This is a genomic window from Botryobacter ruber, assembly GCF_003347595.2.
Lineage (GTDB): Bacteria > Bacteroidota > Bacteroidia > Cytophagales > Hymenobacteraceae > Pontibacter > Pontibacter ruber_A.
Map to the genome: position 1 here is coordinate 1 of NZ_QCZK02000061.1, position 115343 is coordinate 115343.

Consider the following 115343-nt stretch of genomic DNA (forward strand, 5'->3'; position numbering starts at 1 on the left):
ATCGCTTCTTAAAAGTTTGGTCGCTTCTAAGATACGCTACAACTCTACTTTTTAATCAAGCTATATCCCCTTCTTATATCCGTTGCAACAAAGTCGTTACACAGGCCTGGGGCCGTGGCCCTGGTACAGGTAGCGGAGCATGCGCCACTGCGGCTCCAGTGCCCAGCTCCAACAGCAAAGAGGGTCGGTGTAGTATGTTATCTCCACCGACCCTGCCTGTTGTTTGTTGCTTGTTCGTTTGCTTTCTTTATCACTTATAGGTACGCTGTTCGCCCTTTGCTACGGGCGCTTGTGCGGGTATTCGCACCATTGGTTTTCTCCGCTTGGCACGGCAGCTTTTACTTTTTTGCTGCGCTCCTTGCTCAGTTCCTTGTTCTTTTTCTCCACGTCTTTCAGAGTGCGGTCGGTACCTGTTGGCTTGCTGTCGAGCATGCCGTTGGTGTCTACCACATGCTTGAACGGATCATCAATGTACTGCCAGGTTTCGCCCAAGCCCGGGCTCTTGCCTTCGTTCCAGGGACCTTTGACATCGGCACCGTTCGACAGGTTAAAGTAGGTATTGCTGTAACGCGGGTCGCCCTGCAGCACCCCCGGCGGGAAGTTTGGCTGAATCGATTCCAGCGCCGCCTCAAACATCTGGAAGTGCGCCACCTCGCGGGTCATCAGGAAACGGAGCGTTTCTTTTACATAGGGGTCGTCGGTAAACTGCATCAGGTATTCGTACACAATTTTGGCACGCGACTCGGCCGCAATATTGGAGCGCAAATCAACTGTCGGGTCGCCGTTGGCCGTCACGTACGAACCCGACCACGGCACGCCCTGGCTGTTGGTTACAGTTGGACCGCCGCCGCTCAGCACAAAAAACTGCGGGTTCATCATCGCGTTGTGAATGAAGTTTTCCTTCTTGGCCTTGCCATCGAGCAGCTGCATAATCTCTGCCTCTTCCGCCGCATTTTTCAGCTCGCCATTTATCGGCCCCAGCAGCATCTGGATGGTAGCACCCACAATTTCGAGGTGGCTGAATTCCTCGGTAGCAATATCCATGAGCAGATCATACTTATCCGGATGCGGCTGGCGCATGCCAAAAGCCTGCACAAAATACTGCATGGCTGCTTTTAATTCGCCGTTGGCTCCCCCGAACTGCTCCAGCAGCAGGCTGGCAAAAGCCGGGTCCGGCTTGGAGACACGGGCATTGAATTGTAACTCTTTTACGTGATAAAACATGTTACCTCCTTTTTAAGTATTGTTTAAACTGTAGTTATTGAACGAACAGGCTGGCTATCGGTTTAGGTAACTTACCATTTAGCAGAAACAGCAACCACGTATTTGGCAGTCTACTGTCGTAACGGCCCATCAGCTTTAAGAACCGGCAACCGTACCCGGTTTATCATCAAAAGCATTTTTCATAGTACAAAAACAATTTCATTTAAAAAGCAGTAGCATAAAAGAGGGCTTTTGTCATGAACCACGAACACCATCACCACCACAATGCAAAAGAGCAGGCGGAGCGAAAAGCAGGTAAGGTAGAGGAACGCCTGGAAGAGAAAACCCTGCACGGCCACACCGCCACCATGCACCAGGACACACGCCACCACCCGCCCCACGACGAACATGCCGGGCACGAAGCAGGCGGCCACCACGACCATCACCGCATGATGATCGAAGACTTCAAAAAACGCTTCTGGATTTCACTTGCGCTTTCTGTTCCCGTCATCGTCATCAGTCCCATGATCCAGGAGATACTGGGCTACACGCTCGACATCCCCTACCACATGTTCATCGCCTTCGCCCTCTCCAGTGTAATCTTTTTCTATGGCGGCTGGCCATTCCTGACGGGGCTGGTGGAGGAAGTGAAGAAAGGAACGCCGGGCATGATGACGCTGATCGGCGTAGCCATCACCGTGGCCTACCTCTACAGTTCCGCCGTTGCCTTTGGCCTGAAGGGAATGGACTTTTTCTGGGAACTGGCAACCCTCATCGTGATCATGCTGCTGGGCCACTGGATTGAAATGCGCTCCGTGCTGGGCGCATCGCGGGCGCTGGAACTGCTGGTAAGCATGATGCCCGACGAGGCGCAACTGCTGAAAGACGGGCAAACGGTGACGGTAAAAGTAGAGGAACTGCAACCCAACGACCTCATCCTGATCAGGCCCGGCGAAAAAGTACCCGCCGACGGGGTGGTGGCACAGGGCAGCAGTTACCTGAACGAAAGCATGCTCACCGGCGAGAGCAAACCCGTACAGAAACAGCAGGACGACAAGGTTATCGGCGGCTCCATCAATGGTAACGGGTCGCTGCAGGTGCGCGTGACCAGCACGGGCAAAGACAGCTACCTGAACAAGGTGATTACGCTGGTGCAGGAGGCGCAGAAAACAAAATCGGAAACGCAACGCCTCGCCGACCGTGCCGCCAAATGGCTCACCTACATCGCCCTGACCGCAGGCTTTGCCACACTCGCCGTCTGGCTGCTGCTCGGGCAGGAATTTGCCTTTGCCCTCGAACGCATGGTTACCGTAATGGTTATTTCCTGTCCGCATGCGCTGGGGCTGGCCATTCCGCTGGTGGTGGCTATCTCTACAGCTGTGTCAGCTAACAACGGGCTGCTCATCCGCAACCGCACCGCCTTCGAAAACTCCCGCAAAATCACCACCATCATTTTCGACAAAACCGGTACCCTTACCCAGGGCTCGCACGAAATCGCCTCCGTGGTCACGTTTCGCAACACCATCGATGAGCGGGAGATGTTGCGGCTGGCGGCGGGCGTGGAGCAGAACTCCGAGCACTTTATTTCGCAGGGCATCCTACGCCGGGTAAAAGCAGACGGCATACCCGTACCTGCCTCCGAAAACTTCAACTACCTGCCCGGCAAAGGTCTGGAAGGCACCGTGGAAGGCAAAGACGTAAAAGTGGTCGGCCCCAATTACATCAGGGAATTCAACATACAGGTACCTGCCAGCGAGGCGGAAGAAGGAGTGGAAACGGTGGTGTACGTGCTCGTGGAAGGGCAGCCTGCCGGCTACATCACCATGCGCGACCAGATTCGGCCGGAGTCGGCCGGGGCCATTCGGGTGCTGAAGGATAACGGCATCAAAAACCTGCTGCTCACCGGCGACAACGAGCGTGTGGCCAGAAGCGTGAGCGACAAACTCGGCATGGACGGCTACCTGGCCAACGTGCTGCCGCACCAGAAACAGGAAAAGGTAAAGGAACTGCAGGCGCAGCACGAGTTTGTGGCCATGACCGGCGACGGCGTAAACGATGCTCCCGCCCTGGCCCAGGCCAATGTGGGCATCGCCGTTGGCTCGGGTACCGACGTAGCCGCCGAAACCGCTGACATTATCCTGGTGAACAGCAACCCGCAGGACATCGCTTCGCTCATCCTCTTTGGAAAAGCAACGTACAAAAAGATGATACAGAACCTGATCTGGGCCACCGCCTACAACGTCGTCGCCCTGCCCCTGGCCGCCGGCGTGCTGTATAAGCAGGGCATTGTGGTTTCGCCTGCCATTGGCGCTGCCCTGATGAGCCTGAGCACCGTAATTGTAGCCATCAATGCACAACTCCTACGAAGACAAATAAAATAACCTAAACCTGATAAGCTATGAAAAACTCCTTTTTAACCGCTGCCATCCTGCTTCTGCTGGCAGCAACAGCCTGCCAGCGCGAGGCAACCGTACAGGAAGTAATGGACTCCGAGGCCAAACGCCAGGAGGTGTACAGCATGATTATGGAAAACCCGGAAATGCGCCAGGAAATGATGCAGACCATGAAAGATCACCCGCAGGGCGGTATGATGATGGGCGGCGGCATGATGGGCCGTGGGCACATGATGGGCGACAGCGCCGGCATGATGATGGGCGATACAGCCATGATGGGCGGCATGAACCAGCAGCAGATGCACAACATGATGCAGAAAATGATGACTGCCTGCGCCCAGGATTCCGCCAACTGCAACATGATGTCGCAGATGATGATGGGCCACCGCCAGATGATGCAGAACATGATGCAGCACATGCGCCAGCAAGGCATGATGGACGATGCCTGTTATCAGAAAATGATGAGCAACATGAACAAAATGCAGAAGTAAACCTCCTAATATTCTACTTGTTTATGACCAATGTAAGCACAGACCATCCCGCCGGCATACCCTATATAGAATTAACGGATGAAGGACGAAAAATTTCGTTTCGGAAGGACTGCCTCGGGGAGCTCAAAATATTACGAAAGGTAAACGAAAGCGATTGGGAAACGCTCATCCAGCGGACAAATCCGCCTTATGTTGACCAGGAAGCTTTTCCGCGTGGAACAAAACTGACCTATGCCATCGAACTGGAACTGCACAACGAAAAAAAGGAGTACGAACTGGAGGTAAGGCTTTGATGAAAAAACTTTAATTTCTGGTTTCTGAGCTGCTGCCAGGGGTTCTGAAAAGTCTGCTGCACCTGCCACCACAGCCACTGCTGCTGCACTGAGGCTATGGTGGCAGGTGCCACAGGAATGGACAGCGCTTTAGAATAACTGACAGGAGCTCAAATGGAATTTTAAAAAATGAAGCGAAAGAGCAGGAACATATAGGTATGGCAGAGAAAAAAGATGCTTTTGCCCATGAACAGGTAAAAGAAACAGGCAACTCCCCTTCTGCCCAGGATATTCACGATGCCATTTACAAAGAGGCCGAATCAGAACTGGAACGCCCCACGTTTAACCTCTTCTGGTCCGGCCTGGCAGCAGGCTTGTCTATGAGTTTATCCATGATTGTGGAAGGTGTGCTGGAGGCTTACCTGCCTGAGGCGGAGTGGACGGTGCTGGTTTCCAGCTTCGGATACAGCATGGGCTTTGTGATTGTTATACTTGGAAAGCAGCAACTGTTCACGGAGAACACACTTACCCCCATCCTGCCGCTCCTGCACCACAAAACCCTGAAGAAGTTCTGGAATGTGATGCGGCTGTGGGGAATAGTGCTGCTTGCCAACCTGCTGGGAACCTGGTTTGTCGCCTTAGCCGTAGCGCATACGTCGGCTTTTAGCCCGCATGTGCTGGAAACATTTGCAAAGCTGGGGCATGAGGCCATGGAGCCTGGCTTTGGCACTGTCATGCTGCGGGGCGTGTTTGCCGGCTGGCTCATTGCCCTGATGGTCTGGCTGCTGCCTTTCGCCGGAACAGCCCGCGTCTGGATTATTATTTTAGTCACCTACGTAGTTGCCATTGGTCACTTCAGCCACGTAATCGCTGGCTCTATGGAAACCTTCACCCTTGCGGCTATGGATGAAACCTCCTGGGTTAACGTGTTCCTGCATTACACCTTTCCATCCCTGATCGGGAACATACTGGGCGGCGTGGTTCTGGTGGCGGCTATTAACCATGCGCAGATTATGGCAGGTAAGAAAGAAAAGTCGCATACACAGGCTTAGTTTCCTTTTTCCAGTTCCCTTTTCCTTAAATGATACTCTTCCGTGTCTATTTCTCCTGCGGCATATCTTCGTTTAAGTATGTCAAGAGGCGTTTCCTTGGTTGTATGTTTATTCCGGATGTACCAGACCCCGACAAAAAAGATGATGATAAAAAAAATGAACCAGAATATCCACCAGAATGCATGCATTGCCCAAAAATCATCGTCCATGTGCCACATAACGCTCTCGTTTGTTTTCACACTTTTTTACGATTTTAAAAGGCAGTCAGGTAAACGAGCTGAGTAATTTATTCTAACAGGTGTCCTACTCCGCAGGATGGTAAACCTGTGCCCACGTCCAGCCGTCTTTCTCCAGCAGCGCTGTAAGAAGTTTCCGGCGTTCCTTCAGTTCTTGCGCAAATACCTGCTTTACATTTTCCGTACTTTCCCGGAACAATCCCTGCCTGTCTAGTTCCCCAAGGTCTGGAGCCGGGGCATCTGCATGGGCTGTTGCATCTTGCAGAAAACTCTCCTGCATCGTTTCCAGGAACGTATCCAGGGTTGTTTGCAGCATCTCCATTTTTAGCTTATCCTGCTCAGCAGCAAACCTGAGCAGGTGGTACGCTTCATCAAGCAGCACAATAGCCGGAGCAACCGTCAGCTTCACCTGGTTGTTGTGGAAGTAGTGAATAACCGGGTAAGCGTGGTGGTTCAGGGTGTGCTGTATAAGCATCTGGCACAGGTCCGGTACGTTGTCGAAAAAGCTTGAAAAATCTTTCCCGTTCCAGCTGTTGAGCAGGAGCTGCTGCGGTGTGCGGCCCATGCCGCTGATGTACAAACTCAGCTTACTCTGCAAGCCCACAGCAGAGAGTACGGGCACAAAATAGGTAATAGAAGCGGTTATAAAGGCCAGTCCGGAGAAAGCCGCCAGGCTGGTAACGATGCGCCAGGCATCTGTGGTGGCTATGTAATCGCCAACGCCCAGCGTAGAGAGCGTGAAACCGGCGTAGTACAACTTTTCCAGCGGGGTAGTAACGGCAAGGGTACTGCTGTTTACAACGGAGTCTGTGTCGGAAAGCAACAGCAGAAACAAACCCGACCATAGGCCGATTACCCAGACCAGAAGTATGGAAATCAGCACAGCAGGGCCAGCATAGCTAAGCAGCGCCGACTTACCGTTTTTTCCTGAAACAACAAAGAACAGCTTCCACACTCCTTTAGAAACAACTTTCGTAATTCTTCCGCCACCATTCGACGAGAAGGTAGTTTTAATAAGGTCGGATACGGTTACCAGAAAAAGTACTATCCCGGAAATGAAGTACAGGTAGTTCATAGCAGGCAGCTTTGTTTCTGACAGGTAAACGGAGAATAAGGCTGTGGAGTTGGAAACACTGCCTGCAGGCTGTAGTTCTTACCTGCTGCAATCCCCTCTAATTTTCCAGTTCCAATAAAGAAGTCACAGATACAACACTGGCTTCTGTTTACAAGTATAACACTGTGAACATACCCGCAGGCAGCTGAAGCGTTGCAGAACTACCTGCTGTAAAAATGACTAAAAGTGACACCAGAAGCTACTACTTTGAAAAGAACGTATTCATACATCCTGTTCCTGCTCACATTTTTTTTATGTTTTCCTGAAGCTGTCTGCGCCCAGGCCGACACCGTAGTGTACCACCTGACCATCGACCAGCAGCAAGTAACCATAGCCGGGAAATCGAGCAGCGGCATGACCATCAACAACACCATCCCCGGACCAACTCTGCGCTTTACAGTGGGCGATTACGCTCAAATATATGTTACCAACAAGATGCCCGTAGAAACCTCGATACACTGGCATGGCATCTTGCTGCCCAACTTTTTTGACGGCGTGCCTTACCTGACCACCCCGCCCGTAGAGCCCGGCACCACATTTAAATACGAGTTCCCGATAAAGCAGACCGGCACCTACTGGTACCACTCCCACACCGGCCTGCAGGAGCAGTCGGGGGTGTACGGTTCTATTGTGATTGAGCCAAAGGAAAAGCGCCTGGCATACGATACCGACCTGGTGCTGGTACTCTCCGACTGGACGTTTGAAAAGCCGAAAAATGTGCTTAAAACACTGAAACGTGGCCTGGAAATTTACGATATACAAAAAGGCACTTCCGTTCCGCTGAACCGCGTTATTGCCCGGGGAGCCCTGGGCGCACAGCTCAACTTCTGGAAACAGCGCATGGAGGGAGCAGACATCGCAGATGTTTACTATCCTGCTTTTCTTACCAACGGGCAGCCGGTGCGGGAGTACCCGGAGTTCAGGCCCGGGCAGCGGGTACGGCTGCGCGTGATTAACGCCGCCGCCTCCAGCCAGTTCTGGCTGACCTTTGGCGGCGCTCCCCCGCTGCTGGTTGCCGCCGACGGCCCCGACGTGGTGCCGGTAGCGCACAGCAAAACCTTTATCGCAGTAGCCGAAACCTACGATTTCCTGGTAACCATTCCGCACCATGGGAAAATAGAAATGCGGGCCACCGCCCAGGATGGCTCCGGCCATACCTCCGCCTTCCTGGGGCAGGGACCTGTGCTTGCGGCGCCTGAAATTCCCCGTCCCGATAAAATTGCCATGATGCAGCAGATGGCAGCCATGAAGATGAAAATGGGCGCCCCCGCCACAAAATTCAACCCCAGCGAAGAGGAACCTTACGAAATGATGAAAAAGTGGGGCATGCAGATGGAGGAAGGCATGCAAATGGACCACGGCCAGGAGATGGAACACCAGGAAATGCCGCAGCAAAAAGAGTCGCAGCCCATGCACCAGCACGAAATGGACATGAAGCAGGATACGGCCAAGGGCAAAATGGACCATTCCATGCACGGCACGGAAATGCATAAAGACACCGCCGCTGGCATGGAAATGGACCACGCTAAGATGGACCACAGCAAACATGGTAAAGCGGCTGATGCCATGCAGATGAACCAACCGGAGGCCAGAAAGGGAATCGGGATGCAGCACGAAGGCATGCCGGGCATGGCGATGTTTTCGGAATTCAACTACGACTACCTGAAAGCCCCGGAACCCACCGACTTCCAAGCCGATAAGCCTGTACGCGAAATCCTGCTGAACCTGACCGGCAACATGGTGCGCTACATCTGGAGCATGAACGGAATCCCGCTGAAAGAAGCCGACAAAATAAAAATCAACCAGGGCAAAGTTACCCGCATTACCCTCAACAACCTGACCATGATGCACCACCCGATGCACCTGCACGGCCACTTCTTCCGGGTCATCAACGAACACGGGGAATACTCGCCGCTCAAACATACCGTGAATGTGGCGCCCATGCAGAAAGTCGTTATCGAGTTTGATGCCAACGAGTACGGCGACTGGTTTTTCCATTGCCACATCCTCTACCACCTCGATGCCGGCATGGCCCGCATCTTCAGCTACGATACGCCCCGCGACCCCAGGCTGAAAGGATACCCGCTCAACATCCTGACAAACAAGAGCAATCATTTCTTCTTTTGGGGTGCCGTGGACGCTGCCTCTCATATGGGTGAGACAAGGATGGTGTTGTCGAATTTGCGCAACCAGTTTGTCCTGACCACCGAGTATGGCTGGAACAAGAACCTGGAGGCGGAGCTTACCTACGGCAGGTTCCTGTATGACTACCTGAATGTGTTTGCCGGCGTAAACGTGGAAAACGAAGGGGAAGACAGCCTCGATGAGATTGAAACCACCGCCATTGCCGGTATCCGCTACCTGACGCCCTACATGTTCAACCTCGATGTGCGGCTCGACAACAAGCTTCGTCCGCAGGTCAGCCTGAGCCGGGAAGTGCTGATTTTCCCCCGCACCTTTTTGTTTGGCGAGTACGAGTACCAGGCCGACTTCGGCTGGGTAACCGATTTTGCCCCGGAAGAAGGTACCGGCAAAACAGACAACTACCGCAGCGAAAAAACCTGGAACCTCGGGCTGGAATACCTGGTGTCCAAAACCTTCTCGCTGATGGGCAGCTACGACAACCGCTTCGGGGCAGGCGGAGGCTTAACCGTGCGGTTTTAGCCGCACTTCTATCCTTCGGAATAAAAATAACTGATGTTACGAACAAATTTACTTTAGAAGAAAAGTCCCCCTTTGAAGGGGGTAAGGGGGATGAAGTACGGACTGCGAGCAATTACAGGACCAGAAGCCAGTTCAGCACTATTTTGTTCGCAGATATTAATCATCCCCCTACCCCCTTCAAAGCTAATCTTGTAGGGAAAATATTGAACATTATATTATGCCTATTGACATATTCATAGATACATACCGCCAGTTTGAGCGTAGCGGTAACTGGTGGTTGTCCATGAGGCCAGTTTGTAACTGGCGTGGTTACAAAAACACGAATTTTCAGCTACGCCAGTTGAAAACTGGCACCATATATAGCCACAAGTTACCGCTGCGCTCAAACTTGCGGCAGGAATCATTTTATTATTCCATTTTTTCACTACAAGATTAGCTCAAAGGGGGACAATAAACTTTCTGCGTAACATCAGTAATAAGACTATTGCAAACTTACTTCTGTGCTAATCCGGGATACCAACGTGCTGAAAAGCTTTGCTGCTCCAGCCACCACAGCCTCTGCTCCTGCATTTTTATGTTGGCTCAGGATGAAGCACCTTTATCGCCTGCTAAAACTCCAGCCGATAGCTCAGGAACGGAATCAGGGTGAGCTGGTACTTCTTTACCAGTTTCTTCTGGCGCACGTCGTAATAAGTATAGGCCAGGTTTTGATGGTTGGTGGTATTCTGCAAATCAAGGGAAATGGTACGCGTGATGCCCGGCTTGTTTTTCCGGAAACTGATGCGGGTGTCGAGGCGGAAGTAGTTCGGCATCTTCTCTGTAAAAGCCAGCTGTTCCTGGTAAACCGTTCTGCCAGCAGCTTCTGACGCGGCTACGTCTATTGGTGTCTGCCGCAGCCCTCCCAGCCAGAGCACACGGGCATTGATGTTAAAGCTTCTGGAGGCATTCGCCTTCTGCCGCTGCGCAAATTCTTTCCCGGTAGTAAGAGTAAAGGTGTAGTTGCCGTTAAACTGCGTGTCGCGCCACACCTGGTCGCGGCTCCGGTACCTGGAATTGTAGAGGCTGCCGGTGGCAAGCGCATAAAACCCCTGTGCCAGCAAACGCTCCGCCGAAAGCTCCACGCCGTAGTTCCTCCCTTTGCCCTGGCTTACCAGCTGGTCCGGCACAAAAAACTCCAGCTGGTTTAAGCTGCTGTAGGTAGAAGCACTGTTGCTGCTGACAGGCACCTCATGCAGTTCCTGCCAGTACACCGCTGTTTTTAGCAGGTAATGTTCCTTAAAAGCGGTGTTCTGCTCTATCGTAAAGTGGTCTGCTTTAAGAAAGCCCAGGTCGCGGTTTCCGCCATAGGTGAGCGCCTGAAACGGTGGCAACTGGCTATGGCGGCCATAAGCAAAGCTGATGTTCTGCGTTGGCTGATACGCCCACTTCAGGGAAGCGCGCGGCTCCAGCGAGGAAGCGTTGTTATAGGCAAAGCGGCTGTAGTGCAACCCATAATTCAGCGTCAGGTCCTGCGACAGAAAGTAATAGGCATTGAGGTAGGGTTGCCATAACATTCCCCCCGCACTACCTGCTTTCTGGTTAAACAACTGCCCTGTTTCAATGTTCCGCTCATAATTCCGGTTGCTGAAATAGATATGGTTTGCCACCAGTCCCGGTTGAAAGAGCGATTTGCCAACCCGGACAGTGCCGTAGCTATGAAACGAGTGTTGCTGCTTGCTGATATCGTCAAACTCTATTTCGCTTTTAGAAAAATCACGACTTAGGTAATCAGCTGTTCGCCCGCTTTCTACCCCGGATAACGCATAAGCCGACCGGATAGAAAAATTAGGCGTTACCCGCAGCTGGTGCGTCACACCCAGGGCGCCCATATCGTTGTAGAAATCGATATCGTTGCGGTCTTTCTGGTAAACCCACTGCGTTGTATCGCGCTGCGCCTCGAAACGGGTAATGCTTTTGCCGCCCATCCCGAACACGGTAAAATCGCCGGCTTTTTTGGTAGGTAAATGTACGTTAAAGGAAAGGTCCTGGAAATTGATTTCTTCATCGCCCAGCGGGACGCCCATGGCACTAAGCAACCCAATGGTGGAGTAGCGGTAATTCACCAGGTAAGAGCCTTCGTAATTCTTTGAAAAAGGGCCTTCGGTTGCCAGGTCGATGCCAATCAAACTCAGCTGGAACGTGTGCTCCCGCTGCTGGTTATTGCCTTTGCGCAGGCGCATGTCAAACACGCCACCCAGCGCGTTGCCATAGCCCGCCGGAAACGCGCTGTTCAGAAACCGCGAGTTGGCCAGCAGCTGAGTACTCAGGATGTTCACCCCGCCCCCGTTCTGCGTCGGCCTGTCGGATACGGTGCCGGCATTGGTCAGGTGATTCGGGTTCACAATATCCACGCCTTCGAGGCGCCAGAGCAAATGATTCGGGCTGTTGCCCCGCACGGAAATATGGTTCGCCTGGTCGTTTGCCGTCACCACCCCCGGAAACGAAGCGGCCAGCCTGGCGGGGTCGTAGAATGTGGCGGCATAGCGCTGGGTCTGTTCGATGGTAAAGGAGCGGGAATTCAGTTCATCCAGACCGGCACGCTCCCCTGTACTCACGGCCACTTCGGGCAACTGCCGTGCCGCCTCCTCCAGCCGTACATCCAGCACCGTTTCTTTGCCGGAAATGTGGAGCACCTGCAGCACCAGGTCCTGGTAGCCCAGGTGCGAAATTCTGATCGTATGTCTGCCTGCAGGTATGTCTCTTGCAACAAAATGCCCCGACTCGTTAGTAGTGGTGATATAGGGCTGCGGCTGCACGGCAATGCTCACCGTAGCGTCAGGCAGCGGCGCCCCTGTTAGTTGCTCCCGCACGGTTCCGCGGATGGTCTGGCCGGGCTGCGCCTGCAGGGCAACCGAAAACAGCAGCAGGAAAAACAGGAAAGGTACTCTTAGCATAGATTCACGTTGTGGTAAATCGGAACAAAACTTCCGGGAGGTAGATTTGTCAAAATTATTAATTTTAATCCAGGAAAAAGTTTTCCGGTTGGCAGATGTCGCCTGCTGCTGCTAAAAATTCTTCCTGCAAGCACCGCGAAACCTGTTCACCAGCATAAAAAGCCTGGCATTTTGCTTTTTCACTGCCATAAATTTAGTATACTGCTTCAAAAAACATCCCTTGTTTGCTTACCTCAAAAGAAAACCTGTATGAAAGCACTGAACATATTTTTTGTTATCCTGTTTGTGGCCGCTGCAGCGCTGCAGTACAACGACCCCGACCCGCTCACCTGGATCGTGCTTTACCTGTACGGTGCTGTTCTATGCTTCATGGCTTTGCGGGGGAAATACCTGCCGGTGTTGTATTGGGCAGGCCTGGGGGTTTACCTTATCTATGGCCTCTACCTCTTTTTTGACGAACACGGGGTCATCAGCTGGGTACGGGACCACCAGGCCGAAAACATTGTGCAAAGCATGAAAGCCACCAAACCCTGGATAGAAGAAACGCGGGAATTCTTCGGATTGCTGCTCCTGGTAATCGCTTTAGTCGTAAACATGGCCTGGCTGCGCAGGCGGCAAAAGCCTGTTGCAGGCTAACATCAGCAGCACAGGTGTGCCTGTTTCTTTTCTGCAGCTGCCACCACAGCCACTGCAGCTGATTTTATCCTACTGAAATTAATGCGCAGAACCAGGGGCCGTTATTGTCCTGCGAGGCAGGTTGCAGCTCCTGCCAGTGTGCCTGTTCGGGCAGTTTGATGGCGGCTTTACCGGCATGTTCATTCCGCACCAGGAGCAGGAAAGTATCTTTAAAACCATGCGCTTTCAGCGACTGCAGGAACTGCAACTGCGCTTCCAGGTCACCGGCTTCTTCCGATACCGTTTTATTGTACACACTCACCTGCACCGCGTACTGCTCTTTTCCTGCCACCTGGTACACGTACAGGTCGATCGCTTCCCGGTTAAGGTCATCTTTCATGGCCTCTACCACCACCTCTCCCGCATTCCGGGAAATTTGCAGGCCGTAGTCCTTCTCCTTCAGGTGCTGCTGTAAAAAATTGGCCAGGTTGTGCAGTAGCCCGGTCTTGTTATAAATGGTGATGTTCTCCGCTTCTCTGGCGAAAGCGAAAAATTCCTGAAGTAAATGCTGTAGTTTCATCGGTTGCCTGTTAAATAAAAAATTGCCTGCCGCCGTTTGCTAATGGTGCTGCTCCAGGTACCTGCCTTGCGCCCCCACTCCTTCGATGTAGGCCAGTTGTGAGCCGTAGTGGCCTGCCAGGCTTACAAAGGTAGCGGCAGCCACCACAAACAAGGCAATAACGACCTCTGCAACCCGTTTCCGGTTAAAAAAGAAGTGGCTTACGGCTTTCCCCACCACTGCTATCCCACTGATCCAAAGGGTATAACTGGCGAATTTCTCATGTATCTCCAGCACCTGCTGCGTTCTGTACGGAAGCTGCTGCGTGTGGGGGTGCACAAAGTAAATAGCCACAACAGCTCCGACAAAGCCTCCGGCCAGCAGGACCATTGTTACCCAGCTCAGCTCTCTCCCGAACACAAAAAAAGAGGCAAGCTGTGCTACGGCAGCTAAAAGCAGCAACACCAGCGGGAAGTGCACCACCAGCGGGTGCAGCGTCGGGAAAGAACCAAAAGAAGCTGTCAGGTCGCCGTCTGCGTAAGCATGGGCTACCAGTTCGCTCTCCGCCGTATCCTGCCCGTTGTGACCCTGCGAAGCAATTACCTGCACAAAGGCAACAAGTACCAGGAGGAGTGTAGCTACAAACAGGATGGCAGGTGATTTCTTCATAGTGGGTGCGTTTAGGTGCGTTTAGGTGCGTTATCGGTTACACGTAACCGGGGCAGCGGGATTTATTTCCCGGAAAGAGCAGCAGCGGCTGTGATGGCAGCTGCAGTACTGAAAATGGCAGTAACAGCAATGGCAGGGCATATCAAAATCCAAAGACCTTGTATGCCCTGCCATCCGGTTAAATTAAAGTTAAAAGTAAATCTTACTCATAATCTTCACGCATTTAAACCATTATGCCGGTTAGTGTTCCATTTCTGTTCCCGGCTCAATTGTTTCGGTTTGCGTTTCCATCGTGGTATCTATATCCATGGTTGTTTCTTCCACTTCCAGTTCAGATACGGTTGTGTCCCTGTCTATAACAGTTCCCTCATCACTACCGGCACCGTCATTGCCCCCACAGGAGTAAAGGCTGAAAGAACCTAGAACGATGGCGCATGCAAAAAATAGCTTTCTCATTTCTTTTTGTTTTAGTCTTACATTGATTTAGTACTTCGTGTTCAAAAACCGAAGCTGCATGTTATACAATCTATAGAAGGTACGTGTTACGAAACATTAAAGATATGTAGCGATGCTTTTCAGGGGTGGTCCGGTGATAAGAGCGGGAGGATTCCGCTTTCTGCCTGTTTCCCGTACTCCTTCTTTTCCCGGGGCAGATCGCCTGCAGGAGGCTGTAGTGCAGCCACTTACCCCGAGGAGCAGTGGCTATGGTGCCTGCAGCAGAAAACAAAAAAGCCCCTCCTTTAAAGGAACAGGCTTTAAAATATTGATTTGAAACGGAGCAGAAAATGTTTTACCAGCCAGCAGCCAGCACATCTACAATGTGCATCGTTTTAATGGGCCTGTTCTGCTTTTGTATATACGCCTCCAGGTGCATCAGGCAACTCGTATCCGTCGACACGATGTAGTCTGCCCCGGTGGCCAGCGCGTTTTCTACTTTCTGCTCGGCCATGGCTACCGAAATGGCTTCGAACTTAACGGCAAAGGTACCGCCAAAGCCGCAGCAGGTTTCGCTGTCGGCCATCTCCAGCAACTCCAGCCCCTGCACATTTTGTAACAAAGCACGCGGACCTGCTTTTATGCCGCATTCACGCAAAGCGCTGCACGAATCGTGGTAGGTTACTTTACCGGGCAAAGCAGCTCCGGGTATGCTGGTGATGCCCAGCACATCGGTCAGGAATTCGGTGAGCTCGTACACTTTTTTCTGCATGGTGCGGTACTTTACCAGGTTCGACGACTTCACGAAAATATCCTGGTATGCATTCCGGACCATGCCTACACAGGAGGCCGTAGGGCCTACAATGTAGTGGGACGTTTCGTTGGAGAAATCGTCGAGGAACTTGGTTGCCACTTCGCGGGCCTCGTCGAAAAAACCGGCATTAAAAGCCGGCTGCCCGCAGCAGGTCTGGTTGGGATTGTAATGCACTTCGCAGCCCACTTTCTCCAGCACCTTTACCATGTTAAGGCCTGTTTCCGGGTAAAGCTGGTCCACGAAACACGGAATAAAAATATCTACTACTATTCTTTTTGCCATAATTATAAAAAAACCGCGCCAGACGCAGCCAGCGCTTTTTGGAATGCCTCCTTATTCAGGTTCAAATTTAAACCAATATTCTCGAAGTAGGCGATCAAATTTTCAGTTGGCATGTTTCCGACCAGTTCATCTTTGGCCATGGGGCAGCCGCCAAAGCCCCGGATGGCGCCATCGAACCTGCGGCAACCGGCAGCATAGGCTGCTTTTACCTTTTCCTCCCAGGTGTCGGGGGTGGTATGCAGGTGTGCGCCAAATTCAATTCCGGGGAAAGCCGGGATCAATTGGCTGAACAGGTAGGTGATATTTTCAGGATTCGAAACGCCGATGGTATCGGAAAGCGATACAATTTTTACATCCAGCTGCTGCAGTTCCTCCACAAACCGGATCACCTGTTCCGCGCTCCAGGGGTCGCCGTAGGGGTTGCCGAAGCCCATTGAAATATAGATCACCTGCGTTTTGCCCTGCCTGCTGCAGATCTCCTGTATCTGGGCCACCTGCTGCAGGGCACTGGCGATGCTCTTGTTGGTGTTGCGCTGCTGAAATGTTTCGGACACCGACAGCGGGAAACCCAGGTAGGTAATCTCGGGGTGTTTTGCTCCTTCCTGTGCCCCGCGCACGTTGGCGATAATGGCGAGTAGTTTGGAGGTAGTGTTGTCGAGGTTGAGTCTGGCGAGTACGGCTGCCGTGTCGCGCATCTGTGGAATTGCTTTCGCCGAAACAAAACTGCCGAAATCCAGCGTATCGAAGCCCACCTGCAACAGCATGTTCAGGTAATCGGCTTTGGTTTGCGTGGGCACAAACTGCTTCAGCCCCTGCATGGCATCCCGCGGACATTCAATTAGTTTCATCTTAAAGCTTTTAACGTAAAAAAACAGGCAGATTGCGCCCCTGTGGTGCAGCCAAATCCCTTTTTGCAAGCTTCTGCTCCTGCCACCACAGCCTCTGCTCCTCCCGGAAATACAAAATTGCGGGAAAACGGCAGCTTTCCAGGTGCCAACACAGTTCCGCTGTTTTGCTGCTGCAGCCACCAGAGCCACTGCACCTGCTGGTAATTTCAGGCGATACAACGGCTGTTACCCCAATGCCACCTAATCTTGTAGGAAAAAATGGAATAATAAAAAGATTCCTGCCGCCAGTTTGAGCGCAGCGGTAACTGGTGGCTATGTATGGTGCCAGTTTTCAACTGGCGTAGCTGAATATTCTTGCTTTTGTAACCACGCCAGTTACAAACTGGCCTTATGGGCAACCACCAGTTACCGCTGCGCTAAAACTGGCGGTAGAAAATACTTATAAAAAACAATTTATTTTTTTATAATACAAAGTTATCTCTACAAGATTAGCCATGCCACAGGCACGCCAGGCGTTTGTACACTATTTTACCTACACGCGTATACTTAGTTGCCAGTAAATATCGGGAAAAAACTCCATGGGTTTATTAATCTTTTACCTGCTTATCGCACTTTTCTTCTCCTTTTTATGCTCCGTGCTGGAGGCCGTTCTGCTCAGCATCACCCCCTCCTTCGCCAGTATTACAGCGCAGCAAAACCCGGACCTGGGCAGACGCCTGCAGGCATTCAAGGAAAACATCGACCGTCCGTTAGCTGCTATTCTCACGCTGAATACCTTTGCCCACACTATTGGCGCTGCGGGTGTGGGTTCGCAGGCGCAGTACCTTTGGGGCGACGAGTACCTGGCTGTTATTTCCGGTCTGCTCACGGTTATCATTCTTATCTTCTCGGAAATTATTCCCAAAACCATTGGCGCAAACTACTGGATGACCTTAACGCCTTTTACCGTGCGGGCCATCACCGTTATGATTTACTCGCCGCTCTACCCCATCATCATCCTATCGCAGTTCATTACCAGGCGACTGAAGAAAGACAAAACCAAAAGTGTGCTGAGCCGGGCCGATTTTACAGCTATGGCCGAAATCGGTATAAAAGAAGGCATTTTCCGGAAAAGCGAATCGCAGATCATCCGCAACATCCTGCGCTTCAACAACATTTTGGTGCGCCACATCATGACGCCCCGCACCGTTATCTGGGCAGCCGACGAGAAAATGCTGCTCAAAGATTTTTTTAAATCTGAATCCAGCCTCCGCTTCTCCCGCATCCCCATCTACCACGAAAACATCGACAACGTAACCGGTTATGTCCTGAAAGACGAAATCATGCACAAGCTTATCGAGCACAAGAGCCTGCTGCCGCTCAAAGAGATCAAACGGGCTATTTATGTTGTGCCGGACCACACGCCCATCCCGACCCTGTTCCAGAGCATGGTCGACAACCAGGACCACGTGGCGCTGGTGGTAGATGAATACGGCGGAACGGCAGGACTGGTAACCATGGAAGACATTATTGAAACCTTGCTTGGCATGGAAATAATGGACGAGATGGACAATGTAGCCGACCTGCAGACGTGGGCACGGGAAAACTGGCGGAAACGGGCCAAGTGGCTCGGAAACCGGTATGAAGAATAACATGCAGCTGGTTCGGGTGCAGGATGCTGCCTTTCCAGCTTTGCCAGCCTTACAGCAGCTGTACGAATCTTGCTTCCCGGAAGTGGAACGGCGCGATTTTAATCAGCTGCTGCAGCTGCTCAGCCAGCCGGATATGTACCTGCACGCGCTGTTGGTTGACGACAAACCGGCCGGGCTGGCCGTGCACTGGCAACTGGATCAATTTACTTACCTGGAACACCTGGCTATCGAGCCCGAATACAGGGGCTGCGGCTATGGCAAAGCCATCGTGCGCTGGCTCCTGGAGCAGCCGCCACCGAAGCTGGTGCTGGAAGTGGAGCTACCAACCTGCGAAACAACCCGGAAACGCATTGCCTTCTACGAGCAACTGGGTCTTACCCTCCAGAACGCTTTCGATTACCAGCAGCCACCCTACCAGCGGCACGGACAGCCGGTACCGCTCTGCCTGATGGCTGCCCCTGCCCTGGCTTCTGCAGAAGAATTTAACCGTGTTTCGAGCTGTATCCGGGAGCGGGTGTACGAGCGGTTTTACGGGTAGCGGTCGTTCTGGCCTTATATCAATAAAATACTATATAAATTTTATTTCGAACAGCTGCAATTGTTTTTTGACCTCCCGGTTCAAAAGTATAAATTTGGTAATCAAAGCAGCCGTTCCCGCAGTAGCAGGCCTTCCGGTTGCTGTTTCATCACCCTTAGCGCCCCAGGCATGACCCAGTTATTTTTCAGGCAATCAACCGCTTCCGATGCTTCCACGGCTCCGCTGACGCTCTTTGAGCTGCACCAGCAGATCAGGGAGGAGCTGGAACTGGCATTCCCGGATAGTTACTGGGTGGTGGCCGAGATAGCACAGGTAAACCCCGACCGGCGCAAAGGCCACTGCTACCTCTCGCTGGTAGATAAGGAAGACGCCCCGCGCGGTCAGCTGACCGCACAGGCACGGGCTACCATCTGGAGTAACCGCTTCCAGATGCTGGGCCGGTATTTCGAAGAGAAAACCGGGCAGCCGCTAAAGGCAGGGCTCAAAATCCTGTTTCAGGCGAAAGTGCGTTTTCATGAAATGTATGGCCTGAGCCTCGACATCCAGAACATCGACCCCAACTACACTATCGGCGACCTGGCACGGCAGCGGCAGGAAACCCTGAAACAACTGGAAGCGGAGGGGCTGCTGGAGGCCAATAAACTGCTGGAGCTCTCACCAGTGCCACAGCGCCTGGCCATTGTTTCGTCTGCCACCGCTGCCGGTTACCAGGATTTTATACACCAGCTCCACCACAATGCCTTTGGCTACACCTTCAGCACGACCCTGTTTCCGGCAGTGGTGCAGGGCAACGATGCTCCCGCGTCGGTGGCACGGGCGCTGCAGCTGGTAGCAAAACACCAGGAGCAGTTCGATGCCTGCATCCTGATCAGGGGCGGAGGCTCCCAAACCGACCTGAGCTGTTTCGATGCTTATGCCATAGCTGCCGCTATTGGGCGCTCTCCCCTGCCGGTGCTCACCGGCATCGGCCACGAGCGCGACGAAAGCATTGCCGACCTGGTTGCCCATACCCGCCTGAAAACGCCAACCGCCGTCGCCAATTTTCTCGTAGACAGGTGCCATTCCGCCGAGGCATACGCCGAAGGATTAATGGACAGCATCCGGATGTTCAGTGCCCAGAAACTGAAGCTCACAACCGACACACTGGAGCGCCACAGCCTTCGGCTTACGAACCTCACCAACCAGCGCCTGCAAACGGAGAATAACCGGCTCGAGCAGTTTGCACGGGGCTTACTGGTAAAACCAAAATCGTACCTCGAGGCGCAGAAACACGTTACCAGCAACCTGGAGCGTGACATAACGGCTGCCACCCGCGAGCTGCTGCACGCCAAAGAGCTGCAGCTAGGGGAGCTAAAGGTATGTGTGGAGGGAAAAAGCCAGCGCTACCTGCACCTGAAGGAGCACGAACTCAACTCGCTCGTGCACTGCCTCGAAACCGAGGCAAATGGCAGGCTGAAGCGGGCACAGCTGAACTTTGCAAAATATAACGAAAAGCTAAAGTACACTACCCTGCAAAAGCTACAGAACCAGCACCACAACCTGCACCTGCTCGACATGAGCATACAGGCAAACAATCCTGAAAAATTGTTGCTACGGGGCTATACCTTAACATTAGTAAACGGAAAAATAATTAAACGAACAGCCGACGTAAAATCCGGAGATGTAATCGAAACGAAGTTACAGGACGGCTCTATTCACAGTATGATTGTAAACATTGACAAAGAAGATGAATAAGGATATCAGCAGCATGACGTACCGCGAAGCGACACAGGAACTGGAAGACATACTGCGCGCCATCGAAAATGACACCGTAGATGTAGACGAGCTAACCCTGAAGGTGCAACGCTCCTCCAGGCTGATTCAGCTGTGCCGCGAGAAACTGCGCAATGCCGAGAAGGCCATTGACCAGGTGTTTAACGAAGAAAACTGTGAGGAGCCGCAGAAAGCAAAACCTGCGGCTGCCAAAGACGCTCCGGCAAACGGAAAGCTATTTTCTTAAACCGGAGCAAACACAAAAAAGCCGCCACTGTACAAGTACCGTGGCGGCTTTTTTGTGTTCGAAGCGCGTTACAGCGATCCTTGTATTTTCTGTCTCTTTTCTGTTTTTTTCTGCGCTACCAGTCTTTTCAGCAGGCGGCGGGTCTGCTCGCAGGTGTCGAGGTGGTATTTGGCCACGGAACTTGAATTGCCTATTTTAATGGTATAGGCATGCGACGGCATCGCCTTGAAAACATCTTCGTCGCCCCAGTCGTCGCCAACGGCCAGTACAAACTCAGGTGAGTAAATGTTAAGCCAGTGCGTGGCAGCCCGGCCTTTGTTTACTTCCTGCGCCTTAATTTCCACAGCCATCTGGCCATCCAGCACCTGCAGGTTACTGTTTGTAGACAGGAAATTCAGGTGGTTCACCAGTTCGCGCGCACGCAGCTCGCCCAGGCCTGTTTCTACCTTACGGTAATGCCACACCAGCGAGTAGTCTTTTTCTTCGATAAAAGAGCCCGGCGTACGGTCTACATACAGGTCCAGGATCAGGCGGATATCTGTTTTCCAGTTGTTGATAAGGCTCAGCATGGTTTTCCAGCCTTTATCGCGCTGCTTGATCCAGACCCCGTGCTCGGCTATCAGGTCCACATTCAGCTCGCCCAGCCATTCTTCCAGGTTATCTTTCTCGCGTGAGCTGACAACTACTACCCTGTTTTTAGGGTTACTGCTCAAATTCTCGAGCAGTTCGTAAAGCTCCTGGTCCGGTTTGGCCAACGCAGGATCGCCTTTGTATTCCTTTAAACCGCCATCGTACTCCAGGAAGAACAGGCGTGTGCTGGCTTCCTGGTAGGCATTGCTCATCTCCTGGAAAGTAGCTTCGTCCAGGTAGCTGGTAGCCATAGACATCTGCTTCAGCTTCACGTAAGACAGGCGGTCCATGTAAATGCTCACCCAGTGGTGGATGTTGTAGCGCTTGAGCGTATCCTGCATATGGCTCATGTACACCATCTGCTCCTCTTCGGGCATGGTAAGCGCTGCATGGAGCGCTTCTACATACTGGCTGATGTCGTTGGGGTTAATCAGCAGCGCCTCCGACAGCTCTTTGGACGCTCCTGCCATTTCGCTCAGTATCAGCACCCCTTTCTGGTCGTGCTTACTGGCGATGTATTCTTTACATACCAGGTTCATGCCGTCGCGCATCGGCGTTACCAGGGCCACATCGGCCATGCGGTAGAAAGCGGAAAGTGTTTCCAGCGGATACGAGCGGTAGAAGTACTGGATAGGATTCCAGGTAATGCGGCTGTACTTCCCGTTAATGCGGCCAACCAGTTCGTCTACTTCCTCTTTCAGCTGCTTGTATTTACCTACACTGTCGCGGGAGGGCACCACCAGCATCACCAGCGTTACCTTCTCGTGGAATTCAGGATATTTTTCCAGAAACTTCTCGAAAGCATGCAGACGATTGGGTATGCCTTTGGAGTAATCCAGGCGGTCGATGGAGAGCATGATTTTCTGCTCCTGCAGGTTGTACCGGTAGATTTTCTCCCGTTTCTGTACCTCCTCCGAAACTGCAATACTGGAATACTTTTCATAGTCAATCCCCATCGGGAAAGAATCTACCAGCAGCGAGCGGGAACCCACATTAATCCAGCCGTGCATGCTGCCGTACCCTACAATGCGGTTAACGGCACTCAGGAAGTGGCGCATATCGTCGTAGGTATGGAAACCGACCAGGTCGGAACCCAGCATGCCTTCCAGGATTTCCTTACGCCAGGGCAGTAACCGGAACACCTCGTACGACGGGAACGGAATGTGCAGAAAGAAACCAATGGTGGCATTGGGCAACTGCTCCCGCAGCATGGATGGCAGCAACAGCAACTGGTAGTCGTGCACCCAGATGGTATCGTTGGGTTCGGCCATTTCCATGATCACATCACAATACTTCTGGTTTACAGAAACATAGGTTTCCCATAGTTTCTGATCGTAGATAGCGTACTGGCTGAAATAGTGAAAGGTAGGCCACAGTGTTTCGTTACTGAAACCCTCGTAGAACTCTTTGATTTCAGTATTTGTGAGAAACACAGGATGCATGTTTTCCCGATGCAGGTCTTCGACTATCTGCTGCTTTTTCTCCTTTTCTTCCACTACCATCCCAGGCCAGCCAATCCAAAGATTGTCGTTCTGCTTGTAGATAGAACCTAGACCCGTCGCCAAACCGCCTTCACTTGGTTTGTAGGCCAGCTTTCCCTCCTTCTCTTCAATTTTGATCGGAAGTCTGTTTGATATAATAATCAGTTTTGCCATGCGCTCACGTATTTCTACTCAGGCAATCTCGAGTAGCACCTTTGGGTAAGGCAGGTACTACCGTTAAGAGTCTGGATAATGGTTAATTATTAAGCTTATTTTCTGTTAGTAAAAATTAATTACGCAAAAGCCTCTTTTTGCGTTTTGCTAATATATGTTATTTACTATTAATAATCAAAATCAATTTTTTTTATTTATTATCTTATTCGCTATTATTATTTTAATAAACCAAAAACTGAGATCGTTATTTCATGAGGAATTATTAAGCCTTCAAACTAATTACTATTATACGGTTTTCCTGAAAAGTATCCATCCTTTCAATCAATATAAACTGCACATTACCACTATTTTTAATCATTCCAAACCGCTTTGCTCCACCCGGAATAAATCCCGCTTCTCCAGGTGTTTCCGCTCCTGCCTTTCCGGGTTTAATAATTTCATCGTTTCACCTGTCGCAATTGTTGTTGACTGTGCCTGCCCTCATACGGACTTCCTGTTTTAGAACAGGCACCCGTACCGGCTGCTTCATATCAAAACAAAAACCATAAAAAATACAATAAGCAACACACACCAAACGAAATCCTTCCCTTCACTTTATTTTTACAGAAATAACCCGGAGCTTATACGGATAAACTGCCTAAATTCGTTTACCGGACGCAGGCACCTGCCTGCCCCTGCTTTAGACACCTGTAGCAGCCATCCCGGCAGAAAAAGGAATATGCAGTATTTTGAAGGAATAGATCCGACCCTGGTCGAATGGGTTATTATACCGGCTCTGATTTTTATGGCCCGGATTGTAGATGTATCGCTGGGTACGCTGCGCATTGTGTTTATTTCGAAGGGGAATAAACTTATTGCGCCCATCCTTGGCTTTATGGAAGTACTCATCTGGCTTATTGCCATTACGCAGGTGATGCAGAACCTGAACAATGCGGTTTCGTACCTGGCCTGGGCAGGAGGTTTTGCTACCGGTAATTTTCTGGGGCTGCGCATCGAGCAGAAGCTGGCACTCGGGCAGGTGGTGGTGCGCATCATAACCGTGGAGCAGGCCAGCAAATTAATTGACCGCCTGACCGGACGGGGCTACCGCCTGACCTGTGTAGATGCCCGTGGCACCAGGGGCAACGTAAACCTGCTGTTCATGATCTTGAAACGCAAAAAACTCGAGGAGGTCATCGGCCTTATCCGGGACTATAACCCCAATGCTTTTTACTCGGTAGAGGATGTGCGGTCGGTGTCGGAGCTGGAGGTGCCGCAGGAAAGCAACGCTTTTATTAGCCTGAATAATATGCGAAAATTCTTCCCGCTCCGGAAGGGGAAATAGAGAGCCCTAATGTTCTGTTCTGCAGCTGCCACCACAGCCACTGCTCCTGCAAGCGTACATTACTGATGTAACGTAAAGCACTCCAAGGTGCAGAGGCTGTGGTGGCAGCTGCAGCAGAATATTTTTATCAGAAACCTGGAAGAGTATGGAACATGCTACCGAAAAATCATTCGATTAATGTGGGTCCAAAACAGAAAGAGCCTTCACACACAGCGAAGGCTCTTTTGCTTTGGTATCGTTTATTCTTTATTTATTCGGTGGATAAAACTTGAGGTAGGTAACGCCCAACGGTGGCAATACCAGGTCTACGGAAAAGTCTTTGCCATGGTACGGCTCCGGATTCGAGTACAGTCCCTCTTTATTATGCTGGCCGCTGCCACCGAAGTTGGTTGCATCGGAGTTGAATATCTCGGCCCACCAGCCTTCTACCGGCACGCCCAGCCTGTAATTCGGATGGAAAGCCGGCGTGAGGTTACATACTACCAGAATCATTTCGTCAGCGTCGCCTTTGCGCAGGAAGCTGATCACACTGTTGTGCGCATCCTGGAAATCGACCCACTCAAAGCCAAACCATTCGTGGTCGTAGCGGTAAAGGGCCGGTTCTGATTTATACAGTTCGTTCAGTTTGGCAACCAATTGCTGCACGCCGGCATGGTAGCCGTATTGCAACAGGTGCCAGTCTACGCTGCTGTTGTGGTTCCACTCACTCGACTGGGCCACTTCTGCACCCATAAAGAGCAGCTTGGAACCAGGGTGTGCATACATGTAGCTGTACAACGCACGCAGGTTAGCGAATTGCTGCCATTCGTCGCCCGGCATTTTACGCAGCAGCGATTGCTTGCCATGCACCACCTCGTCGTGCGAAAGCGGCAGCATGAAACGCTCGGTAAAAGCGTAGATAGCGCTGAAGGTAATGTCGCCCTGGTGGTACTTGCGGTAGATCGGATCTTTCGAGAAGTAAGTCAGGGTATCGTGCATCCAGCCCATCATCCACTTCTTGTCGAAACCAAGGCCGCCATTCTCGATCGAGTTGGTTACGCCAGGCCAGGCAGTCGATTCTTCTGCTATGGTAATGGCATCCGGGAAGCGCATTTTCACGGCCTGGTTAAAGTCTTTCAGGAACGAGATGGCTTCCAGGTTCTCGCGGCCACCGTATTCGTTCGGAATCCACTCGCCTTCTTTGCGGCTGTAATCCAGGTACAGCATCGAGGCTACCGCATCTACACGTAAGCCGTCGGCGTGGTATTTTTCGAGCCAGAACAGGGCATTGCTGATCAGGAAAGCACGTACTTCGTTACGGCCATAGTTAAAGATGTAGCTGTTCCAGTCCGGGTGATAGCCTTTGCGCGGATCGGCGTGCTCGTAGAGGTGTGTACCATCGAAGTACACCAGCCCGTGCTCGTCGGAAGGGAAGTGCGACGGTACCCAGTCCAGGATAACGCCAATGCCTTCGCGGTGCAGCATATCGATCAGGTGCATCAGGTCCTGCGGATGGCCAAACTGGCTGGCCGGTGCAAAGTACCCTGTAATCTGGTAGCCCCACGACCCACTGAAGGGGTGGAAAGCTACCGGCATGAACTCCACATGCGTAAAGCCCATTTCTTTCACATACTTGGGCAGTACCTCCGCCAGTTCACGGTAGGTAAGCGGACGACAGTTATCTTCCGGCTTCAGGCGCCAGGAGCCAACATGCAGTTCGTACACAGAGTACGGTTGCGGCGCTCCTGCCTGGTTTTTACGATGCTCCATCCAGCCGTTGTCTTCCCAGTTATAGTGCAGGTCCGACACAACAGAAGCCGTTAAGGGCGGCACTTCACGGGTTAAGGCATAGGGGTCGCTTTTCTCTACGTGGTACAGGTGGTAGTTGGACTTGATGTAGTACTTGTACAGCATCCCTACCCCCACATCCGGGATAAAACCTTCCCAGATGCCGGAATGGTCGTGGCGTGGCTTTAATTGGTGGCTGCCACGATCCCACTCGTTAAAATCACCTATAACGGTAACTTCTTCCGCATTTGGCGCCCACACAGCAAAATACACCCCCGACCTGCCCTCGCGGGACATCACATGCGAACCAAACTTCTCGTAGAGCGAAAAATGTTTTCCTTCCTTGAACAGATATACATCGAAGTCGGTGAAGCGGCTTACATCGTGGTATACCTCCCCTATGCGCTGCTGAGCCGGAGCTGTGGCAGGTGCAGGGGTTGGTTCGGTTATTTCCGGAACAGCCACAGGGTGTGCCTCGGGTTCCGTCACTTTTGTTTCATCTATCATCACGTCTCTTTCCTGCCGGCTCCTGCCCGGCTTTTTAGGAGCAGGAGGTGGCGCTTGTTCCGCCACCGGTGCTGCTGCCTTTGTCGTTTTCTTAGCTCCGCCCCGCTTTTTGGGGGCAGCAGGTGCAACATCTGCCAGCCCGGAGCCATCTGCTACACTTCCTGCCGGTACATCTTCGGCAGGCAAAGGGGCAGCCTGTGTATTAGCCTGGGCTTGAGTTGCTTTTTTCGATCCTCCCCGCTTTTTAGGAGTTGCTGCCGGTGGGTTTATCACACCCTCAGTGGCAACAATCTCTGCGGTTCCCGGAACGTCAGGTACTGGGCTGTCAGACGCGTTGGTCTTACGTGTTGCCCGTGTTTTTTTAGGCTCAGCGCTGGCCTCATTCTGAGGTGCAGCCTTTTTTTCAGTTTTTGAACTGCCTCTCGTGGTGCCGGTTTTAGCAACAGGAGTAGACTGGTCTTTTTCTGGGTTCTGATTGCCTTCCTTTTTCTTAGCCATTCTGATACTTCCTCATGATATACTTTATGCCTCTGATCGGGATAAGTACCCAGTCAGGACGGTTGTTCAATTCATATCCTAGTTCGTAAATCGCTTTTTCGAGCAGGAATGTTTCCATTAACACATTGTAGTCCTCTTCAAGCGCCGGCACAATACCTGTTCCCATGGTTTTTTCGAGGTAACGGTTCATATAGAAACCGCTGGCGTAGTGGTACCACTGCTCCGCCCACTGCTCCAGGTACTGGCTGTCTTCTTTTCTCAGCGAGCCCTGCTGGAACAGCGCATTGTACACCGCGTAGTGGAAAGAGCGGATCATACCGGCCACATCGCGCAGCGGAGAGCGCTTCAGGCGACGTTCGCTGAACGAACGGGCTGGCTCTCCTTCAAAATCGATGATAATGAAATCCCTGCCAGTAAAGAGCACCTGCCCCAGGTGATAATCGCCGTGCGTTCGTATTTTCTGGGTATCTATTTTCCGGGCAAAAATCATCTTCAGGTGCTCCAGCACCTGCCCGCGCATTTGCAGCACTTCCTCTGCTTCTGCCTTCACCCCTTCCGGAAGTTCCGGCAGTTTTTTCTGCAATAAATCAAAGCTGCTGCGCACGAGCGAGGTCAGCGAAGAGTAGAGCGAGCGCTGGTAGTGCAGTGAGAATTCTTCCGGTGTGAAGTCCGGGTGATTGATGCCGGCCAGCGCCAGGTGCATTTCTGCGGTACGCTGCCCCAGCAGTTCCACACGCTCCACGTGGGCGCCGCCTAACTGCATCTGTACCTCGTCTGGCACTTCTGTAAACGCAACCGGCCTGGAAAGGGTACCCAGCGGTGCTTTTGGTTGCAGGCGCTCGTCCTGGGTCTGCAGGCGCTCGAAGAAGCGTTTCAGCGCATCTTCCATATACACCCACACGTCGCCCTGGTTAGGCACCAGCTCCTGCAGCATCATGAGTACCATCGGCGGTTTGCCCGGCTCATGCTGCTCTATGGTACCCATAAACTTCGGCACATGTTCAAAGTTTGCCACATCCGAAAGGGCCTGCACCACTTCCACATCCGGGTTAATGGTTCTGTCGAGTTTGCGGTAGATTTTCAGGAAATACTGGTTGCCATAAAGCACTGAGGTGTTGCTTTGCTCGGCACTCAGTATCCTGGATGACAAGGCATTTCCGGCTCCTTTGGCCACTGCACTTACATCTTTGTGGCTGTCGCTTACCAGTTCGCCGGTTTCTGTTTTCAGGCGTTTGCGCTTGGCCATCAGCTGGAACAGCATCTGCCTGAAATCTTCCCAGAACATGGCATCGAATAGAATGCCTTCTTTTCCATCCATCGCTACGCGGACAATCACACTGTTCGGGTATACATTGATGAGTTCCTGCTCCAGCTCACCGGAAGCAAATGCAACCGGCAGTTGGTAAAGCTCCGGCAATCCTTCGTTATAGCTCACCTCGATCAGGAGCAACGATGCGCCCTGCTTGCCCACCTGTAACGGTGTGTTCGACACAACCTGCAGGCGCTGGATCGTGCGGGCTTTTCCGCCAAACCAACGGCAACGCATCAGGTACCGCTGCAGCACTTTCGACTCCAGCTCCTTGAGCACCGGCGCCCCCAGCGGATTACGCAACGACGTAATTTGCAGGGCTGCCCGCTGAAGATCAGCATCGAACGAAGCGCTTGACTCCTGCTGCTGTAACTCAAACCAGTAATAACCATGCGCACCTATCGTAAAAAGATAGCTGTCGTCTTTAATGGTCGGGAATTTATTCTTGCTGAACACCTCCATCGGGATACGGCCGCGGTAATCCTGCAGGTCCAGTTCCACGGCTTCGGCAAACCGCGACAGGTTCGCAATTACCAGGATGGTTTCGTCCTGGTATTCACGCACAAAAGCCAGCACTTTCGAGTTATTCGGATTCAGGAATTTGATCGTACCGCGCCCAAACGCTTTGTAGCGTTTGCGCATGTTGATGATGCGGCGGGTCCACCATAAAAGTGAATTCGGGTTATGCTCCTGTGTATCTACGTTTACAGATTCATACTTGTATTCCGGGTCCAGGATGATGGGCAGGTATAGCTTCTGCGGATTGGCAGCCGAGAAACCGGCGTTGCGGTCATCGTTCCATTGCATCGGGGTACGCACGCCGTCACGGTCGCCGAGGTAGTAGTTATCCCCCATGCCTATCTCGTCGCCGTAATACACCACCGGCGTTCCCCGCATCGAGAAGAGCAGCACGTTCATGAGCTCGATCTTGGAGCGGTCGTTGCCCAGGAGCGGCGCCAGGCGGTGCCGGATGCCCACGTTGATCTTGGCCATCGGGTCTTTGGTGTACACCTTGTACATGTAGTCCCGCTCCTCGTCGGTCACCATCTCCAGCGTCAGCTCGTCGTGGTTGCGCAGGAACATGGCCCACTGGCAGGTTTCCGGTATATCGGGCGTCTGGTTAAAGATGTCGATGATCGGGTAGCGGTCTTCCATCTTCAGCGACATGAACAGGCGCGGCATGATCGGGAAGTGGTAGTTCATGTGGCACATGTCACCGTTACCAAAATAAGCTGCCGAATCTTCGGGCCACATATTGGCCTCTGCCAGCAGCAGTTTGCCGGTATATTTGCTGTCTACGTGTGCGCGCAGCTTCCGGAGAAAGGCATAGGTTTCGGGCAGGTTTTCGCAGTTAGTACCGTCGCGTTCGAACAGGTAAGGAACCGCATCCAGCCGGAAGCCATCCACACCCAAATCCAGCCAGTACTCCAGCATCTTGAATACCTCCTGCTGCACTTTCGGATTGTCGTAGTTCAGGTCTGGCTGGTGCGAGAAAAAGCGGTGCCAGTAGTATTGCCCGGCCACCGGGTCCCAGGTCCAGTTAGAGGGTTCGGTATCGGTAAAGATAATCCGGACATCCTTGTACTTGGTCGGGTCATCGGTCCAGACATAAAAATCGCGGTGAGCGGAGCCTGGTTTTGCTCTGCGGGCCCGCTGGAACCACGGATGCTGATCGGAGGTGTGGTTGATAACCAGCTCGGTGATCACCTTTAGCCCGCGGCGGTGCGCTTCCTTAACAAAAAGCTTGAAATCCTGCATGTTGCCATACGAGGGATTGATGCTGTAGTAGTCGGCGATATCATACCCGTCATCGCGCAGGGGCGACGGGTAAAACGGCAGCAGCCAGATAGCAGTAACCCCCAGGCCCTCCAGGTAATCCAGTTTCTGCATCAGCCCTTTAAAGTCTCCGTACCCGTCACCATTGCCGTCCTTAAAGGCCTTGATGTGCAGCTCGTAAATGATAGCGTCTTTGTACCAGTGTATGTTGTCGTCTAGCTGGGTTTCTTTATCTGCCATAGTATCTAACTATAAATAGAGAATTTTATTTGTTCTTTTTCTTATTTTGGTAACCAGGTATCGTCCAGGTTCTGATGCCCCATACCTTTATTTGCTTCCTCTACCCGGAACACGTGAACAGGCATTTCGTAAGGCCTTAACTCCACGTAATTCCACTCTCCCGTCCAGGTGTACCTGTACTCGGTGAGCAGGTCGTGCATGATGTACTGCTGGTCCTGGGCTATGCCAAACAGGTGCAGCGGCACCTGTATCCAGCCCGACTGCACATGGTGCGGGTCAAGGTTCACGACCATGAACAGGTGATTGCCTGCCTCGTCGTCGGTTTTGGCATAGGCTAACAGCTGGCTGTTATCCGTGTTGGTGAAATGCACGTTCCAGGTTGTCTGCAGGGCCGGGTTCACACGCCGTATTTTATTTATCTGCGTAATGACCGCCCGTATTTTGGTCATCTTGCCCCAGTCCCAGTGCTTGATTTCGTATTTCTCCGACTCGGTATATTCTTCCTTGCCCGGATGCGGCACATTAATGGCGAACTCATACAGCGGACCATACAAGCCGTAGTTGGACGATAGGGTTGCCGCCATCACTACCCGGGTAATGTGGGCCGCCTCTCCCCCTTCCACCAATGTAATGGGCAGGATGTCGGGCGTGTTGGGCCAGAAGTTCGGACGGTAGTACTCGCGCATCTCGGTGCGGGTAAGTTCTGTCAGGTATTCCTGGATTTCGTGGCTGGTATAGCGCCAGGTAAAGTAGGTGTAGGACTGGGTGAAGCCGATTTTACCTAACTGCTCCATCACACGCGGACGCGTAAATGCTTCGGCCAGGAAGATCAGCTGCGGATGCTCCTGTCGTAGTTCCTTTATCACCCACTCCCAGAATTTAAACGCCTTTGTATGCGGATTGTCTACCCGGAAAATGTGTACGCCCTGTTCGATCCAGTGCTCCAGGATGCTCTTCAATTCAATCCACAGGTTTTGCCAGTCTTCTGTTTCGAAGTTTACGGGCAGTACATCCTGGTATTTCTTGGGTGGGTTTTCGGCATATTGCACGGTGCCGTCGGGGCGCCAGATAAACCACTGCGGATGCTCCTTTACATAAGGGTGATCGGGCGCGCACTGAATCGCAAAATCAAGCGCAATCTCGATCCCGTGGTCGCGTGCCGCATTGACTAAACTTCGGAAATCATCGAGCGAGCCGAGCTCCGGATGGATGGCTTTATGACCACCTTCTTCTGCGCCTATGGCCCAGGGAGAACCTGGTTCGCCGGGTTCTGCGGTAACTGAATTATTTTTCCCTTTCCGGAAAGCCCTGCCAATCGGGTGGATGGGCGGCAGGTAAACCGTATCGAAACCCATTTCGGCAATGCGGGGCAGCAGGCGTTCGCAGTCTTTAAACGTACCGTGCTTACCGGCTTCCTGTGCTGCCGAGCGCGGGAAGAACTCGTACCAGGCGCTGAAGAGGGCTTTGTGCCGCTCCACGTCTACCCGCAGGATCTTATCGTATTCTGTTTTGTTTTTACGCTCACTGGCGGCATACATCAGGTCCAGTACCTCCTGGCTCGTCACCATGGCCACGGCATCGGCATCCGAACCGCCGTGGCGCAGTTCGTGCGCCCAGCTGTGCAGCCTGTCGCGGTCGTGCTGCTCTGCAGCGGCAGCGGTCTGCTCCAGGTACTGCGCCCCGATCTGGCGCTCCACCCCGATATCCTGGTTGGCCTCGTACTTTTTCCGGAGCCCTTTCTGCCAGGTGTAAAAATGATCTACCCAGGCATGAATGGAATACTCATACATGGCCACTGCACCCGGCTTAAAGCTCCCTTGCCAGTGGTCGTTCGACAAAAACTGCATCGGCACCTCTTCCCACTTGTCAGCACCGGTCTGCCTGTACACCAGCACCGCCTTCACTTCATCATGGCCGTCTGTAAATATATCTGCCGTCACTTTCAATTCTTCCCCCACTACCCGCTTCACGGGGTACCGACCGCAGTTAATCTGGGGGTTAACATTTTCAATTACTACACGTTTTGTTCCTTCCAGTGCTTCCATTAATAATTATTTTTAGATTACTGTAGTTACTTGACAAGAAAAAATATGTTTCGGATTATATACATTTCGCCTATATTCTTCGAAATTAAGGAACTACGTAACTACAGGTAGAGATGATGCGCTAAATATAAGACTCTTTCTATATATTAATTAAAAATCACAACCTATTTATTTAGAAGCCAGTTTAAAAATGCTGGGAGTGAAAAGACGGTATCAACAACCTATGGGAATTATTAGAGACATCGGATCGTACTATACGCAGGAAAAAGGCACATCTTTCACGGTATGGGCTCCAACGGCAGCACAAGTGGAAGCTGTCATCACCTCACCCAAAAAGCAGATTATTCCGCTGCAGCGGGAGGCCTTTGGTTACTGGACAGGACTGGCAGAAGATGCAAAACCCAGTACAAAATATTTTTTCAGGTTAAACGGAAAAACCAAACGGCCAGACCCTGCTTCCCGGTCACAACCCGATGGGGTGCACGAAGCATCGGAGGTAATTGACCAGGCTGCTTACGACTGGCAGGACAGCGCCTGGAAAGGAATCCCGCTGGAAGAGTACATTATCTACGAACTGCATGCAGGCACTTTTTCGGAAGAAGAAAATTTCGAGGGCGTCATCCGGAAGCTGCCGGAGCTGAAGGACCTGGGCATTACGGCCATTGAGATTATGCCGGTAGCGCAGTTTCCCGGGAGCCGCAACTGGGGCTATGACGGCGTTTACCCGTTCGCGGTGCAGAACTCCTATGGCGGCCCGGAAGGTTTGAAAAAACTGGTGGATGCCTGCCACCGGGAGGGGCTGGCAGTGATTCTGGATGTGGTGTACAACCACATGGGGCCGGAAGGAAATTACCTGAAAGACTTTGGCCCTTACTTCACGCACAAGTACAACACGCCCTGGGGCGATGCCCTGAATTTTGACGATGCCGACTCGGACCATGTGCGTAATTTCTTCCTGCAGAACGCGCTCATGTGGCTGCGCGACTACCACATCGATGCCCTGCGCCTGGATGCCGTGCACGCCATCCTGGACATGGGCGCCAAACATTTCCTGCAGGAGCTGCAGGAGCACGTAACGCAGCTGGGCGAGCAGCAGAACCGGGAGTACATCCTGATTGCCGAAACCGACATGAACAACGTGCGCCTGCTCAACCCCATCGAACAGGGAGGCTACGGACTGGCGGCCCAGTGGGCCGATGGCTACCACCATGCCATCCACACCCTGGTAACCGGCGAACGCGACGGCTATTACGAAGACTATGGCGAACCGGAACACCTGGTAAAGGCACTCAAGCATACCTACGTGTACAACGGCATTTATTCAGTGCACCGCAGAAGAACCGTAGGCAACGATGCCACCGCTATTCCGGCCAAGCACTTTGTGGTATGTTCCCAAAACCACGACCAGGTAGGTAACCGCATGATGGGCGAACGCCTCACGCAGCTGATCTCGTTTGAGCAGCTCAAGGTGGTGGCGGGACTTATTTTGCTGTCGCCTTACACGCCCATGCTGTTTATGGGCGAGGAGTACGGGGAGCAACATCCCTTTCTGTATTTCGTAAGCCACACGGATAAGCACCTGTCAAAGCTGGTGACGGAGGGCAGGCGGAAAGAATTTGCTGCTTTTGCCTGGAAAGGCGAAGCACCCGACCCTGCTGCCGAAGCAACCTTTGAGCAGTCGAAGCTGCAGCACAGTTACCACCAGCACGAACAGCAAAACAAACTGCGCGAGTTTTACAAAAAGCTCATCCAATTCAGGAAAACGGCTCCAGCCTTTGCCAAACGCAGCAAAGAGCAGCTTACCGTTCACTTTGATACCGAGGCTTCGGTGCTGCACCTTATCCATTCCGGGGCAAAACCGTATATATACTGCCTCTTTAATTTAAGCAAGCAACCGCAAACAATCGCTTCGGCGTATCCCGAAAGGCAGGAATGGGAGCCGGTGCTGAACTCTGCCGACACCGCCTGGGGCGGTCCGGGAGCAAAAAAAGTCAGCAGCTCCAGCCACCACAGCCTCTGCTCCCTGGAGCCGGAGTCGCTGATTATTTTACAATCTAAATAACCTTTTATGAACAATAAGTATATCTGTATACACGGGCACTTTTACCAGCCCCCGCGCGAAAACCCCTGGCTCAACGAAGTAGAATTACAGGAATCTGCCGCCCCTTTTCACGACTGGAATGCCCGCATCTCCAACGAGTGCTATGCCCGCAACTATGCCTCCCGCATCCTGGACGACCAGGGCGCGATCGTCGACATTATGAACAACTACGCCCGCATCAGCTTCAACTTCGGTCCTACCCTGCTGGAGTGGATGCAGAAAAACGACCCGAACACCTACCAGGCCATCCTGGATGCCGACAAAGAAAGCCAGGAACGCTTTTCCGGACACGGCTCTGCCGTGGCGCAGGTCTACAACCACATGATTATGCCGCTGGCCAACACCCGCGACAAGCACACGCAGGTAATCTGGGGCATGTATGATTTCATGAAGCGCTTTGGCCGTGCGCCCGAAGGCATGTGGCTGGGCGAAACGGCCGCCAACACCGAAACCCTTGAAGTACTGGCCGAGCATGGCATTAAGTTCACCATCCTGTCGCCGTACCAGGCCAACAAGTTCCGGAAAATCGGCGAAAAAGAATGGCACAATGCCGTTGGCGCCCGCATCGATCCGCGCAGGGCTTACCAGTGCAACCTGCCGTCGGGCAGAAGCATCGTGCTGTTTTTCTACGACGGGCCGGTGTCGCAGGGCATTGCCTTCGAAGGATTGCTGGAGAGCGGCGAGCGCTTTGCCAGCCGCCTGGAAAGCACGCTCGACATTTACAGCGAGGAGCCCCAGCTGATGCACATCTCCACCGACGGCGAAACCTACGGACACCATCACCAGTTTGGCGAAATGGCGCTTTCGTACGCCCTGCAGCGCATCGAACAGGACCATACGGCCAACCTGACGGTGTACGGCGAATTCCTGGAGCTGCACCCGCCCAAATACGAAGCTATGATCACGGAAAACACTTCGTGGAGCTGTGCCCACGGGGTGGAACGCTGGCGCAGCAACTGCGGCTGTAACACCGGCGGCAACTATGGCTGGAACCAGGAGTGGCGCGGCCCCCTGCGCGACGCCTTCGACTGGCTGCGCGACGAACTGGCGCCGCTCTTCGAAAAGCGGATGAAGAAGCTGGGCGCCGATCCGTGGAAAACCCGCAACGACTACATCCGGGTGGTGATGGACAGGAGCGAAGAAAACGTCCGGAAGTTTATGCAGGATCATACCAGGCGTAAGCTGACCAAAGAGGAACAGGTAATATTCCTGAAGCTGCTCGAGATGCAGTACCACACCATGCTCATGTACACCAGCTGCGGCTGGTTCTTTGATGAAGTAACCGGCATCGAAACCGTTCAGGATATTTTCTATGCTGCCAGGGCCATTCAGCTTGCAGGCGACATAAGCGGAAACGACTACGAGAAACGGTTTGTGGAACTGCTGGAAAAAGCGACGAGTAACGTGAAAGAGCACCAGAATGCTGCCGTCGTTTACCGCAAGTATGTGAAGCCGATGGTGATCGACCTGCTGCGGGTGGGTGCGCACTATGCCGTTGCCTCGTTGTTCGAAAAAGACCACGACAAGCTGAACCTCTACAGCTACACCGCCACCTCCGAAAACTATAAACTGCTGGAGGGCGGCCGCCAGAAACTGGCCATGGGCAAAGCCGTTATCCGCTCCTCCATTACCTGGGAAGAAAGCACCATCACGTTTGGTATCCTCCACCTGGGCGACCACCAGCTGTTTGGCGGGGTGCGCGAATTTGTGGACGATGCCGCCTACAAAACCCTGCGCGAAGACCTGATCAATGCCTTTAAGCGCGGCAACGTGAGCGAAATCATCATGCTGCTCGACAAGCACTTTGAGTCGCACAACTACTCGTTCTGGCACTTGTTCAAGGACGAACAGAAACGGATTCTCGACCAGGTACTCGACCAGGCCATGCAGAACATCGAGCGCGACTTCCAGCAAACCTACGATAACAATTACGCGCTGATGGTGGCCATGAACCAGATGTCTATTCCGCTGCCCCGCCCGCTGCAGGTAACCGTGGAGTACGTGATCAACAGCAAGCTGCAGGAAGAGCTCACGTCAGAAGAAATTGACGCCCGCCTGATCAAGCGGCTCTTTAAAGGCGCCGAACGCATGAAGGTAAAACTCAACACCGAATTCCTCGACTTTGAGGTGACGCAGTGCGTCAACCAGCTGATGAAGATACTGGAGCAGAACCCCGATCAGACTGAACGGATGGAACAGCTGATCAAGCTGATTGATGTGCTTAAAAATTCTCCGCTCAACCCCGACTACTGGCAGGCACAGAACATTGCTTTCCGGATGAAGCAGGACGTGTATGCCTATTACCAGAAAGGCAGTGAGGCCGGAGATGAAAAATCCGTAAAATGGTGCCGCGTATTTGAAGAACTGTACGACAGCCTGAACCTGAAAGTATAATCTATGCTATACATACCCTCCGCTACCTACAGGCTGCAGTTGTCGCCTGTATTCACGCTGAAGGATGCCCAAAAACTTATCCCCTACTTACAGGAAATGGGCATCAGTACGATTTATGCAGCCCCCTTTTTCAGGGCACGGACCGGCAGCGAGCACGGCTACGATGTGGCCGACCCGCACCAGATTGGCCCCGCCATTGGCACCCTCGAAGAATTCAGGGAGATTACCGCCGAACTGCAGCAGCACGGCATGGGCTGGCTGCAGGACATCGTGCCCAACCACATGGTGTACCACCCCGAAAACGGGCTGCTCATGGATGTACTCGAAAAAGGACCGAAGTCAGAACTCTACACCTTCTTCGACATCAACTTCGAACATCCCGATTTCGGGCCAAAGATCATGGTGCCTTTCCTGGGCGATCCGCTGGAAGAGGTGCTGGACAAAAAGCAGCTGCAGGTAACTTTTTCGCAGGAAGGTTTCGGCATGGCCTACTACGAGTCGGTGTACCCGCTCAGTGTGGAAAGCTACGACTGGCTGTTGCAGCAGATCATCGCTGAAGCCGGTGCTGCTACTATACTCACCGAGGCCCGGGAGCGGCTCCAAAAGCTCACTGCTGCTGCCACCATAGCCGCTGCTGCCTGGTCGGCGGAAAAGCAGCAGCTTTATGCGCTGGTACAGCAGGATGCCGCCCTGAAAGCCGCAACCGAAAACGTGCTGCAGCGCGTGCCCCAGGACAGGCAACAGCTACAGGAGCTGCTCGATAAACAGCACTACCTGCTCTGCCACTGGCAGCTGACCGAGCGCAAGATAAACTACCGCCGCTTCTTCACCATCAACGACCTTATCTGCCTGAGCATGGAGCGGCCCGATGTGTTTGACAAGTACCACCTCTTCATCAAACAGCTTTGCGACGAAGGGCTGGTGCAGGGGCTTCGGGTAGACCACGTGGACGGCCTCTTCGACCCCGACACCTACCTGGAGCGGCTGCGGGAAATGGCCGGCGAAGACCGCTACCTGATCGTGGAAAAAATTCTGGAAGGCGAAGAAAACCTGCCCGAAAACTGGCCCATCCAGGGCAACAGCGGCTACGACTTCCTGGCCTGGATCAGCAACCTCTTCACCGACCCCTCGGGCGAGCGGAAACTAACGGCGCTCTACAAGCAGCTGGTACCGAATGCCGAGTCGGATTACGAGAAGCTGGTGTTCGAGAAGAAGATGTACATCCTGAAAGACCAGATGGCGGGCGAACTCGAAAACCTGCTGCGCTACCTGCAACAGCACAACCTGCTCACCCCGGACTTTACCGAAGAGCAATGGCGGCGGGCGCTGGCCGTGCTGCTGTCGTCGTTCCCGGTGTACCGCATCTATGCGCGCGAGTTCCCGTTGTCCGACGAAGCGATTGCCACCATCGAAAAAGCTTTTGCCGAGGCCGACAGGCGCGCGCCCGAGGCCCTGGAGCAGTTCACGCACCTGCGCACGCTCTTCGAAACAAACGAAGAAGAGCCAGACGAGGTGCGGGAGCGCAAACTGTACTTTGTGATGCGCAGCCAGCAGTTTACCGGTCCGCTGGCCGCCAAGGGCGTGGAAGACACTACCTTCTACAACTACAACCGCATCATTTCGCTGAACGAGGTGGGCAACAGTCCCGATGTGTTCAACATCCGGCCGCGCCAGTTCCACGACCTGATGTTCTACAAGCTCCGCACCTACCCCCACTCCCTCAACGCCACCGCCACCCACGACACCAAACGCGGCGAAGGCACCCGCATGCGCCTGAACGTGCTGTCGGAGCTGCCCGAAGCGTGGGAGGAAAAGGTGCACGAGTGGTTCGATCTTATCCAGAAATACGTGGTAGACGGTTACCCCAAACGGAACGACATCTACTTTATGCTGCAAACGCTGCTAGGCGTAATACCAGTAGATGGCGCCGTGGACGAAAGCATTGTGGAACGGGTGCAGGAGTACCTGACCAAAGCCTTCCGCGAAGCCAAGGTAAATACCAACTGGTCGGAGCCGAACGAGGCCTACGAGCAGGCGGTAAACAACCTGGTGGAAAACCTCCTGCTGAAGGATGAGGCGTTTATGGCTTCCTTCCGCCCGTTTATCCAGAAGCTGGCCCACTACGGCTGGATTTATTCGCTGTGCCAGGCCCTGCTGAAGGTTACCTGCCCGGGTGTGCCCGACATTTACCAGGGCTGCGAGCTCTGGGACTTCAGCCTGGTAGACCCCGACAACCGCCGCCCCGTAGACTACGACGAGCGCCGCCAGTACCTGCAGGAAGTAAAGCAACTGGAGCAGGAAAACGTGCAGGAGCTACACAAACAGCTGCTGCAAAACCCTGCCAACGGGCGCGTGAAACTGTTCCTGCTCTACAAGGCTCTGAACGTCCGGAAAGAGCTGCACGAGCTGTTCAGCAAAGGGGATTACCAGCCGCTGACGGTAACCGGCAGGCACAAAACACACGTGCTGGCCTTTGCCCGAAAACACGGGGCACAGTGGTGCCTGGTTGTGGTTCCGCGGCTGCTGGCGCACATTATTTCCGAAAACGAGCTACCGCTGGGCCGGCAGGTGTGGGAAGATACAGCCATCACCTTACCCGATGATGCCCCCGCCAACTGGCAGCCGGTATTCGGGCCGCAGCAGGTTACGGCAAGCGAAAACACCCTGTTCATTTCTGATGTGCTGGCCACCTTCCCGGTAGCACTTTTAACTGCAACAACCGCATGATCATACCAAAACGAAGCAGTGGTATTCTGCTGCACATCACCTCGCTCCCCTCGCCCTACGGCATTGGCGATCTGGGCCCGGAGGCCTATAAATTTGCGGACCTGCTGGAAGAGGCGGGGCAGCGCTACTGGCAGATTCTGCCGCTCAACCCCACCGAGGTTGGCTCCGGCAGCTCGCCCTACAGCAGCCACTCTGCCTTTGCCGGCAACCCCCTACTCCTCAGCCCCGACCTGCTCCTGAAAGAGGAACTGGTGAAAGAAGAGGACCTGGCGCAACGCCCGCATTTTCCCGATGATAAAGTGGATTTTCCGGCAGTAACTGACTTTAAGCGAAACATCTGGTTTAAAGCCTATGCCACTTTCAAGTCCCGGCCAAACGAGGAGCTGCGACAGGCCTTTCGTGCGTTCCGGGAAAAGCACTGGTCCTGGCTCGAAGACTATAGCCAGTTTGTCGTCTTTAAAAATCACTTCGAACAAAAAAGCTGGGTGGAGTGGCCCGGGGAGCTAAAGCAGCGGCATAAAGGCGCCATGCACGCGCTGGCACAGGAGCTGGAAAACGACATTGAGCGGGAGCAGTTCCTGCAGTTCCTGTTTTACCGGCAGTGGGAAAAGCTAAAAGCGTACTGTCACCTGAAAGATATTACCTTTATCGGCGACATGCCTTTTTACGTCAGCCACGACAGCGCCGACGTGTGGGCGCACCCGCAGCTCTTTAAGCTCGACAAAGAAGGTATGCCTGAAGCGGTTTCCGGTGTGCCGCCCGATTATTTCAGCGAAACAGGCCAGTTATGGGGCTCCCCCGTGTACGACTGGAAAGCGCTGGAAAGACGGGAATACGACTGGTGGATAGACCGCGTGCTGCACAACCTGCAGCTCTTCGGCCTGCTGCGCCTCGACCATTTCAGGGCATTTTCCGCTTACTGGGAAATACCGGCAGGCGAAAAAACAGCCATGAACGGCAAATGGGTGCAATCGCCCGGGAAGGAACTTCTCACCATCATCAAAAACAAGTGCCCGGATATGCCCATTATCGCCGAAGACCTGGGCGAAATAGACCAGCCGGTGCGCGACCTGATGCAGGAGTTCGGTTTGCCGGGCATGCGCGTGCTGCTCTTTGCGTTTGGCGACGATCTGCCGCACAGCATTTACGCGCCACACCACCACATCCAGAACTCGATTGTGTACACCGGCACCCACGACAACAGCACCGTCAGGGCCTGGTACGAAAACGAGTCAGGGGCGGAGTCGCAGGCACGGCTGCGGGAATACAGCCACACCAGCCTGACAAAGGAAAATGCGCACGAGGTAATGGGGCGACTGGCCTACATGTCGGTGGCGCAGCTGGCGGTGCTCCCGATACAGGATGTTTTAGGCCTGGGCGCCGAATCCATCATGAACAAACCGTCCACCACCGAAAACAACTGGACCTGGCGCCTGAAACCTCACTATTTTGAGAAGAAGGATGCGCAAAAGCTGTATAAAATAGTAAAGCTTTACGGCAGGTAGAGGAGCAAAAGCAATGGAGGCAGTAGCAGCAGAAAAATTTAGCTCATTTTTTTTCTGCTGCCACTGCCTCCATTCCCTCAGCTCCTGAAGTTAACAGCTGGTTTAACAGGATCGTATTAAGTTCCTGCTTTAGCTAAAGTTGTAATAATAGTTAATTGAAATTGTAAATATTTTTTTCTACTACGAAGCACTCCCGCTAGCCAGGTGCATCAATTGAACCTCCACCTGTTTGAGCGTTCAAGCGAGTTTGGAGGTTCTTGATTTTTTTGGTTCTTTTTGTATCAAGACAAAAAGAACAGGAAAGCCAGCTATGAAACAGCTCCGCCTGCTATCAAGGCTTCAAAGCTGGCGATGCGAACCAGTACAATTAGCTGGCTTTTCTTCCGTTCGCCCACAAGATGCTTTCAGCATGACAAAGCGGGTTAACTTTATGGTTTGGAGGAAATATTAATTTCTGCTGTCTCTCCGTCGTATCTTAATCTGGAAAGCGTTTTCGATCGGCTCTTCGGCTACCATAATGATGTAGCCCCCGCCACCGGCACCACTCAGTTTCCATCCCAGCGCCTTATCTTCGAACAGCCTGATCTGGTTCATAATACTTTCGTCCACCATGTTCGGGAACATGTGAATCTGGGCTTCAAACGACTTGCGGAAGTACTCGCCAAACGCACGGGCATCTTTTCGCTGCACCGCCTCCCAAACTCCTTCTGCGGCGTCTGCTAAGGCTTTAGCTCCTTCCCTGCTCAGGTTGGTATTGTCCACCACCGAATACTCGGAGGTGCGTGGCCCCAGCGTTACCAGGTACAGGTGCTGCTCCAGCCAGTCGAGGATGTCATCGTCGTGAACAGATTCAACTTTCTCGGGCCAGTAATTGTTCTCGTAGTAGAGGCGGTTCATGCCGGGCAGTACGATACCCAGCGCATCCTGGGAGCCAGCTACCTCTTTTGTTCCCGGTGGGTTTTCGTAGGTAAACAGGATTTTAGCCAGCTTTTCCGGGTCACCGCTTGGGATAGCCGTACGCCAGAGTTCGATCGCTTTGTTGCGGGTGCTGGAGGCCATGCCACTGCGGTTGTTAAACTCCAGCGTGGGCTCAAGAGAGATGGTAACTACCGGCCCCGGGTGGTACTCCGACACGAACGGCTGATCGAGCCATCCGCCTGCCAGGTCTATGCGGAACGGAATCACACATTCGGTACGCAGGCTGGTCGTGCTGCGGGCAGGCAGGTTTTCGTGCGGTATCCGTTTCAGGACTTTGTATTCGATGCCACGCTGCTTACAGATTTCTTCTTTGGTAGGCGTCGCGCCATCTTCATTCACCACAAATACCGAAGGCTGAATCTCGTCCAGCTCCTTCATAAAATCGATGATGCCAAAGCCTTTGTTCACCCGGCACTCCGTAATGCAGGCAAGCGATTCGATCATGTACCGGCGCTCCTCCTGCGAGTTTACCGGGTAACGCCCCTTGAGCTGGTGAATATTATCGTCGTTCCCGATGCATACATGCAGGTCGCCGTAGGTGGCGGCTTCTTTTAAAAAAGCAACGTGCCCGCTGTGCAGTAAATCGAAACAACCGGTCACCATTACTTTGTTCTTACTCTCCATGGGTACTTTACTTATGCTTTTGTTGTTGAGCCTGTTCCGGATAGGAATGTATAAGCTATTTACAAATAAACACAAAAGTACTTAAATCTTCTTTAGCTGATCATTTTTTCTTTCTCAGAAGCATTTCCCAAACGTAGCCTCGCTGCCGTTTCCGGTAGAGGTTGCAGCAAAAGCAATGGTGGCAGGAGCAGCAAAATGAAAATGTTCTGCAGCGCCTGCCACCATTGCCTTACCTCATTATATCGCTAATCCCTCACCCGCATCGTTTGCTACATCACCAGGCAAAGGCAGGTCTACAGCCGGGGTTGTTTCCTGCACCATTTCGGCCATCGCATTGGCGTGGTCCAGGTAATGAGAGGTGTACTTATCGTTGGCTGCATGCACATAGAGCGCCGTTTTACCAACAACATCGTTTATGATTTCCTCATGCTCTTCCATGGGTAATGCCGGGCAACCCAGGCTGCGGCCCAGGCGGCCGGTCTGGGCAATAAATGCTTCGCTGGCGTATTCGGCCCCGTGCATCACTATACAGCGGTCCATGGCATTGGTATTAAACTCTTCGTCCATACCATTCAGTTTCAGCGAGAGCCCGTGTTTCCCGAAGTAAGTATCTTCTGTTACATAGAAGCCGATGCTGCTCATGTACGATTCGTTTTCATTTGAAAAATTGCTGGCAAACTCTTCACCGGAGTTTCGTCCGTGGGCTACATACGTGTTATGCAGCACCTCTTTCTTTTGCAGGTCAATTACCCAGAGCCGCTTCTCCCGCGACGATTTTGTAAAATCGACTACCGTGATTACCGGCTTGTCAGAAAGCATGCCTTCATGCTTCAGGTTATAATAACCTACCAGCGCTTTATCAAAAACCTCGAATCGTAACCCGGCATCCTGCAGGTCCATTTCATCATACAGGTTCAGGGCCAGCTGGTCGAAGTTCATCAGCTTGTAGTTCCGTATCTTTTCCTTCAGGTTTTTGGGATTTACCTTCGCTACAGATTGCCCTGTAGGCGTAATAAAAGGCGACAATACCAGCGGTGCAAAAAGAGGCATCAGCTTTTTGGCAACTCTCCTGCTTTTATATTTCCATCTAATCTTTTTCATAACTGCTGCAGATTGGCACTTCACATACTTAATTTGTACGAAACCCAGTTGGTTCAGTTTACTAATATTTGTAAATCAACCAGATACAATCAGTTAACAGTAACAAAAACCAGAAAAAAGGCATCATTTTTGGTTAAACATTGTATTGTAACTCAAAGTAGCTATCAGGAAATTTTAAAATGACGCGAACAAACTATAAACTCCGGCACTACCTGTGCTTTTTCCTGTTAATGATAATTGCCGCCAGTTGTGGCGGAAAACAAACCCTCAGAGGCGTTTTTCAGCGCCAGTCGCCCTACGACCGTTATGTTGCTTCCTTAAAAGAGGCCAAACTGGATGAAACAGCGCTGGGCCAGGATTGGCTGAATGCAGGACAAAAGGCATTGCACGATTCCATTTCGGTAACTCTCCCATTCAAAGAAACCGGCTATTTTGCAGCTGACCGGCCCCGGGCCCTCGGCTACAAATTAGATGCAAAAGAGGGTGAGCGTCTTGTGGTAAACCTGGAACTGCATGCAAAAGAACCTGTTCGTGTTTTCATGGACCTGTTTGAAGCACCCGCCGATGCCACAGCTTCGCCAAAGCGGGTAGCCTATGCCGATACAGCAGCCCAGCAGTTGCAGTACGAAGTGGATGAAACGACACAACACATTCTCCGGCTGCAGCCCGAGCTGCTGCGCAGCGGCCAGTACACGGTAACCATTCAGGTGCAGCCAACCCTGGCTTTCCCGATACCAAACAAAACAAGCCGCCACATCGCCAGCATCTGGGGCGACCCGCGCGACGGTGGCGCCCGCAGGCACGAAGGCGTCGATATTTTTGCGCCACGGGGTACGCCGGTAGTAGCTGCCACGGCGGGCGTGGTTACACGGGTAAGCACCACGCCGCGCGGCGGTAACGTAATCTGGCTCTCAGACCTGAGCCGCCGGCAAAGCCTGTATTACGCCCACCTCGACAGCCAACTGGTAGCCCCGGGGCAGCGGGTAGCAGCAGGCGATACACTGGGGCTGGTTGGCAACACCGGAAACGCCATTACCACGGCCCCGCACCTGCACTTTGGCATTTACCGCTTCGGGCAGGGCGCCACTAATCCGTTTCCATACCTGCATCAGCCCAAGGAGTCACCCGCTCCTGTTACCATAGATGCCGCGCAGGTCGGGAACTGGGTGCGCGTGTCGGCACGGCAGGCGAATATACGGCTGCAGCCTTCCGGTAATTCCAAAGTAGCCGCAACGCTGCCCCGGCACACCCCGCTGCAGGTAACCGGCGGCTCCGGCAGCTGGTACAGGGTTCAACTGCCCGACAGTTCCGAAGCTTACATTGCATCCAGTGTGGTAGAGGCAGCTACAGAACCAGTTAAAAGCAGGAAACTGGAAAAGACCTCCGAGCTATTGGCCGAAGCACATGCCACGGCTGCTGCAAAAGAGAAGCTGACGGCTGGCACCGATGTAACGGTGCTGGGCACCTTTAACCAATTCGATTTTGTAAAGACAGCCACAGGTGAAACAGGCTGGATACACGCCTTCAGATAAGCTTGGATCAGGATGAAAGCAGGCAATAGCGCCAATTTGAATTTCAGGGTACGCGGTTTTATGTTATATTTGAATTTAAAATACCGTTTTACCCGCTGTAAACCTGAATAGAATTGAAGTTAGCTGCTATTGATATTGGGTCCAACGCTGCCCGGTGCCAGATCTCCAATGTATACAACCATAACGGAAAAGTAATCTTTAAACGGCTTGAATACGTCCGGTATGCCATTCGTTTTGGCGAGGATTTCTTCAGCTCAGGCCACATCAGTGAGGTAAAGATCCAGAAGTTTATCAAGCTGCTCCACGCCTTCCAGTTGCTCATTGATGTACATGATGTAGACCACTACATGGTATGCGCCACCTCGGCCATGCGCACCTCTAAAAATGCGCCCGAAGTGCTGGAGCGGGTGCGTAATGCCATCGGCATGGAAATACAGGTGATCGATGGTGTAACGGAAGCCGAACTGATCAACAAGGTTATCGTCAATTTCCTGGACGAGCGCAACTACCTGCACATTGATGTTGGGGGCGGCAGCACCGAGTTTAACATTTATGTGAACCGCGAAAAGATGGCCTCGCAGTCGTTTGAGCAGGGCTCCATCCGGCACATGCACGGCGACGATTCGGTGGAACTGTGGAATGCCATGCGCCAATGGATTGAAGAAAATACTCAAAAGTACCACCTGACGCGTGCTGTAGGTACAGGGGGAAACATCAACAAATTGTTTGACCTGGCAGGCAAAACCACCGGGCAACCCATCTATAAAAAACAGATAGAAGAAGTAGCTGAAAAAATAGCTTCCCATACCATGGAAGAGCGCCTGACGGAACTGCTCCTGAACCCGGACCGGGCCGATGTCATTCTTCCTGCTGCCGAAATCTACCTCTCGGCCATGGAGTGGGCAAACGTGGAAAGCATGATCGTACCGGCAGTAGGTTTAAAAGACGGTATGCTCCACGCCCTCTACGAACAACACCACCCCGACCGCTTTATCATTGGCCATATTGAGTAACCCTAAACTGAGACTCTTTTGATTTGAATGATTGGTGAGAATCTTTTTTAAAAATCACACCAATCATTCAAATCAAAAGAGTCTCAGTTCAGACAAGTTCCACCTCTTGCGGTTCGCGGCAGTTCTTGGAGAAGAACAACCGGTGCACATCCACAATATCCTCGTTTGCAGTTGGTTTCTTCTTATAATAAGTCCCGTCTTCGCGCATAATGTAGGAGTTCTGGTTGTCTAGCAGGTTGTAGTACAGGATATTGATCGCCTCCTGTTTGATATCCTCGTTCACCATCAGGAAAAGTGCCTCAATACGGCGGTCGAAGCTGCGCACCATGATGTCGGCACTGCCGCCGTACACTTTCGGGTCGCCGTTGTTGTGGAAATAGTAGATCCGGGCATGCTCCAGGTGCTCCCCTACAATAGACTTAACCGAGATGTTATCGCTTAAGTCTTCGCGACCAGGGCGCAGGCAGCAGATGCCACGCACAATCAGTTTAATAGTCACACCAGCTTTAGAGGCCTTATACAGCTCCTCAATCGTTTCCCGGTCTTCCAGCGAATTGATCTTGATTACGATACCGCTCTTAAGGCCTTTCTTGGCATTACGCGCTTCCCACCGGATCAGCTCGATCAGCTGTGTGCGCATGCTGTTGGGCGAGGTGAGCAGTATCTTGTATTCATCCGGCCGGGAGTGCCCGGTAATAACATTAAAGAATTCCGATACATCGTGTGCATAGAGCTCATTCGTTGTCAGCAGGCTGATGTCGGTGTACATGCGGGCCGTCTGCTCGTTGTAGTTGCCGCTGCCAATGTGCACATAGCGCGTCACCTTCTCCCCTTCTTTCCGGATGATCATCAGCATTTTAGTATGCGTTTTGTACTTGCTGATGCCGTAGATAACAAAGCAACCGGCCTTCTCCAGGCGGTCCCCCTCGCGCAGGTTACGCTCCTCGTCGAAACGCGCCTTCACCTCAAACAGCACCGACACGTGCTTCCCGTTCTCCGCCGCCTTCAGCAGCGCCGCCGTTACCCGCGACTGGTCGGCCAGGCGGTAAATGGTTTGCTTAATGCCCAGCACAGAGGGGTCTTCGGCGGCACGTTCGAGCAGGTTTACCACGGGTTCCATGCTGTTGTACGGGTGGTGCAGGAGCACGTCGTGGTCTTTCAGGTACTCAAACAGGTCCACGCCATCCATCGGCATGCTGATGGGCAGCACCGAAGGATGCGGCTTGGGTCGCTTGTCGCGGAACTGGCGGTGGTTCAGTATCTGCCACAGCGCCCGCAGGTCCATCAGCGTACTGATCGTAAACACGTTGGCGTTATCGATCACCCAGCGCTCCTTGAGTATCTTCATGAGGTAATGCGAGGGGTTTCGCTCTACCTCCAGCCGCACCACGCGGCCTTTCTTGCGGGTGCGCAGCTTGGCTTTTATTTCCTGCACAAAATCGGCGTCAATGTCGTCGCTCTCTTCCAGGGTAAAGTCGCCGTTGCGGGTAATGCGGAACAGGTTGGCCGATACGATCTCCACATTCCGGAAAAGCTTCTTTATTTTCCAGCGTACGATCTCCTCAATCGGGACAAACACGATTTTATCTTTCCGGTTGATCTCGAAAAAGCGGGCCAGGTTCTGCGGAATCTGCACAAACGTTACCCGGTCCTGCGCCTTGGCATCTTCTGTGGTCCTGGTCACCACGCCAAAAGTGAGCAGCTGGTTCATGAGCAGCGGGAACCCGTGATAGGTATCGTACACCATGGGGGTGAGCAGCGGGAAAACCGTGTTTTTAAAGTAGGTATCGGCTTTCTTCTGCTCTGCCTCCGATAATTCCTCAATTTTCAGGACATCAAAACCATGCTGTTCAAAGAGCGGCTTCAGTTCGCTGTTAAAGGTCAGGTACTGGTCGTTTACAAAACGGTGGGCATAGTCGAGCAGCTTCTTGCGGAAAGGCAGCTCCCGCAGGCCTGAATAATCGAGGCGCTCTTTGCCGTAGTCGATGTAGTTGTACAAGCTCCCTACCCGGATCATAAAAAATTCGTCGAGGTTAGAGGAGGTGATCGCCAGGAACTTAATTCGGTCGAAGAAGTTTTTGGCGGTATCGCGGGCCTGGTCCAGCACCCGGTAATTAAACCGTAGCCAGCTTAGGTCGCGGCTAATGAGTTTACTTTTCTTTATCTGGTCAGAAACCTTGTTTACAAGCATGTTTTCTGGGTTTATTCTCTGTAGCTATACGAATATAAGTTAGCAGCGGAGCGGGTTACTACACGTGCAAAATATAATTATTAACAAATTTGCAGGTCTTTTGTGTATTTTATTTTTAAGTTCTAACTTAACTTATCTCCTGCAAACCATTTAAACTCTAATATACAGGAATTTTAATATGGTTTTAAAGGAAGATCTGATTCTGCTGATTTATATTTCTTTTTTATGAAGCTAGCTTCTAAGTCGCGGCTGCAACTTACACGGCTGTTAGTGCTGCTAAGTTTTTTCGGTTCATTTATTTCCTACTTTACGTTTACAGCAGGCCTGGGCGAAATTTATCCGTTCTTTTTCTGGAAACTGTATACACAACCCCTCGGCAGCGCCCACTCCTACAGCGAGTACAGGATCTACTACAGAAACTATGGTGACAGTAGCTGGAAAAGACAGAGCATAGCCCCCACACCTACGTTTACACATGACGAGTATTATTATACATTTATGCACCTGATCCACAGCAAACTGAACGCTGCCCCCTCCGATACCCTGGCTTCACAAAAGCTGCTTACCTTTATCAGATATGTTGGCCCTGCTGCCGATCAGTATAAAATTGTGCAGGAGCAGTATTCCCCCAAAAAAATCCTTGAGAACCCCGCAGCCTATGACACCACTACAGTTATCCGCTTCTAAACCGGCCATGCACAAGGACAGCCGGCTGAGTGCAAGCGGAGGCTATAACGAGTACCTGCGCAGCAGCATCAACTTCTACTACGGCGAGTGTGCCTTGCGTTTACTCACGTTTGTGTGGCTGTACTGGACTTACAAGAAATACCTGATCCTGCTCGAAAGACCTGAAATCCTTTTCTCGCCGGTCAACTTTATTACCCGGGCCCTTATGCCTGCACTGCCCGCACAGGCGCTGGTCATGCTGGTGACAGGAGTAGCCATTGCCTGCAATGCCTATTTGCTCTTTTACCGCCAAAGCAGTTTACTTAAGATTTTGCTGATGTGCTGCCTGTACTGGCTAAACCTGCCGCAGTGGAGCTTTGGCTTCCTGAGCCATGTAAACCATTTTTTCCTGCTCTCGCACCTGTTCCTGGTATTTGTGAAAGTAGAAAAACCTGCGCGTAACGTACCCGACCACTACCAGCACCGTACCATCAACTGGTTTTATACAGGCATCCTGGCGACCTATACCATGGCCGGGATCTGGAAAATAGTCGCGCTGGCTTACAAGGTGCTGACATCCTCACCCGATGCACACTGGCTGCACCCCGATGCCGCCCTCTACAATGCCATTGTCAGCCACAGGATGTACGACCTGCCGTTTGCTCAGGAGCAGCTTTACCTCTCTGCACCGGTTTTCTGGCAGCTAGGCTTTTTGCTGACTCTTTACTTACAGACTTTTGCCGTGGCAGCAGCTTTCAGGCCACCTCTCCGTTTCTGGATGGCGCTTGCGCTCCTGCTGCTGCATATTATCAATTTCGTGTTATTCCAGATTTATTTTGTGGTAACCTCCCTCCTGCTCGTTGGCCTTTTTCTGCCTTACACATCTCTTTACCCCAAACCCTACCAGGAGCGCAAACATTCTTTCCGGGCAAGATTTAGCGGCAAAGGGAAGCATGCAACTTACAGGCGCACCTATGCCAACGGCGATACCGATGCTTTTGCTGGCTTTGCGGCTTACCGTGAGCGCCTGAAAGACAAGCAGTACGAACTGGCAGGTTTGCTTTACTTTCCGGGAGCAGGAACACTTGGGAAAGCACTGCTGCGGCTGAAGAAATAATACCAACCCGTAGCAAGACACATGCAGGAAGAACAGCAGCGGCTATGGTGGCAGGTGCAGTAGTATTTTTGAGTTACTGCACCTGCCACCATAGCCGCTGCTCCTAAAACAGGAACAGCCGGCTTATGGGGGCCGGCTGTTCCTGTTTTAAGTACTGTCTTGTTACACGTCTACGCGTGCATATTTGGCGTTGCGCTCAATAAAGTCGCGGCGTGGCCCCACTTCGTCGCCCATCAGCATCGAGAACAGGTGATCTGCTTCGGCAGCAGATTCGATCGACACCTGTTTCAGGCTTCGAACGGAAGGATCCATGGTGGTTGTCCAGAGTTGCTCCGGGTTCATCTCACCCAGACCTTTGTAGCGCTGCACACCCACACTTTCGTCTTTGCCTTTGCCCAGTTCCTGTACTGCATCAATGCGGTCCTGCTCACTCCAACAGTAGCGCTCTTCCTTGCCTTTCTTCACCAGGTAAAGCGGCGGCAGGGCGATGTAGATATAGCCGTTCTCCACAAGCTCCTTCATATAGCGGAAGAAGAAGGTCAGGATCAGCGTCCGGATGTGGGAACCATCCACGTCGGCATCCGTCATGATGATGATCTTGTGGTAACGCAGTTTCGAGAGGTTCAGGGCTTTATCGTCTTCAGGTGTACCGAAACTTACACCCAGCGCCGTAATCATATTTTTGATCTCTTCGTTCTCGTAGATGCGATGCTCCTGCGCTTTCTCCACGTTCAGGATCTTACCGCGCAGCGGCAGAATTGCCTGGAACTTACGGTCGCGGCCCTGCTTGGCAGAACCACCGGCAGAGTCACCTTCCACCAGGTAAATTTCGCAGTTTTCAGGATCGCTGTCGGAGCAGTCGGCCAGTTTACCCGGAAGGCTGGTACCGGAAAGCACGTTTTTGCGCTGCACCATCTCACGGGCCTTGCGGGCAGCAAAACGGGCTTGCGCCGCCAGGATCACCTTCTGCACAATAATGCGGGCCTCCTTGGGATTTTCTTCCAGGTACTGGTTCAGCATTTCGCCTACGGCCGTATCTACAGCACCCGAAACTTCGGAGTTACCCAGTTTGGTTTTGGTCTGCCCCTCAAACTGCGGCTCAGCTACTTTTACCGAAATTACCGCAGTAAGGCCTTCACGGAAATCGTCGCCCGAGATTTCTACCTTTACCTTATCCAGCATACCCGATTTCTCGGCATAAGCTTTCAGGGTACGGGTAAGGGCACGACGGAAACCGGCCACGTGCGTACCGCCTTCAATGGTATTGATATTGTTTACATACGAGAAGATGTTCTCGGTGTAAGACGTGTTATACTGGAGCGCAATCTCAACCGGCACGCCGTTTTTCTCGCTCTCAACGTGGATAGGCTCCGGAATCAGGTTCTCGCGGGTCTCGTCGAGGTAAGCCACAAACTCTTTCAGACCACCTTCCGAGAAGAAGGTATCGGAAAGCGGCTCGCCCTGCTCGTTTTTCTCGCGCAGGTCCTCCAGGTTAATCCGGATGCCTTTGTTCAGGAAAGCCAGTTCGCGCAAACGGCTGGCAATGGTGTCGTATTTATACTCGGTGGAAGTAAAAATGGAAGCATCGGGTTTAAACTGAACGGTTGTACCGGTTCTGTCGGTCTCACCAATTTCACGCACCGGGTACTGCGGCACGCCGATCTGGTAATGCTGTTCGAAAATTTTCCCGTTGCGGTGTACGGTTACGTGCAGGTCGGTAGAGAGTGCATTTACGCAGGATACGCCCACCCCATGCAGACCACCGGATACTTTATAGGTGTCTTTGTCGAATTTACCACCGGCGTGCAGTACCGTCATTACTACTTCCAGTGCCGAACGGCCTTCTTTCTGGTGGAAATCGGTAGGAATACCGCGCCCGTTATCCGATACTGTTACAGAATTATCTTCGTTTATCGTTACCCATATTTCATCGCAATGACCGGCCAGGGCTTCGTCGATGGAGTTATCCACGACTTCCCACACCAGGTGGTGCAGGCCTTTTATGCCAATATCGCCAATATACATGGCCGGGCGCTTCCGCACAGCCTCCAGCCCTTCCAGTACCTGGATGCTATTTGCCGAATAATTATTAGCTGTTTGTTTATTTATTTGCTTGGTTTCTTCTACTTCACTCATGTGTGTTAAAAGATATATTAGTAGGTAAAATTACCACTTTTATTTTGTTTAAACTATTCTTTCAGGCGCTAAGAAATGGCAGCTTTTGCGTGAACAGAACAACAACCTGCTGCAAGCCATCACGCTCTTTAAATATAACAATAATACACCAGCCTTAGTGCCTGTTCCGCAATAGTATTTGTCTTTTTATGAAAAAACAAACCAGTGTTAAGTTGCTTCCATGGCAGCCTGAATTTTTGGCATCCGGAATGCGAACTGCACTTAGGTCAGCGCAGGGGAGTTTTGTTGTGGAACTGAATAAATGCTATCCGGTATTACTTCATCAGCAAAACGGTTTGCTGGTAGAGGCAGTATCCTCCGGTTAACGAATGCTCATTTTTTAATTTCGAAATCCAACAGCCGGATCAGCGCCTTCTAATGATTTTTTTTCATAAAAACAGCTTAAAATTTTAAAATGATTCAAACTTTAAAAAAAATGTTTGCCAAATTTTGAAATAACATTTTTAGTGTTTTATATTTGCATCATCAAAAACACAATGTAGGGTGTTGAAACTGGCAGACAAGCCCTCCTATCTCGGGGGTGGAGAACATAGAATAAAGCAAGCTACTTGTCTAACTACTCCGTGAAGGTTCGACTCCTTCCCCTACAGCAAAAAAGGCCCTTATCTGCGCGACAAGGGCCTTTTTATTTTTTGCCGGATACTATTCGGCCAGCTCTTATTTTTAATCGGCACCCGTAGCGCGCAACCAAGTTGGTTTTAAGAAGAATTTTTCCGCCTGAGAACAGGGTTGTTTAACCCGGATTAAAAATTTTTTAAAAATTTTGAACTAATATTTGTTAGCACCAAAAATGTTTCCTACCTTAGTGTCAGGAAGCAGTATAAGTATCTAATTGTGATTTGTTTTGGGTGATTTATAAGCCGAGACAGTATATCTGCCTCGGCTTATTTCCTTTTAGGGCGCACCGTTTCTAAAGCCGCTGATCACAGAACAGCCTTCCTCTCTTTCCTGTTAAAATTCTGCCACTGCTCATCTCCTGCTCAATACGGGACCGGTTTCCTGCCCGGGGAAGCAGCAAAAAAAAGAGGCAGCCGCTACCGGCTACCTCCCTCGTTAAATCAAATTCACAATCCGGAGCAGCATCAGAAGGCAAAGCCTACATTAAGTCCCAGGCCTCGTACTCCCAGGAACGGGCCATCCAGGGTTGCCCGTACCCCATTATCATGTACTTCAGCTTCCACGTACTTTGTACTGCCAATGGTTCCAAGTTCTTCGAGCTGGGTTTTAAGGTCGCGTTTTTCTTCTGCTGTCAGATCGCTCAGGTCTGCGGTACCTTCAAAATCCCCTTTGGTCAGTTTGCCATAGTGGCCCCCGATTATGTACAGGTCGACAACTACTCTTTCTTTAATCAGCCATTGCCAGCCGAGCATCAGTCCTCCCCCATAACCGGCCACTTTGCTCCTGATCGGAATGTTATAATCTTTTCCTTCGTAGGTTTTTTCAACATCAATGTCGTAGCGCATATCGGTGTAGCGACCGTACAGCGACAGGTACAAACCACGCGCGCCCGGTTTCCTGCCGCTATAAAAACGGACCTCACCGGTGAAGGCTTTGTTTGATGTCCTGAAATTATCCAGGTTATTCCGGATATCCGTATCCACATCCAGGTTCTCTACCAGTTGCTTTGTTAAGGCCATCGAACCGACTACCGTTTTGGGCATAAACCGGTATCCTGCCACAACAGAAAATTTTCGGGCAAACGAGCGCTCATAACTCAGGCTGTAATTGTTGAGCAGCAGCGACGAAAGGTTTATCTTGAAATTATTTTTCGGATAAGTATAAAGGGGTCTGGGAATAAAGCCCGGATCCTGTCGCAATGCCGTATAAACAGCCGGATGAGCTGCTACGGAAGCGGAGTCTGGCGCTGCTGTACCGGTTCCGGCAGTAGCTGTTCCGGCTGAAACAAGAGCCCAGACAAGTAATAAACTGAGTGTAGAAAGTTTTTTCATAGTTTTTTCTGCAAATATCGTCCTTTTACGCAGGTATTGAAAAAGCCGTTCCGGGTAATTTATAAGTAAACGCTATAAAATAACACGTAAAGTTGTTTTTATAGCAGGTAAAAGCCTGAAATCTGCCGCTGCACCCTGACTTACTGCAACAGCTGCTTTGCCACCGGAAGTGCCAGCTTTGCCCACTCCAGGTGCATTTTTCCGGAGTAATGCAGGCCATCGTCCGCCAGGTAAACCGGTTCTGCAGCAGCTTTCCGGGTTAAGGGCGTGATGTAAATAAAAGCTGCTCCTGCCTTTTCCGTTTCTGCCTTTGCTACGGCATTAAATGCATCTATTTCTGCTGCAATGCGCGGGCGATCGCGGTCCTGTGCAAACGGCGTAACACCCCAATCCGGGACAGACAGCACCAGGACATGCGCCGGTTGGTTGCCGGCAAACTGTATGGCCGTCTGCAGTAAGTTGCTGAACTCTTCCCGGTAATTTTCCAGGCTGAGCCCGCGGTACTGGTTGTTTACGCCTATCAGCAACGACACCAGGTCGAACTGCCCCGACAGGTTGGCCGCAGCCACAGCATTTGCCAGTTCGCCTGTGGTCCAGCCGGTGCGGGCAATGGTTACCGGGTCGGCAACAGCCAGCCCCTGCCCCCGCAGCAGCCTAGCCAGCTGCATCCCCCATTGGTCGTTTTCGGGTACACCTTCGCCAATGGTATAGGAATCGCCGAGGGCCAGGTAGGTGTATTGGTGCGCCGGTTGGTTGGCAGCAGTGGGTGTGGTCATAGGTGCAGAACAAAAAAACGGATGTCAAAAGTATAAATATTCCCGCTAAACAACGTTGATAAGTAACCTTCTGCTGCTGCTTTTTTCGTACTGCAGAATATTTAATACCTTACAGGCTGTTGTTGCTTGTCGTAAAACAAGACGCTATTCCCTGGCTACTGCTACATCATGATCAGAAAAATTAAAAATTTGCTTTGTTTGCTGGCCGTTTTGCTGGCTGCTCCTGCCACCATAGCCACTGCACAGGAGAAAGCCTTTACGCGGCAGGATACCTTGCGCGGCTCCATTACGCCGGAGCGGGCCTGGTGGGACCTGACCTATTACCACCTCGACATCCGGGTGAATCCTGCCGACAGCACGATCCGGGGCATGAACACGGTGCAGTATAAAGTGCTGGAGCCCCAACAGCGCATGCAGATAGACCTGCAGCCGCCCATGAAAATCGAAAAGGTAGAGCAGCACGGGAAGCCCCTGGAGTTCAAACGCGATGGGAGCGTGTACTACATTCAGCTGGCAGAAAAGCAGCAGCCCGGAGCTGTAAACCAGCTGCACATCTACTATGGCGGCAAACCGCGTGTAAGCCCGCGGCCACCCTGGAGCGGCGGCCTGACCTGGGCCCGCGATGCCAACGGAAATCCCTTTGTGGCCACCACCGACCAGAAAGATGGCGCCAGCCTGTGGTGGCCCTGCAAAGACCACATGTACGACGAGCCCGACAGCATGCAGATCAGCGTAACGGCGCCCGCCGGTTTAACCGCTGTTTCCAACGGCCGGCTGCTTGGCACCGAAACGAATACCGACAGCACCAGAACCTTCCGCTGGTTTGTTTCCAACCCGATAAACAATTACGGCGTGAACGTAAACCTGGGCGACTATGTGCATTTTTCGGAAATTTACCAGGGCGAAAAAGGGCCGCTGGACTGCAGCTATTACGTGCTCCGCTACAACCTGGGCAAAGCCAAACGGCAGTTCCGCGACGTGCCCCGCATGCTGAAAGCATTTGAGCACTGGTTTGGCCCGTATCCTTTTTATGAGGACAGCTACAAACTGGTGGAAGTGCCTTACCTGGGTATGGAGCACCAGAGTTCGGTGACCTACGGCAACAACTACATGAACGGCTACCTGGGCCACGACCTGAGCGGCACGGGCTACGGGATGGAGTTTGATTACATCATCATTCATGAATCCGGGCACGAGTGGTTTGCCAACAACATCACCTACCAGGATATTGCCGACATGTGGATACACGAAAGCTTTACCACCTACTCCGAAAGCCTTTTCCTGGATTACCACTACGGCAAAGATGCCGCCAGTGCCTATGTAATCGGGTTGCGCGGCAACATCCGGAACGATGCGCCCATTATCGGCCAGTACAATGTAAACCACAGCGGCTCGGACGATATGTATCCTAAAGGCGCTAACATGCTGCACACCCTGCGCCAGGTCGTGAACGACGACAAGAAGTGGCGCAGCATCCTGCGGGGGCTCAACAAAGATTTCTACCACCAGACCGTTACCTCAAAACAAATAGAAGATTACCTGAGCCGGCACACCAACCGCGACCTGGGCCCGTTTTTTAACCAGTACCTTCGCGACACCCGCATTCCGAAGCTCGAATACCAACTGAACGGCACTACCTTAAAATACCGCTGGGCGAAAACAGTATCCGGTTTTAACATGCCGGTGCGCGTGTTCCTGGATGGAAAAGAAAAATGGCTCGAGCCCACCGGGAACTGGCAGGAACTGAAAGGCCTGAAGAAAAATACATCGATCAAGGTAGATCCCAATTTCTACATCGAATCGGCAGCCGTGTCGGCTTCGTAGGTTGCCTGCATATCCTGCCACAAAGCAGCAGAGGCTATGGTGGCTGGTGCAGCAACCCAAAAACAGGCAGCAATATGTTACTGCACCTGCCACCACAGCCACCGCTGCTCCTGCTTCAGCTAAATCGTGCTAAATTTTACCCTTTCAGGCTACACTTATCTTTCTGATTCACGTTTATACAGGAATCACACAACTGCTGCAGAAGCAACACATGAGTTGATCAGAAAGATAACAATAATTAGCTGTATTGCAGGCCTGCTTTGCCTTGTCCAGATTTCGGTTCAGGGGCAGGACAGTACCGCTACTACCCAAGCCACTTCTTCCAGCACAGGTTTTCTGGATTTTAACGGCTACTACGATACGCGGGAATTCAGCGTTTATACGCTGAACATTTTTTCGCAGCTGCCCAAAAGATTCGAATACTTCTCGCTCACCAACTTTCAAGGAGATAAAAAAACAGCAGACCTCGACAACTTCTACACCGAGCAGAATGTCCGCTGGAAACCTGTACCGAAAATCCCCATCGATTTAACGGCGCAATGGATCATACGCAGCGGCACCGGCAACGACAATGCCTTTCTCGGAATACTCTGGAAACCCGGCGATATGGCTGCACTGGCCCCTGTCTTTAAAAGCATTAACCTGTATTATTTTGCCAACCTGCACATCGTGCGGCTGAGCGAGCACACCGGCGTTAAGTTTTTCAGGCAGCTGGAGCATGTTTACAAGCTTAACATTCTGCCCAAGCTACTGGACAACCGCGTGTACATCGGCGGGTTTGCCGACCAGAACGTCGAGTATCACGACAACGGGAAAGTTTCCTTTAACTGGGTAACAGAACACCAGCTTGGGGTAATGGTACTGAAACAGTTTTATGTAGTGGTGGAATACAGGATAAACGAGTTTTCGCCAACCGAGAAATCAGGTGTGGGCTACGGGCTGCAGTATGTGATTAACTACTGAGCTATTTTAAGAAGAAGCGACAAACATGGTGAACACCATCAGGATAATCGGGAAAACATACAACTGGTAAAACCGCGCTATTTCGTTTTCGGTATCATGCTTCTCCCTTCTTACATATCGTAAAATGGAAGTTCCGATCAACGAGGTAATCATCAGGTAAGTAAAAACAAAAATTTTGTCGGAGACGGTGGCATGTTCCAGTTCCGGCTTGTAGGTAGAGAGGTTTAAGGCGATGGATGCGAGCAGCGCTGTAACCTGTATGGCCCCGATGGTTTCGAACCTGTAAAACGGGATGTAGACCGAGAAATAGGTAACCATCAGGATAACGAGCAACGGAATCAGTATCTTGAGAAAAAAATCGATACGGGCTCTTTTCAAAATAAAAATATAGCTGAACTTGTAAACCGGCAGTGTCTGCTTTAATTCTTCCAGCGGGTTTATAAAACTGATAATATCGTGATTAAAGCCCACAAAATGGTCTGTTAACTCCCATCCGCCAGACTCAAAAACAGTATCGCGCAGCTCACCTATAGGCGGCTGAATCATAAAGGGTTGCAAGGCACTGCGCGGCTGAAACGAGATCACGAACTTCTGCTTGTCAAAAGGATATTCGTGCAGGTCGGGTTTAAAAATAAACATGCCCGATACTTTGTACAGGCTGTTGTACATGGGCACTTCACCGTATACTTTCCTTTCTCTTATCAGGCTGATATCGATTAACGAAGTATGGTCTGTTTCGCTGCGGGCGGCATTTGTAAAATCGACATCGTCGATGGAGAAAGGTGTGCTTGTAAAAATCTCAAAAAAGAAATCGGCATGAAATGTTCCGTCATTATCGCTGATCCGGTCTATTCTTACCAAATCCATGTGCGTGTAAAGCACCGGTGCCGCTTTAAGCGAATCGTCCAGAAACACCAGCTGTTCGGGGGTTAAAATATGGTGCGGCAGGTTTTTAGGTTTCCAGGCAATAAACATATCCTGGGCGCCCGATTTGTTTTTGGTAAAATACCAGTCGGCATACCAGCCTCTGAAAATCTGTTCGCCGCCAATGTACCGGTGCAAGCCCTTTACGATTTTCGCCCGGATGTCAGGCGTTGGGCCAACCGGTGCAGCGTTGGCAGCCTCGGCAATCATACCGATAGCATCGGCAAAACGAGCGCCAAACGACAACTGGAATTCCAGCTCCTGCGTGTACTTCATATTATTACCCAACGACAACAGGACTTCCTGGAGCCGTAAATTCAGCGTTCCGGAAACGCCTGCAATATTCACATCATACAGCTCTCCTACATCCTGCCCTTCGGCCCTTGCCTGGGCCACCACAAACCCGGCATCGCCAAGTCCCACAAAAACAGGCACATCCAGCCCCGCTTTCCGCAACCCCAAAATAATGGTCTTCGCAATACCCGATTCTATCGACACGAGCATAAAATCAGTACCTGCTGCTTTTAGTTCTTTTACAATAGCGCTAAACTCTGCATCCGTATACTGGTGGTCTATCGGGAAATGATACTGCCCCACCACCGAAAAAGCAGAATCCTCTTCCGCCAGATCCGTCATCTGCTCCAGGTTGGCAAGCGAGAACAAATCACCTTCCTTGCCAATATAGCCCGCTCTTTTAAAATGGCCTTTCAGTATAAATTTCAGCGCTCCTCCCTGCTCGATAATGCCGTTTTCAGCTGTAAACATACTCGGGTAATCATCAAAAAGAGAGGTTAAGGCATACTCGCCAATAAACGGAACTTTGGCAGGACCAATCAATGCTGAAATGGCATACGCCCTCGAGGAGCTCCAGCAGCCAACGTACCCAATCAGGTGCTCGTCATCAATCGTTTCTTTTACCTTCTGGTAAGCCACCTCGCTGTTGCTTTTATCGTCGAGGTACTGCACCCGGAGTTCTCTTCCCATCACGCCGCCGGCCAGGTTTATCTGCTCCAGCCTTTTCCCGATGATCAGCTGCGCCATCCCAAAATCCTCTTCACTTAACTCAACCGTGTTCAGAATTACGCCAATGGTATAGTAGTCTTTGAATGTGGTAATGGAAAAAATTTTATGCCTGAACAGGTAGGTCGCCATTAAAATAATCACGATTAACAGCATCAGGCTCCCTTTGTAAAGCGCAGATTTTGATCGCCATAATTTTAGAAGTTGCTTGAGTTGCATAGGCGGTTAGCGAGTAGTTGTAGTAAATGTCAGGCTGCCGGTTATTCAAACTTCAGATATGTTTCAAAAAATGGAAGCATGTCGTTGTAGGCCCTGCCGTCCGGGGTCCATAGTTTGTTTACGTGGTCGCCGATATATTCTTCTGCATAATGGCTGATGCCATAGGCTTCCAGTTCCTGGCTAAATTGCAAGCTGGTAACCGGAATGTGTGGAAAAGGATCATTTCGGCCCCAGTCCAGTTTTAGGGCGTTCAGTCCTTTTAGCTCCTTCACATGGCTGCTCACCATCCGGGTAGGCGACTGCTTTTCCCACTTTGCCAGCACATCGTAATTTACCACTTTCCTGTCGCCTTCGTAGCTCACCGGCAGGTCGCAGTAGAAGGGCGGTTTTTGAGGGTTTGGTGAATAAACACGTCCCATAGCTATGTAAGCAGTAGCCGCCATGTTTTCCAGTATCTCCTCCCGTGTTTTTGCCGTGCTAATCATTTTGAATGCTGAATTATCAATGGTGTATTCTTTCCCCCAATCCAGTTTCGCAGGACTCATGGCATAAACAGCCCCAAATACATCAGGGTACTGCATCACCAGTTTCAGGGCGCCATAGCCTCCCATGGAGTGGCCGGCCAGCCCGCGGCTGTTTTTATCCGGAATGGTCCGGTAATTCTTATCGATAAAGGTCACCACTTCGCGTGCCGTAAAATCGGCCCAGTTACCGGTGAGGCTGGAGTTGGTAAAATAGCTGCCTCTGTAAAGTGTATGATGATCTGGCATGACCACAACAGTTTCCCGGATTTTTCCCGCGGCAATAGCCTTATCCAGTAACTGGTCCAGGTGGTCCTGTGCAATAAGCAGGCTGTCGTTCCAGGCAAACCCGTGCAGGTAGTAAATAACAGGATAGCGTTTGTTGCCTTCGTTATAACCCGGTGGCAGGTAAACGGTTATGCTGCGCACAGGATTTTCACCGCCACGGTTACCCTGGAGAGCTTTTGCCAGCAGTTTTTCAACCCGCACCTGTCCTTTACTGTAATCCTGGGCATGGCAGAAGAGTACCTGAAAAAAAAGGAAAATGCACAGCAGAACTTCTCGTTTCATACTATAGTTAATAATGACTGTTCAGCCTCATTTGCAAATAGACAAAGCCTGCTCTTCTCTCCAGAAACCTTACCATCATCGGCCTATAACCGATGTTATAACGTCACTTTGCAGCTGCTCTATAATCCTGGGCGCCTGGTGTTAGCACACCGCATGCCATTAAAAGCCTTTAGCCCCTCTTATCCTAACACGTTCAGCCAGAGGCAGCATATCGTTACTTTTACAGGCTAACGTCAACTTTGCCAGCAGCGTTTTATTCCTATTGCATCTCCTGTTGCAGCGCATCCGGGAGGTACGGTTTCATGCAGAAAATATCACCTACACGAAGCTGGTGCATCAAGGTCGGGCTGCTTCATAAAAATAAAATGTTCTGCACCTGCCACCATTGCCGCTGCTGCTCAATTCCGGACCATAACTCAAACAGAAAAAGGACTGTATACTCTTTTAACAGCAGCTTCGCTACAAAAAACAGCACGATATGACCTCCCGCAGAAACGTATTAAAAACCCTGGCGCTGGGCAGCGCCGCAACCCTTTTCTCACCGCATGTTTTACTGGCAGCCACGCGCCCGCAGAAAGAGCGTTTGGGTGTGGCCCTGGTCGGCCTCGGCTACTACAGCACCGACCTGCTGGCCCCGGCCCTGCAGCAGACGAAGCATTGCTACCTGGCAGGCATTGTTACCGGCACACCTGCCAAAGCCGAAGCCTGGAAAAAGAAGTACAACATCCCCGAAAAAAACATCTACAACTACCAGACCTTCGATAAGCTAGCCAACAACCCGGACATTGACGTGGTGTACGTGGTGCTGCCGCCATCCATGCACCACGAATATGCTGTGCGGGCCGCCAACGCAGGCAAGCATGTGTGGTGCGAAAAACCCATGGCCATGACGGCAAAAGAATGCCTGGAAATGATTGATGCCTGCCGCAAAAACAACAGAACGCTGGCCATTGGCTACCGGCTGCAGCACGAGCCTAACACGCAGGAGTATATGCGCATTGTAAACGAGCAGCTGCTGGGCAAGGTGCAGCACCTCAGCTGCGGCGCCGGCTACCGCGAAAACCGCACCAACCACTGGAAACAGAAGAAAGAAATGGGCGGCGGCGCGCTCTACGACATGGGCGTGTATTCCATCCAGGGCGCACGGCTGGGCACCGGCATGGAACCCATTGCTGTAGTCTCTGCCAAAACCTCCACCACCCGCCCGGAAATCTATAAAAACGGCCTCGACGAAACCACGCAGGCAAAGCTCGAATTTCCGGGTGGCGTAATGGCCGACATCGAAACCAGCTTTGGCAAAAACATTAACTACCTGAACATTACCTGCGAAAAAGGCGAGATCAACATGCAGCCCTACCAGAGCTACGCCGGCGTAAGAGGCAGCAGTCCGCTCGGCGAAATTCACCACCCCTACCAGGTGCCCTGGCAGCAGGCAAAGCAGATGGACGACGATGCGCTGGCCATTATGCAGAAGAAACCAATGCTGGTGCCGGGCGAGGAAGGGCTGCGCGATATCCGCATCGTAGAAGCCATTTACAAAGCAGCAGGCACGGGTAAACGGGTGCAGTTATAAAAACCAAGACAGCAGAAAAGCGGTATGCATTGAGGCTGATGAAAAGAAAAAAACAAAGCAAAATACATGGAGCAAACTTATAGAACAGAGCATGATTTCCTGGGGGAAAAAGAAATTCCTGCCGACGCTTATTATGGCATTCAAACCCTGCGGGCACTCGAAAACTTTAACATTACCGGCATCACCACGGCACAAGAGCCGTGGTTTATAAAATCCTTGGGTTGTGTAAAAAAAGCAGCCGCCCTGGCAAACCGCGACTGCGGCGTACTGGACCCCAAACTTACCGAAGCCATTGTGTTTGCCTGCGACAAATTAATTGCCGGCGAATACCTCGACCAGTTTCTAACCGACCTGATCCAGGGTGGCGCCGGCACCTCGGTCAACATGAATGCCAACGAAGTGATCGCCAACATCGGGCTCGAATACCTGGGCCACCAGAAAGGCGACTACCAGTACCTGCACCCCAACAACCACGTCAACGCCTCGCAGTCTACCAACGATGTGTACCCCACCGCCCTCATGATTGCCCTGCATCATAAACTCAACGGTTACCTCGACGCCCTGACTGCCTTAGACGACGCCTTCGCCCGGAAAGGAATCGAATTCAGCAAAGTGATTAAGATGGGCCGGACCCAGTTGCAGGACGCCGTACCCATGACACTGGGGCAGGAATTTCAGGGCTATGCCACCACCACCGCCGAAGACATCCGCCGCCTGCGCGAAGCCCAGGGCATGCTGGTGGAATGCAACATGGGCGGCACCGCCATCGGCACCCGCGTAAACGCACCGGAACGTTACCCCGAACTGTGTACTAAATATTTAGCCGAAATCACGGGCCTGCCCATCACCCTGGCAGCCGACCTGATCGAGGCCACTTCCGACACCGGTGCCTTTGTACAGGTCTCGGGAGCCTTAAAACGAAGTGCAATTAAAATTTCCAAAATCTGTAACGACCTGCGCCTGCTCTCTTCTGGTCCGCGTGCCGGTTTTTATGAAATTGCCTTGCCGCCTATGCAGCCGGGTTCCTCCATTATGCCGGGTAAGGTAAATCCGGTTATCCCGGAAGTAGTGAACCAGGCAGCCTATTATGTGATGGGTGCTGATGTAACGATTACCATGGCTGCTGAAGCCGGGCAGCTGCAGCTGAATGTGATGGAGCCGGTGATTGCCTTCAGCCTCTTCACCTCCATCAACTACATGACCAACGCCATCAACACCCTGCGCACCCGATGCATAGATGGCATCAAAGCCAACGTTGAAGCGTGCCGCGACATGGTGATGCGCAGTATCGGCATCGTCACATTCCTGAACCCGATTGTCGGGTACGAAACTGCCTCGGCTGTTGCCAAAGAAGCCCTGGCCACCGGCAAATCTGTACACGACATTGTGGTGCTGGAGCGCAAACTGATCATGCAGGAGAAGTGGGACGAGATCTATACCTTCGAAAACATGATCAACCCCGAATTTATCAGCGGGTAAACCTCTGCTGCACCTGCCACCACAGCCTCTGCTGCTCGATGGAAGAAGATTTTAGCGAGAAGATATAACACAGGCAAAAGGAAAGGTAAATCGTGTTTTTCTTTTCGGATATCTAAGCGGAATGTATTTACTTCGTGCCCGTAATCATCCATAAAATTTTCAGAAAAAAATGATCAAAGTTAACGAATATTTCGACGGTCAGGTAAAGTCTTTAGCATACCGTTCAGAGGCTGGTAAGTCTACAGTCGGCGTCATAGAAGCTGGCGACTTCGAATTCGGCACCTCTGAGCACGAAATCATGACTATCGTGGAAGGCGAACTGGAAGTACTGCTGCCAGGCGCACAGGAGTGGCAGTCGTTCGGACAGGGCCAGAAGTTTGAAGTTCCTGCCAACGCGTCTTTTAAAGTAAAATCCAAAGGGCAAACTGCTTACCTTTGCCAGTACCGCTAAGGTGCAGCAGTAGTTTTCCAAGCACCCGCTTTCTTTAGGCCTGAAGTTCTCCTCCCGGAGCGACAGGCAAAAGAAAGCGGGTGTTCTTTTTTCCGGCACATGCACCGGCTCCTGATATTATAATTTATCCAGTTGGCGTGCAAGCTTTCTGGTGAAGTGTGTCAAATTTTCTGTAATTGATTTTTTTGGTTCAGGATCCTAGAAATGCGGGAATATCATAATATCTTGCTTCTGTCTAATCTGAACAAAACAAGAACGAAATCTTTCATGAACCTGAAGAAGCTCTACCGGTTAGTTGCTATCGCACTTCTTTTAATAGGACTAGCTGCTTGTGAAAAGAAGGAGGAAATGGCGCCTTTCGAAGACATTAAAGTCAAGAATATAAAAGTTCCGGGTGCGAGCTATCAAAATGGAAGTATGGTTCGGGGGTACCATGTTACATTCATAAAATATAACCAGGATAAAATCGAATATATTACTAACAGAAGCGAGTTTGCTGGTAAATCTACCTTAAACGACAGCACCCGCTTCTTTTATGCAGACGGCACCTTGAATTATGCCACCAGAGTTATTATTTCCCAATCCCTCAATTCTTACACTTTTGTACAGCAAAAGAACTATGAGTTTACACGAGATGCAGAAGGAAAAATCATCCAAACTACTATCAAAGGAACAGGCGTTAATCCTGATGTTGTCAGCCGGTATACTTACCAGAATGGCAGATTAATCTCCTTACAGAAAGGTTCTCAAATTGATTCTATCAGGTACAATGACCTTGGAAAAATAGAAACTGTGAAGACGTATAACACCAGTTTTTCTGTCTTTCGTCCCGGAAGCGAAGTAGCAGAACCAAAAAGAGAAGTAAAAATAAATAGGTACGCTTCTTCCTACAGCCCCTACTACATCATAAATAATAAATTAGGTTTCCCTTTTATGGCAAGCCGGGAAGTAAACATTGTACCTTCACTTTACGAAGAAATTGCCGAACGCTGCGTACAAGCAATCTATCTTACCGAATTCAGTAATCAACTTACAGTGAACGGACCAGTGCCTGATAAGGAAGGGACAGTTGAACTTTTATATGATACAGACAAGAAAGGACGGGTGGTAGGGCAGTATACGGAAGGCCGTTATGACTTACGAACAATTTATGAATATTATTAATATTTAAAATCATTCTGTTCCAGGTCCTGTCCCCCGACAGGACCATACCTGTTCCCTTCCCATTTTATCCTTACTAAACTTCTGTCGTAGCTCTTAAGGCAATCAGAAACAATAGGCCCCATGCCTGCTCTACAACTTTCGAAATCTTTCCCGAACTTTGAGGTACCATGGCTACTTCAAACCTATTTGCTTCACTCCCCGACTTACCCGTTAAAGAAGCGCTCCCGCGGCTGCTGGAAATTTTGCACACCCACAACCGCGCCGTACTCGAAGCACCACCCGGCGCCGGTAAAACGACCTTGGTACCACTGGCCCTGCTGCAGGCTGACTGGCGGCAGGATAACAAAATCCTGATGCTGGAACCCCGGCGGCTTGCTACCCGTGCAGCCGCACAACGCATGGCCGAACTGCTGGGCGAGCCGGTGGGGCAGACGGTGGGCTATTGGGTGCGGATGGAGCACCAGGTATCCAAAAATACCCGGATCGAAGTAGTAACAGAAGGCATCCTGACGCGCATGCTACAGGAAGACCCGGCCCTGGAAGGTGTAGCCGCCATCATTTTCGACGAGTTTCACGAACGCAGCCTGCAGGCAGACATGGGGTTGGCGCTGGCGCTGGATGCACAGGCCGTACTGCGTACCGACCTGCGCCTGCTCGTCATGAGCGCCACCCTCGACGCCACCACCGTCGGCAGTTGGCTTGAGGCCCCGGTAGTAACAAGCGAAGGTCGTCAGTACCCGGTCGAGACGCACTACCTGCCGCTGGCTGAAGTGGCTGCTGCCGGTAACCGTCCGGGAGAACGGTTGACAAACCTCGTACCCAAAGCCATTCGGCAGGCACTGGCCAACCACCCGGAAGGCGATGTGCTGGTGTTTTTGCCGGGCATGGGCGAAATGCTGAAAGTGGCGCGCCAACTCGAAGACAAACTACCATCAGCTACCGATCTGCACATCCTGCACGGCGAACTGGCCCTCGCTCAGCAACTGGCTGCCATTCACCCTGCTCCCAAAGGACGGCGCAAAGTGGTGCTCGCCACCAGCATCGCCGAAACCAGCTTAACCATTGAGGGTGTGAAGATCGTGGTAGATGGCGGATTTGCCCGCGTGCCAAAATTCGTTCCCCGCACCGGCCTCACTACCCTCGCCACCATCCCCGTCTCGCGCGATGCCGCCGACCAGCGCTGCGGACGTGCCGGTCGTCTCGGCCCCGGTTTCTGCTACCGCCTCTGGTCCTCCGCCGATCAGCTGCAGCTCCCCGACCGCCAGGCGCCCGAAATCTGCGAAGCCGACCTTTCCGGGCTGGCCCTGGAGCTGGCCATCTGGGGTATCAAAGACGCCACAGACCTGAAGTGGCTCGACACCCCTCCCGCCGCTGCCCTGGCCCTTGCCCGCGACCTGCTCCGTCGCCTCGAAGCCATCGATGCAACAGGCAATGCCACTACACACGGCAAAGCACTGGCTGCACTCGGACTACCACCGCGGCTGGGCCACATGGTTATGCGCGGTCATGCGCAGGGTCTTGGCGCAACAGCCTGTGCCCTGGCTGCTTTCCTGGCTGAGCGCGATTTCCTCCGGACCGTGGAAACCAACCGGGGCGACATTCAACCGGATCTTCACCTCCGCCTGGAGCTGCTGGACCGCAAGTCCTCCTATACCCCCGGCTTCACTACCGACGAAAACACTATTCGCAAAGTACGCGAGCAGGCGAAAAACCTGCGCAATCGCCTGCGCGAACGCGATGCCGCCATCAATCCCGACGCCGCCGGCCTGCTCACCGCCCTGGCTTACCCCGACCGGCTGGCGCAGCGCGAATCGTCGGGACGGGTGCGGCTGATAACGGGACAGAAAGCAGCCTTGCCTACCGAACTTTTCAGCGAAGCCGAGTTTTACGGCGTAGCCCAACTCGACACCGGCGGCAAGCAGCCCCGCGTACTCCTGGCAGCACCGGTATCAAAAGAAGAAATCCTGGAACAGTTTGCGGAACAGCTGGAGCAACTGCAGGAAGTGCGCTGGGATGCCGCCTCGGGCCGTGTAGTGGCAAGACAGATCGCACGACTGGGCGCGCTGGTGCTGGAGGAAGTTAATCAAACAAAACCCGACCCTGACCTAGTGGCACAGGCCCTGCTGGCGGCGCTGCAGGAAATGGGCATCGAGCGGCTGCCCTGGTCAGACCAAGCGCTGCGCACCCGCCAGCGGCTGGCTTTCCTGCACCAACTCGACCCGGAACGCTGGCCCGATATGTCAGATGCTGCCCTGGCTGCTACCATGGACGAGTGGCTGGCGCCGCACCTGGCAGGACTTCGATCGCTGGAGCAGGTGGCCAAGCTCGACTTCAACGAGCTGCTGCTGGCGGACCTGTCGTGGGAGCAGCGCCAGGAAATGGACCGGCTGGCGCCCACGCACCTCGAAGTGCCCAGCGGCTCCCGCATCCCTCTCGACTACTCCGACCCTGCTACTCCCGTGCTGGCGGTGCGCCTGCAGGAAGTGTTTGGCCTGCTCGACACGCCCCGCATCGGCGGCGGCAAAGTGCCCCTGCTCCTGCACCTGCTTTCCCCGGCTTCGCGCCCCGTACAGGTTACCCGCGACCTCCGCAGCTTCTGGAGCACCGGCTACTTCGACGTCCGCAAAGACCTGCGCGGCCGCTACCCCAAGCATCACTGGCCCGACGATCCGCTCTCAGCACCACCCACACGTGGAACGAAGCGAAGGCCGGGTTAACCTAAAATTTAAGAAACAAATTCTGCAAAAGAACTAAAGCAGCTAAGCAAATCGTTCAGCATATCAAGCACAGGTAATACTGAAGAAGAATTTTGATTATATTAGCTTAAAATTTAGCAGCGCATGTTGAAAGGAATATTAATAGCAATTTTTGTGGGTTCTGGATATTTGTTCACAACACCATCACAACCCCAGGCAAAACAAAAGCCGGATGCCCTAAAAGAAAGCCTGAAGCGGGGCGAACAGGTATATATTACCAACTGCCAGAGCTGCCACATGGCCCAAGGCGAAGGAATTCCCGGAGCATTTCCACCGCTGGCAAAATCGGATTACCTGCTGAAAGACCAGAAGCGCGCCATCAGCTCCGTTGTATATGGCGTCAGCGGCGAGATTACGGTAAACGGTGCAACGTATATGATGGATATGCCGGCCCAGAGCCACTTATCAGACCAGGAAGTAGCCGACGTGCTTAATTATATTCAGAATAACTGGGGCAACAAAGCCAAACCCGTAACGCCAGCCCAGGTAAAAGCCGAGCGGAAGAAGTAGCCTGAACCGTTGATGGTAGTGATGAAATGATTTTTGTGATTTTGACCGTTGATAATATTGATGAAATGATTTGATGTTTGCCTGAACAGGGTTTAAGCCATTGTATGGATTAACATGCTCATTCGGATGTTTTCATCCGAATGCTAGCTGCTGGGGATCTCCAGATCCCCGTAAACCAGTAGCCTATGAGCAAATTGTCATCAGTATCACCGGGAGCGATCCTTACCCATGACCTGTCCCCCGACAGGTCATTTTCTTTTGCAGGAGCATAGAAAAACCCTTCTGCACCTGCCACCACAGCCTCTGAACCGTTGTCTGAACCTTTGATTTACGGTGATTAAAATGATTTTTGTGATTTTATGTCAGAATCAGGATTTACAGAATTTTTGGATTTTCAGGATTGGATTTGTCTGAACACGATTAAGAAGATTGAAGGAATAACAGGATTAGGTTTGTTCGTGGTTCGTGCAGGAGACGCGGTGCCCGCGTCTCTACAGATCATAATACCCAACGCTCTAACTTTCTGTGCTGCCGTTAAAGGGTTGAAAATCTTCAACCCATACAAAATCTCTAACTCCCAAACTTTCTAACTCCTAAACTCTCTAACTTCTCTAACTTTCTAACTTTTTAAAATCGCGCTTGCCTCCGGTCTTCGCCATCAGCCTGGTTTCCCGGATGATGATATCGTGGCTGAGGGCTTTGCACATGTCGTAGATGGTAAGAGCAGCAACAGAAGCTCCAACCAAGGCCTCCATTTCGATGCCGGTTTTAGCAGTGATGCTGGCGGTGCAGTCTATCACGACCTCCTGCTGCTCGTTCAGGTGAATGTCGATGTGGCAGTTGTCCATGCCCAGCGGGTGGCAGAGCGGAATCAGGTCGCCGGTTTTCTTGGCAGCCATAATGCCGGCTATGATGGCCGTCTGGAAAACGGAGCCTTTTTTGGTTTGTATGTCGCCCTCCAGGAACTTCTCCAGTACCGCTGGTGGCAGGTAAACAATGCTGCGTGCTCTGGCCGTGCGGTGCGTGGCCTGTTTGCCACCCACATCTACCATGTTGGCTTTGCCTTTATCGTTTAAATGCGTGAAGTCGCTCATGTTAATTTAAATTGCAAGGTTAAAATTGCTGCTTATCCAGCTTCAACAATCAATAAAACAGCCGCTTAAAAGGCCACACCCGGTACACTTCGCCTGCACGGAAGCTGTTCTGCTCCGCAGGCAGCTCCAGGAAGGCATCTGCCTCTACCAGGTTCGAAAAATCGCCGGAACCGTTGCCTGCAAATGGTGTTGCCAGTAACTGCCCTTTTTCATTTACGCTGATCTTCACCTGGAGGAAGTACTGCAGCGGCGGATTAAACGTCACCTCCTGGCTAAGGGCAGCAAATAAGCCGGACTTGCCACTTATGCCCAGGCTAGCTTCTAGCCAGGGCAGGAAGTAGCGGTGCAGGCACATGAACGTGGAAACGGGGTTACCGGGCAGCGCAAAAACCAGGGTTCCTCCTGCATGTCTGCCAAACCAGAAAGGCTTCCCGGGCCGTTGTTTTACTTTGTGGAAAAGCTTTTCTACCTGCAGCTCCTCCAGCGCCTGTGGCACGTAGTCGAACTTCCCCATCGAGATGCCGCCGCTCATGATGATCACATCATACTGCTGCAGGCACTCCGCCAGGTGCATCCTGGTAACAGACAAATCATCGGGCAGGTGCAGCAGGTCAGGCTGCAGCGCATACTGCTGCAAAGCAGCCTGCACCAGGTAACTGTTTGACTGCCTGATCTGGTGTGGCAATGGAGGCTGGTGCACCGGAACCAATTCATCCCCGGTAGAGATCAGTACCACCTTCGGCAGCTTTTTTACCGGTAGCTCAGTAGCGCCAACGGCAGCGGCTATTCCAAGCAGGGCCGGAGAAATTACTTGATTTGCCTGCGCCACCACGTCATACTTTTTCTTGTCTTTCCCCTGCTCATGCACGTTCTGCCCCTGCTTTACATGCTCCGTCAGCAAAGTGGCTTCACCATCCTGTATTTCCAGGTCTTCGTAGCGGATAACGGTATCGGCAGAAGGTGGCAAGGCTGCACCAGTCATAATCTCGATGCATTCTGTTGCAGTCTCTAGTACGGCAGGCGCGTCACCTGCTGCCTGGGTTGATTTGATGGTAAAAGTGCGGTGCCCTTGGGCAAAGCCTTCGTAACGGATGGCAATGCCATCCATGGCAACGCGGTTGAAAGGAGGTAAATCGCGGTCGGTCCGCAGGTCTTCTGCCAGCACCCGCCCCAGCGCCTGCTCAAACGGCACCAGTTCCTGCCCGTAGTCCTTTGCCAGTGCCAGAATTATTTTTTCTGCTTCGTCAACCTGAATCATAGTATCTGATTTACTGCCACAAGTTTAGCGTTAGCGTAAATGTGGCTTATTATTTCAGCAAGCTTTAAGCTTGCAAACACTGGAACACGCAAGCTGAAAGCTTGCCAGTAAGCAGTACCACAAGTGACGCTGTCGCTAAACTTGCGGTAGTAACGCCAGTAAAGCTACTGAAAAAAATAAAGCATATCACCGGCAAGAAACCAGTGATATGCTTTTAATGTGAATGTGAGGCTGCTTAGGCGAAACTTACCTCGTCCTGCGCTGTAAAAGGCTGGTTACGTAGTCGCTTACCGGTCGCTTTGAAAATAGCATTTGCCACCGCACCACCTGTCGGCGGAAGCGCAGGCTCTCCCAGCCCAGTCGGGTCGATGCCGTTGTTAACGAAATGCACATCAATTTCAGGCACTTCTTTCATCCGGATAAGCCTGTAATTGTTGAAGTTGCTCTGCTCCGGGCTGCCGTTCCGGAAGGTCAGGTTGCTGTACATGGCATGGCCTAAACCATCCACTACACCCCCTCTTACCTGCTGATAGGCGCCACTCAGGTTTACCACCACGCCACAGTCGGCGGCAGCATAAATTTTATCGATAGCCGGTTTTCCGTCCTTCATTTTTACCTCCGCAACCTGCGCCACATACGACCGGTGCGAAAAGTAAACGCTAAAACCCTGGTGCACGCCTTTCTTCTTGCCCCAGCCCGATTTTTCTGCCGCCAGTTCGATAACGCCGCGCATGCGGTCGATATCATATTTCACGGCACCGACTGGCGCTTTTTTGGCTTTATCGAGCAGCTCCAGGCGGAACTGGATGGGGTCTTTTCCGGCAGCATGCGCTACTTCGTCCAGGAACGCCTGCTCGGCAAAACCCAGGAAGTTCGTAATTGGGGCACGCCACGGCCCTGTGGTGATGGGTGATCTGTGCTCCACCGAATCGATCAGCAGGTTATCTACCGCACCTGACGGGAAATTGTCTTCGCGTGTCGGGTTACCTGCGTTCATGCCTGCTCCCCGCAGTTTGTAGCCAATCATATTGCCTTTGGCATCGAGGGCCGCCTCGAAACGGTAACGCACAGCCGGACGGTAGGTGCCGCCGGTCATGTCGTCTTCGCGGGTCCAGATAACTTTTACGGGGGCTTTCACGAGGTTGGAAACTTCTACTGCTTCCAGTACATAGTCGTTGCTGAGCCTGCGGCCAAAGCCACCGCCAAGGCGGGTAAGCTCCAGGGTAATTTTCTCCGGTGGAATATTCAGCAGGCGGGCCGTCTGGCTTCGTGCCCCATCCGGTGTCTGCGTCGGACCAATCAGCTCCACCCCATCCGGACGCACATGTGCAAAAAAGTTCATAGGTTCCATCGGGCTGTGCGGCAGGAACGGGCACTGGTATTCGCTCCGGACCACTTTTGCTGCACTAGCAAAAGCGGCCTCCACATCGCCCTCTTTGCGGCGCACCTTCGCATCCGGGCTATCCAGCAGCTCTTTGAACAGGCGGTCGTGGTCGGCGGAGCTTTCGAGGGCGGCGTCTTTTTCGTATGCTATTTTCAACTGCTTGCGGGCTTTGTTTACCTGCCAGGTCGATTTTCCTACCACGGCAACCTTGTCTCCGAATGTCACCACATCCACGATTCCGGGCATGGCTTTGGCCGCAGCCGCATCCACCGACTTCAGTTTCATGCCGAACGCCTCCGGGTGCTGCACCATCGCAAACAGCATTCCTTCTTTGTAGACATCCATGCCATAAAGCGGCTTGCCGGTTATCATTTCACGGTTGTCGACGTTGCGAACGGCTTTGCCGATCAGCTTGAAATCTTTCTGGTCTTTCAGTTTGACATCGGCAGGCACGGGTACTTTGGAAGCCTCTGCAGCCAGTTCGCCATAGCCCAGTTTGCGCCCGCTTGCCTGATGCACTACCATGCCGTTTTCGGTGGTAAGCGTACTGGCCGGAACATTCCAGCGTTTGGCAGCAGCTTCTATGAGCATCTGGCGGGCAGTGGCCCCGGCTTTGCGCAGGCGTCCCCAGGAGTGCGGAATAGCGCCGCTCCCGCCGGTTACCTGCCGCTGAAACTTTTCGGTATCAAGTGGCGCCTGAATTACTTTTACTTTAGACCAGTCAGCATCGAGCTCCTCGGCCACAATCATGGGGAAGGAGGTTTTGATGTTCTGGCCCAGCTCCGGGTTGGGAGAAAAAATCGTGATAATGCCATCCGGGGCGATGGACAGGTAGCTGTTGAATTCAATGGTACCGGCGGCAACGGCATTTTCGCTTACCACTTCGAGTGCCGAAGCGACCGTGCTGGTCCAGCTGAAGCCCAGTACCAGGCCACCGCCTGCAGTGGCCATCAGCTTCATGAAATTTCGTCTGCTTGGTTTTGATAGTTCCGACATGGCTAGGCTTTCATTTTATTTGCAGCTACAACAATGGCTTCCCGGATGCGGTGATAGGTGCCGCAGCGGCAGATGTTCCCCTGCATGGCATTGTCTATTTCCTCGGCAGTTGGTTTCTTGTTCCTGTTCAGCAGCGCCGTGGCCGACATAATTTGCCCGGCCTGGCAGTAGCCGCACTGGGCCACATCCACCTCGTCCCAGGCCAGCTGCACCGGGTGGTCGCCGTTGGCAGAAAGGCCTTCGATGGTCGTGATTTTAGACGCGCCCACCGCCGCGACCGGCAGCACGCAGGAGCGCATGGCGTTTCCGTTCATGTGCACGGTACAGGCGCCGCACTGGGCGATGCCGCAGCCATATTTGGTACCCACCAGCCCGAGGTGGTCACGCAGCACCCACAGGAGCGGGGTATCCGGCTCAACATCGGTTTCGTAGGTCCGGCCGTTGATTTGAAGCTTGTAAGTAGCCATTCTGTATATAAGTAGTATGTTATTTTCTTCGTTTTCAAAAAGTATTGCAACAGCAGAAGCTGTGGTCGCAGGTGCAGAAAGCTTTTCAGGACTGCAGAAGCGCCTCGTAATCGGAGGCTGAATCTATATCAACACCTCCTAAGGGGAAATTGATGGAAGCTACCTCCTGCCCGTGCCGGAGCAACAGTTTTTTTGCCCCCTCCTGCCCCTGCAGCGCCAGCAGTTCCGGGAAATACGTACTGTCAAACAGGACAGGTGTTCCCAGCGTGGCATCGTAAGCACTTGCCACTATTCCCTTCGCTGTTGTTTGTTTTACCTCTACCAGCGCATTAAGCAACACGGCATCAGTAAAAGGCTGATCGCAGACCATAAAAACACAGGCGGCTGCATTTGGTTCAATAGCAAGCAAGGCTTTGAGACCGGCACGAACAGACGAGGCCATTCCCTCCTTCCACACCGGGTTCTGCACGATGCTAACAGGCTCCGCCGCAATTTGAGGCATTACGGCTTCTGCATGAGCACCTACCACCACCACAACAGGTTCACATACAGAAGCGATTGCCTCCCGCACAGCCCGCTGCAGCAGCGATTCGTCCTTATATTGCAGGTTTTGCTTCGGCTTCCCGAGGCGCGTGGAGGCGCCAGCTGCGAGTAGTACAAGTCCTGTTGCCATAGTATTCAGTTAAATATTGCACCCCTTTTCACATCTTTTGCTTTCACCTTTCCTTCCGATTATGCAGGGACAGGTCGCGCCCCAATGCCGTCAACTTAAGGATTAAATTGTCATCTCGAACGCAGTGAGAGATCTGATATATTGCCTTTTTTGCTAATTAACCCAGATTTCTCCCGTTGGTCGAAATGACAATAACCTTTAGTTTTTCTTAAGTTGACGGCATTGGGTCCCGACCTGTCCCTACTTGTATGCTTCTTATTCTGCACCTACCCGATCACCTCCGTCTCCCGCGCGTGTATTGCCTCCTGCTTCTCCCGTAGCGAAGTTCCGGATCTGCCAGCGAGCACGGCTTTCATCTCCGACAGCATCGAAAGTGCTATTTCTTCAGCTGTTTCGGCCCCGATGTCCAGTCCTACCGGACCATAGAGGCTTTTCAGTTCTTCCTCCCCCAGCGGCACTCCCTCCTCCTGTAGCTCGTTGAGCAGGCGGTCCAGTTTCTTTTTCGGTCCAAGGACGCCTACGTAAGGCAGGCGGAGTGGCAAGAGGTGCCGCAACAGGGCCAGCTCGTAATTGTAGTTATGCGTCATGAGCACGAAAACCGTTTGCGCATCAAGTGCCAGTTGCGGCAGCACCTGCTCCGGTTTGGCGACAAGCACACGCTGTGCAGCCGGAAACCGTTCTGCCGTAGCATAATTCGCACGCCCATCCACCACCGTTACCTGCCAACCCAGCAGCGAAGCCAGTTGCGTGACCGGCAGGGCATCGTTCCCCGCACCTACCACGATCAGCGAAACGGCAGGTTTCAAAAACTCCACAAAACCGGTTAGCTTTTGGTCTGCAGTCGCATAGGCTTTGGTCACAGAGGCACCGGTTTCCAGCACCTGTTGTGCATCAGCGAGCAGCGCTGCTTCTAATACCTGGTCTGCAACATCACCTTGCACAGCACCTTTTTCCGGCACAAACAGGCAGGTGCCCGGCTGCTGACCGGTCCGGCTTTCGAGCGAGAAAAGCGTGACGAGTACGGCGTTTTGCCGCTTGCTTAAAAACGATTTCAGGAGCGCTACCGGATGGGCAGTATTTTCAGGAAAAACAGGTTCTATTAATATCTGTATGATGCCGTTACAACCCAATCCTACCCCCAGTTTTGCATCATCGTCGTCGGTGGTGTCGTAGGTAACGAGCATTGCCTTTTGCTGGTGCATGACCAGCCGCGCTTTCCGCAGGGCATCCCCTTCCAGGCAACCGCCGCTGATGGCACCGGTTAACTGCCCGTCTTCCGTTACAAGCATGCGGGCGCCCGGCCGGCGGTACGACGATCCCTGCACCTGCACCACCGTTGCCAGCGCTGTCTGTTTCCCCGCTTCCAGGGCCTCTTCAAAAGCAAGAACGATATCCTGCAACTCCTTCATCTCAACAGATTTTTAACCAAACAAACAGTTGTTCAAATTCAAAACACAAGTTACAAAATAACTTTATTTATCATATCAAAGTTTCAACTTCAATTGTACAAAAGTTTTGGATGAGCAGAGGCTGTGGTGGCAGCTGCAGCAAAATAAAAGCGCCCCCAAATCACACCAGGAAGTGTAATTTTAGTATTCCGTTAAGCTATTTTCGGATGTTTCCTGCTTAAATTTCCTGTTTGACCTCTTTTTCTCATACTCGAAGGGGTTTTCTCCGGTATAGGGAATGCCGCGGTACCTGGCCCGGTCCGGGAGGTTGGGCGGAGGATAAGTGGACCGGAACAAGTTTCCCCGCTGGTGATATAAGTATTCGCGGGTACTGAAATCGAAGTAAAGCTGGTGGCGCGGGAAGTAATAGTACCGGAAGCGGGGCTCTCCTCGGTGGCGGTACCAGGCAGGATAGGAGTCAGCGCGATAGGCAACTCCTCCGGAGGTACACGCCTCCATTCCGGCTACTAAAAGCAGGATAAATAATATTTTAGCAAACAGGTACTTCATAATCTGAAAACACTGGATCTCAAAATAATCCCGATGCTTTCTTTTATAATCTTACGTGAAACAGTTGCGGAAGTAGCATTTGCCCCACAACCAAAACCGGGAACAACCGTTCCTGAACCGTTAATGGCACAAAAATAAAAGAACTTGATGCAGGAACAAACAACATTTCAACAGAACACCGATGCCCTGGTGCGGGAACAGCTGGTAGAATTGCTGAAAGGCGGCTTTGCCCCCACCGTTATTTTACTGCGCGAATTCCAGTTTGAGAAGGCGGGATATGTGCTGGACGGGCTGCATTTTTCGGCCTGGGTGCTGCTGGGGCACATGCGCGCGCGACAGCAAACGCTGCTCCAGTTTATGAAGGACCCTGAAAATAACCCCGATATATGGCCCGATGCCCACTGGCCCGAAAACCATACCCCTCAGAGCGACCAGGAATGGCAGCAGGCCATCAGCCAGTTTGAGCAGGAACTCGAGGAAATGATACAGCTGGTGCAGCACCCGGAAACACAGCTGTTCCGGGTGCAGTCCAACGGCAAGACCATCTCCTGGGCCGCCATGACTACGTTGCACCACAACGCCTACCACATCGGGCAGCTCAAAACCATCGGGCGGCAGCTTGGGGTGTGGTGAGGCTACTCCTGGTAGAGCGGTTGCTGCGAATAAATGATCTCCTCTTTCAACTGCTCAAAATCCTGGTGCGGCCACACCGTGGCATAAGTCATCGGCTGCCCCTTGTGCTCCGGGTACTGCAGGAACCGGATAAGCGGACCAGCAATCATTTCTGCTTTTGCAGCCTGTTCCTCCGTCAGTTGGTCCATCCAGTAACCTGACTGCCCTTTTTTGAGGTGTTTCGGATTTTTGGTTTTGAGCGTGGCAAAGCTCATGGCTTCCTGCAGTTCTTCCCGTTGCTGCCGGTTTAACTCCAGCTCCAGGTAATCGAGCAGCCGCCCCAGTTCCTGCTGAAAGTCGAGCAGGAAACCTTCGTAAAACGCGATGTGAATATTGTGCCGGCGGCTCAGGCGCAGGTGGTCGTACACGTGCCACACCCATTCGAGCATCAGCTCCTCGAAATGCTGTTCTAAATACCGCTCCGCATTTTTTTCGGGCTGCGGGTAGTACTTGAGCATGTAGTCGGAAGTGTAGTATTTGGAAGCGGAAATAGCCCGGTCGCGCGGGTCGCGCACGATGTACACTTTCTTGTCGAAGAGGTCGAGCAGTTCGCCGCTGCGTTTGCAGATGGGCGAGTGCGTCCAGACGTGGTTGGTGCGGGCAACGTAGGTGCTGATATCCGTGATGGGCATCCGGAAAATGCTGCTGATGCGGTAGCTGTACTGCAGGTCGGTTACATCCAGCACATCGATACTGGCCTGGCTGGGGTAGTTCAGGTCCCAGGTCCGGGCGAGTTCGTAAATGGGCTGTGTCTGGATAAAGCTGGTCGTGTCGTGGCCGGTTCTGGAGAGGAGCTGCTGCATGATCTGGTACAGCCAGAAGTTGCCGCATTTGGGCGCGCCGCCTTGCAGGATTTTCATGGTCAAAAGTAATTTCAGTTTTTATCGTCTGCCCCCTATACGGCTGCAAAACGTTTTTTGGCGTACAAGTCGTATTAATTAGCTGTACCACCCATTGTTCTTTTGAAAAACACGGACAACGATGAACTACCTCTACCCTTTCAACTCTAAAATAAGTTACGAACAGCGCAAAGAGATGATGCAGCAGGAGCCCTGCCTGGTCTGGCTTACCGGCCTTTCCGGTTCCGGTAAAAGCACGCTGGCCCTGCGCCTGGAGCATTACCTGTTTCACAAGGGCTATAAAGTTTTCCTGCTCGACGGCGACAACATCCGGCATGGCCTCAACCACGACCTGGGCTTTACCGAACAGGACCGGAAAGAGAACCTGCGGCGTGTGGGCGAAGTAGCGAAACTGATGCTGGATGCGGGGCTGGTCGTGCTGTGCTCTTTTATCTCGCCTTACCAGGAGGAACGGGCACTCGTAAAGCAGATCGTAGGCGAAAACAGGTTCACCGAAGTGTATGTCAACTGCTCACTGGAAGAATGTGAAAAGCGCGACACCAAAGGCCTGTACGACAAAGCCAGGCGCGGCATCATCCCCAACTTCACGGGCATCAGCGCGCCTTACCAGGCACCAGTGGTTCCGGATGTGGAGCTGAAAACCGACGAGGAAACGATCGAAGAATCGCTGTACCGGCTTATCGACTACGTGGAACCGCAACTCCAGGACAAGGCACAAACAAAAGCGCTGTACAAGCTCTGAAAATTCTGCTGCACCTGCCACCACACCCACTGCAGCTCCTGAAAACCTTTATCTGACTATGGAAACAGAAAGCACGAAACCGCATCCTGAAGAAGTTCCACCAGCACCAGGCGCAGCTGGCATGGCCGGACTACTGGCAACTGCACGGCAGGCCGCACTGGATGCAGGCAAAGCCATCCTGGAAATCTATACTTCCGGAGATTATGGTGTAGAAGCAAAAGCAGACAATAGCCCCCTGACACAAGCCGACAAGGTTGCCCATGCCACCATACAGCACCACCTCCAGCCAACAGGCATCCCGATCCTCTCCGAAGAGGGCGCCCAGCTTCCTTTTGAAGAAAGGCAGAAGTGGCCATGGTACTGGCTCGTCGATCCGCTGGACGGCACCCGGGAGTTCCTGAAACGAAACGGCAAGTTTACGGTAAACATCGCCCTGATGCACAAAAATGCACCGGCAGGCGGCGTGGTGTACGCGCCCTGGCTGGGCACCTTGTACTATGGCGCCAAAGAAACCGGCGTAATTAAAGAGACCAAAGGCGAAACAGTCTCACTAGGGCCTTCAACGCAAAGCAGGAACTATGAAGCCTTGCGGCAAACGCCCGGATTAGCTGTAGTTGCCTCCCGCTCACACCTTACCCCCGAAACCGAACAGTTTATCCGGCAGCTCCGCGACCCGCAGCTCCACACCATTGGCAGTTCGCTAAAGTTCATGTTGCTGGCCGAAAACAAGGCAGACCTCTACCCCCGTTTCGGCCCCACCATGGAATGGGACACTGCCGCCGCGCATGCCATCTTAATCGCCCTGAACCGCGGCGTTTACCAGACTGACCTGCAATCGGAGCTGCACTACAACAAACCGGACCTGCACAACCCGTCGTTTATCGCTTTCTGAACCGTTGATGGTAGTGATGAAACGGCAATTTGTCTGAATCAGGATTTACAGGATTAAAGGATTTTCAGGATTAGGTTAGCCCTGGCTGTAGCGAGAAGGTAGCAGATAGACACGAAAGATGGAATAGGAGGAGAGGGAATGGAGGCTGGTGCAAAGATTCTTGAACTATACAAATCCTGTAAATCCTTTAATCCTGCAAATCCTGATTCAGACAAAAAAGCAAACATAAAATCACATCCATCATTCCATCCTACCATCAACGGTTCTGACAATTCAACCAATACCCGCCCTTTAACGAATACTAGCTAGAACAACTGATCAGCAACATGAAGACTACTAAAGAAAAACAACAGGACCGCGTAAGGCGAAGCACTCCAGAGGAAATCAACAAAGAGATCGACCAGGAAATCATCGGCAACATCGGCGCGCACAGTTCATCGCCGGAAGCTATCGGCCAACGGCTGCAGGAGCTGAAAAATGAATGGGACATCGAGAAAACGCTGGAGGTAAATGCGTCTACCCTGGCGCTGGCCGGTGTTTTGCTGGGTGCCTTTGTAAACAGGAAGTGGTTTATCCTGCCGGGTGTGGTAACAACGTTCCTGCTGCAGCACGGCCTGCAGGGTTGGTGTCCGCCGCTGCCGGTTTTCCGGGCAATGGGCATACGCACCCGACAGGAAATAAACGAGGAAAAGATGGCCCTGAAAGCCCTGCGTGGCGATTTTAAAGCTGTTTCGGATGCTACTTCCCCATCGGAAGTACTTCGTGTTATCCGCAAAAGCTGAAGCGGGTTTACTTCCTTTGCAGAAATTGCGTACCTTTCGCTACCAAACGTACACCTGATGCGGGCATCCGCCTGCGTCACCAGCTAGAGCACATGGAACAGGAACTTCAGACAACACTACAGCAGCACTTTCCACAGTTTGAACAGCCGCTGCTCGACGAGATTATGCGGGAAAGCGCTACCAAAAAACTGGAGGCGGGCGACCCTGTCATCCAGACGGGGCAATATATGCGCTCGACTATCCTGCTGCTGGACGGGCTGCTGAAAGTATACCGCGAAGACGACGAAGGCAATGAATTCCTGATGTATTACCTCGAGCCCGGCAACGCCTGTGCCCTCTCCATGATGTGCACCGCCCGCACCGAAAAAAGCCAGATCAAGGCAAAGGCCGTTATGCCTTCCGAAATACTGCTGATCCCTTCTCACCTGACGGAAGCCTGGCTGGCTAAGTACAAAAGCTGGTACAACTTCGTGATTTTTTCGTACCGCCAACGCTTCGAAGAGCTGCTGCAAACCCTCGACAGCATCGCCTTTAAAAGCCTGGACGAGCGCCTGCTCTTCTACCTGAAACGCCACGTAAAGGTAAGCGGAAACGAGGTGCGCCTGTCGCACCAGCAGATTGCCGACGAACTGAACAGCTCCCGCGAAGTTATCTCCAGGCTATTGAAAAAGCTGGAACAAACCGGCGCCCTCACCCTCCACCGCAACTACATCGAGGTGCATAACCTGGACCTGGTGTAGGTCGCTCCCTTTCCGGTTGCTACTGCTTCCGGAGCGTGTAGTTCAATTTGCTGTTGATTTCGTTCTGCTCCTGGTCGAGCATCCGGAGCTGTGTTTTGTTTACCAGCATAAAATAGCTCGGGTCGTACAGCCCGCTCGACGGGATAAGCTGCAGCACGACTGCCTTCGGATCCTGTTTGTTGCCTGTTGCAACAAACCAGATACCGCTTATCTCGGTGGTGGCATTACTGCCCGTTTTTCCCAGGTAGGTTTGTTTTAAGTTGAAGCTACGGCTTTGGTTCCCCTGCGTATCCTTGAGCGTCAGTTCCATCTTTATTCCTTCGCAATCGGCACAGGGGATGGTGCCCACATACCGGCCGGCGGGTATGGCACCCGCCTTTGTCTGGCTGCTGACCACAGGAACAGCCGCAGCAGTAGCGTGTGAATCAGGGACAGGTGCGCCACCCGTGAAAAGCACAGTGGCTGTAAGAACAGAAATAAGTGTGTTTAGCATAGCAAATAGTTTGTGTAAGCCGTCAGAACACTACCTGATGCAGCGCAGGTGTAGCGCCAACGGCAAGGGTTATACTTCTACCTTTCTCAAAAGTTCTGTTAAAATTAAATAAAAACAGGCAGCTCCTGCACTGGAATACCCTGTATTTTTAACCGCAGCCGCACGGTTTTATTGCCCGGCAGTAGCCAGCACGCCTGCCAGCATAATGCTACAAGATAATTTATCAGGATGGCAAAAACAGCATTATCCATCTGGTTTTCTTTACGTAAGCATACCTGTAGAGCTGTCTGCCACCGTTTTTCCACTGCCTTTGTTCCTATTGAATACAACAAGCCGGGTGGCCCAGCTTTGAGGAATTGTTAAACAAAAATCCAGGAGAATGCCATGTTAATAACAGCTGAACAAGCCCGGGCCCAGCGTGCGATCGATGAATTTATGGATAGCCTCGCCGACAGTAACCTCACCCTCTATGCCAGTGATTTCCTGAAACTAAGTGGCTGCCACACCATGGAGGAAATCGGCCAGGCCCTTATGCGGGCAACAGCCGTGTGCAACAACATGCACCTGCCGCTGCGCGAAAACATTAAGGTCGTATACCGGTCGCAGGATGGCACGGTGGTTCCGGATTTCCGCCTGTCGCCGATGGCCTACATGCTCATGGTGATCAACTCCGACACCTGCAATAACCTGGTGGCCCGCACGCAGGCAGAACTGGTCATGCGGATGCTCCGACCAGATATGGCCTGACGAAAGACAAAAAAAGAGCCAGCTACCGGGTTTACTCGTAGCTGGCTCTTTTGTATGTTTTTTCTGGCATTTAGTCTTTGTACTCTTCGTAGCGCTTGCGGTCTTTTTTCTTATCCTTTTTGCGACCTACGGCTCCACCTGCAGCAGCACCGGCTGCGCCACCAATAATAGCACCCTCCGTACCTCCTACAGCAGCACCTGCCGCCGTACCGGCAGCACCACCTACAGCAGCTCCTTTGGCTTTTTTACTCCAGCCTTCCCCGCTGCAGCCCCCGAGCACAAGAACTGCACAAATCATTGTTAAATAAATTCTAAAGTTTCTCATAATCAGCAATATTAACAATAACACAATATACCTTTTACGAGAAATAATCTTTACCAGATGCACCTACTGCACCTCCTTTGTATCCAGTGTTCCCACTTTCGGAAGTATTTGAATCACGAACCGCCTGTCGCGGATGTCGCCGGTGCGGCCTGCTCCTTCAAAACCGCTGCCGGAGGCCACCAGTTCTATCCGGTCCTGCGGAAATTTAATGCCGGAACTTCGCCAGAAGTTTTTGAGGGCCAGCGCCCGCTTGTAACTCAGCTCCAGTGCATATTCCCGCTCCGTAATGTTGCGCGGATCGCCGGCCGGGTAGCTGGCGGCACGACCGTCAATCACGATCAGGTATTTCACTTCTTTATCGTCGATGGAATTGATCACCTTGCTTAGCTCCTCGCCTGCCCTGCGCAGCGGCGCCAGCGAGCGCTGCGGAATGGTGGCTTTGCTTTGCTCAAACAGCACATCCACCAGCAGCTCGTGGCGTTTGTATTTCTCGTTGTATTTGAAATACTTTTCATCCAGTTTGGAGAGGGCGGCTTTAATTTCATCGAGCTTCCGTTTCTCTTCCACCTCTACCTGCAGCCGGGCAATGTTCTGGCGATTCTCGGAATCTTTGTCGTAGAACATTTTAAAACTGAGCACAAAGAGCACCAGCATCACGAGGAAGAGCACCGTCATGAGGTCGACGTAGCTGGGCCAGAAGAAGTCTTTGTTTTCCTTGTTCATAGCGGCCGCCTCCTTACCTTCTGCTGTTGCTGCCTTTGCCCAGCATCCTGTCAAAAGCGGCTTTAATGGGCCCGGGCTCCATGCTTTTCTCCACGTTGGCATTGAGCACCGCCAGCTGTTTGAGGAGCTGCTGCTGCACGGCGGTGTCGGTGTCGATTTTCTGAAGCAGGCGCTCGTTTGTGTTTCGTATTTCGCCTGCCAGTTGCTGCTGCGCCGTGTTCAGCTTCTCCTGCTGCGTGTTCAGGTTTTCGAAGGGCTGCATGTAATCCAGGATGCGCTTGTAAATGTTGTCTTCGTTCAGGATGCGGAAGTGTTCCTGCCATTTGGCGTAGGCGTTCTGGGCGTCGCGCTCCTGGTGCTGCAGGCGCGCCTCCATCAGGTCGGTCAGGCGTAGGGCGGCTTTGTCGAGGTACTGCTCCACGCGGGCCGCAATGGTGTTCAGGTCCTGCTCGTGACGTCCGAAGAAGTTGATCTGCCGCTGAATGGATTCGTCGTGCTTCTGGAGGTAGCCCGGCACCTGGTCGAATCCTTCCTGTAAGCTTGTGAGGCGGCTCAGTACCTGCCCGATGTTGTGCGTCAGTTCGCCCCCTTTCTGCACCGACTCGTTCAGCGCTACCTGGTACTGCAGGAAGTTCTGGAACAACTGCTCGCTCTCCTTCAGCTTATCAAACACCTGCAGGTTGGCGTTGGCCATGGTGGTGAAGCCAATCTCATCGAGTTTCTGGATAAACTCTTTCTGCACCCGGATGTTCTCGCTCAGGCTGTCGACAATAGGCCGAAAACCGAGCACCTTGTCCAGGAAATCCTTGTTGAACGAGTCGAGCACCGACTTCAGGTTGCCCAGGCTGGCGGCCATATCGGAGTTGAGCTTGGGCAGCAGGTGCGTCTGCAAAAAAGTGTAGTAGTTGTTCTTGTGGCGGTCGCGGATGCTGCGGGCGTTCTTGAGGCCGTGGTTGCCCAGCAGCGTGAGCAGTAGCCCGAAAAAGCTGCCGGTCATGGCGATCAGCACCCCGAACAGGAAAGAAGAGATATTCTGGTCCGTGATGAAGGCTGCGGAGCTTTCTGCACCTGCCACCACTTCCTCTGCTGCTCCCGAGCCGGTCCAGATGAGGCTGGAAAGGCCGATGATAACGCCCGAGAAGGTACCCAGCAGGCCCACGTACAGCGGCGTAGCAATGGTAGACTGCACCTCGTTGTCCAGCGCCTCGGCATGCCGCTCCGACACATCTTTCAGGATATCGAAATCAGCAGCAGCACCTTTGTTGCGCTTCAGGTACTCATTCGTGCTTTTGATGATGCTGCTGAAGGTTTCCGACGGATTTTTTACCTCAATCAGGTCGGTTTTAGCACCGGTAGCATCTGCAGCGGGCATGCGGATAAGCGCCTGCTCATCCGCCTCCACCAGGAAAATATTGCCGCCCTGCAGCATCTTCCGGAAACGTTCTGTGGCAATGGTATAAGCAGGAACAGGCCCGCCCTCCGCTTCGATGTGCAGCTGGTAGCCTTCTACCTTCGCTACCCGCTTCACCACCGGGCTGGCCGGGGAATATTCCCGGAAGGAACGACCTGACAGCACCTGCGACCATTGCCTCTCCGCCTCATTTTCGTTGCCGGAAGGCTTCTCCGCTTCGCCCAGGCGGCGTTCGCGTATGGCTAAAGCCTCTTCGGAAGGAAACAGGCGCTCTATCCGGTCTATTTTTGCGCGGTTGCCCCTGTACACGTACAGCTGGTAACCGAGAATGACAAAAATAAGAAGTGCCTCAAAAATAAATATTCCTTCCATGCAATCGCTTTATCTGAAATCAATTTTAGCTTTTTCGTATATCCGCCAGCCGTTGTCTGTTTTTTCGAGCACGCCATCTTCCTGGTGTACTACCTGGCTCACTTTCCGGTTCGATGGTTTGGCAAACGAGAACGCATTTTCCAGCCTATCAATGCCCTGCGCAATTACAAAGGCGTGGTTGCCGCCCATGTTGAAGCGGTAGCGGGTCATGTTGCTCTTGCCGTAGGCAGGCATGTCTACTTCCAGGTAGCTGTCGGAGTCGGGCTGTACCTGGAGCTGGTGCTGGCGGATAATGCCGTCTTCGGGAATAATGGCGTATTTCCGTTCGGCATAGGTTTCTTCCTGCTGCACTGGTGGTGGTGTTGGCTCCTGCTCCACCGTTTCGAACTCGAGCAGGTGGTCTGTTTCCAGTTGCATTTCCAGCGGCATATTCTCTGGGTTCAGCTGCTCTTCGTGGCGGGGCTTCTCCTGTTCCGGCTGTTGTCTTTCCATAGGTTCGTTTCGTCTTCGGTTTTCTTTTTTCTTTTTAGGCTGCTGTTCCTGCAGATTAGGCTGCTGCCCTTGCTGCCGCTGTTCTTTTGGCTGCCGTGGCTGGTTCTGATTCGGTTGCTGCCTTTGCTCCCTGGGCTGTTGCTGGTCCCTTGCTTGCTGCTGCTCCCTGGACTGGCGCTGTTCCTTCGGGGGCCGCTGCTGTTGTGGTTGCTGCCGTTGTTCTTTTGGCTCCCGCACCTGTGCTACCGGCTCATTTACGGCTGACGAGCGACCTTCCCGTTTACCGCTGGTTCGGTTGCCGGTGCTGCTATTAAAATTTGGCAACTTGTGCTCCAGCATCCTGTTCATTTCTTTTAGTTTTTCTATCCGGGCTACCAGAATGTTATGAAAGGTATAGACCCTGAATATGGCAAACAACGCGATCAGCAGCGCCACAATGGCTATAATAAATGCGTAATCCATACAGTGATGTTAGATTGAATAAAAGTTTGTTTTTTCTGATGTGTTTGTGGTTTTATGCATGACCGGTTCCAACTATCCCCTGCCCCCTCCTTGTTCCCTTTGCTTCTTCGGATTTATAAATCCGTAGGAAAGCTGTTGCGTGTCTCCGGACCCGCGTGTACCGGCTGTTGAAACACGAGGATTTGGAAATCCTCTACAGTTACCTTTCGGATTAAAAAATCCGAAAAAGCGCGAAGTGGTTCAGGAGGAGGCAGGGATGGTTGGTGCTGCCTACGCCATAGAACTTACATTTGCCTGCTGCCGGTACAGCTCCTTGGATAATAAGTAGAGCGACTGCTTGAGCGGCATAAAGAACATCGTTTCGTGCAGCGGTTCCCGGTCCGAAAGGCCGCGCAGGGTATCTTCCAGCACCATCGTCAGGCTGTCCTGCATGTTGTTTTTCAGGAACTCCAGCTCCCGGATCGGATCTACCTCCACACCCATCGAGCGCATGAGCGGCGACACATCATCGTCGTCGAGCAGCAGTTCCAGGCAAGCCATTACGTTGTCTATTACCTCCTGCCGCAGCATGGTGGTTATCTGGGTTTTGTTTACCGTTTTGAGAGCATCTTCGCCTGCTGCACCGGTTGGTTTGATGATCGGAATGTTCGTCAGGTCGTTCAGGTCGGCTCCTTCCAGCGCCATGGCGCCGCCGTTGGCTGTTACCTGTTTCGGGTTGTCGACCAGCACGAGCTTGAAGTTAGCCGGCGGCTCCTGCCCTGTCACCTTCTTAAAGATGGTTTTGGCATAGCGTTCCACGTTCGACAGGTTATTGCCCGCGCTCAGCAGTTTAATGTACAAGCTACCCTGCCCGCTGAAGCAGATGTAACGCGGTGTCTGCACGCCGAGCTGCTGCACCAGCTGCGCCAGGTGGTACATCAGGGCTCCGAAGTGCAGGTAGAACATCAGCCGAAGCTGCCGTGCCTGCAGCAGTTGGTTGCTGTAGTTCAGTTCTTTGTCGTAGCTAAACAACAACGAAGAAATATCCGCAGAGCTGAAGTCAGGGTTGTCGAGGGCGGTTTCGAGGAACTTCTTGTACTCCTTGCCCTCCTCCGTCAGCGGGATGCGCAGCACATGCTCCACCCCATACTGCAGCAGACCGTTATCTTTGTTTGTCTTCACGGTAGCAAAGCCATCGCCCCACAAATCGTTTCCGGCAAAGCGGAAGGAGGAGCTGTGCGACGGCTTACGGTTGGTGAACAGCAGCACGTCGGTCGTTCCACCGCCAATGTCTACGTTTATCAGGTTCTCATCCTGGCTCGGCACCACGGCACCCGTGCGCGACAGGAAGTAGAACGGCGCCACCGATTCGGTGATGCACACGGTTGTTCTGCCGTTTTTGAACACGTTGTTGTACACGCCGTCCCACACGTTCTGGAACATGTTGCGCGAATATTCATCGAAGCTCAGCGGGGCGAACCACACAATTTTGGTACTGCCGACGTTGCCGTTGTTCAATGCCACCTTGTTTTTGATCAGCAGCATAATTTCGGTGAAGAAAGCCTCGATGCGGCGCTTGCCGGTGCTGGTGAGGGTTTCGCTCCACTTCAGGTCGGTATGATACGTCTGCTTGTACTGGTCCTGGTGTGTACCTTCGGTGTTGATCGAGAAGCCGATGTTGATGTTGCCAAACAGGCTCGGAATCTGGTTTTCAAAATCGATGGTTTCGCAGGTGGCCGTGCGGGTCGGGAAGGAGTAGAGCGAATCGCCGGCCCCGATGATGAGCGGGATAAACTCCCGCCGCAGCAACGTTTCCACGGCAAACAACCTGCCGAAGCCGCGTTTGTGAAAGCGCTGGTAATCCGTTAATGCCGGGTCGTCAGATGGTTTGTTGAGCATCACCAGCTGCTGGTCCTGGGCTGTAATGGAAAATTCCTTAGGCGCCTGGTTAGAGCCGGCAGTGTAGGCGATGTGGGTATTGGAGGTACCAAAGTCCACGGCAAAGGTGAAGTTCTGGATGCCCTGCTGCACTTCCTGGAACTTAGGCACCAGCAGCGCCTTGCCCGTGCGGTCTGCCCCGGCATGCGTCAGCTCGGCAAAGTCGAAGTGTGTGCCTTTTATTTCATAGTAGGTGCTGCCTGCACTGCTGTTGCTCTTCTTGGTACGCTGCTGTGCCGTAGCCGAGATAACACCGCCGCTTGCGCCCAGTTCCTTGCCTCCTGCAAAGAACGTTAGCGTGTGGTTGCGGTTTACCAGCAGCGGGTCGATGTCCTCGTCCACCAGCATCACCTTGTAAAAGTCGTTGTACGCTGGCGCATCGGTAAACTTATAAAACGGAAACACGCCCAGTCCGATTCTCGACTTCAGGATGTGGCCTTTCTCGGGAATTACGTCGCCGTTGGCATCTTTGGAGTTGAGCGGATTGTCGTAGTAGCTGCGCTCGTACACCACATTGCCTTTCTCGGTAGGCACCTGCAGCGTCACACGCACATGGTTCACGTCGATGTGGAAGGTCAGGTGGTTGGCCAGGTCCTCCGGGCGGAAGAAGCGGAAGTACAGGCTCGTAACCGGCAGCAGGTAATTGAAATGCTTCTCCGTTACCCCCGGCTGGTATACCACGGTGCCGCTGTAGAAACGGTCGGTGTTCACTTCGTACGGGACCTGGATGATGCTTTCCTGCAGCAGGTCGTTGAGGGTGAGGTATGGGTAATTAAAACCCACGCCCGGCAGCGAACGGTTTTCCAGCGGTTTGCTGTCAGAGTAGTCCACGACGGTGTTGGCAGGCCAGGCCAGGTTGTTAACATACTTCACGTTCGGCGCCAGTCGCAGCTCTGGCTTGAGCACAATCGGGCGGTCGCCGTTGAACGCCGGGTTGGTGGGTCGGAGGAAGAGGTCGCTGCTGGAGACGGCGGTCTGCTCTTTCTTAATCAGGAAAGGCAGGTGCCCCACGTGCACCGGGTTCTGCTGGTAATCCACGAGCGGCAGGTACTCCGCAGCAATGGCATGCTGCCCCACGGCACCCGACATGCTGATGCTCTTGAGCAGCGTTTCGTCCAGGGCGTTGTACACGGCAGGGAACGCCTGTATAAAGGCCGGATTCGACACAAACAGCTTGTGCACATATTCCCGGAAGTCCCGCTCCCGGTCGTTCAGCGACACATAATTGTTATCGAAGTACGTGCCCACATTCTGCGCCCGGTTGATGCCCAGCGGCTGCACGTTGGGCGACACGAACAGGAAGGTGAGCGGCGAGGTGCCGCCCAGCAGCTGCATCTGCTTATCGCCGTAGTTATTCGTGCTTTCGAAGTAGAACAAAAACAAATCTTCGATGCCCTGGAAGCGGCTGTCGTTCATGAACAGCTCCAGCGTCTTGCCCAGCAGCGCCGTTCCCGGGTTGGCCTGCATCGCCCCCAGCTGCTGGTGTTTGTTCCAGCGCCGGACAATTACTTTGTTGCCGGCCTGGGCATAGCTCTGCTGGTTGTAGAGCAGCTCCCACAAATCCCAGAAGTGCGTCACCATTTTGTGGTAGATGCTGTTGGTGCCCGCCACCCCCTGCTTCACGAAATGGAAAGCCGTTTCGAAGAGGTGCATGCGGGCAAAGGGCGTGGGAATAGAGGCATTTATCTTGACAGCCCTGCCCCCGGCGCCATCCACTATATCTTTTATCTCGGTACTGGTTATCTGACCGGTCTTGGACCAGCCTTCTACGTTTGACCCTGTTTTATGAAGACGAAGTACTTTCGGCATAGTTAAGTTTGTTTGTTGAAAAAAGTTTGCTGTTGCGCATCTGATGCTCTCCGCAACAGCGTTTTAAAAGACCTCGCAGTGTGCGCAGCTCCTGCGAGTGTCTGACAGCAGTTGGCCCGACACTCGCAGGAGCTGCGCACACTGCGAGGTCTTCTGACCGGCTTCTTGCTTACGCATACTTCAGCTTCTCCTCTACCAGCTTATCTGTCGCTACTTCAAAGGCCTGAATCGTTGCCCGGAAAGCATCGCGGTCGGAAATGGATTCGGAGGCGCGGTTTAGTTCTTTTACGAAGGAGCCCTGGTGGATGCCTTTGTTCAGGAAACCTGTCTCTATTTGCTTGTCGGCTACCATGCGGTTGAAGTCGCTTTCGCTCACGTTGAGGGCGGCGAAGGTGCGCTCTTTGCGGCCCAGCTCCCGCAGCCACGACTGATAGCCGTAATCCGGGTGCTTCAGGAATTTGTCCAGCTCTTTAAAAATAGGTTCGTTGCGGATGGCGCCCATCAGGTCTACTCCACGGGCATAGGCGGCCTGTGCATCGTCGGGTACGTGTTGCGTGTAGTAGCGTTCAAAGTAGTGGAAACGGATAAGCTGTTTCGCTATCCGGTCGCGTGTTTCCTGGTCGAGGTGTGTAAACTGCACCTGGTCCACATCTTCCCGCAGCCCGAATTCATGGTACACTTCGTTGCTGATGAGGTCGTTGTCGGTGTAGTCCATGAAGTCGACAATGGCCAGTGCGCTTAGCAGTTCTACCAGGTGGGCATCGTTTTTCTGACTGGCCCGGCCCGGGTTATTCTCCAGCGGCTTGTCCGGCGTGTCGCCCATATAGTACACCGCGTTGATGCCGTTCAGGTGGTGCTGGTAGTACGAGAGCGCATCCTTGGCTTTGGTGGTGAAGGTGTTGGAGTCGATAAAATCGGCTTCTACGCCAGCGGCCGGCTGCTCGAGCGAGAAGTACGGCAGCACCACCATGGCGCCTGTCAGTGCGGAGTTCAGGCTGGCGGCGTTGGGTAGCCCGATGCGCGAATCTTTAAAGTTCTTGAGCAGCAGCGGGAACCCGGCAGCGCCTGTGCCGCCAAAAATGGAGCTCACAAAGAAGATGCGGTCGCCGGCCTGGAAATTGGAGGCGAAAAAGCGCATCTCCGGCGATTCGATTATTTCGTTCAGCACCACGCTGCCCACATTCGGACTACCCCGGAAGCCGACGTCGAGGCTGTTGCTCAGGTTTTCTTTCGTAAAAAGCAGGTCTACGAGCGCCTGGCTGTCGATATCGAGCTGGTTGTAGCCCACGTGGTCTTTAAACGGTTTGTTGATGCCGCCAAAGTCGTACACGAAGCTGTCGCGGATTTTGGAAGAGCCGTCGCCGGCGATGCTGGAGAGGGTGCTGATGTCGGTGTGAAAGAAGCCTTCGTCGCGCCTGCCCAGCTTATCGTGGATTTGTTTATAGGTTTTAAGGAGTTCCACGGTGCGGTTCATGTCGCCGTTCTGCGTGTCGGGGTCGATGATGATGGGAACGATTTTATCGCAATTTTGAATTTTGACACCTGCGGCCATCAACATGACCAGCGAGCGGATTACGCGCGAACCGGTGCCACCAATTCCGAATACAAAAAGTTTTGCCATAGGTTATTTTTTATTAGGCCATTTCATAGGAGTTGTCCAGGCCTGAACAGAACCCCTTTTTAAAAGAATAGAGAACAGGAAAAACAGCACCAGGCTGTAAACGGTGTTCACAAACGCAAACATGTAGGTGTAAGAGTGCGTCTCGATGCCGTTGTTGTTTACCTGGATAAGCGGAATAGCAAAGGCAATAACAGCATTGATGAGCAGCATGATTACCCAGTGCTGCGTTTTGTAGAAGCCGGTGCTCATAATGCGGTTGAACACATAATAATAGAGTATCACCATAGCCAGCGTGATCAGGACCAGTTGCAGCCCCGTGTTCGGGAAAACAACTTCACGGTAGTCGTTGGTAAAGTTGGCGGGCAAGGGCCTGCCCAGCAGAAGCTCGTAGAGCCCCGAAAAAAACTTTTGAATCATGCTTAGTCTGCTTTGTTAAACTTGATAGTCACATTAAATAAATAGGTACGCTGGTCTCTATATAATGCCTGAACCCCGTCAATTATTTTATCGAGCTGGTATGTTTTTTTTGGATCAGCCGCCGGGTTGTTGTCATTATTGGTCGTCCAGGCGTCAATCCAGGCGGGCTGCACCTGTGGCAACTGCAACGTGATGGTGCCGGAAGTGCCTATCAGCTGGGGTACCTGCAGCCGGAGGAAGTGGGTATACCGGGCAAGATCGGGAGAAGCACGAACGGCATCGTCGGCAGCTGTTACCGAAACAAGGCTGGCTTTGCAGCCGCTGCCAATTACCTTCAGGTTGCGTTTGAGGTAGTTTTCCTGCTGCAGCTGCCGGGGCAGCGCACTCAAGTCCAGGCCCAGCGTAAATTCCACCGGGATACTTTTTTCAGGAAGCAGCTTAATGGCCGTACAGGGATCGGCGTTGCGGGAGGCGCAATAAACGGTGCCGGCAGGCCGGAACTGGTTCGCCTTGAGGATAGCAGAAAAAGGAACGTCCTTGTAGTCAAAACCAAAGTAAGCCTGCTGGGGCGGCAGGTTGCGGAATATGTTTTTGGTAACGGCCAGCACTTCCTGTTGCCTGCCGATCACCCAGATGTAAAAGGGAACTTCTTCGCCGGTTAAGGTTCGGCTTGTCGCCGGCTTTTTAACAGCAGGATAGTAGTTGCCATAAAAACCGGACGCATCGGCCAGCACGGCAATGGCTAAGCCCTGCTGTTCCGCCTCCTTTAAGCTGCTCCGGATGTCGGAATCGAGGGATATAAACTGCCCGCGTTTATCCGGATGCGGACCGTGAATGAAATCGGAGATAATCACACTAACAGCATTTTGCTTCACCGACTGCTCCAGGGCCGCCTTGAGCAGATCAGGCAGTGGCGTGCCCAGTACGTTGGCCCTGATGCCGCTCACGACAGTGCTCTTCATGGTATTATAGGAAACACTGTCCAGCACCGGCTGCCCCTGCTTGTCTTCCCTGGCGAGGTAGTATTTTTTTTCCGCCACATAGCGGCCATCCTGTATCTCGGAAATCAGCTTGTTCAGGCGGCTCTGGAAAACAGTAGGTTCTTTGCCGGCTTCGGCAGGCGGCATAAAGCCTTTCATGCCATTGGAAATTTCGAGGTACAGGTTCACGTTCACCTTTTCGGGAGCAGGAGTGGCAGCAGGAGCCGCCTTGTCCGCAGCAGGGGGTTGTTCAACCGTAGCAGCAGGTTCGGTTTCTGCTGCGCTGTTTTCATTTCTTGTATAGCAACCCGACAACACCACGACAACGCATAGCAGCAGGAAGCTGGCGCTACATTTAAACCTTGTTAGGAGCATGCATTTTTGTTTAATAGGCTGTAGGGCACTTACTATGAAAATGCCCAAAAGGTTATAACGTACCGAAACGGTAGCTTAATCTGGTTAAAAAGCAGGTTTTTCATTCACCTGAACAAGTAAATAGTACCTGCTCATGCTGTTGCGTGTATGAACGGTATCTGAAACGATAAGATACAATTCCTATTATATATTATTTTCAAAATTCCCGGTTCCGGGCGCTTTGCAGGCAGGTGCAGTGGCTGTGGTGGCTGGAGCAGCAGATTTAATACGGCAAACCGACAATTAATAAACGACTTGCTTTTACTAATAAATGTAAATTTCACTATTCTAACAACGAAACCGCTCCAAAAACTACCGGCTGCAGGAATAACCGTCTTTTATTGCCATCAAAACCCACCCTTTGCGCCTACATAGTATTTCAGCAGCAGGCCCGCAGACACCCATTTTCCTAAAAACTGAATATCAGGTATTTATTTTTTAAAAATAAGTGTAACTACGTAGTGTATCTTATTTTCATTTTTGTAAATTTAGTACCTAAAATTGCTACAAAAGCAAGACGACAGAAAAACTCAGCTGATGTACCTACATAGCACAGCAGCTCGGGTGGCAAAAATGGACTTTATTTGTAACGGTAACAGAAATGACCGGGGGTTAAAACTAAAAAGAAAAAGTTATGACTTACTTTAGGATAAATCATAGAACTTTAGGGAGCGAGACGGTAGTAACCCTGTATGGAGAGTTAGATGCACATACGTGTGTGCTGGCAGACAACAAATTAGAAGAGGCCGTAGAGACAGATGCGAAAAAACTGATCCTGGACTGTAGCCAGTTAAACTATATCTCGTCGGCTGGAATCGGCGTGCTGCTGGCTCATTTTCAGACCTGTAGCGGCAAAAACACGACGATGGTTTTTTTCGGCCTGCAACCTAAAGTCCGTAAAATCATTGAGATACTGGGCCTGGAGCGCGTGTTTTCTATCAAAGAAAATTTTAAGGAAGCGCTGCTTTCCAACTAATCCGGCGAGTATAGCTGCAGCCTTCCGGACTGTTACCCTTTTTTCCAGGTTTACTTCCTACTTACAAGCAGGCCCGCCCGGACGATCATGTGCGGGTGCAGCGGCTGTGGTGGCTGCTGCAGTAAAGCTTATTATTGTCTGAACCGGGACTAAACAGATTTAGGGATTTCACAGATCATCTTCTTCGAAAAAAGTCTGCTGCTGCAGTCACCACAGCCGCTGCTGCACCATGTTAGTCGGTAAAAGGTAGATAAAAAAAACCCGTCCGGCGCTCGGTAGCACCGGACGGGTTGGATAAATTTTGTCGGCTGACATTAAAAACCGGCACAGTCGGAAGCAGGCATATTTACGCCGCCTCCCTGCTGGTACACGACCTGCGCTCCCAGGTGGCCGGTATACGCCAGTACCACAGAACCGGCCAGCAGCAGCAGCACAAGGAGCAGTTGAAAAAACCTGGAATTTCCTTTCAAAAAAGGCAGGTTCCTGCCCAGGTCCATTACTGCTCCTGCCGAAAAAATATACGCCAGCGCATACGCAGACAGTTCGTGGTCTTTTAATACAGTCGGGTCACAAATCTTCCGGGCAACAATTCCTTCCGCCAGGTTGCCGGTATAAATACTGAACCAGGCTGCCAGGCATCCGGCATACAAGAGGTAGGAACCACTCCTTTGCCAGAAAAACGCCACCCCTTCCCGCAAAAAAAGACCGGCCAGCTTTGCTACCGTTGCCAGCAGCAGCAGCGTTATCGGGAAATGGAGGGTAAGCGGGTGCCAGAGTTCCGTTCTCCAGAAGCTGGTGTCGATCATGCCTACTCCAGTATTCTGACAGCTTTCGGGTCGAGCCTGTTGCCTACTTTCTCCACTTCTACTTCTACCTTACCACCTTCTTCCAGCTGGTCGAAAGGTACGGCTTCGCCATTCCTGGTAAGGGTGGTTGATTCTGTGAAGTACAGTTCCAGGCGTTTGTCATCGTCTGTTTTAACATAGATTTCCGATTTTTCAGCCTCTACTTCATCAATCGTGCCGGTGTAAGTGCCAGATTCTACCACATCGGTGCTCTCTCCGCAGGCATACAGGAAAGGAACGAATAACAGGGCAAGCGCAAATGTCTTTAAACTTTTCATAGTAGATATGTTTTATATTTTTATTCTCAAATATAAGATAAAAACCATACAGTAGGCTAATTTTTAATTAGTCTATCTCTTTTTATTGTTTGCCTAACGATGCAATACGGGAAGCTGTACGTGCTGTTGATCCTGTTTCACGTTCGTTTTCGCTCAAAACGGACTGACATTTTTCTTCTGCTGCTGCCACCACTGCTTTACCTGCTCCTCAAGTGCCCCGGACTGCTGCTGCTTAACAAGTTCCTGATGCTTATTTAAAATAATTTTAAATAAGTCTTGCCTCACATGATTCAGTACCTTAGCTTTGCATCATTATTTAGATTAAATCTAATTAAAACTCTAACATCCTTTACTATGTTCACATCCTTAAAAAGTAAAACCTTTGTCTTTGCAGCACTTGCTTCCAGCCTGATTTTCAGTTCCTGCTCCGATGATAAAGACAAGGACCCTTCCTACACCGTACCGCAGACCTACAACTTTGCAAACGTAAATTACTCCGGCCAGACAGCCCGGATCAATATGCTGTCGGAGTTGGATGCTTATATTAAAACAGCAAACAACGGTGATGTGCTGAGTGCCCAGAAGCTGAAGGACATGTATGCCAACACAAACAACCGCTTCTCCGACCAGAGCCTGAACACGTCCGGCAAACAGTTGAAAGACAAAACCATCCTGACAGCCCAGTCTGTGTTTGAAAACTATTTCGACAAAGTGGCACAGGCCAGCCAGTCGGCAGGATTGCCTGCCGTAGAAGGAATTTCAGGCGGAATTTTAACTACTGCCGATAACAAAAACTACCTTGTTGATGCAAACGGGGTAGAGCTTGCCCAGGTAATCCAGAAAGGCCTGATGGGCGCTGTGTTCTATTTCCAGGCCGTAGATTCTTACCTGACAGCCGAAAAAACAGGTGAAGCCGTTGATAATACGAATGTGACAGAAGGCGAAGGCACCAAAATGGAACACCACTTCGACGAGGCCTTCGGTTACTTTGGCGCTCCCATCGATTTCCCGGCCAACCTGAACAACCTGAAGTTCTGGGCCAACTACAGCAACCAGCTCGACAGCAGGCTGAACAGCAACAAAACCATGATGGATGCCTTCCTGAAAGGACGTGCCGCCATTTCTGCGAAAGACAAAGCGGCCAAAGACGCTGCCATCAGCACCATCCGTTCCGAGTGGGAGCGCATTGTAGCTGCTTCAGCCATTCATGAACTGAACGCCGCCAAAACCAACCTGGCCGACCAGGCGAAAAAAAGCCACTACCTGTCAGAAGCCATTGGTTTTGTAATGAGCCTGCAATATAAAACCGACCGCAAACTGACCAACACCCAATACAACCAGGTAATGTCTGCAATAGGCACGAACCTGTACGAAACCGATGCTGCCGACATAGCTGCAGCGATAGATGTCCTGAGTGCTGCTTACGGCATGGATACTATCAAAGCCCAGCTGTAGCAGCTGCCTGAACTTACGAGTCTGAAATAACGAGCAGCAGCTACGGCAGAGAATGCCCTGGCTGCTGCTACTTTCATAATACCTGCATGCTATTGATACGAAAATATACGTTTGCTGCACTTGCCTGCCTGGCCACACTGGCCGGCTGTGGCGATAACGGAGAAGACAATCCGAAAACAGAATATGACCGCAAGGCCATGCTGACCAACTATGCCGATAACCTGATTGTTCCGGGTTACGAGGCGCTGAAATCGGAAACCGACCAGCTGGCAACTGCTGTCGCGGCTTTCACGGCTAATCCGACTGCGGCTACGCTGGCTACTGCCCGTACAGAATACCAGGAGGCTTACCTGGCCTGGCAGGACGTGAGTGTGTATGAATTTGGTCCGGCAGACGAGCAGATGCTGCGCAACAGCCTCAACATCTACCCCACCTCAGCCACCCAGATCGAAAGCAATATTTCGTCGGGTACTTACGATTTGCAGACAACGGCAAATCTTTCGGCCAAAGGTTTTCCAGCCCTGGATTACCTGCTCTACGGTGCTGCGACGGATGCTGAACTGCTGAACCAGTATACCACCGGCGCCCAGGCAGCCAACCGTAATAAATACCTGCAGGATATTACCAACCTCATCAGCCAGCAAGCCAATGCCACCTACACCGGCTGGACCAGCGGCAATACAGCACAAAGCTTCAAAGAATCGGGTGGCACGGCAGTAGGCAGTGCAGTAGGCAACCTGGTAAACCAGTTCAACTCCGACATCGACATGACCAAACGGTTTAAAGTAGGCATTCCGTCGGGCCGGTTTACAGGTGGCACGCCTGTTCCGGACCGGGTGGAGGCGTTCTACAGCCAGCAGTCGCTTGCCCTGCTGGAACGCAACCTGCGCGCCCAGAAAGCCATTTTCATGGGTGTTTCAGCTAATAGCACCAACGGCCCTGGCCTGGATGATTACCTGGACCACGTGGAGGCCAAGTACGGCAACACAACGCTGGCCAACGCGATCATACAACAATACGATGCTGCACTGGCAGCCGTAGCAGCTGTACCTGCCCCGCTGGGGCAGGCTGTTACCAGCAATACACAGGCCGTTACCAAGGTTTATGACGAGCTGCAGAAGCTCATTGTGCTTACCAAAACGGATATGCCCGCCGCACTGGGCGTTGCCATTACCTACACCGACAACGACGGCGACTAGCGCTGATAAAAGACCTGTAATGCAGAATACCCGGAGCAGAACAGCTGTACGACAACCCGTACAACCGTTCTGCTTCCTTAGCTAATAACAACATGCTCCAGAAGCTGAAACCTTTCCTGACAGCCCCTGTTTCTGCCGCTCCGCTGGCGGTTTTCCGCATTATTTTTGGCGGGATGATGCTGGTCAGTATGCTGCGCTTCATGCTGAAAGGTTGGGTAACGGAGCTGTATGTGCAGCCGAAGGTATACTTTCCTTACTACGGTTTTGAGTGGGTGAAGCCGCTGGGCGAGCAGGGCATGTATGCCTTGTTTGGGCTGATGGCACTCTCGGCGCTGGGGCTAATGCTGGGGCTCTTCTACCGTTGGTCGGCAGTGCTGTTTTTCCTGAGCTTTACCTATGTGGAGCTGATCGACAAAACCAATTACCTGAACCACTACTACTTTGTGAGCATCGTGGCTTTCCTGCTGCTGCTGGTGCCGGCACACCGTCACTTTTCGCTGGATGTGCTGCGAAAACCTGCGCTGTGGGTAAGCCGGGTACCGCGCTGGACGGTGCTCATCTTTCAGCTGCAGCTGGGGCTGGTATATTTTTACGCCGGCGTAGCCAAACTAAACCCGGACTGGTTGCTGGAGGCGATGCCGCTGCGCTACTGGCTTCCGGCCAAAACACACCTGCCCCTCATCGGCCCGCTGTTTGACGAGGTGTTGGTAGCCTATTTCTTCTGCTGGTTCGGCGCCCTCTACGACCTGACTATCCCCTTTTTCCTGGCCTGGCGCCGCAGCCGCCTGCCGGCCTATGCCACGGTCATTGTGTTTCATGTATTCACGGCGCTGCTGTTCCAGATCGGCATGTTCCCTTACATCATGATGGTGAGCACGCTGGTGTTCTTCTCCGAAAGCTTTCACCTGCGGGTACTGCAGACGTTCCGGGGCTGGTTTAACGTACGGCTTTCTTTCAGCCAGAAAGTGGCAGAGGTTACCCCGCTCATGCAGCGGTTGCTCCCGGGCCTGCTGGCGGTGCATTTTGTGTTGCAGCTGCTCGTGCCCTGGCGTTTCCTGCTTTACCCGGACAAGCTTTTCTGGACCGAGCAGGGCTACCGTTTTTCGTGGCGGGTGATGCTGATGGAGAAAACCGGGACCGCTTTCTTTTATGTGCGCGACCCACGCACCGGCCGCGAATCCGAAATTGTGAACCGCGATTACCTGACGCCGAACCAGGAAAAAATGATGGCCTCGCAACCGGATATGCTGCTGCAGTTTGCGCACCTGCTGCGGGATGATTATAAAAGCAAAGGCATCCGGAATCCGCAGGTTCGCGCCGAGGTCTATGTCAGCCTGAACGGGCGCGGCAGCCGGCCCTATATTGACCCTACAGTTAACCTGGCGGCAGAACAGGAAAGTTTTCTGCCCAAAACCTGGATTTTACCTTTTGAAGAAAACGCACTGCCGCAAACCGCTGTGGTGCAAAAGAAATAAAACATGTACTGGTGTAAGTTTATTCTCGTTAGCCTGTTTTTCCTTTGCAGCATACCGGCTGCACTGGCACAAACCTTTGCAATTTCCGGTCGCGTTACGAATGCCGATACGGGTAAGCCGGTGCCACAGGCCGAGGTGATCATCAGCAACACGGGCAGCATCGCCAAAGCAGACGCACAGGGAAAATACCAACTCGGCAACCTCCGTGCAGGCACCTACACCCTCACCGCCTTCGGCAACGGCCACAGCAGCAGCGCCAGGCAGGTAACCATCGGTCAGGCCGATGTACTGTTAAATTTTGAACTGAAGCCGCTGGAGGTAAGCCTGCGCACGGTAAACGTAAAGAACCAGCGCGAACAGACCTTTGGCATTACCCGCCTGCACGGCGTGGAAGGAGCCGCCATTTACGAAGCCAAGAAAAGCGAAGTGGTGGTACTGGACGATGTGGTTGCCAATAAAGCCACCAACAACAGCCGCCAGGTGTTCAGCCGCGTGGCGGGACTTAATATCTGGGAGAGCGACGGCGCCGGCTTGCAGCTCGGCATCGGTGGCCGCGGCCTCAGCCCGAACCGCACCTCCAACTTCAACACCCGCCAGAACGGCTACGACATCAGCGCCGACGCCCTGGGCTACCCGGAAAGCTACTACACCCCTCCCACCGAAGCAGTCGACAGGATAGAAGTGGTGCGTGGCGCGGCCTCACTGCAATACGGCACCCAGTTTGGCGGCATGATCAATTTTGTAATGAAAGAAGGAACGCAGGAAAAGCCGTTCGAACTTGTATCGCGCCAGACGGTCGGTTCCTGGGGCCTGTTTAACACCTTCAACAGCATCAGCGGCAACAAAGGCAAATTCCATTACTACGGCTACTACCAGTACAAGCGCGGCGACGGCTGGCGCCAAAATTCCGGTTTCGATGCCCACACCGCCTTCGGCACCGTCCACTACACCCCGAGCGATAAGATCGAACTGAAATTCGATTACACCTTTATGGATTACCTGGCCCAGCAGCCCGGCGGCCTGACCGATCTTGAATTTGAGCAGGATGCCCGCCAATCGAAGCGCGACCGGAACTGGTTTAAAGTGAACTGGAACCTGCTGGCCCTCTCGCTGGACTACCGCCTGAGCGACCGCACCAGGCTGAACGTGCGCAACTTTGGCTTACTGGCGCAGCGCGATGCACTTGGGTTTATGGGCAAAATCAGTCGTCCCGATGACCTTACCGCGCCACGTCTCCTGCTGCAGGACCAGTTCAACAACTACGGCAACGAAACCCGGCTCATCCACCACTACGACATCCGGAATTTGTTCTCTACCGTGCTGGTTGGCACCCGCTACTACCATGGCTCCACAAACCAGTTGCAGGGAGATGGTTCTGTTGCTTCGGATGCTGATTTCAGGTTCTACGGCGAAACAGGTGCCCCAAACAAATCGAGCTACGACTACCTGAGCCGCAACTTTGCCCTTTTTACTGAAAACATCTTCCGGATTTCACCTAAACTGAGCGCTACCCCCGGGATTCGCTACGAGTGGATTAACACCAATGCCGACGGCAGTTACCGCGATGCTGTGCCCGACCAGGCTGGTAACATTGTAAGTGACAGGAATGTGCCTGAAAACCGCAGCAACTCCCGAAACATCCTGCTGCTGGGTTTGGGGCTGAGTTACAAGCCATCGGAAAAAATCGAGGTCTACGGCAACCTGTCGCAGAATTACCGTGCTATCAACTTCAATGATATGCGCGTGATCAACCCGAACCAGTTCGTAGATCAGAACCTGCAGGACGAGAGCGGCTACAGTGCCGACCTGGGCTTCCGGGGTAACCTCAACGGACTTTTGCATTTCGACGCCAGCCTTTTTCATATTGCTTACAAAAACCGCATCAACCTCCGGTATATTGACAACACCGTATACCTTATCCGAACCAACGTAGGCGACTCGCGCAATACCGGGCTGGAAACCTTTGTAGAGGCAGATCTGCTCAAGTTCTTTTATGGCAAAGAGCATGCGACCAGCCTTTCCGCCTTTTCAAACATCACCTTGGTTACTACCAGGTACTACAGCCCATTTAAAACCATTGATGGAAACGAAGTGGAACTGGCACCACCGGTTATTGCCAAATTTGGTCTGTCCTTCAAACGCAAAAATCTGAAGCTGGCATACCAGTATGCTTACACTGCTTCCCAATATACAGATGCAGCCAACTCTGGTAAAATGGGCGAGCGAGACCCTACTGCCGTAGTCGGCAAAATACCCGCTTACGATGTAATGGACTTATCGGCCAGCTACACCTACAAGTGCTTCACGCTAGAGACGGGTATCAACAACCTGGCCAATGCAACCTACTTCACACGACGCGCCACCGGCTATCCGGGTCCGGGTATTATCCCGTCGGATGCCCGCAATTACTATGTCACCCTGCAGCTGAAACTATAGTGGCAGCTGCAGCGAAATAAAAAACAAGCATTCCTGACTTCCTTTAGCCTTCTGCTCCTGCCACCACAGCCTCTGCTCCTCTTCTGCAGGTTCAGAAAAGAAAAAATCAGCACCCGGGCTTTTTGCTGCCCTGATGCTGACTTTCTGTTGCTGTAGCCAGACCTGTACTAGTTGTACATTTCGGTATAATACTCGTGCGCCATGCGGTCGGCATCGAACATTGGTATGATGTCTTTCATACTTTGCTTCATGATGCTGTGCCACTTGGGCTTGTTGTGGTAATAGGTAGGAATGATTTCCTCCTGCAGAATCTGCATCATGTTTTCGTAATCGGCATCGTCCTGGTAGAACTCCGTCATGGTGGTGTCGATGATCGGGAAGAGGAAACTGTTTTCGCCGTGGCGGCCGAACTCCGGTATCCAGCCATCCTGGATAGAAAAGTTGATGGAGCCGTTCATGGCCGCTGTCATGCCGCTGGTTCCGGAGGCTTCCCGTGGCCGGCGTGGCGTGTTCAGCCAGATATCGGAGCCCTGCTTCAGTTTCCGGGAAAGCTCAATTTCATAACCGGTAAGCACCGCCATGTTCTTCTGCTGGTAGGAAATGTGCACCAGCCTGTTAAACACCTCTACCGCACCATAGTCGTACGGATAAGGTTTTCCGGCCCAGATTACCTGGATAGGCTGGTCGTGGCGGTTGATCAGTTCGATAAAGCGGTTGAGGTCGCGCAGTAACAGGTCGGCCCGTTTGTAGGCGGCAAACCTCCTGGCCCACACAATGGTCAGCACATTGGGGTCGAAGAGTTTACCGGTCTGATCGGCAACCACCTCAAACAGGTTCATTTTCATTTCCCGCTTGCGTGCCTGCAGCCACTCGTCGTTGTTGGCGTTGTAGGCTTCCCGCATCGTCCGGTCCATCCAGAACGGCACGTTCTGGGCATTGGTAATGGCCTTTATGTCACAGATTCCTTCGTTGCCACACCACATAGCGCGGGCAACCTCGCCGTGCAGTTGCGAAACTCCGTTCGCGACACGGGCAAGCCGGAGGGCAGCCAATGTGTGGTTAAACATCTGTCCGTACATGCCGGTATATTCACGGGCCTCTTCAAGCGAAAAGTTGTTAAAGAAACTCATCCGGTGCAGCAGGTTAATATCGTGTTCTTCGTTGCCGGCCTTTTCGGGCGTGTGCGTGGTAAACACAACCCGTTTCTTTACTTCTTCCGCATTTCCTTCAAATTTATCCAGCAGGTGAAACGCCATCGGCAGGGCATGCCCTTCGTTGAGGTGGTAAATGTCTGCACCGCCCAGCGCATCCACTACTTTTGCACCGCCAATACCCAGCACTATGCTCTGCGAAATGCGCGCATTCACCTCCACATCGTAGAGTTTATGGGTAATGGTGCGCGCCAGGAAATCGTTTTCGGGAATATCCGTTGTCAGGAAATACATGGGCACGGTGCCGAAAATCTCAGGCTTCAGCACCAGGGCTTTTACATAAACCGGGTGCCCGTTTACGACTACGCGTACCGTTATGCCGCTATCTTCCAGGTAAGTATAGAACTTCTTCTGGAACAGCACCCGCATGGTATTGTCTTCGTACCGCACCTGGTCGTAATAGCCAAATTTCCATAAAATGCCAATCCCGATAACATTCTGGCGCAGGTCGTGGGCGCTCCGCATATGGGAGCCGGCCAGAAAGCCAAGACCACCGGAATATGTTTTAAGGGCCTGGTGTATGCCAAACTCCATGCTGAAGTAGGCTACGCGTTTCGTGTATTTACTGTCTATTTCGTAGGGGTGATACCACTTATCGTACTTTGTCATGATTTCTAATTGTTTTTAATGCACACAACCTCCGCTATCAGGTCCTTCCTTTTTTTGATGAAGGCACAAAGCGATGGCACCGGCAACTATAATAATTACCATGCCAGTTTCTGCGCCAGGTGTAGTGGAGCTTGTTTTGTTTACTTGCTTGTTTGTCTGATACGCTGTTTTACTGCTCTCTTTTGTAAGCCACCTGCTTTCCGGTAACCACTGCTCTTCTGAAAAATACCAGGCGGCGTTAAAAAACTGATATCCGAATATACAGGAAATAAAATACTAATTACCGCTCATCGGTAAAAAAGAAATGTTAAATCTACTTAAGTTTGGTTTGGCAGCCTGATGGAAAAAGTACTTCCTTCGCCCTCCTTGCTCTCGCACCAGATTTTACCGCCCTGTACCTCAACCAGATCCCGGATAATGGAAAGCCCGATGCCCCTGGCCTGCTCGCCATGAAGCCCGGTCCGGGAGGCCCTGGTATATTTATCAAACAGGTAAGGCTGCATATCCTGCGGAATACCGATACCATTGTCCGTAATTTTCAGCAGTACGCTATGCTCCTCCTCCTCTAGGGCGAGTGTGATAGTGCCATCCGGTTTTGTAAATTTGATGGAATTGGAAATCAGGTTATTCAGGATCTGGTCCAGCTTGATAACATCTACATCGGCAAACACTTTAGCAGGGGCAATGAGCGTGATTTTCTGCTTTATGCTTTTGTTCATGGCAAACATTTCCGCTACGTCCCGCACTTTTTCAACCAGGTCGATCCGCTGCTTGTTAACGACAATTCCAGGCGACTTTAAATGCTCTTCGCTCAGGATATCTAAAATCAAGCTGATGCAGGTTTCGCAGGCTTTGCCAATAAAATGGGTGTAGTTTGTCAGTTCGCTGTAGTTTTGTCTCTGGTGGTCGGTTTCGAGTGCGCCCGATACACTTTGTATAATGGAGATCGGCCCCCGCAAGTCATGCGCTAAAATTTCCAGGGCCGTGTCTTTCTTCTGGGCATATTCCAGCAGGTAGGCCGTGTGCTCCGCCCGGTCGGTGATATCTTCGGCTATGCCAGTCACGCCCGACAGGCTGCCTGTTTCGTCATAAAGAGGAGCGGCTTCGGCACAGATTACTTTGGTGGATAAGCCGGGCAACTGCAGCCTGAACTGGGTATTGATCGGTTTCCCCTGCAGCAGGTTGTTGAAACAGTTTGTAACCACCATGCTGTCCTCGGGGTGCACCACGTCCGGCAGGGTGTAAGGTTGCTGCAGAAAAATATGCAAATCACCTGCAAACAGGGACTCCGCTGCCCTGCTCAGGTAGGTAAACCGGGTGCTGGCTACATCGAATGCGAAAATAATTTTACGACTGCTATTGCCTAGTTGCTGAAGGATGCTGCTGTCCATAGTAGTTGGTTTGAACACAGCTATAGTGCTGTATACACTTTGATATCTACGAGGCTATATAGCATTGGTTTAATGAGAAAAAACAATAGCTGAAGCGGCAAAAATAAACCCCACCAGGCTTTACCGGGTGAGGTTTTCTGCCAGCGACTGGTGTTGCGGACCCGGCGATCTAAAAAGTTACTGCAAGGCCCGGACCGCTTGTGGCGAAACCCAGTCTGAACCTAAGCCGGCCCTGCCTGTCCTGGCTTGTATACAGTCCTTCGTTGTAGAGCTCGGCAGCCTGTTGCGCATGTTTGCTGTACCCCACCGAAAACGGAATCGAGAGTGCCAGCAAACCGGCGCCCACTCCTGCCATCGTCCAGTTTGGCGTACCCCCGCCTATGGCGGAACCCAGGGGATAACCGACCATAAAGCCCCCTGCATAACTCAGGACAGTTACCGGGATCATATTTCTGCGGGCTACCTTCATTTCCTGAAGCGCTTCCGGGTTTTCCCGCACAACATCTTCCAGCTGACTGGGCGAAAGTTTTACCCCATCGAGGGTAAAGGTGGTGCCTACCTTTTTGGTTACAACAATAGGACTTTGCTGTACCTGCGCATAGCCATGGCGCAACAACAACGACAGCAGCAAGGTAAGTGCAAGGGTAATTCCTGCCTTCATAAGATAAAGCTGAAAAAGTTAAAAAGGGATTGTCCGTTCTTTCAAAAAACAGTACAAGATAATCCCCGCAACAAACAAAAGCAATACTCCTGCTTCGTTTTCTTCCGCCTCTTTTCAGGCTGCAGAAATGCTCCTGAATTTGCTGCCCCGATGCAGGAAAAAGGAGCAGCGGGTGTGGTGGCGGGCGCAGCAAAACGCTGGCTAGCAGCAGCGGCTATGGTGGCTGGTGGAGAAGGCTTTTTACAAGCTTCACATTCCGGAAAAATGCTTCAGGCCTCAGCTTAAAAAGCTGTGTAAAGCCCTCAACTGTAATTCAAAAATTCTATATTTGCCTATGCTGCTGTTCCTGCCGTGTCGTTCACCTTTTAACTTTCTCCTGTGGCAACTGTTTTAGACATACATCATCTCTCCAAAAAGTACGGACACCTGCAGGCGCTGCAGGGGCTTTCGTTACAGGTGGAAGCGGGTAGCATTTATGGCTTGCTCGGCCCCAACGGGAGTGGCAAAACCACCACGCTGGGTATTGTGCTGGATGTGATCAAACCCACCAGCGGCAGCTTTTCCTGGTTCGGCAGCCCGGTGAGCAAAGAGACCAAGCAGCGGATTGGCGCCTTACTCGAAACGCCAAATTTTTACCCTTACCTTACCGCCAGGCAGAACCTGCAGCTTGTTGCCGACATAAAAGGAGCCGACAAAAGCAACATCAACAGGATGCTGGATATGGTGGCATTAGGCACCCGCAGCAACACCACGTTTAAAGGCTTTTCGCTGGGCATGAAACAGCGCCTGGCCCTTGCCGCCGCTATGCTCAACGACCCGGAAGTACTGGTGCTCGACGAACCCACCAACGGCCTGGACCCACAGGGGATAGCCGAGGTGCGCGACCTGATCCTGCGCATCGGGGCACAGGGCAAAACCATTATCCTGGCCAGCCATTTACTTGACGAAGTGGAGAAAGTGTGCACGCACATGGCGGTGCTTCGCGGAGGTCGGCTGGTATCAGGCGGACCGGTGGGCGACATGCTTGCAGCAAACGAACAGCTCGTTATCAGTGCACCCGAGCTGCAGCCTGTGCTGGCGCTGCTGGAGCGCCTCCCCTATGTGGCACAGTTTACACCGGCCAAAGAAGGAGTTGCCCTTACCCTGAAAGAAGGCTATAACAGCACCAACATTAACCGCGACATGTTTGCGCAGGGCATTGTGCTGTCGCAGCTGATTGTGCGGCGCAAGAGCCTGGAGGCGCAGTTTATGGAAATCATTAAAACAACTTCTTAAGATGGACTTGTTACGAACAGAGTTCCGGAAGATATTCCCCTACCGCACCTTCTGGGCTATCCTGGGAATTTACATTTTGTTACTGCTGCTGGTTACCTCCGCCAGCAGCAGTGTAGTAGTAAACGGCGAAGTGTATGGAAAAACCATGTACCAGTTTCCGCAGATCTGGTCGCGGCTTGCCTACATCGGCAGCTTTTTTAATGTGCTCCTGGGTATTCTGATCATTATCCTGGTAACAGACGAGTTCACTTTCAGAACGTTCAGGCAACAGGTGATAGACGGACTTTCGCGGGGAGAACTGGTGTTGGCCAAGTTTTATGTGGGGCTTGCACTGGCTACTTTCTGCACTCTTGTACTACTGGTGCTCGGGTTTGTGCTGGGACTGCTATACAGCACCGATAAAAGTGCTTCTGCTATCTTCAGCCAACTGGATGCTGTTCCATATTTTTTTGTGCAGGCTGTTGCCTATATGGCACTGGCCATGCTGTTCGGTTTCCTGATCCGGAAGAGCGGTTTGGCCATCATCGCTTTTTTTGTCTACACCATACTCGTGGAGCCGCTTATTCATTACAGCCTGCCGGACACTGTTGACAAGTTTTTCCCGGTAAAGGTTTTCGCCAGCCTGACACCACGGCCCGGCCAGGCCCTTATAGACCAGATTACCACTCCCACCGAGATGCTGACACCACAGTGGGCGGTACTGCCGGCACTTGCTTATTCTGCGCTGCTTGTTTCTGCTGCCTGGCTTATCCTGAAACTGAGAGACCTGTAGTTACTTCACCAGGGTGTTATAATAGTCTATAATGGCAACAAGATGATCTATGTTATCATAGTTGTACTTGTTCTTTTTCATAAACTCCTTCACGTCTTTTTCTTTCTTGCCAAAGTAGCGGGGCAGGTCCTTCCGCAGGTTGCGAAGTGTTATGATGTCGCCATCCGGCAGCAGCAGGTAAAACAAGGGCACAATCTGCTCTACAAACCGGTAACCCATGGAGTTATAATACGGATCGTAGTAACCGAAACGCCGCGTGTTCATGGCGCTCATGTTGTTTACATCCCGCCTTACGTAACTTTCGCGCATAATGAGCGTCAGCTGCCCGTAATTCAGTTGCTGGAAAAAGGTGGGTTTTTTAAAGTCGGTGTACGGTTTGTCCTGGTCCCAGTTGTAGGTTACAAACACCTGCTGACCCGGGCTTTCCTCCGAAGCGTTGCTTACAATAAAATGATCCACGTTTACCGGTGAAAAAGATCGCAAGGTACCATCCTCCTGCTGCACATTAATGATCTCTTCCTGGTGATGGAATGTTAGTGATCCGGAAACGGTATCTCCGGAAAAAAGAACGACGTTTGCTACCGGCCATTCCTGAATATCAATAGAGGAGATTCTTTGCTGCGCAAACAGCGCCATAGGGCCTGACAGGAAAACGAAAAAGACAACTGTCAGAAAACGGGAAACAGATATAAAACCAAACATATGCTACACAAGATTATTGATGAAACACTTGCTACCTGTTTTTTTAACAGATAACGATACACAACCTATCACTTTACCAGCCATCCTATCCTGAAAGCTATATGCTTTTTCACTTAAACAAACCTGGCGCCAAACAAGCACATAGCTAACTGATAGTGAAGCTCCACCAGATTCTTTTTCACATTTTATCTACGATAATATAGTGCATTTACGGCTAAAAAGTTGCCTTCCCGATACAATTTCCTATAAAATAAAACAGCCCGAAAGTGCAACATTTCTATTCTCTTTCAGGCTGTTTTTGAAGCAGTTAGCAACGCAACACAGCACCACCTCCTGCAACAAATATAAAAATAATTCAATATAATAGTACTAAGCAGGAACTTCACAGGCAACTGTGCTGCTGCTTCTCATAATAGTGTATGCGGCATGAAAGGCCAGCCCTGTAACAGCAGCGCCGGCTATATGCCAGGGTTACAGGTTTTTACTGATCGTGATATTTTTCAGGATTTCGTGCCCCAGTTTATCGCGTTTGGTGGTCAGGTAGCGCTGGTTGTGCTCGTTTGGCACAACTTCTATCGGCACGTTTTCAACTACTTCCAGTCCGTAGCCAATCAGCCCTGTCCGCTTCTTGGGATTGTTGGAGATCAGCTTCATTTTGGTAACGCCGATGTCGCGGAGAATCTGGGCACCTACGCCATAATCGCGCTCGTCCATGCCAAAACCGAGTTCCAGGTTCGCCTCCACCGTATCCAGCCCCTGCTCCTGCAGTTTGTAGGCTTTCAGTTTGTTCAGCAGCCCGATGCCGCGTCCTTCCTGGTTCATGTACACCACCACGCCTTTGCCTTCGCGCTCAATCATGCGCATGGCCTCGTGCAGCTGCGGACCGCAGTCGCAACGGCAGGAACCAAAAATATCGCCTGTTACGCAGGACGAATGCACCCGCACCAGTACCGGCTCATCTTCTTCCCAGGTGCCTTTTACCAATGCCAGGTGTTTGGCATTGTTGCTGATCTGGGTAAAGGCATAGAGGTCGAAGTTGCCGTAATCGGTCGGCATCTGCACTGCAATCTCACGGGTAATCAGGCTTTCCTGCTTTAAGCGGTACACAATCAGGTCTTTGATGGAGATCAGCTTCAGGTTGAAACGTTCCGCCACTTTCACCAGGTCGGGCAACCGGGCCATGGAGCCGTCTTCGTTCATGATCTCCACCAGCACGCCCGCCGGGTACAAACCTGCCAGGCGCGCCAGGTCAACAGAAGCCTCTGTATGGCCCGGGCGTCGGATAACACCTTCTGTTTTTGACCGGAGCGGGAATATATGCCCCGGTTTTCCTAACGACTCGGGGTCGGTAGCCGGGTCCACGAGTGCCTGTATGGTTTTGGCACGGTCGGAGGCGGAGATACCGGTGGTGCAGCCATGGCCAAGCAGGTCTACCGATACGGTAAAGGCGGTGGCATGGGAAGTGGTGTTGCGGGTAACCATCATTTCCAGCCCCAGCTCGTCGCATCGTTCTTCGGGCAAGGCACAGCAGATGAGGCCGCGCCCGTGCGTGGCCATAAAGTTAACAATCTCGGGTGTGATCAGTTCGGCGGCACAAACAAAGTCGCCTTCGTTTTCGCGGTCATCGTCATCCACCACAATCACTACTTTTCCCTGGCGGATATCTTCGATCGCATCTTCTATTTTATCAAGAGGCCTTAACACCTCCTTTTCTGTGGTTTCCATAAAGTCTGCATTATAACGGCTGCCATTGCAGTTGGCAGCTGGTTTGTTATGGTTAATAATTGCGGTACAAATTTAGGAAGTTTATCCTGCAATACCTGCTAATTAAACAACACATAAGCGCAGCAATTGGTTTTATTGTGCAGCAGGCGTGGTAGCTTTTCCTGTAAAACCGCCTCTTTCGTGCTGCAGCAGCGGCTATGGTGGCAGGAGCAGCAGAATTGTCTGAACCACAGATTTACCGGATGAAAGGATTTCACGGAAGTTTTTCACGGAAGTATTTCACAAAGTTTAACTGCAGCTGCCACCATAGCCTCTGCTCCTGCTTACCTATCTAATTAAAGCCAAACCGCCGTTCAAAACCAGTCCACCACCCGGATAACTTTAGCAGGGGGCGGGTTACCGTCGATGCAGCGTTTATAAGCATCGGCAATCCGTTGGTATTTTTCGGAAGTGAGGTGCAGTTCATCAAACCAGTCGTCGAAGGAAGGGGCTACGCCGCGACAGTCGATGTGGTACACATTCGGGAACCGCTGTGCCAGCTCGTGAAACATGTAGTTGAGCTCAAAGATTAGGGCTTTGATGATATTGTCTGAGGTTATCGGGTCTGTTACGCCGCGGATCATCAGGGGGCGCTTGAGCCAGTTGCCGGAGCCCAGCATCCGGTTCAGCAGCGGCTGCAGCTGGTACCATTTTCGCCAGCGGTAGTTGTAGGTAGGCAGCGCATAGTCGTAGCCCTGGGTAATGATGCGCATGTGGTCGAACTTGCCCGACTCCTGCAGGTTCCGGAAGAGCATATAGTATTGGGCTTTTATCGTCCAGATAAACGAATAAAAGACAGGGCTCACACTACGGTACCCGTCCAGGATGGCAGCTTTGGTACGCTCATCTGCCCCGATGCAGAACATCTTTTCCAGCTGCTCCGGATCTCTCAACTTACTGTCGCAGTTGGGGTTTACCATAATGGCCAGGCGGTTGTAGCCCACAAAGTCGTTGCCGCCACCGCTTATCAGGAACACATCCGGCACATGAATCGAAAGCTCTTCGATGTATTTTTCCTCGTACAGAATGTTGGTAAACCAGTCGCCGCCGTAGGCAATGCTGTAGATGGCATAATCCGGGCGGTCGTTGAGCCAATCGATGATATCCTGTACAAAAAACGGAAACTGAAACCAGGAATCGCCTTCCGCTACTATCACTTTGTTCCTGCTGTTCCCCGGGTCGCGGAATCCGTTGCGGATGGTTTTATAGTACCGCTTTTGCCTGAAGCGGGTACTCCACCTGTTCATCAGCCCCAGCATACCACGGGTAGCATCCGACTGCAGCTTAAGCGTGCTTTCATTGATATCGAAAATCCGGATAAGCAGCTGGCGGAGGTCTGCAAAGGTCAGGTTGGTTTCTTTCCTGACCAGCTCCTCGAACGCCGCATCCGTAAACTCCAGCGGATGCTTTACAATGCAGTCGATAAGAAACTGTTTGCGGTTTGGATTTTCTTCATTCATGTAAGCCTATACGTGTTGATGGCATTATTTCACCAGGTACCTGGTAAACACCCAGCCCTCCAGGTCCATCAGTCCGTGCACCACATCCAGCACCTCTACAAAACTCCAGTTGCCTTCGCGCTGCAGCACCAGCACATGGGTACCGGCAGGGAGCGGGTTGGTGATCTGCGAAAAACTGGTACCGGGGCCGGACCGGATGTTAAGCTCGGTAGAAGTACGGTATTCATCCAGCGCCTGGTCCTCCCGTCCCAGCGCACGGGCCCGGAAACTCTTCATCGGGAAAGCCGGTCCGGGATCGGATTTGCGGATAGGCGCTATATCGTCGTGGCCCACTACATCCTGTAGGTTATAGGTTTTCACCAGCAGCGCTGCAATCTCCAGGCTCACCTCCAGTTGCAGCTCTGTGTATTCCTGCCAGGCACTCGCCCGGGTTTCGTTTTTGTGCGTGTCCAGCAGCACTTCCGTATCAGGCACCAGCCTTTTATCAACCGGGCAAATGTACTGGCTTCCTTTGCGGGAGAGCCTGCCGGCATTCACCAGTTCAATTCCAATGGCATACTTATTTAAGCCCGACAAGCCGTTCCAGTAACTAACGCCGGCGTGCCAGCAAATTACATTGAAGGGGGCGAACTGGTAAACGGCACCGTCCTGGCCGATGAGCAGATGCGCCGAAGCCCTGGCGGCAGGATTCATAAACCAGCTTAAGGTAGATTGCGTGGTCGTGACGGCAGTGTAGTGCATGACCAGGTACTGCGGCACATATTTGCCACTTTTATTGGGTGTTGGGTGATAACTTACCTGCGTGTCATCTTTCCCATACAGGAGGTGGTTCTTTATTTTCATAGTTTTTGCTTAAACAGGTGGCGGTAACCCAAAAGCAGCCAAGGGGCAGACCAGGTGCTGCACCAAAACCAGGATACGTGTTATGCAACAGCAACACGAGCCTATAAAACAATTAACCTGCACCAACAGCTCTTGTACGATAAATATAAGTTTCACCTCTCTCTTATACAATACTGATTTTTAAGTATTTAATATCCCCAACTCCTCATTCGGTTTGCTGCAACACGTTGCTTGCCGGTGTGGTCGTCAGAGTTAAAGACTTTATGAAACAAACCGGACAGTGCAGGATAGAACCTTATGCTTCTTTCGCTACCTTTAAAACACAATTGATGTTACCTCAAAACTGAATAACGGAAAACAAGTGCTACATTTATCTTTATCAAAGAAGTGGAGCAGGTAGTATATGATACAAACATTAGTTCCTTTTTATCAAAAACGCCTGGTGCTGGTGCTGATGGCATTCCTGCTGCTCTCCCAGTTGGCAGTGGCGGCCGGTAGCGGCCAGCAATCGAAGCGCTACCCCGTAACTGCCTACGGCGCCAAAGGCGACGGGCAAACCCTGAACACCAAAGCCATTCAGAAAGCAATTGACAAATGCGCGGCCAAAGGCGGCGGCGTAGTCGTTATTCCGAAGGGTACCTTTGTAAGCGGTTCTGTTTTCCTGAAAAAAAACGTAAGCCTGGAAATTAAAAAAGATGGCATCCTGAAAGGTTCTGTAAACCAGGAAGATTACCCGCAGGTGCAAACCCGCTGGGAAGGAACAGAACGCATGTTTACGGCTGCCCTTTTAAATGCAGAGAACCTGGACGGCATCAGCCTGACAGGCCCCGGCACCATCGACGGCTCCGGCGAAGTCTGGACAGCACGTGCCCGCCAGCACCGCGAACAACAGCAACAGCAAAATACAACGCCCACGCCCGGTCAGCGCCTGGGGCGGCCCCGGCTTATCAGCATCCAGAAATGCAGCAACATCCGCATACAAAACCTGAAGCTGCTGAACCAGGCGGTGTGGGGGCTGCATATCCTGTACAGCGAGAATGTAGACGTGGAGAACCTGCTCATCCGGGCAGAACACAACATCCCCAGCTCCAACGGCATCGATATAGACTCAAGCAAAAAAGTGCGCGTTTCCGGCTGCGACATCGACGTGAACGACGACTGCATCTCCATTAAATCAGGCAAGGACGAGGACGGGCTGCGGGTGAACAGGCCCAGCGAAGACATTATCATCGAAAGCTGCCGCTTCGGCTACGGCCATGGCGGCGTGGCGATGGGCAGCGAAACATCCGGCGGCATCCGGAATGTAGAGGTGCGTAACTGCGTAGCCGAAGCCGATAACTGGGCGCCCATCCGGTTTAAATCGCAGCCCAGCCGGGGCGGGGTGGTAGAGAACATCACCTTCCGCAACATCAAAGTAAACGACACCCGCAAAGCCGTGGAGTTTAACATGGCCTGGCACATGGTGCCGCCCATCAAGCCACCAGCCAAAGTACTGCCTGTTGTGCGCAATGTGCAGCTGATTGGCATTACCGGCACCGCCTCCCGCGTAGGCGACATCCGCGGCCTCCCCGACAGCCCCATCCAGGGCGTCACTTTCCGCGACTGCCATATTGTGGCGGAGAAGGGGCTGCTGGTGGAGCATGTAACCAACCTCGATACGTCCGGGCTAAAGCTGGAGGTAAAACAAGGACCGGAAATCATACACCCTAACACAGCAAAATAACGGAAACAATAAAATTCAAATAGAAAAATGAGACTATCAGGAAATAACATTACGCCTGCAGGCTACCCGCACCTGAAGCATAACCTGAAAACGGCGGTTCTGGCGCTGGCGCTATCTGCTGCAGCAGCCACCACAGCCGCTGCACAAACCAATCCGCCCAAAGCCACCGATTCCACCACGCCACTGCACCTGCTGCAGCCCGACTACCCGACCCCCTATGGTAA

The 115343-nt window shown here is 52.2% G+C and carries 90 protein-coding genes (1 of these 90 running past the window's edge); 43 read left to right on the plus strand and 47 right to left on the minus strand.

Going from position 1 to position 115343, the window contains the following annotated elements:
• Positions 1-279: 279 nt before the first annotated feature.
• Positions 280-1224, minus strand: a complete 945-nt coding sequence (locus DCW36_RS21490) for a manganese catalase family protein (protein ID WP_114780598.1) — start codon at positions 1222-1224, stop codon at positions 280-282.
• Positions 1225-1460: 236 nt separating this feature from the next.
• Between DCW36_RS21490 and DCW36_RS21495 the strand changes: the two genes are divergently transcribed.
• From DCW36_RS21495 to DCW36_RS21510, 4 genes are all read left to right on the plus strand, one after another.
• Positions 1461-3584, plus strand: a complete 2124-nt coding sequence (locus DCW36_RS21495) for a copper-translocating P-type ATPase (protein ID WP_170312527.1) — start codon at positions 1461-1463, stop codon at positions 3582-3584.
• Between the two features lie 17 nt (positions 3585-3601).
• On the plus strand, positions 3602-4087 hold the full coding sequence (locus DCW36_RS21500; protein WP_114780599.1) for a hypothetical protein: 486 nt from the start codon (positions 3602-3604) through the stop codon (positions 4085-4087).
• 23 nt (positions 4088-4110) lie between these two features.
• Entirely contained in the window at positions 4111-4380 is a 270-nt protein-coding gene (locus DCW36_RS21505; protein WP_114780600.1) for a hypothetical protein, read from the plus strand.
• 197 nt (positions 4381-4577) lie between these two features.
• Positions 4578-5411, plus strand: a complete 834-nt coding sequence (locus DCW36_RS21510) for a formate/nitrite transporter family protein (RefSeq protein WP_114780601.1) — start codon at positions 4578-4580, stop codon at positions 5409-5411.
• Here the strand turns inward: DCW36_RS21510 and DCW36_RS21515 are convergent.
• Both DCW36_RS21515 and DCW36_RS21520 read right to left on the minus strand, forming a co-directional pair.
• Positions 5408-5650, minus strand: a complete 243-nt coding sequence (locus DCW36_RS21515) for an SHOCT domain-containing protein (protein WP_240676272.1) — start codon at positions 5648-5650, stop codon at positions 5408-5410. The two genes, DCW36_RS21510 and DCW36_RS21515, sit on opposite strands and share 4 nt — an antisense overlap.
• 64 nt (positions 5651-5714) lie before the next feature.
• Positions 5715-6722, minus strand: coding sequence for a potassium channel family protein (locus tag DCW36_RS21520; RefSeq protein ID WP_114780602.1), 1008 nt, complete (start codon positions 6720-6722; stop codon positions 5715-5717).
• 246 nt (positions 6723-6968) lie between these two features.
• On the opposite strand from DCW36_RS21520, the gene DCW36_RS21525 reads away from it, so the two are divergent.
• Positions 6969-9425, plus strand: coding sequence for a multicopper oxidase domain-containing protein (locus DCW36_RS21525; RefSeq protein WP_394344826.1), 2457 nt, complete (start codon positions 6969-6971; stop codon positions 9423-9425).
• Between the two features lie 608 nt (positions 9426-10033).
• Here DCW36_RS21525 and DCW36_RS21530 read toward each other — a convergent pair.
• Positions 10034-12358, minus strand: a complete 2325-nt coding sequence (locus DCW36_RS21530) for a TonB-dependent receptor (RefSeq protein ID WP_114780604.1) — start codon at positions 12356-12358, stop codon at positions 10034-10036.
• A 249-nt stretch (positions 12359-12607) separates the two neighbouring features.
• Here DCW36_RS21530 and DCW36_RS21535 point away from each other — a divergent pair, with 249 nt between their 5' ends.
• Positions 12608-12994 carry a transmembrane 220 family protein gene (locus tag DCW36_RS21535; RefSeq protein WP_114780605.1) on the plus strand — a complete coding sequence of 129 codons (387 nt, stop codon included), beginning with the start codon at positions 12608-12610 and terminating at the stop codon, positions 12992-12994.
• A gap of 64 nt (positions 12995-13058) precedes the next feature.
• On the opposite strand, the gene DCW36_RS21540 is transcribed toward DCW36_RS21535, so the two are convergent.
• From DCW36_RS21540 to DCW36_RS21560, 5 genes are all read right to left on the minus strand, one after another.
• Positions 13059-13553, minus strand: a complete 495-nt coding sequence (locus tag DCW36_RS21540; RefSeq protein ID WP_114780606.1) for a hypothetical protein — start codon at positions 13551-13553, stop codon at positions 13059-13061.
• 39 nt (positions 13554-13592) lie between these two features.
• Positions 13593-14201, minus strand: a complete 609-nt coding sequence (locus DCW36_RS21545) for a DUF2231 domain-containing protein (RefSeq protein ID WP_114780607.1) — start codon at positions 14199-14201, stop codon at positions 13593-13595.
• A gap of 240 nt (positions 14202-14441) precedes the next feature.
• A complete protein-coding gene (locus DCW36_RS21550; RefSeq protein ID WP_125185259.1) occupies positions 14442-14657 on the minus strand; it encodes a hypothetical protein in 216 nt (71 codons plus the stop codon).
• Positions 14658-14991: 334 nt separating this feature from the next.
• The gene (locus DCW36_RS21555; RefSeq protein WP_170312528.1) at positions 14992-15732 is read right to left on the minus strand and encodes a (Fe-S)-binding protein; all 741 of its coding nucleotides are present in this window, start codon (positions 15730-15732) and stop codon (positions 14992-14994) included.
• A 2-nt stretch (positions 15733-15734) separates the two neighbouring features.
• Positions 15735-16580: a hydroxymethylglutaryl-CoA lyase gene (locus DCW36_RS21560; RefSeq protein WP_114780754.1), complete on the minus strand. Its 846-nt coding sequence runs from the start codon at positions 16578-16580 to the stop codon at positions 15735-15737.
• Between the two features lie 578 nt (positions 16581-17158).
• On the opposite strand from DCW36_RS21560, the gene DCW36_RS21565 reads away from it, so the two are divergent.
• The 4 genes from DCW36_RS21565 (at position 17159) to xseB (ending at position 20748) form a co-directional block, all read left to right on the plus strand.
• Positions 17159-18211 (plus strand): CNNM domain-containing protein, encoded by a 1053-nt coding sequence (locus DCW36_RS21565; protein WP_114780608.1) that lies wholly within the window; start codon positions 17159-17161, stop codon positions 18209-18211.
• On the plus strand, positions 18201-18749 hold the full coding sequence (locus tag DCW36_RS21570; protein WP_114780609.1) for a GNAT family N-acetyltransferase: 549 nt from the start codon (positions 18201-18203) through the stop codon (positions 18747-18749). The genes DCW36_RS21565 and DCW36_RS21570 overlap by 11 nt, the downstream gene beginning before the upstream one ends.
• Before the next feature lie 168 nt (positions 18750-18917).
• The gene (xseA, locus tag DCW36_RS21575; RefSeq protein ID WP_114780610.1) at positions 18918-20483 is read left to right on the plus strand and encodes an exodeoxyribonuclease VII large subunit; all 1566 of its coding nucleotides are present in this window, start codon (positions 18918-18920) and stop codon (positions 20481-20483) included.
• Positions 20476-20748 carry an exodeoxyribonuclease VII small subunit gene (xseB, locus tag DCW36_RS21580; protein ID WP_114780611.1) on the plus strand — a complete coding sequence of 91 codons (273 nt, stop codon included), beginning with the start codon at positions 20476-20478 and terminating at the stop codon, positions 20746-20748. The genes xseA and xseB overlap by 8 nt, the downstream gene beginning before the upstream one ends.
• A 68-nt stretch (positions 20749-20816) precedes the next feature.
• On the opposite strand, the gene DCW36_RS21585 is transcribed toward xseB, so the two are convergent.
• Positions 20817-23033 carry a bifunctional alpha,alpha-trehalose-phosphate synthase (UDP-forming)/trehalose-phosphatase gene (locus tag DCW36_RS21585; protein ID WP_114780612.1) on the minus strand — a complete coding sequence of 739 codons (2217 nt, stop codon included), beginning with the start codon at positions 23031-23033 and terminating at the stop codon, positions 20817-20819.
• 718 nt (positions 23034-23751) lie between these two features.
• On the opposite strand from DCW36_RS21585, the gene DCW36_RS21590 reads away from it, so the two are divergent.
• Positions 23752-24357 carry a DUF2179 domain-containing protein gene (locus tag DCW36_RS21590; RefSeq protein ID WP_114780613.1) on the plus strand — a complete coding sequence of 202 codons (606 nt, stop codon included), beginning with the start codon at positions 23752-23754 and terminating at the stop codon, positions 24355-24357.
• A 246-nt stretch (positions 24358-24603) separates the two neighbouring features.
• Here the strand turns inward: DCW36_RS21590 and glgB are convergent, their stop codons facing one another.
• From glgB to DCW36_RS21605, 3 genes are all read right to left on the minus strand, one after another.
• Complete coding sequence (glgB, locus tag DCW36_RS21595) at positions 24604-26631, minus strand: 1,4-alpha-glucan branching protein GlgB (RefSeq protein WP_240676281.1); 2028 nt, start codon at positions 26629-26631, stop codon at positions 24604-24606.
• Between the two features lie 490 nt (positions 26632-27121).
• Complete coding sequence (treS, locus tag DCW36_RS21600; protein WP_114780615.1) at positions 27122-30454, minus strand: maltose alpha-D-glucosyltransferase; 3333 nt, start codon at positions 30452-30454, stop codon at positions 27122-27124.
• Positions 30455-30495: 41 nt separating this feature from the next.
• Entirely contained in the window at positions 30496-32499 is a 2004-nt protein-coding gene (locus DCW36_RS21605; protein WP_114780616.1) for an alpha-1,4-glucan--maltose-1-phosphate maltosyltransferase, read from the minus strand.
• Between the two features lie 223 nt (positions 32500-32722).
• Here DCW36_RS21605 and treZ point away from each other — a divergent pair, with 223 nt between their 5' ends.
• The 4 genes from treZ to malQ are packed head-to-tail and all read left to right on the plus strand — an operon-like array spanning position 32723 to position 41226.
• A complete protein-coding gene (treZ, locus tag DCW36_RS21610) occupies positions 32723-34561 on the plus strand; it encodes a malto-oligosyltrehalose trehalohydrolase (protein WP_114780617.1) in 1839 nt (612 codons plus the stop codon).
• Between the two features lie 6 nt (positions 34562-34567).
• Positions 34568-36994 carry a DUF3536 domain-containing protein gene (locus tag DCW36_RS21615; protein ID WP_114780618.1) on the plus strand — a complete coding sequence of 809 codons (2427 nt, stop codon included), beginning with the start codon at positions 34568-34570 and terminating at the stop codon, positions 36992-36994.
• Between the two features lie 3 nt (positions 36995-36997).
• On the plus strand, positions 36998-39721 hold the full coding sequence (gene treY, locus DCW36_RS21620) for a malto-oligosyltrehalose synthase (RefSeq protein WP_114780619.1): 2724 nt from the start codon (positions 36998-37000) through the stop codon (positions 39719-39721).
• Complete coding sequence (malQ, locus tag DCW36_RS21625) at positions 39718-41226, plus strand: 4-alpha-glucanotransferase (protein WP_114780620.1); 1509 nt, start codon at positions 39718-39720, stop codon at positions 41224-41226. Before treY ends, malQ begins: the two co-directional genes overlap by 4 nt.
• A gap of 447 nt (positions 41227-41673) precedes the next feature.
• Here malQ and DCW36_RS21630 read toward each other — a convergent pair whose 3' ends face one another.
• Together DCW36_RS21630 and DCW36_RS21635 are read right to left on the minus strand one after the other, a co-directional pair.
• Entirely contained in the window at positions 41674-42828 is a 1155-nt protein-coding gene (locus DCW36_RS21630) for an adenylyltransferase/cytidyltransferase family protein (protein WP_114780621.1), read from the minus strand.
• A gap of 237 nt (positions 42829-43065) precedes the next feature.
• Positions 43066-43929 carry a murein L,D-transpeptidase catalytic domain family protein gene (locus DCW36_RS21635; protein ID WP_240676273.1) on the minus strand — a complete coding sequence of 288 codons (864 nt, stop codon included), beginning with the start codon at positions 43927-43929 and terminating at the stop codon, positions 43066-43068.
• 179 nt (positions 43930-44108) lie between these two features.
• On the opposite strand from DCW36_RS21635, the gene DCW36_RS21640 reads away from it, so the two are divergent.
• Complete coding sequence (locus DCW36_RS21640) at positions 44109-45461, plus strand: M23 family metallopeptidase (protein ID WP_114780622.1); 1353 nt, start codon at positions 44109-44111, stop codon at positions 45459-45461.
• A gap of 113 nt (positions 45462-45574) precedes the next feature.
• Positions 45575-46474, plus strand: coding sequence for a Ppx/GppA phosphatase family protein (locus DCW36_RS21645; RefSeq protein WP_114780623.1), 900 nt, complete (start codon positions 45575-45577; stop codon positions 46472-46474).
• An 88-nt stretch (positions 46475-46562) separates the two neighbouring features.
• On the opposite strand, the gene ppk1 is transcribed toward DCW36_RS21645, so the two are convergent.
• Positions 46563-48665, minus strand: a complete 2103-nt coding sequence (ppk1, locus tag DCW36_RS21650) for a polyphosphate kinase 1 (RefSeq protein WP_114780624.1) — start codon at positions 48663-48665, stop codon at positions 46563-46565.
• A 225-nt stretch (positions 48666-48890) separates the two neighbouring features.
• Between ppk1 and DCW36_RS21655 the strand changes: the two genes are divergently transcribed.
• Positions 48891-49352, plus strand: a complete 462-nt coding sequence (locus tag DCW36_RS21655) for a hypothetical protein (protein ID WP_128397005.1) — start codon at positions 48891-48893, stop codon at positions 49350-49352.
• Positions 49324-50448: a hypothetical protein gene (locus DCW36_RS21660; RefSeq protein ID WP_128397006.1), complete on the plus strand. Its 1125-nt coding sequence runs from the start codon at positions 49324-49326 to the stop codon at positions 50446-50448. The genes DCW36_RS21655 and DCW36_RS21660 overlap by 29 nt, the downstream gene beginning before the upstream one ends.
• A gap of 162 nt (positions 50449-50610) precedes the next feature.
• On the opposite strand, the gene gyrB is transcribed toward DCW36_RS21660, so the two are convergent.
• From gyrB to DCW36_RS21675, 3 genes are all read right to left on the minus strand, one after another.
• A complete protein-coding gene (gene gyrB / locus DCW36_RS21665) occupies positions 50611-52584 on the minus strand; it encodes a DNA topoisomerase (ATP-hydrolyzing) subunit B (protein WP_114780627.1) in 1974 nt (657 codons plus the stop codon).
• Between the two features lie 1142 nt (positions 52585-53726).
• Positions 53727-54593: a DUF3575 domain-containing protein gene (locus tag DCW36_RS21670; protein ID WP_205702978.1), complete on the minus strand. Its 867-nt coding sequence runs from the start codon at positions 54591-54593 to the stop codon at positions 53727-53729.
• Positions 54594-54733: 140 nt separating this feature from the next.
• The gene (locus tag DCW36_RS21675) at positions 54734-55369 is read right to left on the minus strand and encodes an SGNH/GDSL hydrolase family protein (RefSeq protein WP_114780628.1); all 636 of its coding nucleotides are present in this window, start codon (positions 55367-55369) and stop codon (positions 54734-54736) included.
• Positions 55370-55537: 168 nt separating this feature from the next.
• On the opposite strand from DCW36_RS21675, the gene DCW36_RS21680 reads away from it, so the two are divergent.
• Together DCW36_RS21680 and DCW36_RS21685 are read left to right on the plus strand one after the other, a co-directional pair.
• Positions 55538-57193, plus strand: coding sequence for a M1 family metallopeptidase (locus DCW36_RS21680; protein ID WP_114780629.1), 1656 nt, complete (start codon positions 55538-55540; stop codon positions 57191-57193).
• A gap of 216 nt (positions 57194-57409) precedes the next feature.
• Complete coding sequence (locus tag DCW36_RS21685) at positions 57410-58156, plus strand: hypothetical protein (RefSeq protein WP_114780630.1); 747 nt, start codon at positions 57410-57412, stop codon at positions 58154-58156.
• A gap of 6 nt (positions 58157-58162) precedes the next feature.
• Here DCW36_RS21685 and DCW36_RS21690 read toward each other — a convergent pair whose 3' ends face one another.
• On the minus strand, positions 58163-60319 hold the full coding sequence (locus DCW36_RS21690; RefSeq protein WP_114780631.1) for an ABC transporter substrate-binding protein: 2157 nt from the start codon (positions 60317-60319) through the stop codon (positions 58163-58165).
• A gap of 41 nt (positions 60320-60360) precedes the next feature.
• A complete protein-coding gene (locus DCW36_RS21695; RefSeq protein ID WP_114780632.1) occupies positions 60361-61410 on the minus strand; it encodes an alpha/beta hydrolase in 1050 nt (349 codons plus the stop codon).
• Between the two features lie 478 nt (positions 61411-61888).
• On the opposite strand from DCW36_RS21695, the gene DCW36_RS21700 reads away from it, so the two are divergent.
• The 6 genes from DCW36_RS21700 (at position 61889) to DCW36_RS21725 (ending at position 69343) form a co-directional block, all read left to right on the plus strand.
• Positions 61889-62983 carry a Gfo/Idh/MocA family protein gene (locus tag DCW36_RS21700; protein ID WP_114780633.1) on the plus strand — a complete coding sequence of 365 codons (1095 nt, stop codon included), beginning with the start codon at positions 61889-61891 and terminating at the stop codon, positions 62981-62983.
• Between the two features lie 66 nt (positions 62984-63049).
• Positions 63050-64462: an aspartate ammonia-lyase gene (aspA, locus tag DCW36_RS21705; RefSeq protein ID WP_114780634.1), complete on the plus strand. Its 1413-nt coding sequence runs from the start codon at positions 63050-63052 to the stop codon at positions 64460-64462.
• A gap of 169 nt (positions 64463-64631) precedes the next feature.
• Positions 64632-64913, plus strand: coding sequence for a pyrimidine/purine nucleoside phosphorylase (gene ppnP / locus DCW36_RS21710; RefSeq protein WP_114780635.1), 282 nt, complete (start codon positions 64632-64634; stop codon positions 64911-64913).
• Between the two features lie 267 nt (positions 64914-65180).
• Positions 65181-66077 (plus strand): hypothetical protein, encoded by an 897-nt coding sequence (locus DCW36_RS21715; RefSeq protein WP_125185262.1) that lies wholly within the window; start codon positions 65181-65183, stop codon positions 66075-66077.
• Positions 66078-66244: 167 nt separating this feature from the next.
• On the plus strand, positions 66245-68794 hold the full coding sequence (gene hrpB, locus DCW36_RS21720) for an ATP-dependent helicase HrpB (RefSeq protein WP_114780637.1): 2550 nt from the start codon (positions 66245-66247) through the stop codon (positions 68792-68794).
• A gap of 123 nt (positions 68795-68917) precedes the next feature.
• Positions 68918-69343, plus strand: coding sequence for a c-type cytochrome (locus tag DCW36_RS21725; RefSeq protein ID WP_114780638.1), 426 nt, complete (start codon positions 68918-68920; stop codon positions 69341-69343).
• Positions 69344-69954: 611 nt separating this feature from the next.
• Here DCW36_RS21725 and moaC read toward each other — a convergent pair.
• From moaC to DCW36_RS21760, 7 genes are all read right to left on the minus strand, one after another.
• Positions 69955-70437: a cyclic pyranopterin monophosphate synthase MoaC gene (gene moaC / locus DCW36_RS21730; RefSeq protein WP_114780639.1), complete on the minus strand. Its 483-nt coding sequence runs from the start codon at positions 70435-70437 to the stop codon at positions 69955-69957.
• Positions 70438-70486: 49 nt separating this feature from the next.
• Entirely contained in the window at positions 70487-71695 is a 1209-nt protein-coding gene (locus DCW36_RS21735; RefSeq protein ID WP_114780640.1) for a molybdopterin molybdotransferase MoeA, read from the minus strand.
• 235 nt (positions 71696-71930) lie between these two features.
• On the minus strand, positions 71931-74075 hold the full coding sequence (locus DCW36_RS21740; protein ID WP_114780641.1) for a xanthine dehydrogenase family protein molybdopterin-binding subunit: 2145 nt from the start codon (positions 74073-74075) through the stop codon (positions 71931-71933).
• A gap of 2 nt (positions 74076-74077) precedes the next feature.
• A complete protein-coding gene (locus tag DCW36_RS21745) occupies positions 74078-74542 on the minus strand; it encodes a (2Fe-2S)-binding protein (RefSeq protein ID WP_114780642.1) in 465 nt (154 codons plus the stop codon).
• An 85-nt stretch (positions 74543-74627) separates the two neighbouring features.
• A complete protein-coding gene (locus DCW36_RS21750) occupies positions 74628-75215 on the minus strand; it encodes a nucleotidyltransferase family protein (RefSeq protein WP_114780643.1) in 588 nt (195 codons plus the stop codon).
• A 266-nt stretch (positions 75216-75481) separates the two neighbouring features.
• Positions 75482-76624, minus strand: coding sequence for an XdhC family protein (locus tag DCW36_RS21755; RefSeq protein WP_114780644.1), 1143 nt, complete (start codon positions 76622-76624; stop codon positions 75482-75484).
• Between the two features lie 180 nt (positions 76625-76804).
• Positions 76805-77173, minus strand: a complete 369-nt coding sequence (locus tag DCW36_RS21760; protein WP_114780645.1) for a hypothetical protein — start codon at positions 77171-77173, stop codon at positions 76805-76807.
• A gap of 147 nt (positions 77174-77320) precedes the next feature.
• Between DCW36_RS21760 and DCW36_RS21765 the strand changes: the two genes are divergently transcribed.
• Positions 77321-77806, plus strand: a complete 486-nt coding sequence (locus DCW36_RS21765; protein ID WP_114780646.1) for a DinB family protein — start codon at positions 77321-77323, stop codon at positions 77804-77806.
• Between the two features lie 2 nt (positions 77807-77808).
• Here DCW36_RS21765 and DCW36_RS21770 read toward each other — a convergent pair whose 3' ends face one another.
• Positions 77809-78705, minus strand: a complete 897-nt coding sequence (locus tag DCW36_RS21770) for a sulfotransferase domain-containing protein (protein WP_114780647.1) — start codon at positions 78703-78705, stop codon at positions 77809-77811.
• Positions 78706-78826: 121 nt separating this feature from the next.
• Here DCW36_RS21770 and cysC point away from each other — a divergent pair, with 121 nt between their 5' ends.
• The 4 genes from cysC to DCW36_RS21790 all read left to right on the plus strand — a co-directional run bounded on the left by cysC (position 78827) and on the right by DCW36_RS21790 (position 81861).
• Positions 78827-79447, plus strand: a complete 621-nt coding sequence (cysC, locus tag DCW36_RS21775; protein ID WP_114780648.1) for an adenylyl-sulfate kinase — start codon at positions 78827-78829, stop codon at positions 79445-79447.
• A 58-nt stretch (positions 79448-79505) separates the two neighbouring features.
• Entirely contained in the window at positions 79506-80339 is an 834-nt protein-coding gene (gene cysQ / locus DCW36_RS21780) for a 3'(2'),5'-bisphosphate nucleotidase CysQ (protein WP_240676274.1), read from the plus strand.
• A gap of 326 nt (positions 80340-80665) precedes the next feature.
• Positions 80666-81121 carry a DUF2892 domain-containing protein gene (locus DCW36_RS21785; protein WP_114780650.1) on the plus strand — a complete coding sequence of 152 codons (456 nt, stop codon included), beginning with the start codon at positions 80666-80668 and terminating at the stop codon, positions 81119-81121.
• Between the two features lie 92 nt (positions 81122-81213).
• Positions 81214-81861 (plus strand): Crp/Fnr family transcriptional regulator, encoded by a 648-nt coding sequence (locus tag DCW36_RS21790; RefSeq protein ID WP_114780651.1) that lies wholly within the window; start codon positions 81214-81216, stop codon positions 81859-81861.
• A 19-nt stretch (positions 81862-81880) separates the two neighbouring features.
• Here DCW36_RS21790 and DCW36_RS21795 read toward each other — a convergent pair whose 3' ends face one another.
• Positions 81881-82354 carry a copper resistance protein NlpE gene (locus tag DCW36_RS21795; RefSeq protein ID WP_114780652.1) on the minus strand — a complete coding sequence of 158 codons (474 nt, stop codon included), beginning with the start codon at positions 82352-82354 and terminating at the stop codon, positions 81881-81883.
• A gap of 384 nt (positions 82355-82738) precedes the next feature.
• Between DCW36_RS21795 and DCW36_RS21800 the strand changes: the two genes are divergently transcribed.
• Positions 82739-83101 (plus strand): hypothetical protein, encoded by a 363-nt coding sequence (locus DCW36_RS21800; protein WP_114780653.1) that lies wholly within the window; start codon positions 82739-82741, stop codon positions 83099-83101.
• A 70-nt stretch (positions 83102-83171) separates the two neighbouring features.
• Here DCW36_RS21800 and DCW36_RS22675 read toward each other — a convergent pair whose 3' ends face one another.
• The 8 genes from DCW36_RS22675 to DCW36_RS21840 all read right to left on the minus strand — a co-directional run bounded on the left by DCW36_RS22675 (position 83172) and on the right by DCW36_RS21840 (position 94005).
• Positions 83172-83426 (minus strand): glycine zipper domain-containing protein, encoded by a 255-nt coding sequence (locus DCW36_RS22675; protein ID WP_164891207.1) that lies wholly within the window; start codon positions 83424-83426, stop codon positions 83172-83174.
• 63 nt (positions 83427-83489) lie between these two features.
• Positions 83490-84149 carry an OmpA family protein gene (locus DCW36_RS21810; RefSeq protein ID WP_164891208.1) on the minus strand — a complete coding sequence of 220 codons (660 nt, stop codon included), beginning with the start codon at positions 84147-84149 and terminating at the stop codon, positions 83490-83492.
• 13 nt (positions 84150-84162) lie between these two features.
• Complete coding sequence (locus tag DCW36_RS21815; protein ID WP_114780656.1) at positions 84163-85932, minus strand: hypothetical protein; 1770 nt, start codon at positions 85930-85932, stop codon at positions 84163-84165.
• A 9-nt stretch (positions 85933-85941) separates the two neighbouring features.
• Entirely contained in the window at positions 85942-86886 is a 945-nt protein-coding gene (locus tag DCW36_RS21820; RefSeq protein WP_114780657.1) for a hypothetical protein, read from the minus strand.
• 270 nt (positions 86887-87156) lie between these two features.
• Complete coding sequence (locus DCW36_RS21825) at positions 87157-90612, minus strand: cell division protein FtsA (RefSeq protein ID WP_125185265.1); 3456 nt, start codon at positions 90610-90612, stop codon at positions 87157-87159.
• A gap of 169 nt (positions 90613-90781) precedes the next feature.
• The gene (locus DCW36_RS21830; protein ID WP_114780659.1) at positions 90782-92233 is read right to left on the minus strand and encodes a hypothetical protein; all 1452 of its coding nucleotides are present in this window, start codon (positions 92231-92233) and stop codon (positions 90782-90784) included.
• A 3-nt stretch (positions 92234-92236) separates the two neighbouring features.
• Positions 92237-92650: a hypothetical protein gene (locus tag DCW36_RS21835; protein ID WP_114780660.1), complete on the minus strand. Its 414-nt coding sequence runs from the start codon at positions 92648-92650 to the stop codon at positions 92237-92239.
• A gap of 2 nt (positions 92651-92652) precedes the next feature.
• A complete protein-coding gene (locus DCW36_RS21840) occupies positions 92653-94005 on the minus strand; it encodes a hypothetical protein (RefSeq protein ID WP_128397007.1) in 1353 nt (450 codons plus the stop codon).
• A 673-nt stretch (positions 94006-94678) separates the two neighbouring features.
• Between DCW36_RS21840 and DCW36_RS21845 the strand changes: the two genes are divergently transcribed.
• Positions 94679-95020 (plus strand): STAS domain-containing protein, encoded by a 342-nt coding sequence (locus DCW36_RS21845; RefSeq protein ID WP_114780662.1) that lies wholly within the window; start codon positions 94679-94681, stop codon positions 95018-95020.
• Between the two features lie 314 nt (positions 95021-95334).
• On the opposite strand, the gene DCW36_RS21850 is transcribed toward DCW36_RS21845, so the two are convergent.
• Both DCW36_RS21850 and DCW36_RS21855 read right to left on the minus strand, forming a co-directional pair.
• Complete coding sequence (locus tag DCW36_RS21850) at positions 95335-95826, minus strand: DUF2231 domain-containing protein (protein ID WP_164891209.1); 492 nt, start codon at positions 95824-95826, stop codon at positions 95335-95337.
• 2 nt (positions 95827-95828) lie between these two features.
• Positions 95829-96143, minus strand: a complete 315-nt coding sequence (locus DCW36_RS21855) for a hypothetical protein (protein WP_114780663.1) — start codon at positions 96141-96143, stop codon at positions 95829-95831.
• 354 nt (positions 96144-96497) lie between these two features.
• Here DCW36_RS21855 and DCW36_RS21860 point away from each other — a divergent pair, with 354 nt between their 5' ends.
• The 4 genes from DCW36_RS21860 (at position 96498) to DCW36_RS21875 (ending at position 102708) form a co-directional block, all read left to right on the plus strand.
• Complete coding sequence (locus tag DCW36_RS21860) at positions 96498-97598, plus strand: DUF4856 domain-containing protein (RefSeq protein ID WP_164891210.1); 1101 nt, start codon at positions 96498-96500, stop codon at positions 97596-97598.
• Positions 97599-97684: 86 nt separating this feature from the next.
• Complete coding sequence (locus tag DCW36_RS21865) at positions 97685-98797, plus strand: imelysin family protein (protein WP_114780665.1); 1113 nt, start codon at positions 97685-97687, stop codon at positions 98795-98797.
• A 92-nt stretch (positions 98798-98889) separates the two neighbouring features.
• Positions 98890-100272, plus strand: coding sequence for an HTTM domain-containing protein (locus DCW36_RS21870; RefSeq protein ID WP_114780666.1), 1383 nt, complete (start codon positions 98890-98892; stop codon positions 100270-100272).
• Between the two features lie 3 nt (positions 100273-100275).
• Positions 100276-102708 carry a TonB-dependent receptor gene (locus tag DCW36_RS21875; protein WP_114780667.1) on the plus strand — a complete coding sequence of 811 codons (2433 nt, stop codon included), beginning with the start codon at positions 100276-100278 and terminating at the stop codon, positions 102706-102708.
• Positions 102709-102875: 167 nt separating this feature from the next.
• On the opposite strand, the gene glgP is transcribed toward DCW36_RS21875, so the two are convergent.
• The 3 genes from glgP to DCW36_RS21890 form a co-directional block, all read right to left on the minus strand.
• Positions 102876-104528, minus strand: coding sequence for an alpha-glucan family phosphorylase (glgP, locus tag DCW36_RS21880; RefSeq protein WP_114780668.1), 1653 nt, complete (start codon positions 104526-104528; stop codon positions 102876-102878).
• A gap of 317 nt (positions 104529-104845) precedes the next feature.
• A complete protein-coding gene (locus tag DCW36_RS21885; RefSeq protein WP_114780669.1) occupies positions 104846-105919 on the minus strand; it encodes a PAS domain-containing sensor histidine kinase in 1074 nt (357 codons plus the stop codon).
• Positions 105920-106088: 169 nt separating this feature from the next.
• Positions 106089-106550 (minus strand): hypothetical protein, encoded by a 462-nt coding sequence (locus DCW36_RS21890; protein ID WP_128397008.1) that lies wholly within the window; start codon positions 106548-106550, stop codon positions 106089-106091.
• Between DCW36_RS21890 and DCW36_RS21895 the strand changes: the two genes are divergently transcribed.
• The 3 genes from DCW36_RS21895 (at position 106524) to DCW36_RS21905 (ending at position 108627) form a co-directional block, all read left to right on the plus strand.
• Positions 106524-106865 carry a hypothetical protein gene (locus DCW36_RS21895; RefSeq protein WP_114780671.1) on the plus strand — a complete coding sequence of 114 codons (342 nt, stop codon included), beginning with the start codon at positions 106524-106526 and terminating at the stop codon, positions 106863-106865. The two genes, DCW36_RS21890 and DCW36_RS21895, sit on opposite strands and share 27 nt — an antisense overlap.
• Before the next feature lie 93 nt (positions 106866-106958).
• On the plus strand, positions 106959-107855 hold the full coding sequence (locus DCW36_RS21900) for an ABC transporter ATP-binding protein (RefSeq protein ID WP_114780672.1): 897 nt from the start codon (positions 106959-106961) through the stop codon (positions 107853-107855).
• A 1-nt stretch (position 107856) separates the two neighbouring features.
• Positions 107857-108627, plus strand: coding sequence for an ABC transporter permease (locus DCW36_RS21905; protein ID WP_114780673.1), 771 nt, complete (start codon positions 107857-107859; stop codon positions 108625-108627).
• On the opposite strand, the gene DCW36_RS21910 is transcribed toward DCW36_RS21905, so the two are convergent.
• From DCW36_RS21910 to DCW36_RS21925, 4 genes are all read right to left on the minus strand, one after another.
• Positions 108628-109329: a hypothetical protein gene (locus tag DCW36_RS21910; RefSeq protein ID WP_128397009.1), complete on the minus strand. Its 702-nt coding sequence runs from the start codon at positions 109327-109329 to the stop codon at positions 108628-108630.
• 471 nt (positions 109330-109800) lie between these two features.
• A complete protein-coding gene (locus DCW36_RS21915) occupies positions 109801-111054 on the minus strand; it encodes a bifunctional 3,4-dihydroxy-2-butanone-4-phosphate synthase/GTP cyclohydrolase II (RefSeq protein WP_114780675.1) in 1254 nt (417 codons plus the stop codon).
• Between the two features lie 353 nt (positions 111055-111407).
• On the minus strand, positions 111408-112553 hold the full coding sequence (locus tag DCW36_RS21920; protein WP_114780676.1) for a hypothetical protein: 1146 nt from the start codon (positions 112551-112553) through the stop codon (positions 111408-111410).
• 24 nt (positions 112554-112577) lie between these two features.
• The gene (locus DCW36_RS21925) at positions 112578-113396 is read right to left on the minus strand and encodes an N-acetylmuramoyl-L-alanine amidase (protein WP_114780677.1); all 819 of its coding nucleotides are present in this window, start codon (positions 113394-113396) and stop codon (positions 112578-112580) included.
• A 403-nt stretch (positions 113397-113799) separates the two neighbouring features.
• Here DCW36_RS21925 and DCW36_RS21930 point away from each other — a divergent pair, with 403 nt between their 5' ends.
• Both DCW36_RS21930 and DCW36_RS21935 read left to right on the plus strand, forming a co-directional pair.
• Complete coding sequence (locus DCW36_RS21930; protein WP_114780678.1) at positions 113800-115119, plus strand: glycoside hydrolase family 28 protein; 1320 nt, start codon at positions 113800-113802, stop codon at positions 115117-115119.
• A 27-nt stretch (positions 115120-115146) separates the two neighbouring features.
• A protein-coding gene (locus DCW36_RS21935) for a glycoside hydrolase family 88/105 protein (RefSeq protein WP_114780679.1) crosses the window boundary here: on the plus strand, positions 115147-115343 show its start. Its footprint extends 1219 nt past the window's final position; the window shows 197 of its 1416 coding nt (coding positions 1-197); its start codon is at positions 115147-115149; its stop codon lies off the right edge, out of view.

Excerpts from the sequence above, each read along its gene's own strand:
- DCW36_RS21490 (WP_114780598.1), bottom strand. The coding sequence starts at position 1,224 with ATGTTTTATCACGTAAAAGAGTTACAATTCAATGCCCGTGTCTCCAAG.
- DCW36_RS21495 (WP_170312527.1), top strand. The coding sequence starts at position 1,461 with ATGAACCACGAACACCATCACCACCACAATGCAAAAGAGCAGGCGGAG.
- DCW36_RS21500 (WP_114780599.1), top strand. The coding sequence starts at position 3,602 with ATGAAAAACTCCTTTTTAACCGCTGCCATCCTGCTTCTGCTGGCAGCA.
- DCW36_RS21505 (WP_114780600.1), top strand. The coding sequence starts at position 4,111 with ATGACCAATGTAAGCACAGACCATCCCGCCGGCATACCCTATATAGAA.
- DCW36_RS21510 (WP_114780601.1), top strand. The coding sequence starts at position 4,578 with ATGGCAGAGAAAAAAGATGCTTTTGCCCATGAACAGGTAAAAGAAACA.
- DCW36_RS21520 (WP_114780602.1), bottom strand. The coding sequence starts at position 6,722 with ATGAACTACCTGTACTTCATTTCCGGGATAGTACTTTTTCTGGTAACC.
- DCW36_RS21530 (WP_114780604.1), bottom strand. The coding sequence starts at position 12,358 with ATGCTAAGAGTACCTTTCCTGTTTTTCCTGCTGCTGTTTTCGGTTGCC.
- DCW36_RS21535 (WP_114780605.1), top strand. The coding sequence starts at position 12,608 with ATGAAAGCACTGAACATATTTTTTGTTATCCTGTTTGTGGCCGCTGCA.
- DCW36_RS21540 (WP_114780606.1), bottom strand. The coding sequence starts at position 13,553 with ATGAAACTACAGCATTTACTTCAGGAATTTTTCGCTTTCGCCAGAGAA.
- DCW36_RS21545 (WP_114780607.1), bottom strand. The coding sequence starts at position 14,201 with ATGAAGAAATCACCTGCCATCCTGTTTGTAGCTACACTCCTCCTGGTA.
- DCW36_RS21550 (WP_125185259.1), bottom strand. The coding sequence starts at position 14,657 with ATGAGAAAGCTATTTTTTGCATGCGCCATCGTTCTAGGTTCTTTCAGC.
- DCW36_RS21555 (WP_170312528.1), bottom strand. The coding sequence starts at position 15,732 with ATGGCAAAAAGAATAGTAGTAGATATTTTTATTCCGTGTTTCGTGGAC.
- DCW36_RS21560 (WP_114780754.1), bottom strand. The coding sequence starts at position 16,580 with ATGAAACTAATTGAATGTCCGCGGGATGCCATGCAGGGGCTGAAGCAG.
- DCW36_RS21565 (WP_114780608.1), top strand. The coding sequence starts at position 17,159 with ATGGGTTTATTAATCTTTTACCTGCTTATCGCACTTTTCTTCTCCTTT.
- DCW36_RS21570 (WP_114780609.1), top strand. The coding sequence starts at position 18,201 with ATGAAGAATAACATGCAGCTGGTTCGGGTGCAGGATGCTGCCTTTCCA.
- xseA (WP_114780610.1), top strand. The coding sequence starts at position 18,918 with ATGACCCAGTTATTTTTCAGGCAATCAACCGCTTCCGATGCTTCCACG.
- xseB (WP_114780611.1), top strand. The coding sequence starts at position 20,476 with ATGAATAAGGATATCAGCAGCATGACGTACCGCGAAGCGACACAGGAA.
- DCW36_RS21585 (WP_114780612.1), bottom strand. The coding sequence starts at position 23,033 with ATGGCAAAACTGATTATTATATCAAACAGACTTCCGATCAAAATTGAA.
- DCW36_RS21590 (WP_114780613.1), top strand. The coding sequence starts at position 23,752 with ATGCAGTATTTTGAAGGAATAGATCCGACCCTGGTCGAATGGGTTATT.
- glgB (WP_240676281.1), bottom strand. The coding sequence starts at position 26,631 with ATGATAGATGAAACAAAAGTGACGGAACCCGAGGCACACCCTGTGGCT.
- treS (WP_114780615.1), bottom strand. The coding sequence starts at position 30,454 with ATGGCAGATAAAGAAACCCAGCTAGACGACAACATACACTGGTACAAA.
- DCW36_RS21605 (WP_114780616.1), bottom strand. The coding sequence starts at position 32,499 with ATGGAAGCACTGGAAGGAACAAAACGTGTAGTAATTGAAAATGTTAAC.
- treZ (WP_114780617.1), top strand. The coding sequence starts at position 32,723 with ATGGGAATTATTAGAGACATCGGATCGTACTATACGCAGGAAAAAGGC.
- DCW36_RS21615 (WP_114780618.1), top strand. The coding sequence starts at position 34,568 with ATGAACAATAAGTATATCTGTATACACGGGCACTTTTACCAGCCCCCG.
- treY (WP_114780619.1), top strand. The coding sequence starts at position 36,998 with ATGCTATACATACCCTCCGCTACCTACAGGCTGCAGTTGTCGCCTGTA.
- malQ (WP_114780620.1), top strand. The coding sequence starts at position 39,718 with ATGATCATACCAAAACGAAGCAGTGGTATTCTGCTGCACATCACCTCG.
- DCW36_RS21630 (WP_114780621.1), bottom strand. The coding sequence starts at position 42,828 with ATGGAGAGTAAGAACAAAGTAATGGTGACCGGTTGTTTCGATTTACTG.
- DCW36_RS21635 (WP_240676273.1), bottom strand. The coding sequence starts at position 43,929 with ATGAAAAAGATTAGATGGAAATATAAAAGCAGGAGAGTTGCCAAAAAG.
- DCW36_RS21640 (WP_114780622.1), top strand. The coding sequence starts at position 44,109 with ATGACGCGAACAAACTATAAACTCCGGCACTACCTGTGCTTTTTCCTG.
- ppk1 (WP_114780624.1), bottom strand. The coding sequence starts at position 48,665 with ATGCTTGTAAACAAGGTTTCTGACCAGATAAAGAAAAGTAAACTCATT.
- DCW36_RS21655 (WP_128397005.1), top strand. The coding sequence starts at position 48,891 with ATGAAGCTAGCTTCTAAGTCGCGGCTGCAACTTACACGGCTGTTAGTG.
- DCW36_RS21660 (WP_128397006.1), top strand. The coding sequence starts at position 49,324 with ATGACACCACTACAGTTATCCGCTTCTAAACCGGCCATGCACAAGGAC.
- gyrB (WP_114780627.1), bottom strand. The coding sequence starts at position 52,584 with ATGAGTGAAGTAGAAGAAACCAAGCAAATAAATAAACAAACAGCTAAT.
- DCW36_RS21670 (WP_205702978.1), bottom strand. The coding sequence starts at position 54,593 with ATGAAAAAACTTTCTACACTCAGTTTATTACTTGTCTGGGCTCTTGTT.
- DCW36_RS21675 (WP_114780628.1), bottom strand. The coding sequence starts at position 55,369 with ATGACCACACCCACTGCTGCCAACCAACCGGCGCACCAATACACCTAC.
- DCW36_RS21680 (WP_114780629.1), top strand. The coding sequence starts at position 55,538 with ATGATCAGAAAAATTAAAAATTTGCTTTGTTTGCTGGCCGTTTTGCTG.
- DCW36_RS21690 (WP_114780631.1), bottom strand. The coding sequence starts at position 60,319 with ATGCAACTCAAGCAACTTCTAAAATTATGGCGATCAAAATCTGCGCTT.
- DCW36_RS21695 (WP_114780632.1), bottom strand. The coding sequence starts at position 61,410 with ATGAAACGAGAAGTTCTGCTGTGCATTTTCCTTTTTTTTCAGGTACTC.
- DCW36_RS21700 (WP_114780633.1), top strand. The coding sequence starts at position 61,889 with ATGACCTCCCGCAGAAACGTATTAAAAACCCTGGCGCTGGGCAGCGCC.
- aspA (WP_114780634.1), top strand. The coding sequence starts at position 63,050 with ATGGAGCAAACTTATAGAACAGAGCATGATTTCCTGGGGGAAAAAGAA.
- ppnP (WP_114780635.1), top strand. The coding sequence starts at position 64,632 with ATGATCAAAGTTAACGAATATTTCGACGGTCAGGTAAAGTCTTTAGCA.
- DCW36_RS21715 (WP_125185262.1), top strand. The coding sequence starts at position 65,181 with ATGAACCTGAAGAAGCTCTACCGGTTAGTTGCTATCGCACTTCTTTTA.
- hrpB (WP_114780637.1), top strand. The coding sequence starts at position 66,245 with ATGGCTACTTCAAACCTATTTGCTTCACTCCCCGACTTACCCGTTAAA.
- DCW36_RS21725 (WP_114780638.1), top strand. The coding sequence starts at position 68,918 with ATGTTGAAAGGAATATTAATAGCAATTTTTGTGGGTTCTGGATATTTG.
- moaC (WP_114780639.1), bottom strand. The coding sequence starts at position 70,437 with ATGAGCGACTTCACGCATTTAAACGATAAAGGCAAAGCCAACATGGTA.
- DCW36_RS21735 (WP_114780640.1), bottom strand. The coding sequence starts at position 71,695 with ATGATTCAGGTTGACGAAGCAGAAAAAATAATTCTGGCACTGGCAAAG.
- DCW36_RS21740 (WP_114780641.1), bottom strand. The coding sequence starts at position 74,075 with ATGTCGGAACTATCAAAACCAAGCAGACGAAATTTCATGAAGCTGATG.
- DCW36_RS21745 (WP_114780642.1), bottom strand. The coding sequence starts at position 74,542 with ATGGCTACTTACAAGCTTCAAATCAACGGCCGGACCTACGAAACCGAT.
- DCW36_RS21750 (WP_114780643.1), bottom strand. The coding sequence starts at position 75,215 with ATGGCAACAGGACTTGTACTACTCGCAGCTGGCGCCTCCACGCGCCTC.
- DCW36_RS21755 (WP_114780644.1), bottom strand. The coding sequence starts at position 76,624 with ATGAAGGAGTTGCAGGATATCGTTCTTGCTTTTGAAGAGGCCCTGGAA.
- DCW36_RS21760 (WP_114780645.1), bottom strand. The coding sequence starts at position 77,173 with ATGAAGTACCTGTTTGCTAAAATATTATTTATCCTGCTTTTAGTAGCC.
- DCW36_RS21765 (WP_114780646.1), top strand. The coding sequence starts at position 77,321 with ATGCAGGAACAAACAACATTTCAACAGAACACCGATGCCCTGGTGCGG.
- DCW36_RS21770 (WP_114780647.1), bottom strand. The coding sequence starts at position 78,705 with ATGAAAATCCTGCAAGGCGGCGCGCCCAAATGCGGCAACTTCTGGCTG.
- cysC (WP_114780648.1), top strand. The coding sequence starts at position 78,827 with ATGAACTACCTCTACCCTTTCAACTCTAAAATAAGTTACGAACAGCGC.
- cysQ (WP_240676274.1), top strand. The coding sequence starts at position 79,506 with ATGGAAACAGAAAGCACGAAACCGCATCCTGAAGAAGTTCCACCAGCA.
- DCW36_RS21785 (WP_114780650.1), top strand. The coding sequence starts at position 80,666 with ATGAAGACTACTAAAGAAAAACAACAGGACCGCGTAAGGCGAAGCACT.
- DCW36_RS21790 (WP_114780651.1), top strand. The coding sequence starts at position 81,214 with ATGGAACAGGAACTTCAGACAACACTACAGCAGCACTTTCCACAGTTT.
- DCW36_RS21795 (WP_114780652.1), bottom strand. The coding sequence starts at position 82,354 with ATGCTAAACACACTTATTTCTGTTCTTACAGCCACTGTGCTTTTCACG.
- DCW36_RS21800 (WP_114780653.1), top strand. The coding sequence starts at position 82,739 with ATGTTAATAACAGCTGAACAAGCCCGGGCCCAGCGTGCGATCGATGAA.
- DCW36_RS22675 (WP_164891207.1), bottom strand. The coding sequence starts at position 83,426 with ATGAGAAACTTTAGAATTTATTTAACAATGATTTGTGCAGTTCTTGTG.
- DCW36_RS21810 (WP_164891208.1), bottom strand. The coding sequence starts at position 84,149 with ATGAACAAGGAAAACAAAGACTTCTTCTGGCCCAGCTACGTCGACCTC.
- DCW36_RS21815 (WP_114780656.1), bottom strand. The coding sequence starts at position 85,932 with ATGGAAGGAATATTTATTTTTGAGGCACTTCTTATTTTTGTCATTCTC.
- DCW36_RS21820 (WP_114780657.1), bottom strand. The coding sequence starts at position 86,886 with ATGGATTACGCATTTATTATAGCCATTGTGGCGCTGCTGATCGCGTTG.
- DCW36_RS21825 (WP_125185265.1), bottom strand. The coding sequence starts at position 90,612 with ATGCCGAAAGTACTTCGTCTTCATAAAACAGGGTCAAACGTAGAAGGC.
- DCW36_RS21830 (WP_114780659.1), bottom strand. The coding sequence starts at position 92,233 with ATGGCAAAACTTTTTGTATTCGGAATTGGTGGCACCGGTTCGCGCGTA.
- DCW36_RS21835 (WP_114780660.1), bottom strand. The coding sequence starts at position 92,650 with ATGATTCAAAAGTTTTTTTCGGGGCTCTACGAGCTTCTGCTGGGCAGG.
- DCW36_RS21840 (WP_128397007.1), bottom strand. The coding sequence starts at position 94,005 with ATGCTCCTAACAAGGTTTAAATGTAGCGCCAGCTTCCTGCTGCTATGC.
- DCW36_RS21845 (WP_114780662.1), top strand. The coding sequence starts at position 94,679 with ATGACTTACTTTAGGATAAATCATAGAACTTTAGGGAGCGAGACGGTA.
- DCW36_RS21850 (WP_164891209.1), bottom strand. The coding sequence starts at position 95,826 with ATGATCGACACCAGCTTCTGGAGAACGGAACTCTGGCACCCGCTTACC.
- DCW36_RS21855 (WP_114780663.1), bottom strand. The coding sequence starts at position 96,143 with ATGAAAAGTTTAAAGACATTTGCGCTTGCCCTGTTATTCGTTCCTTTC.
- DCW36_RS21860 (WP_164891210.1), top strand. The coding sequence starts at position 96,498 with ATGTTCACATCCTTAAAAAGTAAAACCTTTGTCTTTGCAGCACTTGCT.
- DCW36_RS21865 (WP_114780665.1), top strand. The coding sequence starts at position 97,685 with ATGCTATTGATACGAAAATATACGTTTGCTGCACTTGCCTGCCTGGCC.
- DCW36_RS21870 (WP_114780666.1), top strand. The coding sequence starts at position 98,890 with ATGCTCCAGAAGCTGAAACCTTTCCTGACAGCCCCTGTTTCTGCCGCT.
- DCW36_RS21875 (WP_114780667.1), top strand. The coding sequence starts at position 100,276 with ATGTACTGGTGTAAGTTTATTCTCGTTAGCCTGTTTTTCCTTTGCAGC.
- glgP (WP_114780668.1), bottom strand. The coding sequence starts at position 104,528 with ATGACAAAGTACGATAAGTGGTATCACCCCTACGAAATAGACAGTAAA.
- DCW36_RS21885 (WP_114780669.1), bottom strand. The coding sequence starts at position 105,919 with ATGGACAGCAGCATCCTTCAGCAACTAGGCAATAGCAGTCGTAAAATT.
- DCW36_RS21895 (WP_114780671.1), top strand. The coding sequence starts at position 106,524 with ATGGCGCAACAACAACGACAGCAGCAAGGTAAGTGCAAGGGTAATTCC.
- DCW36_RS21905 (WP_114780673.1), top strand. The coding sequence starts at position 107,857 with ATGGACTTGTTACGAACAGAGTTCCGGAAGATATTCCCCTACCGCACC.
- DCW36_RS21910 (WP_128397009.1), bottom strand. The coding sequence starts at position 109,329 with ATGTTTGGTTTTATATCTGTTTCCCGTTTTCTGACAGTTGTCTTTTTC.
- DCW36_RS21915 (WP_114780675.1), bottom strand. The coding sequence starts at position 111,054 with ATGGAAACCACAGAAAAGGAGGTGTTAAGGCCTCTTGATAAAATAGAA.
- DCW36_RS21920 (WP_114780676.1), bottom strand. The coding sequence starts at position 112,553 with ATGAATGAAGAAAATCCAAACCGCAAACAGTTTCTTATCGACTGCATT.
- DCW36_RS21925 (WP_114780677.1), bottom strand. The coding sequence starts at position 113,396 with ATGAAAATAAAGAACCACCTCCTGTATGGGAAAGATGACACGCAGGTA.
- DCW36_RS21930 (WP_114780678.1), top strand. The coding sequence starts at position 113,800 with ATGATACAAACATTAGTTCCTTTTTATCAAAAACGCCTGGTGCTGGTG.